The organism is Micromonospora arborensis, from assembly GCF_003205615.1.
GTDB lineage: Bacteria > Actinomycetota > Actinomycetes > Mycobacteriales > Micromonosporaceae > Micromonospora > Micromonospora arborensis.
This window is the reverse complement of the sequence record NZ_PYBV01000015.1, coordinates 1-98,591: the sequence shown is the minus strand read 5'-3', so window position 1 is coordinate 98,591 and position 98,591 is coordinate 1. Positions and strand designations below refer to the sequence as shown.

Sequence of the window (98,591 nt, the reverse complement as noted above, 5' to 3'; positions counted from 1 at the left end):
GAGTCATATTCATACCTCTGAGGCATATCGCTCAACAGCACATCGGCATGGCGGGCCAGCCGCAGCGGAGGGCTGGCCTCCACCGCGACACGGCTCAGGCCGGCGTGCCGGTGACGGTCAGGTTCCGTACCCGGCCGACGTTGTCGAACGAGCCGAAGCCCACCCGCCCCGAGCCGAACGTGGTGTCCTTCGCGGTCAACAGCGGGTCCTTGTGTCCGTCGACGTAGACCGCGATCTCACCGGTCGCCGGCAGGTGCACCACCCGGACGTCGTGCCACCGGGCATCGGTGATGGCCGGGTTGGCGCCGCGGGACCGGCCGTTCCACTGGTGGTCGATCCGCTCCCGGTCGGCGTTGTCGACCTTGAAGATGCCGTTGTGCGGATAGATCGTGTTGTCGGTGGAGAGGTGGGCGTAGTAGAACTCGGTGTCCGAACGCCAGCCGAACACGATGATCACATCACGGTTGGTGACCTCTACCGGGGTGTCGAGGCGTACCTGAGCGTCGACCTGCACCGACGACCACGTCGGGCCGGCGGTCAGTGTGGCGTACTCGAAGGGCCGGCGCGGGCCCGGCCGGCTCTCCCCGGCCTCGGCGAGGATGACCTGGTCGCGGGTGAACTGCCACTTGGCCGGCGTCACCGGCGTCCAGTTGGCGGCCCCGGCGGTACGGCGCAGGGTCGTGTGCCCGACATCGCCGCTGGCGAACTCCCTGGTCCCGGTCACCTTCCAGATCTTCCCATTGGCCTTCGCGACTAGATAGAGCTCACCGGCGGCGTCCGTGCCGAAGCGCAGATCCACCCGGTTGGGGTCGCCCGGCGCACCGGGCCCGGAGAGGTCCCGCATCCGGACCGGGCCGCCCGCCGCGTCGAAGAGCGCGAGCTGGTGGATCGGGGCCAGGCCACGGCCGCGGCGCATCTCGTTCGCCTCGGTGTAGAGCACCCGGCCGTCGACCAGGTCACCGAAGACGTACTTGCCGCGCAGCGCGGGCAGCGCCCGCCCCCGGTAGACGAACCCGCCGGCCACCGCGACACCGACGTCGTCGGTGCAGTTCCAGCCCGCGGCCGGGTCATGGTCGTACGCGGCGACCGGGTACGTGTAGCCGTACCGGTCGTCGTCGGCGGGCAGCGGGAACAACCGGTCGCACGGGTTCGTGGCCGCCCTGTCGAAGACGAAGGATCCCTCGCGCTCGCTCCAGCCGAAGTTGTCGCCGGCGCGGACCTCGTAGATCGCCTCGACGGCGTGCTCACCGATGTGCCCCAGGTACATCCGGCCGGTCGCCCGGTCCCAGCTGAACCGGTGCGGGTCCCGGAAGCCCACGGCGTAGATCTCGCCGAGCGCGCCGGTCTGGCCGACGAACGGGTTGCGGGGTGGGATGCCGTACCGCCCGTTGGCCGAGTTGGTACCCCGGGGGTCGATCCGCAGCAGTTTGCCGTGCGGCAGGCCCAGATTCTGCGGGTCGGTGTTGCGGGCGCCCTGACCGCCGTCGCCGACCGCGAGGTACAGCAGGCCGTAGTCGGCGTCGTGGCGCTTGGCCGTCGGGTTGAAGTTGATCTCCTGGATGCCGTGCACCTGACCGCCGAAGCCGATGCGCAGCACCTCGCGGCGGGTACCGGCGAACGTGGCGGCGGCCGGGTCGGTCGCCGTCCACTCGGTGATGACACCGTGGTAGATCGCGTTCGGCTGGGTGTGGTCCGGCGGCGTGCTCGTCGCCGCCGAGGCCAGCTCGGTGTGGATGGTGTAGAACCGGCCGTTGGCACCGAACTCCGGGTGGAAGGCGACATACCCGAAGCCCTGGCCGAGACCACGACCGGAGAAGAACCGCGGCGCGAACGTCGCCGCCACGTCGAGGTAGACGTGCGGTACGCCGTCCTCGACCAGGTAGAGGTTGCCGTTCAGGTCGGGCACCGCGCGTCGGCCGGAGCCGTCGGGCAACTCCATGATGGTGTTGATCCGCGCGGTACGCATGAGCCGCGGGTCGGTCGGGGCCGGGGTGGGTCGTGACTGCGGGAGACTGGTGTACTCGCTGAGCACCAGCCCGAGCCGGGACTGGATCGGCATCTCGGGGATCGGGTCGTAGACCGCGTCGGCGGCCCGGGCGGGGCTGGCGACCAGGGTGGACAGGACCAGCGCGAGGGCGGCGAGGCCGGCGGTCAGCGCGGATCGGCGGACTCCGCCGGCGCGGCGGTGGAGGATGAGCACGCGTGTCTCCTTCTCGGTGGGACGGTGCCGAGGGTGGTCAGCGGGCCAGGTGGCGGTACTGCCTCCGGACGTCGTGCGCGGAGACCACACTGTCGAGGAACATCAGGCCGTCCATGCGGCAGTCACACGGGTTGCGCTCCAGCGTGTCCTGGGGAAAGCTTCCACCGATCTTGATGCCCCGAGGGTCGGAGGCCGTGGTCACGTGCGGGCCGGGCCCGGACACCAGCCACGGGTCGTCGGTGCGGGTGTAGAAGCCGTCCACCGGTTCGCCGTCACGGTAGAGGGCGAGTGCCCCGGTGCCGAAGTCGAAGGTGGCGGCGAGATGCACCCACTCCCCCACCGGCAGCAACTCCCGCCAGTCCTGGTTCGCGGCGAAGGTCTGGGAGTTGCCGCCGTCGAGGCGTCGGCCGAGCGCGACGAGACGCAACTCCCCGTCGACGTCGATCAGCTCCAGCAGGGCGCGGACGCCGTGGCCGTCGGAGTCGCCGGTCAGCACTCCGGCCAGCCCGATCGCGTTGTACCGGTCGTCCGGGTCGGAGGTGGTGGAGTTGGGCAGCGGGCTGTCCATGTTCAGCTTGAACCAGCCCATCACGGTGGTGCCACCGGTGGCACTGAAGGCGCGCAGCGTCCGCACACCGCTGGCCGACCAGGTGCCGGCCTTCCAGTCGTCGTTGCCGGCCACCGCCGGGTCGACCTGCCGCGTCCGCACCGCGTTGCGGCTGCCCCGGTACGCGTGGTCCGGCACCCGCATCGCGGCCCCGCCGTTGGACATGGGCGTTCACCTCACTTCACGGCAGGCCGGTGCCGGTCACGTAAGCGCTTACGTAAGCGCTTACGTACCCTAGGCTTCGATGAACGCCACTGGCAATAGATCGGGTGGCGTAGATGTCTTTGGGGGTTGCGGATGCCCAGGGCCAACCAGCGGCCGCGCCTCGTGGACGTGGCCGAACATGCCGCCGTCTCGCTGGCGACCGCATCCCGGGCCCTCGCCGGCCGCGAGGGGGTCAGCGCCGAGGTGGCCGACCGGATCCGGCAGATCGCGCACGAGCTGGGATACGTCGCCAACCCGTACGCCCGCACCCTGGCCAGCGGGGCCAGCTCCACCGTGGGCCTGATCGTCCACCAGGTCGACGACCCGTACTTCTCCGAGATCGCCGCCGGAGTCATCCAGCTCGCCGCCGAACAGGGGCTGCTGGTGCAGATCTGCCAGTCCGGACGCGACCCCGACTACGAGTTGCAACAGCTGCGCCACCTGATCGCCCAGCGGGTCGGCATCGTACTGATCAGCGGCTCCGGCTACGACGACCCACGGGTGGAGGCTGCGGCCCGCGCCGAACTGGCCGCGTTCCAGGACCACGGCGGACGCGCCGCGGCCATCGGACGGCACGCGCTCGGCATCGACGCCGTCCTGCCGGACAACGAGGCCGGCGGTGTCGCACTCGCCCAGCACCTGATGGACCTCGGTCACCGGCGGATCGCGGTCGCCGCGGGCAGCGCCGGTCTCACCACCGTCGCCGATCGGCTGGCCGGTGTGTCGTCGGCCCTGCGGCAACGGGGTCGGTCCCCCGCCGACCTCGTCGTCGTGCACAGCGACTTCACGCGCGGCGGCGGGCGTGCGGCCACCGAGCAGATCCTCAACGAGCATCCGGACACGACAGCGATCATCGCGCTCAACGACGCGATGGCCATGGGTGTGCTGTCGACGCTGCGGTCCCGCGGTGTGCCGGTGCCCGCGCGGATGTCCGTCGTCGGCTTCGACGACGTCTCCGTGGCGGCCGACCTCGCGCCCAGCCTCACCACCATCCGCCTGCCGATGACCGAGATGGGCCGCACGGCGCTCACCCTCGCGCTCAAACCACGCGCGACACGCCCCCGCCGCCGACCCACGGGGCACCTGCTGGTCGTCCGCGACTCGACCGGGCCCGCACCGAAGACCTGACCACCTCGGCCGCCTCACACCGCCAGGGCCGCGCGGACCTCCCGTTCCGCCGTGACGCCCCCGTCGCCGTGCGAGGTGACCCGGCCGGATTCCAGTACGTGATAGCGGTCCGCCACCCGCAGCGCGAAACCGAGGTGCTGCTCGACGAGGAGCACGCTGAACCCGGACTGTCGGGTCAGCTCGATGATCCGCTCCTGGATCTCCGCGACCACCGACGGTTGGATGCCCTCGGTCGGTTCGTCGAGCATCAGCAGCCGCGGCCGGGTGATCAGCGCCCGGGCGATGGCCAGTTGCTGGCGCTGACCGCCGGAGAGCAACCCGGCCCGGCGCCGCAGCAGCGGGCGCAGTGCCGGAAAGAGATCCAGCACCTCCGCGGTGGCCACCGCACCGTCGCGCCGGCCGTCGGCGACCAGCCGCAGATTCTCCGCCGCGGTCAGGTGCGGGAAGCACTGCTGGCCCTGCGGGACGTACGCCATCCCCCGCGCCACCCGATCGTGCGGCCCGAGGCGGGTGACGTCCTCGCCGTCCAGCTCGACGATGCCGGCGCTCGGGCGCAGCAGGCCGGCCGCGACCCGCAGCAGGGTGCTCTTGCCGGCGCCGTTGTGCCCGAGTACCGCGGCCACCCCGTCGGGCGGGACGTCGAGGTCGACACCGTGCAGCACCCGACTACGCCCGTACCCGGCGTGCACCCCGCGCAGCGTCAGCATCATGCCTCCCGACCGGTGGGGGCCGACCCGGCGTCGACCGGGTGGCCAAGGTAGACCTCCTGCACGCGCGGGTCGGCCTGGACCTGCGCCACCGTGCCCTCGCTGAGCACCCGACCGGCGTGCAGCACGGTCACGCTGCGCGCGAATCGGCGCAGGAAGTCCATGTCGTGCTCGATCACCACGACCGTGCGGTCCTGGCTCACCGTCTCCAGCAGGGCGCCGGTGGCGTCGCGTTCCTCGTGACTCATCCCGGCGACCGGTTCGTCGAGCAGCAGCAGGCGGGCGTCCTGCACCAACAGCATGCCGATCTCCAGCCACTGCTTCTGGCCGTGCGCGAGCGTCCCGGCGGGGTGCCCGGCCCGCTCGGCCAGCCCGATGGTCTCCAGCGCGGCGGCCACCTCGTCGGGAACCTCCCGTCGACGGCGGGCCAGAGTCGCCAGGCTGCGCCGAGCACCCGCCGCGATGTCGAGGTTCTGCAGCACGGACAGTTCTTCGAACACCGCCGAGGTCTGGAAGGTCCGCCCGATACCCAGCCGGCTGATCCGGTGCACCGGCCGGCCGAGCAACTCGTGGTCACCGAACCGGACCGAACCGGTGGCCCGGACCAGCCCGGTGATCGCGTCGACCAGGGTGGTCTTGCCGGCACCGTTCGGCCCGATCAGGAACCGGATGTCGCCTGCGGGCACCTCCAACGAGACGCCGTCGACCGCCGTGAAACCGTCGAAGCTGACCCGCACGTCGCGGACGGACAGACCGTCCAGCCGGTCTCCGCTCATGCTGCCGGCACCTCCGTCCGCTCGACACGCCGTCGACCCAGTGGCAACCACCCACGCCGGCGCGACTCCGCGTCGCCGGCACGGCGGCGCGCCAGCGCCCACAGCGACGCCAGGCCGCCGGGGAGGAACGCCACCACCACCACGAAGAGCAGACCCTGCAGGTACGTCCAGGTGCCGGGGAAACGCTCCGACAGAGTGGTACGCGCCCAGGCCACCGCCACCGCGCCGAGCACCGGACCGAGCAGGGTCGCCCGTCCACCCACCGCGACCCCGATGACGAACTCGATCGACGGGACGATGCCGATCAGCGCGGGCGAGATGATGCCCACCGCGGGCACGAACAGCGCCCCGGCCAGGCCGGCCATCCCGGCGGCGACGACGTACGCGACGAGCTTGACCGACGCCGGGTCGTAGCCGAGGAAGCGGACCCGCTCCTCACCGTCGCGGACCGCCACCAGCAGCTCGCCGTAGCGGCTGTGGATGAGTTGGCGGGTCAGCGCGAGCAACGCCAGCAGCGTCCCGGCGATGATGAAGTAGACCATTCGCTGGTTGACCGGGTCGTCCAGGTCGTAGCCGAAGAAACCCTTGATGTCGGTGAGCCCGTTGGTGCCGCCCGTCGTGCCCTGCTGCCCGATCAGCAGGATCACCATCGCGGCGGCGAGCGCCTGACTGAGGATGGCGAAGTACGCGCCTCGGACCCGGCGGCGGAAGACCAGCGAGCCGAGCCCGAAGGCGACAACCATCGGCAGCAGCACCGTCGCGGGCAGCGCGAACCACGGACTGGCGAACGGTCTCCACCACAGGGGCAGTTCGTCGAGCTGCCCGTACAGCAGCATGAAGTCGGGCATCCCACCCGGGCCCGCGTCGGCGAGCTTGAGGTGCATGGCCATCGCGTAGCCGCCGAGGCCGAAGAAGACGCCCTGGCCGAGGGTGAGCATCCCGCCCCGACCCCAGGCGATCCCGATGCCGACCGCGACCATGGCGACGCAGAGGTACTTGGCGAGCAGCGACAGCCGGAAGTCCGACAACACCAGGGGCGCCACGGCGAACAGCAGCGCCGCGCCGAACGCGAAGCCGGCCGCCGTGCGCAGCCGGAAACGACCACCGGGCCGGGCCGGGGGTACGACGCCGGTGGGCGCCGGATCATCGGCGATGCTGGGGGGCGCGGGGGTGACGGCGGTCATGCGAGGCTCCTGGTCCGCAGGGTGAACAGGCCCTGTGGCCGCCACTGGAGGAACGCGACGATCGCCACGAACACGATCACCTTGGCGACGCTGAGGGTGGTCAGGTACTCCCCGGTGGCCTGCAGCACACCGAGGGCGAAGGCGACGATGACGCTGCCCTTGAGCTGGCCGATCCCACCGACCACGACGACCAGGAAGGCATCGATGATCAGGTTGGTGCCCATGGTCGGGCCGATCGGACCGAGCAGGGTGAGCGCCACCCCGGCGAGCCCGGCCAGGCCGGAACCGAGGAAGAAGGTCGTCCGGTCGACCCGGGCGGTGGGGACGCCGGACACCGCGGCGAGGTCGCGGTTCTGCACCACGGCCCGGATGCGACGCCCGAGTGGGGTGAGCCGCAGCGCCAGGGTGAGCGCGGCGACAGCGGCCAGCGCCAGGGCCAGGATGAACAGCCGGTTGTTCGCGATGGTCAGCCCGCCGGGCAACGCCACGTTACCGGTCAGCAGTTCGGGGGCACGGGTCTGCACGTTCGGGCTGCCGAAGACGTCGCGGGCCAGTTGCTGCAGCATCAGCGACACTCCCCAGGTGACCAGCAGGGTGTCCAGCGGCCGGGCGTAGAGCCGGCGGATGAGCAGGATTTCCAGCAGGACGCCCATCGTGCCGGCGACCACGAACGCCACCGGCAACGCGACCACCAGCGACCAGCCGGCCCCGGTGATGCTCTGCTGCAGGACATAGGTGGTGTACGCGCCGGCCATGATGAACTCACCGTGCGCCATGTTGATCACGTTCATCTGGCCGAAGGTCAGCGCGAGGCCGAGAGCGATGAGCAGCAGCACCGCGCCGATGCTGATGCCGGTGAAGAGTTGACCGAAGAGGACTGTCACGGTGGGTACTCCGTACTGCTGGTCGGGTGGCCCGGGCGGACCGCGCGGCAACGCGCCCCGCCCGGGCCGGCGTCGTCAGCTCAGGCCACTCGCCCAGGGGTAGGTCTTGAGGTACGGGTCCGGCGAGACCGGCTTGCCGGAGTTCCACACCTCGGTGATCAGGCCGTCCGCGCCGACCTTGCCGATCCGGGCGGTCTTGGCGATGTGCTGCGTCGTACCGTCGACGGTGACCGTGCCCTCGGGGGCGTCGAACGTGATCCCACCCGAGGCGGAACGGACCTTCTCCACGTCGAACGCGCCGGCCTTCTCGACCATCGCCTTCCACAGGTGCACCGCGACGTACGCGGCCTCCATCGGGTCACTTGTCGGCTTGTCCGCGCCGTACTTCGCCTTGTACGCGGCCACGAACTTCGAGTTCGCCGCCCCGGGGGTGGTCTGGTAGTAGTTCCAGGCGGTCAGCTGACCCTCCAGGTACTGGGTGCCGATGCCCTTCACCTCCTCCTCGGCGATCGACACCGACACCACCGGCATCGCGGTCGCGGTCAGGCCAGCCGACTTGTATTCTTTGAAGAAGGCCACATTGCTGTCACCGTTGAGGGTGTTGAACACGGCGTCGGCGCCCGACGATTTGACCTTGTTGACGATGGTGCCGAACTCGGTGGATCCGAGCGGCGCGTAATCCTCGCCGAGCACCGTCATCCCGTTCGCGGCGGCGTACGCCTTGATGATTTTGTTCGCGGTGCGGGGAAAGACGTAGTCGCTGCCGACCAGATAGACCGACTTCGCACCCTGTGCCTTGAGGTAGTCGAGCCCGGGAACGATCTGCTGGTTGGTCGTCGCACCGGTGTAGAAGATGTAGGGCGATTGTTCCAGCCCTTCGTACTGCACCGGGTAGAACAGCAACGCCTTGTTCTTCTCGAACACCGGCTTGACCGCCTTGCGACTGGCGGACGTCCAGCAGCCGAAGACGGCGGCGACCCGGTCCTCGGAGATGAGCTTCTCCGCCTTCTCGGCGAAGGTGGGCCAGTCCGAGGCGCCGTCCTCACCGATCGGCTGGATCTTCTTGCCGAGGACTCCGCCGGCCGCGTTGATCTCGTCGACGGCGAGCATGATGGAGTCGCGGACGGTGACCTCGCTGATCGCCATGGTCCCGGAGAGCGAGTTGAGCAGGCCCACCTTGACGGTGTCGCCGGTGACGTCGGCCGTGACGCCGGTCGCGCTCGGATCGTCGGTGGTCTTGCTGCCGCACGCGGTCATCGCGGCCGCGGCGACCAGGGTCATGGCACCCGTCAGGATGCGGCGGCCCCGGAATAGTGACATCAAGTCTCCCCTGCGGTGCACGTCGAGTGGCGATTGGACGGAGGGTGCGGTCCGGTGGAGCTGACGTGGGCGACGCCGAGGTCGGCGGGTGGACGCCGCCTGCGGGCACCGGTTCGAATATGGGCAGGCAAAGCGTCGACCGGCATCATTGCGCGGGTGTTTCCCAGTCCTTAATTGACTGTTTCCGCGCTGCTGGTGAGACGTCAACGAAAATCGGCCGGCACCCGTTGAGGAACGGTGCCGGCCGCGCGGAGAGACTCGATAAAAATGTCACCACAATGGTCGGCGGGCGATTCCGCCGACGGTGGGCGCACAATGGGGACGGGTGACCTCAGAGGCCAGATCCTTCACACAGGAAGCATCTTAGGGTCGGATCGGGTGGAGCTGTCAAGGGTCTGGTCGGCCGCTGGGACGGCTGTCGGCACCCGAGTCAGAGTTGAGCGAGCACGGTGAAGTCGAGCCCATCGGCCTCGGCCAGGTAGATGCGCTGTCGCACGTGCCGCCCGCGCAGCCGCAGCCGCCCGCGCGGCCCGTGGTACGCCACGGAGTCGGCGGCCGTCTCGATGGCCCGCACGTCGAGGGTGCGGGCCTGACCGATCAGCGCGGCCAGCAGCATCACACCCTCGTAGCAGGACTCCCCCAGGCTGCCCAGCGGTGGTGCCTCGACCCCGAAACGACTGGCGAACTCGCCGTGGAAGTCGAGGTTCTCCTGTGTCACCAGCCCGGCGAAGAAGCCCGCGGTGCTGTACAGCCGTCGCGTCGCGCCGGCACCGCTGGCCAGCAACATGTTCTCGTCCATCAGCGTGCTCAGCCGAAGACAGCGCTGGTCCAGGCCGGTTCGGGCGAACGCTCGGTTGAACCGCACCGCGTCCGCACCGACCAGCAGCATCAACACCGCGTCCGCGTCGCTGTGCTCGATGCGACGCAACACCTCGCCGAAGTCGTGCGCGTCCAACGGCAGGAAATGCTGACCCACCACCTGCCCGCCGCCGCGCAGCGCGTACCGCTGGGCCGCTCCCGCCGTTCGCCGCGGCCACACGTAGTCGTTACCGACCACGAACCACCGACGCACCCCCTGCTCGCGGGCGAGCAGCCGCATCGCCGGCCACAGTTGGGCATCCGGCGTCTCGCTGGTCAGGAAGACCCCTTCGGTACGCTCACCACCCTCGTACAGCGCGGTGTAGACGTACGGAACCCGGTGCGCGACCCGAGGTGCCAGCGCCTGGCGCACCGAGGAGATGTGCCACCCCGTCACCCCCTGCACCGCCCCCACCGAGACCAGCGCCTCGACCTCGGCGGCCACCTCGGCCGGCGGTGCTCCGCCGTCGACCGGCACCAGCCGCACCTCTCGACCCAGCACGCCGCCGCACCGGTTGATCTCCTCGACTGCGAGTTGCGCGCACAGCTCGCAGGTGGGGCCGAACATGCCGGCCGGCCCGCGCATCGGGTAGACCAACGCGATGCTGACCACGGCACGGTCGACGGTCAGCCACGGCGGTGCCGGCGCGGACATGTGCACATGATTGCCCGGCCCAGGACGGAAGGCCAGAGCTCACCACGGACCGGGACGACTCGCTACCATGACAGGGCCACCGGCCCAGGGGGTTTCATGTCAGACGTGCCCGGGGCGCCAGCCGACCTGCTGCGCTCGCTCACCCGCGCCGAACGGCTGCTCTCCCGCCGGCTGGGCGCCGTCCTGGCCGGCGACGCGCTGACCATCGAGGCGTGGCGGGTGCTCTGCCTGCTCGCCGACGGCCAGGGGCACCCGATGAGCGAGGTGTCCGCCGAGGCCTCACTGCCTCCGGGCACCCTCACCAAGTTGGTCGACCAGTTGGTCGACCGCAACCTCGTCTTCCGTCGAATCGACCCGATGGACCGTCGGCGGATCCGCGCCTATCTCACCGCCCGGGGTCGGCGCGAGCACGCCCGCCTCGACGAGCGGGTCCGAGCCAGCCTGGCAGAGCTGGGCATTTCGCCGACCGTCGAGCTGGACGTGCCGTCGGCCGCCAGTTTGGTCAGCGCGCTCGACGACCTGATCGACCGCCTCGACCCGGCCCGCCGTGCGACCCCCTCATCCCATCTCGCCGCCGCGACCCTGCCGACGCCAGCGCAGTCGCCAACCCGCGCCTACTGACCCGCACGCACTGACCCCGCGCTCGCTGACCCCGCGCTCGCTGAGCCCCACTCGCCGACCCCGCCCCAGCAGCCGAGGGGTGCGCTGGTGGCCGGGGGCGCGTCGGCGGACCGGCTTCTGGATGAGTTGTCACAGCAGGCCGGCCTGACCGGCAGGTCACCTGAGAGCGATATACCTGTGAGTCATATTCATGCCTCAGAGGTATATCGCTATCAAGCAGCACCGCCGTCGTGGGGCGATCGTGCCGGGCGCCTAGAACAGGCGATCGACCAGTCTCGGCGCATGGGACCAGCAACACCAGGAACAGTGCGCGCATGCGACCAACACACCGCGCGGCCTGCCAACGACCGCGCAGCCAGCCCGCAGCACGCAGCCAGCCACGACCGCACCGCCCGCCACGACCGCGTAGCCAGCCCAGACCGCGTCGGCGGCCGGCGCGGTAACTCCTAGCCCGTGAGATGGGCACGCAGGGTGTGTGCGTCCGGGGCGGTGGCGGTCCACAGTGTCGCCGGGCCTCCGGCCAGCGGCAGTCGGGCGGCGGTCACGTCGGACCGGACGTACGCCGGTTCGGCCGGCCGCGACGGGTCCACCACCAGCAGCGAGCCGGTGGCCGGTGCGCCATCGAGCACGGCCGGCCCCGCCCAGCCGGGTGCCTGCGGTCCCACGGCCAGGGACTGCCGCAGCAACGGCCGGCCCGCGTAGTCGACCTGGGTGTGCACGACCGCGCCGCCGGGTGCCTCGCCGTACCGGCCGCAGATCAGCTCGTCGCGCCAACGGAGGCTGGCCCCGGCGGCCAGGCCGATCCGGGATTCGGCCAGGTGCGCGCAGCCGGCCGCCGCGACCAGTTGTTCGGGTAGCCAGTGCAGCGTGGCACCGGCCTGGACCTCCGCCCGTACCGCCATCCGGGACACGGCACCGGGCCGGCCCGGTAGGGCGATCGACGCGGCGACGGTGTGCACCCGGACCGCCGCGTCCGGCCCCACCTCGATCTCCAGCCGCAGATCGTCGCCGGCGATCGGGCCGGCCGCCCCGCCGACGAGGTGCACCGTGGCCACACCGTCGTCGGTCGGGGTCTGCCGCAGCAGTAGCGGCGTTTCGCTGTGCAGCTCGACCAGGACCGTGCCGCCCCGGCCGTCGGCCCGGGCAACCAGCCGGGCGAGCGCTCGCATCAGGCCGGACCGACCGGTACGGCGACCGGATGCAGGGTGGCGTGGTGAGCCAACTCGTGCCGGATCCAGTCGGCGACCCGGCCCGCCATGGGGTCACCCACGATGGACAGGAAGAGGGTCGGCAGGTCGCCGCGCCGGGCCCGCGCGTCACGCTCCATCACGGCGAGGTCAGCGCCCACCAGCGGTGCCAGGTCGGTCTTGTTGATCACGAGGAGGTCGGCGGCGGTGACCCCGGGCCCGCCCTTGCGGGGCACCTTGTCCCCTCCCGCCACGTCGACCACGAAGATCTGCCGGTCGACCAGACCTCGGCTGAACGTCGCGGTCAGGTTGTCCCCGCCGCTCTCCACCAGCACCAGGTCCAACGGGCCGACCGTCTCGGCCAACTCGTCCACGGCATCCAGGTTGGCGCCGATGTCGTCGCGGATCGCGGTGTGCGGGCAACAACCGGTCTCCACCGCGCGGATCCGGGCCGGGTCCAGCACTCCGGCCCGCCGGAGAAAGTCGGCGTCCTCGGTCGTGTAGATGTCGTTGGTCACCACGCCGAGCCGTAGCTCGTCGGCGAAGGCACGGCAGAGCGCGGCCACCAGGGCCGTCTTGCCGGACCCGACCGGGCCGCCGATGCCGACCCGCAGTGCACGACCCGCACGCGCCAGCGGAGGGTGTGGGTCCACCCCTGGTTCGGGGTGGGTGTGGGGAACGGTCTCGTCGTGCGGTGGGGCGGCCGCCAGCGACGGGATCGGCTCGACAGTGGGCACCGCGTTCGGCACAGCAGTGTCAGGACGCAAAGAGACGCACCTCCCAGGTGGCATGGATTTCGGCATGGATGTCGGCGAGCGGAGCGGCCGCGGCGGGTAGCCGCTCCGGTGGATCGTCGGCTGCCTGCGCCGCGTCGGCCGCCGTGCCGTCGCAGGCCTCGGCGAGACCGACCAGCAAGGCCTGGACCTGGTACGGGTCGAGACCGAGCAGGCGCACGCCGGCGCTGGCCGCCCCGGTCACCGTCCCGTACGCGGCGACCGTGGCGGTCTCGACACGGGACAACCCCGCTGCGGCACAGAGCTGCCCGAGCACCAGCGGTTGGTGCACGCCGTCGGACGTCGCGGGCAGGTCGCCGAACGGCGCATCCGGCCAGATGGCCCGGCCGGCGCGCAGCAGCGCACGACCCTGTCGGCGGGAGATCGTCCGCAACGTCGGCGACGCGGTACGTGCGTCCAGCTCCACGTCGAGCTGGGCCAACGTGCACGACCGCACGGCGGACCGGGCCAGCATGCCCGTCCGTGCGGTCGACCCGACGGCGTCGGCGGATTCTGCTGCGTCGACAGCTCCGTCGACCGCGACCCGGTGTGCGGCTGCCGCGAACGCCGCACCGACGAGACCGGCGGTGGCCAGGCGTCCGGCCAGGAACGCCTCCAACGAGACCAGGTCGGTGACCCGGCCCGCCGCGACGGCCGCCTCCAGACCGCCGGAGTGCGCGTGCGCCCCGGCCGGGAAGCGTCCGTCTGCCAGCAGCAACAGCAGGCTCGGCGTCGCCATCAGAACAGGAAGTAGCGCTGGGCCATCGGCAGGCGGGTCACCGGGTCCGGCTCCACCACCACACCGTCGATCCGTACGGTGAAGGTGTCCGGGTCCACCTCGATTCGCGGCATCGCGTTGTTCTCCGGCAGGTCGGCCTTACCCCGTGACCGCACGTCGTTGACCGGCACCACCCGGCGTCGCACGTCCAGGCGGAGCCCTGCCTCCAGGGCCGCCGGCGCCACGAAGGCCAGGCTGGTCGCGGCCGCCGCAGTGCCGTACGCGCCGAACATCGGCCGGGGCAGCACCGGTTGCGGTGTCGGGATCGAGGCGTTGGCGTCACCCATCTGGGCGTACGCGATCATGCCGCCCTTGAGCACCAGGTGCGGCCGTACGCCGAAGAACGCCGGGTCCCAGAGCACCAGGTCGGCGAGCTTGCCCGGCTCGACCGAGCCGACCTCGTGCTCCAACCCGTTGGCCATGGCCGCACAGATGGTGTATTTGGCCACGTACCGTCGGGCCCGGTGATTGTCGGCGGCGCCGTCACCCGGCAGTGCGCCGACCCGGTCCTTCATGACGTGCGCGCTCTGCCAGGTTCGCATGATCACCTCGCCGACACGGCCCATCGCCTGCGCGTCGGAGCCGATGATGGAGATCGCCCCGAGGTCGTGCAGCAGGTCCTCGGCGGCCATCGTGGATGGTCGGATCCGGCTCTCGGCGAAGGCCAGATCCTCCGGCACGGACGGGTTGAGGTGATGGCAGACCATCAACATGTCCAGATGCTCGGCGAGGGTGTTGGCGGTGTACGGCCGGGTCGGGTTGGTCGACGACGGCAGCACGTTCGGTTCACTGGCCACCGTGATGATGTCCGGTGCGTGCCCGCCACCGGCTCCCTCGGTGTGGTACGAGTGGATGGCCCGCCCGCCGATCGCCCGCAGGGTGTCGGCCACGAAGCCGGCCTCGTTGAGCGTGTCGGTGTGGATCGACACCTGGACGCCGGACGCGTCCGCCACCCGCAGGCAGGCGTCTATCGCCGCAGGTGTGGTGCCCCAGTCCTCGTGCAGCTTGAACCCGCCCGCGCCGGCCCGCAACTGCTCCCAGAGCGCCTCGCTGGAGACGGTGTTGCCCTTGCCGAGCAGCAGCACGTTGACTGGCAGAGTGTCCAGGGCCTCGTGCATCCGGGCCAGGTGCCAGGCGTTCGGGGTGACCGTGGTCGCCCGGGTCCCCTCGGCCGGCCCGGTGCCGCCTCCGACCATCGTGGTGATGCCACTGGCCAGCGCCTCGGTGACGATCTGCGGGCAGATGAAGTGCACGTGGGTGTCGACCGCGCCGGCGGTGAGGATCCGCCCGTTGCCGGCGATCACCTCGGTCGACGGGCCGATGACCAGGTCCGGATGGACGCCGGGCATGGTGTCCGGGTTGCCGGCCCGACCCAGGGCCGCGATCCGCCCGTCGCGCAGCCCCACGTCGGCCTTGACCACTCCCCAGTGGTCGAGCACCACCGCGCCGGTGATGACGGTGTCCAGCGCACCCTCGGCCCGGGTGACACGGGACTGCCCCATCGACTCGCGGATCACCTTCCCGCCGCCGAAGACGGCCTCGTCGCCGCCCACGCAGTGGTCGGTCTCCACCTCGATCAGCAGGTTGGTGTCGGCGAGCCGGATCCGGTCACCGGTCGTCGGCCCGTACAGGTCGATGTAGCGGTCCCGCCGCACGGCGGTCACCGCGGCGACCCGTCGGCAATCGCCGCGTGCGGCGGCGGGTCCAACGGTCCCGCGCACTCTCCGCGCAGGCCCGGCACGATCCGTGCCCCGCCGAGCGGTACGAGGTCGACGCTGCGGTTGATACCCGGCTCGAACCGGACCGAGGTGCCTGCCGGAACGGCGAGCCGCTGCCCCCAGGCCGCGCCCCGGTCGAAGGACAGCGCCGGGTTGGCTTCGGCGAAGTGGTAGTGCGAGCCGACCTGCACCGGGCGATCGGCGGTGTTGACCACAAGCAGGGTGGTCACCGGGCGGCCCACGTTGATCTGCACCGGGTCGGCCGCCGGCAGGATCTCCCCGGGGATCACGGGATCGGGTGGTGCACCGTCACCAGCTTGGTGCCGTCCGGGAACGTTGCCTCCACCTGCACCTCCCTCAGCAGCTCGGGGATACCGTCCTGGACGTCGTCACGGCCGAGCACCGTTCGACCGGCGGACATCAGGTCGACCACCGACCGGCCGTCGCGGGCCCCTTCGAGGAGGAACGCGGTGAGCACCGCCACGGCTTCGGGGTAGTTGAGGCGCAGGCCGCGTTCGCGGCGGGCGCGGGCGACATCGGCCGCGACGTGGATGAGCAGGCGGTCCTGCTCGTGCGGGCTGAGGAACACGGGGCTCTCCCGGTGGGGTCGGCGTGCCCGGCTCGCCGTCGGCTCCGCACGGAGCCGCGCCGGGCATCAGCGCCCGGGGACGAGCTGGGAGTCACACGACCGCCGGGTCACCGCCGACGGGTCGACCCGGGACTCCACCATCCCGGCCCGCACGACGGGCAACCGGCGGTGTCGGGTCGGATGCGGACCGCACCGCCCACCGCTGAGCAGACCGTAGAGGATCGCCACCGGCCGAGGCAACAGTCCACCGTGTGTCCTGACCCCCGACGGCGTGCGAGGCGGTGGGAGCATGATCTGGGCGGGCTTTCCGTCGTCCCCGGTCGGGCCTCGGCGCGATCGGGCACCGGCAACCGGGGAGGCACCCGATGCAGGAGTCAGCGCCTGCGGCGAACGGCGACGGCGAGCGGCGGCTGCGGACGCTCACCGTGGTCGGGGTGGCCGCCAACGTCCTCGGTGTGGTCACGACGGTGGAGGGCGTGCTGCGCCGGGACGTACTGCTGATCGTCCTCGCCCTCACCGCCGTGCTGCTGCTCGGCGGGTTCTGGTTCTGGTACCAGCGAACCAGGCTGGCGGTCGCCCTGCTCGCACTCGGCTGTGTGCTGCTCGGCGGTGTTGTGGCGACACAGGTCGGCCGCCAGTCGTCGCCGCCACCCGTCGCCGGTGGCACCACGACGCCGACACCGTCGACAGTGGGCGGAGCCTCGCCGCCGAGCACCGCCGCAACCCCGACCGTGGGGTCCTCTCCGACGCCAGCCACTCCGACCGCCCCCGGTACGGCAGTGGTCGACCCGGACGCGCCGCGCGTCCTCGTGGACGGCAACGTGGTGCTGCCCCGCGGCGCGGCGGTCGACGTCGACCGGCCGGATCAGCAGGTTGTCGCGAAGCACACCGACGGGGCCACCGACGGGCTCGACCTGTACCACGACTGGGGGCAGGTGCGGTCGGACAACATCCAGGTGGCCAACCCGCCGAACGTGTACCAGTACTCCGGCGGCAACCCCGGTCGGGCGTACCCGGTCTGCGCCGTCGACGGCTCCGGGTCGGCACGGGCGTCGTTCACGCCGGGGGCGGACTTCTGCTTCCGTACCTCGGAGGGGCGCGTCGGGTTCGCAACCATCACCCGGACCCGCGACGACCAGGCATTCGTCGTCTATGTCGTGGTCTGGGACGCCACCGGCCTCTGAGGTGGGTGGTCGGCGGGATTCCGGTGCTGGTCGGGATGGCAGCCCGCAGCACGGTGGTGAGCCTCGCGGCGCGGCGGGTCGGCCGGTCAGCGGGCCACGACGGGCTGCGGCGCTGGCCCCCGGGTGAAGGGGATGTCGACGTGGTCGGCGGTCCCCGGCTGGCCGTCGGGGTGCTGCCAGAGCCCGCGGTCGCGCAGGATCGGCAGTACGCCCTCACCGAACCAGTACGCCTCCTCCAGGTGCGGATAGCCGGAGAGGATGAACTCGTCGATGCCGAGTGCGTGGTATTCGGCGATCCGGTCGGCGACCTCGGTGTGGCTGCCCACCAGTGCGGTGCCGGCCCCACCGCGGACCAGCCCGACCCCCGCCCACAGGTTGGGTGCGACCTCCAGGCCGTCGCGGGAGCCGCCGTGCAGGTCGAGCATCCGGCGCTGCCCCTCGGACTCGCTGCGGCGCAGCCCCTCCTGCACCGACCGGATGTCGGCCTCTGAGACACCGTCGAGCAGGCGTTGGGCCTGCGTCCAGGCCTGCTCGGCGGTGTCCCGGACGATGACGTGCAGCCGAATGCCGAAGCGCAGTTCGCGCCCGACGTCGGCGGCCAGCGCCCGGACCCGCTCCAGTTTGGCGGCGACCAGGGCCGGTGGCTCGCCCCAGGTGAGGTAGACGTCGCTGTGCCGCGCTGCCACCGGCAGGGCGGCCGCGGAGGAGCCACCGAAGTAGACCGGCGGGACCGGGTCGGGCAGGCGGTGCAGCCGTGCCTGCTCGACGTGCACGTGCGCGCCGGCGTGGTCGACCGTCTCGCCGCGCCACAGCGCGCGCACGACGTGCAGGAACTCGTCACACCGGGCGTACCGGGCGTCCTTGTCCAGGAAGTCGCCGTAGGCCCGCTGCTCCGTCGACTCGCCGCCGGTGACCACGTTGAGCAGCAGCCGGCCCCGGGACAGCCGCTGGAAGGTCGAGGCCATCTGGGCGGCGAGCGTGGGGGTGAGCAGCCCGGGTCGGAAGGCGACCAGGAACTTGAGCCGCTCGGTCACCTCGGTGAGCATCGCGGTGCTGAGCCAGGCGTCCTCGCACCAGGCGCCGGTCGGGGTGAGGGCGCCGACGAAGCCGAGTTGCTCGGCTGTGCGGGCGATCTGCCCCAGGTAGGCCACGCTGGCCGGGCGGGCGCCTCCGGCGGCACCGGTCGGTACGCCGTGTCCGCCGCCGACGATGTCCCGGCTGTCGCCGTTGGTGGGCAGGAACCAGTGGAAGGTGAGGGTCATCTCGGCTCTTTCCGTGTGGGCACGGCGGGTATGGGTCCGGCGGCGCACGCGGCGAGCGGGCACCTCCTGAGGGGTGGGACGATCCCACCGACAGCCTACCCATAAAACCTACCGGGTTAGTAGGCTACCGCCCACGGCGCCGACAGCCGTCGATGCGCCCCAACCCACATGCCCGACCCGAGGAGCCGCCATGCCCACGCCGTCGACGAGCCGCCCCCCGCATCGCCGCCTCCTGACGGCCGCGCTCACCACCGTGGCGCTGCTCGCCACGGTGGCGGTGAGCGCGTGCGGCGGGCCCGCCGATGCGGGCGGCAGCAAGGGCAAACTCCGCGTCGGCTACCAGCGCTTCGGCGGGCTGAGCCTGGTCAAGGCGCGCGGCGCCGCACCGGATGTGCAGTGGTCACTGTTCGAGAGTGGCCCGGCGCTCACCGAGGCGCTCAAGGCAGGGTCCATCGACATCGGACAGGTCGGCGAGGCGCCACCCGTCTTCGCCGCGGCCGGGAAGATTCCGTTCTCCATCATCGGCACCTCGGCGCCGATCCCGCAGGGTGAGGCCGTGCTGGTCAAGGCAGACCGTGGCTACCGCACCTTCGCCGACCTGAAGGGCAGGACGATCGCCCTGAACAAGGGCTCCAACGTGCACTGGCTGCTGGTCCGGCTGCTGGAGGCGAACAACATGACTCTGAAGGACATCCAGGTCAAGTACCTCAAGCCCGCCGAGGGGCGGCCCGCGTTCGACGGCGGCCAGATCGACGCCTGGGTGATCTGGGACCCGTACTTCGCCCTGGCCGAGCAACCGGGTGTCCAGGTGCTCGCCGACGCGACCGGCCTGGCCAGCAACCGCGAGTACGTCCTGGCCGCACCCCAGGCGGTCGACAAGCGGTCCGACGAGATCCGGGCGTTCCTCCAGCGCTACCGCGAGGTGACCGACTGGGGCATCACCCACCCGGAGGAGCGGGCCAGCACCCTCGCGCCGGAGCTGAAGATCCCGCAGGACGTCACCAGCCGCGCCCTGGCCCGCAGCGCCAAGCCCCTCGCCCCGGTCAGCCCGGCCATCGGCGACGAACTTCAGGCGATCACCGACAGCTTCATCGCCTTGGAGCTCATCCCGGGACCGGTCGACCTTCGAGCGCGGGTCGACGACCGGTTCAGCGCGGTGTTCCAGTGAGTCGTACGACGCTCGTCGAGGCGCCCGACGAGGTCACGGCGGCGGCGCCGGTCGTACCCCGCCGTCAGCGGCCGGCCCGGCGCTGGCGGCGGGTGGTGAGCCCGGTGGTGCTGGTCCTGGGCTGGGAGTTGGCCGCACGGACCGGGCTGCTGGCAGCGGAGAAACTGCCCGCGCCCAGCGACGTCCTGGTCACCGGTTGGCGGTTGAGCCGGGACGGAACGCTCGGCATCCACCTGCTGGACTCCCTGACCCGGGCTGGGGCGGGCCTGCTGATCGGCGGTCTCCTGGCCCTGGCCCTGGGCACCGTGGCCGGGCTGTTGCGGCTCGGCGACGACCTGGTCGACCCCCCGGTGCAGATGGCCCGGATGCTGCCGCACCTGGGCCTCGTCCCGTTGCTGATCATCTGGGTCGGCATCGGTGAATCGCTCAAGATCAGCCTGGTCGCCCTGGGCGCGTTCTTCCCGATCTACTTCAACACCTACGCCGGCATCCGGGACATCGACGAACGGCTGGTGGAGGCGGCCCGCACCTGCGGCCTGGGGCAGGCCGCCCGACTGCGGCACGTGGTGCTGCCCGGGGCGCTGCCGTCGCTCTTCCTCGGCCTACGGCTGGCGATCGGCGCGGCCTGGCTCAGCCTGGTCGTCGGCGAGCAGGTCAACGCCCAGACCGGGATCGGCTTTCTGATGATGGAGGCGCGGGAGTTCAGCCAGACCGACGTGGTGGTGCTCGGCCTGCTCGTCTACGCGCTGCTGGGGCTGATATCCGACCTTGCGTTGCGCATCCTGGAGAGGAGGATGTTGACATGGCGTCGCGGACTGCGGGCCACCTGAGCGGCGCGACGCCGGTGTTGACCGCCCACGCGGTGCACCGGGCGTTCGGGCCGACGGTCGTGCTGGCCGGGGTCGACCTGACCATCGCACGGGGCGAGGTGGTGGCCCTGCTCGGTGGCAGCGGCTCCGGCAAGAGCACGCTCCTGCGGATTCTCGCTGGACTGGACGGCGAGGCCAGCGGCGAGATCGTCGTGCACGGCACCGCCGCCGTGGTCTTCCAGGAGCACCGGTTGCTGCCGTGGAAGCGGGTGGCGCCCAACGTCGGCCTCGGGCTGTCCGGGGCGGACACCGACGGGCGGATCCAGCGCGCACTGGCCGAGGTCGGGCTCGCCGATCGGCACCGCGCCTGGCCGGCGGAGCTGTCCGGCGGGCAGGCGCAACGGGTGGCCGTCGCGCGAGCCCTGGTCCGCGAACCGGACCTGCTGCTGCTCGACGAGCCGTTTGGCGCCCTGGACGCGCTGACCCGACTGCGGATGCAGGTCCTGCTGCGCCGGTTACGCGCCGAGCACGGCTTCGCCGCCCTGCTGGTCACCCACGACGTGGAGGAGGCGCTCCTGCTCGCCGACCGGATTTTGCTCCTCGACGAGGGCCGCATCGCCGCGGACCTGCCCGTCGACCTCGCCCCCACCCGTACGCCGGACGATCCGGCATTCGGCGCGCTGCGCCGCCACCTGCTCGACCGACTCGGAGTTCCCACCACCTGACGAGCGGAGCTGTGATGACCCGCTGGACCCCCGATCCCACCTTCTACCCCTCGCCCCGCGAGGCGGCGACCGCGCCGGCGGAGAAGCTCGCCTACGTGGCCGCCTTCGACCGTACGGCCAGCCGCCCGGATGCCATCGTGGTGCTGGACACCGACCCCGACTCCCCCGACTACGGCCGGGTCGTCGGCTGGACCGACCTGCCGCACCTCGGTGACGAGCTGCATCACTTCGGTTGGAACGCGTGCAGCAGCGCGCTCTGCCCGACCGCGCCGCACCCACACGTCGAACGGCGCTATCTGATCGTGCCCGGTCTGCGGTCGTCGCGGATCCACGTCGTCGACACCCAACCCGACCCCCGCCAGCCGCAGGTCGTCAAGGTGATCGGGCCGGAGGAACTGGCGGAACGGGCCGGGTACTCCCGCCCGCACACCGTGCACTGTGGTCCGGACGGCATCTACCTCTCCGCCCTCGGAGGCGCGGACGGCGCCGAGGGGCCGGGAGGCATCGCCATCCTCGACCACACCACGTTCGAGGTGCGCGGGGCGTGGGAGGCCGACCGGGGCCCGCAGTTCCTGGCGTACGACGTGTGGTGGCACCTCACCCAGGACGTGCTGGTCACCAGCGAGTGGGGCACCCCGTCGATGATCGAGGACGGCATCATCGGCGAGTTGCTGCTGGGCCGCCGCTACGGCCACGCCATCCACTTCTGGGACCTCGCGAAGCGTCGACACGTGCAACGGGTCGACCTGGGCGACGCGTACCAGATGCCGCTGGAGTTACGCCCGGCGCACGATCCGACGAAGTCGTACGGGTTCGTGGGGGTGGTGATCAGCGTCGAGGACCTGTCCGCCTCGATCTGGCTGTGGCACCGTGACGGCGATGCCTGGGCGGTCACGAAGGTGATCGACATCCCGGCCGAGCCGGCGGACCCGGCGAACCTGCCCGATCTGCTCAAGCCGTTCGGAGCGGTGCCGCCGCTGGTGACCGACATCGACCTGTCGGTCGACGACCGCTTCCTCTACGTCTCCTGCTGGGGCACCGGAGAGCTGCGCCAGTACGACGTCAGCGACCCGATGCGCCCCGTGCAGACGGGCTCGGTGCACCTTGGCGGGATCGTCCGCCGTACGGCGCATCCGGCTGCCCCCGACGAGGCGTTGGCCGGCGGTCCGCAGATGGTGGAGGTCAGCCGCGACGGAAAACGGGTCTACGTCAGCAACTCCCTCTACGGCGCGTGGGACGACCAGTTCTACCCCGACGGGGTGGGTGCCTGGCTGGCCAAGCTCGACGTCGACGTCGACGCCGGAGGGCTCACCCCCGACGAGAGGTTCTTCCCCCACGGGGACGAGTTCCGCGGCCTGCGGGTGCACCAGACCCGGTTGCAGGGCGGGGACGCGTCCTCCGACTCGTACTGCTTTCCGTGACCGTCACCACCTGGGCGACGCTCGCGGCGCTCGGCGCGTTCCACGGCCTGAACCCGGCGATGGGCTGGTTGTTCGCGGTGGCCCGGGGCCTGCAGGAACGCAGCCGGGCGGTCCTGCTGCGGTCGCTGCTGCCGATCGCGGCGGGACATCTCGCCTCGGTGGGGATCGTCGCCGCGCTGGTGACCGCGACCCGGTCGGTGACGGCGAGCACCACCCTGGCGGTGGTCGGCGGGGTGCTGCTGGTCGCCTTCGGGCTGTGGCGGCTGCTCTCCCAGCGGCACTTCCGCTGGGCGGGGATGCGGTTGTCCGCGGCGCAACTCGCGGGCTGGTCGTTCCTCATGTCGTCGGCGCACGGCGCGGGGCTGATGCTGCTGCCGGTGCTGGTCACGGAGCCGGTGCCCGGAGGCCACCCCGGGCACCTGAGCGCCGCCCCGGTCGGCGCGCTGGCCGGGCTCGCCGCGGCGGGGGTGCACACCGTGGCCATGCTCGGCACGGCCCTGGTCATCGCGATGCTGGTCTACCAGGTGCTCGGGGTCGGGGTGCTGCGTCGGGCCTGGTTCAACGTGGACCGCCTGTGGGCTGGCGTGCTGGTCACCGCCGGGCTGGTGACGCTGATCCGGGCCTGACCCCCGAGCGACGCCCATAGTGGAGGGACGCTTTCTGTGATCTCATGTCGCGATGAACACTCCGACTCCCCTGATGCGTCTGGTGGCCGGTGTATGGGGGTTCAAGACCCTCGCGGTCGGCGTCGAGCTCGGCCTGTTCACCCGGTTGGCCGGTGGGCGGACGATGACCGTCGACCAGGCCGCCGCCGAGTTCGGGCTGCCCGACCGGCCCGCTGACCTGCTGCTGGCGGCCAGTGCCTCGCTCGGCCTGTTGGAGAAGGCCGGCGACGGGTACTGCAACTCCGAGTTGGCCGAGCAGTTCCTGGTCGAGGGTCGCCCGTACTACTTCGGGGCCCAGGTGCGCTACTCGGACCAGCGCACCTACCTGCCCTGGCACCGCATCGGCGAGGCTCTGCGCACGGATCGGCCGTTGACCTGGGACCCGGAATCCCAGCAGTCGATGTTCGACACCTCCGACCCGGAGATGCTGGCCCAGTTCTGGGATGCCATGTTCTCCACGTCCAGCTTCACCGCCACCGCGCTGGCCGACGCGTACGACTTCTCCGGGCACAACCGTCTGCTCGACGTGGGCGGCGGTGCCGGGGCGTTCCCGATCGAGTTCTGCCGACGCCTGCCTGAGCTGCGGGCGACCGTCCTGGACCTGCCGCACGTCTGCGTACGGGCGCGGGAGCGGATCGCGGAGGCGGGCCTGACCGGGCGGATCGACACGTTCGCCGGGGACTTCCTCGCCGACCCGGCGCTGCCCGGCGGGCACGACGTCATCCTGCTCAGCATGATCCTGCACGACTGGGACGAGCCGACGAACCGGGCGCTGCTGGCCCGGTGCCACGCGGCGCTGCCGCCGGGCGGGACGATCGTCGTCTGTGAACTGCTGCTGAACGACGAGCGCACCGGGCCGCCCGAGGCGGCGCTGATGGGCATGAACATGCTGGTCGAGACCGAGGGCGGCCGAAACTACTCGGGCGCCGAATATGCCGCCTGGCTGACCGATGCCGGCTTCGTCGACGTGCGTACGGTGCCGTTCGACGCTCCCGGGGCCAACGGCGCGGTGGTGGCCCGGCGGCCCTGACGACCGACGACACCCGGCCCCGGGAGGGGCCGGGTGTCGCAGCGTCCTCGCGGCGCTGGTGTCCGAACGGCTACCGGTACGGGTCAGGCGCGAGCCTTGGCCGGCTGCTTCATGAAGTCCATGATCGCCTTGTTGATCTCGTCGGCGTGTGTCCACGGAATGCCGTGCGGCGCGCCCTTGAGCGTGATGAGCTGGCCGGTCGGCATCATCGGGCCGAGCCGCTGACCGGTAACCGGATAGGGCAGCACCCGGTCCTGGTCACCCTGCACGATCAACACCGGAATATCGATCTTCTTCAGGTCGGGCCGGAAGTCCTCCTGCCAGGAGTCCACGCTGTCGTGGGTGCCCTTGGCGGAGGCCATCGCACCGATCTGCCAGTGCGCCCGGTACGCCTCCTCGCTGACCCGCTTGCCCATGTTCTGATCCGGGTTGAAGAACGCGTCGCAGAACGACGTCAGGTAGGCGAACCGATCCTTGATGATGGCGTCCTGGAAACCCTTGAAGAGGCTTCGCTCGACGCCCTCCGGATTGTCCTTGGCCTTGGCCAGCATCGGTTGCAGCGGGCTGAGCAGCACGGCCCGGCTCACCCGCTGGGAGCCGTAGTTGCCCAGGTAACGGATCACCTCGCCGGTGCCCATCGAGTGCCCCACCAGGGTCACGTCGCTCAGGTTCAGCTCGGTCATCAGGACGTCCAGGTCCGCGGCGAACGTGTTGTAGTCGTACCCGAACGTCGGTTGGGCCGAGTTGCCGTAACCGCGCCGATCGTAGGTGATCGTCCGGTATCCGGCGTTGAGCAGCGCGGTGGTCTCCTTCTCCCAGGTCGCGCCGTTGAACGGGAACCCGTGGATCAGCACCACCGGCTTACCGGAACCGTGATCCTCGTAGTACAGGTCGATGGGCGCGGAGTTTTCCGTTCCCACGGTGATGAAAGGCATGTTTGTCTCCTGCTCCGGTTTCGGGCTGTCGGACGTCTGCGCTTTCCCGCCGGATCGGCGGATATGCGGGCGGCCGAACAGGCCCCAGGCGGGCCGGGATCGGGTGCATGTCCACGGACATGGATTTCGGGCAGCGTGTGGTGACTCACAGCGGAACCGCCACCGACGGAGTTGTGGCTTGGCTCATAGTCGACCGCATCTCGCTACCCGAAAGTAGCGGCATATATTTCCGCTGCCGCCGCTCAGCCGGGCACCCGCGCCGCGGTGCTGGGCGTCGGTGAACTCCAGATTAATTCATTCGAACCCGCATGGGCAGGAACATCATCTTGAGCACCTTTCCGTCGCTTCTTCTCGTGCACGGCGCCTGGCACGGGCCCTGGGTCTGGCAGTCGCTCGTCGAGCGGTTCCCGGATATCGACATCCACACCGTTGCGCTACCCAGCGTCGGCAACGACCCCACTGCCCTCGGGGACCTCTACGACGACGCGGCCGTGGTCAAGGCCGCCGTCGCCGCCATCGACGGCCCGGTCGTGGTCGTCGCCCACTCCTACGGTGGTGCCCCGGTCACGGAGGCGCTCGCTGCCGCGGACAACGTACGCCGAATTGTTTATCTCGCTGCTTTCCAGCCGGACGTCGGCGATTCGCTCTTCTCCACCGCCGGTGGCGTTGCTCCGCCGTGGTGGGAGGTGCACGAGCAGTCGGACCTGAAGGGCAAGGGTCACATCGTGCCCGCGCAGCCCCGCGAGGTCTTCTACGGTGACGTCGAGCCGGAAATCGCGGAACAGGCCATTGCACAACTCGGACTCCAGTCCTGGGCCTCGACGCAGCAGCCGCTGACCGAGGCGGCGTGGCGCACCATTCCCAGCACCTACATCATTTGTGAGGCCGACAACGCTCTTCCGCCCTTCGCGCAGGAGCTCATGTCCAAGCGGGCCGAGCGAGTGTTGCGGATGAACTCCTCGCACTCGCCGTTCCTTTCTCAGCCCGCCGAGCTGGCCGCGCTGATCCGGGCGGAACTCTCCGCCTGACACACACGGCGCGGGTTGGGCGCTGCCACGGGCAGCGCCCAACCCCGCTCCGCACCACCACCCGGCCTCTGCGGTGCCGCACAGCCGATCAGCGGGTGAGGCCGACCACCGTCGCCAGTCGCGCCACCCCGGCCGGTGCCGGGTGACCACGGGCGACCTCGGCGATCACGGTACGCGCCAACGGGCGGCACCGAACCTCAGCCGGCGCGACGTGGTCCGCGTCGACGAGGGCGCGTGCGGCGCCGCGCAGGTCACCCACCTGGAGGTACGCCTGTGCGACGTCCAGCAGGTACGCGCCCCGGTACTCGGTCGGCAACCGCCGCCACCCCTCCCGCCGCACAGTCATCGAGTGCCTCTGAAACGCCTCGATGGCGTCACCCCGCGAGGCCGCCACCAACACCCGCGCCAGCTCGACAACGACCGGCCCGAAGCTGGTGCGGTGCTGATCGTCGTACCCCCTGATCTGCCCGGCAATCCCTGCCGCCCGGTCGGTCAGCTCGTCGGCGCGGCGGCGCTCGCCGCAGCCCGCAGCAGCGAGAGCGGCCTGCACCAACAACGTCCCACCCACCGCCCACTCCGGGCGACCGCCCCGCCCCCGAAGATCGCCCCGCCCTCGGTGATCGCCCAGCCCCCGGTGATCGCCCAGCCCCCGGTGATCGCCCCGCCCTCGGTGATCGCCCTGCCCCCGGTGATCGCCCTGCCCCCGGTGATCAAGAGGTTTGGGGGAAGTTTGATCTCCAAAAGTCCCGCAAACCTCTTGATCACCGTTGTGGGATGAGGGTGGAAGGACGCGGTTGGCTGCGGGGAGCAGAGCGGCCAGGGCCAGGTGGCCTCGGTCTTGCGCGCGGAGCACTTGGCCTATCGAGATGGCTGCCGTCGCCGCCAGGACCGGGTTGGCGCCCGCTGCGGCCATCGCGCGGTCGGCCGCCAGCCAGCCGAGGTCGGCCTCGCCCAGCTTGACCAGCAGCGACGAGGCGATCCGGTACGCCTGCACCAGCAACTCCGGTGACCGCGCGGCCTGGGCGGTGGCGAGCAGACCCGGCAGCAGCCGCACCAACTGCCCGTAGTGCGCGTGCTGGTAGGTCAACCAGGCGTACCCGACCTGCCTTCGCACTTCCTCCGCTGGTTGGGGCGGGGCTTGCGGGACGTCGTAGCGGGCGAGCGCGGCGCGGATGTCGTCCACCCCGTCCGGCGGGCCGGCCGGGGTTGGCCGCTGCTGGCCGAGGAGCACCTCCGGGTCGACCCGCAGGACGTGAGCCAGCTCCTGGATCACCGAGTACCGGTCCAGAGCGCGCACGCCCCGCTCCACCTTGTCCACCCAACTCTTCGACCTGCACAGCCGGTCCGCGAGCATCTGCTGCGTCATCGACCGCCGCACCCGCCAACGGGCCACCCGCCGGCCGATGGGCAGGTCATCGCTGGTCACGCCGCCACCGCCGGTCCGGGACCGCGCGGGTCGTGTCCTCCACGGGTACGCGGTCCGCCTCGGCCTGGGCGAGGAGGCGCTGTTTGGCAGCCTCCCGCTCGGCCGCCTCAGTCTGCTCGGCTCTGCTCGTCGGCTCGTCGCCTTGCATGCCCACCTCCGTCAGCCGGTGCCGACGCTCGGACTCGCCGAACCTCGGCTGGGCCTCTCGCGTCCTGTCTGGACGAGCTGTCCTGTGAAACCAGGCTCCGCCGACCGGTAATGACAACTTCACCGCGAGTCACGGACGACTGGGGACATCCTTGTTAGGTTGAGTCGTCCCCACGCCGTCCCCCAGCCCAGTGCGCAGGAGATGCGATGCCGAACCACCGCCTTCGCGACGGCATGCTCAAGAACGGTCTGACGGCGTCGGCGCTGGCCGAAAAGCTCGGTGTTGACCCGAAGACCGTCGAGCGGTGGGTGACACAGACCCGCAACCCGTACCCGCGGCACCGCCACACCATCGCCGAGCTGCTGAACGAGAGTGAGTCGTACCTCTGGCCGGACGCACTTCCGACGCAACGAGCCGTGCAGATCAGCCAATCGGAACTCGTCCACATCTACCCGCGCCGCGGAGCCGTCCCCACCGACCTCTGGCAGCGGCTCCTGGAGCAGGCCACCCGACAGGTCGGCGTCCTGGTCTACGGAGGACTGTTCCTGCCCGAGTTCAACCACCGCTGGATCGCAACGCTTCGCGAGAAGGCGTTGGCCGGGGCGCAGGTGGAGTTGCTATTCGGCGACCCGGAGGGCGAGCACATCACCGAGCGTGGAGACGCCGAGGGCATCGGCCCAGCGATGTCCAACAAGATCCTCAACGCGCTCGCGTTCTACAAAGACCTACGGGACCTGGACAACGTCGGGATCTACTACCACGACACGATCCTCTACAACTCCATCTACCGCTTCGACGACGAGATGCTGGTCAACACCCACCTCTACGGCACGCCGGCTGCGTATGCGCCGGTGCTGCACCTGCGGCGCCTCGGTGGCGGGGACCTGTTCGACAGCTACGTCGCCAGCTTCAACCGGGTCCTCGGGAAGAAGCGAGCCGTCTGGCCTGAGCATTGAGCCGCTGGCAGTGAGAGGGAGGCCATGGCCCGGATCGAGCACTTCAACAACCCGAACGCCCCGAAGCCGAACAGCATCGTCGTAGCCGTGACCGTCTTCGTTCAGGACGAGCAGGGGCGGGTGCTGCTCATCCAACGCACCGACAACGGCCTGTGGGCACTGCCCGGCGGCGCCCAGGACTTCGGCGAGTACATCGCCGAGACGGCCGTGCGGGAGACACGGGAGGAGGCCGGCGTCGAGATTGAGGTGACCGGCGTAGTGGGCATCTACACCAACCCGAAGCACGTCGTGGAGTACAGCGACGGTGAGGTGCGACAACAATTCTCGATCTGCTTTCGCGGTCGCTATGTGAGTGGGGAGCCCGCGATAAGCGACGAGTCGTCTGCGGTGCGGTGGGTCGCACACGATGAACTTGGCGAATTACTCATCCATCCGTCGATGCGACTCCGAATTGACACTGGCCTTGAGCAACGGAGTGAGCCTTACATCGGGTAGGTGGCCATCCGAGCCTGCGTCCGACTCACGGCCTCTAGTAACGCCGGCTCGGCTCCGCGCCAGAACCGCGTGACAATACTGTCCGGGCCGTACCGTTCGCGGATCTCGGCAAGCCTTTCTCCCACCGCGAGGTCTTGGCCGTCCGGTCCCGTCGTCATGTCTGCGTACCAAAGAGCGTCGGACGTCGGCGACTCTTCTTGAAAGAACTCCGAGCGTAGGATTTGTCCCAGGCCCCGCTCGTCTGCCTCGTACGAAGCGCAGGAGTGATGGGCGACCAGGCTTGCAAGCCGCAGATCGGCGGCACCATGGCGCAGTAGCCAACGAGCACCGTCGAGCGAGTGAAAGCCGGTCGCGACGATGTCAGGCGCATAACCCACGTCGTGCAACCAGGCAGCAGCGACAAGCGTATCCGCATCTTGACCAACCAACGGGCTGAGCCGCTGAGCCTTCGCAGCAACCGACCGGACATGCCGCCAACGCCGAGGTAACGCAGGTCCGAGGTGTTGTTCAGCCAGCCTAGCCGCCCGCTCGACGGTTCCTACCATGTCGAGAGCGTAGGGCTCGCGAAACTCCGGCGCCAGGTCGATCCTCTCTTCCAAGACGGACAGTCGATACCTAGAGTAGTTGGATCGACAGTTTACGTAGCGGCGGAGGTGACGCGTGGCGCAAGGTGGTCGCTCAGATCAGGCACGCCAGCTGGCGGCGGAACGGCGAGAGGCTGACCGACTGGCACGGGAAGTTGCGCGTCAGGGCAGAGAGCAGCAGAAGGCACGACAGGCGGAGAATGCCACGAAACAGCAGCGTTTGGCCGCGACGAGAACCGAAGCTGTGGCCGAGGAAATTGGACTACTTGAGAAAATACTCGTCAATGCTTTAAATCACCCAACGTTGTCTTTTTCCGGACTGAAGGTGAAGTTTGAACCGCCGACCTTTCAGCCGGGAACGCTGGCGACCCCTCTCGCTGAACCGATATGGCAGCAGTACGCCCCTGTGGAACCCCGAGGTATTGGACGATGGTTCGGTGGTATGAGCCAGTACCATCGGGCCCTTGCCCAAGCGCGACGCTCATTTGAAGCTGCAACCGCGGACTTCCAGCGCGCTGAGGGCGAACGTTTGCGTAAGCTAGCAGCGGCCCAAGATGAACACCATCGAAAGGCAGAGGAGGCGCACGCCGGTGCAGAGCTCTATAACAACAACCTGGAGGCACGCCGACAAGGATTCGCGCTCGGAGAAGCCGAAGCTGTCGAGTGGTTTGTAGATAAGGTACTCAGAGCTTCCATGTATCCAAAAAGCTTTCCACGTAAATGGCAGGTCGCCTACCGGCCCGAAAACCGAGACGTGGTCGTTGAATTCGAGTTGCCGGCGCAGCAAGTGGTGCCGAACGTCCGAGAGTACCGTTACGTAAAGAGCCGCAATTCTGTGGATCCTGTTCCTAGGCCGGCAGCAGAGGTCAAGCAGCGGTACGCGCGCCTCATCGCGTCTATGGCGCTCAGGACGCTACACGAAATCTTCCGCAGCACACCGTCCGAAGTGGTCGAGGCTGTTGTCTTTAACGGTCGCGTCAGCACTACAGACAGGGCCACCGGCAAGAGAGCTCACCCACACCTCATCAGCGTCGAGGCTGAGCGATCCGCATTTGCCGATATAAACCTAGCCGAAGTAGATCCTGCTGCGTGCCTCAAATACCTCAACGCGCTGGTATCGCCGAACCCGTTTGACCTGGAAGCGGTCGAACCGTTTATTACCTTTGATCTCAAGAGATTTAGATTTGTCGAAGCTGCTGACGAACTAGCGGGCCTCGATTCTCGGCGGAATTTGTTGAAACTTTCGCCAACCGAGTTCGAGCATTTAGTCAAGGACCTTTTCGCGGCGATGGGCGCAGAGGCTTGGCGGACAGTGCCGTCAAAAGACGGGGGCGTCGACGCTGTTGCAACAAGCAAGAATCTGTTCTTTGGCGGGGTTTGCCTAATACAGGCCAAGAGGTGGACCAAGCTTGTTGGGCTTGACGCTGTGCACGCGCTCACGGGCGTGATGACTGACCACAACGCCACCACCGGTGTACTCGTAACTACGTCATGGTTTAGCCGGACCAGCGAACAGTTCGCGCAGCGGAACCGAATCACCCTGATCAACGGTGCTGAGTTGAAACATCTAATCAAGCAGCACTTGGGATTCGATGTAATCCCGGGCACACGTCCGCCGACCAGGATCCGTGCATCCGACAACCACCAGACTGGCCGACCCGGGCCAGCCGGGTAGATAAGCGTTGGCGCAATTGGCAGGCCGCTCGCGCCGCCAACCAGGGGCCGACCAGAGGTCGCCGCACGGGAACTCATCCGCCAAGAGCGCAAGCGCGAGCGGCACCCAGCGGCTCTAGCCCCCGTCGACGCGACACGATGGAAGCCCCGGCTGCCGTGATTCGGTGGCGGTTCCGGGGGTTCTTTGAGGCCGACACACATGAGTTTATCCGGGCCCACCGAGGGTTATAAGGCGGCACAACGGGAACCATTCGTTGCTGAGCGCATCATAATGCTTCGGATGCCTAAGTGGCGCGCGTACCGGCCAAGGCGTCGAGCTGCAAGGTCAGACTGAGTTCACCGAATAATCCGACGAGCACGTTTAGACCGGCAGATGGATCGTAACTCTTCCACATGCGGATAACTGAGTCGGCGATTTCACCTACGGTTCTAACCGTCAAAGCGCATATGATTTGGATGTCGTCGGACCTTGCTCCAGAGTGCATGATGCCGTCGCGGCCAATTGCGAGTAGGCCGCCGAGCGAGTCTGCGTGAACACTGTGGTTAGCACCGGCTAGGAATTGACCGTGCCCCTTAAGATCGGCGATCTTTTCGAGGTGCCAGAATTGCGGCTTTTCGACGCCCAGCTTTCGCTTCGTGACCTCAGTAGCCCATCCGTAGGTATTTGAGTAGTTGGGACCGTATCGGCTGACCAAATCTGCAGCCAACTTTTCGACCTTAGGTCGAATATTCATCCACTCACTATCATCGGGAAAATACTCACGAGGCTTCTTTGCGACTAGGACCCAGCGATGGTTGATATATCTCGCCGCCGTCCCGCGCGGCCCCTTCCTCAAAACCGCTGCCACCACGTCTAGCTCGTAAAGGGTCCGCCACCGTGCGTACGCACCACCAGGGAATCCAGCCCGCAGCATCGCGCAAATTTCATGACCAACTCCGACTGATCTCGTAAGTAGAACTGACGCTGCGTATTGCACCGGGCGAGGGGGGCGCTTCGAATATTGCAACCGTCCTGTAGTTAGAAGTCGAGTCGCTGCGTAAGTGATTGCGAGAATCGAATCTAGAGCCCTGAAGGCAAGAAAGAACCTCTCGCCAAGATTCCTTTCTAGCCCTGCTCGACTTTCCCACGTGCGGTCCGCAAGGGCTAGCAGGTCATCTTCGAACTCCGCGACGGAATCCTCTATCTGCCGGAAGAAGTCGTCGCCACCGTCCGATACCGCTAGGTCATGCTCGGTAGATTGAGTCAGGTCGAGTAGCGCTTGAACATACCCGTCGTAGGGATCAGCGGCCATGCACTGATAATGCACTAGATTGCTCGATCGAGCCTCCCCAATTCGGTGTCCACGTCGGACTCGGGGCCGAGCCCTGCCAGACCGGCCAGCCCTCGTTCCCTGTGGTCCAGGCGTGGGCAAGCTGCCGCTCGGGGACCGCCACAGCAGCAGCAAGTACGAGAACCCGAACACACCGAGAGGGGCCGCGATGAACGCGGTCGGGCCACCGACCACTCCCGCGCACCAGATACAACCTGTTGCCGACCTCTTGGCGTCACGGGTTCGTCGGCTCGAATCCGCCGACTCAACTCACTGGCCAGGGACCGCTCGGGATTCTCCGACCGACGACCACCTCCGGGGCGACGTACGTCGACGTCAGAGGGTTCATCCTGGCCGAAGGTTCAGTTCTGGCCTAGAGGGCGTGCTGCCATCCGGAAGAGCGGCCGCCGGTCGGCGTCCGGCGGCCGCCCCACGCCCGGTCAGCTGGCGTAGACCTCCAGCGTCGACAGTTGACCGGCCGGCCAGCCCGTGTTGCCGGTGACGGTGACCCGTACGTAACGGGTCTGGGCGGCGGTGAAGGTCAGCGTCACCTGGTTGCCGGTGGCCGGGTTGAAGGTGCGCCCCGCCGAGGCGACCAGCGTGCCGAAGCTGCCCCCGTCGGCGCTGCCCTGCACGGCCAGGGTCTGCGTCCGGCTGCCCCACGCCGACGACGGCGGCAGCTTCAGCACCACCCGCCCCACCGTGCGCGACGAACCCAGATCGACCTGCACCCACTGCGGGAATGCGCTGTTCGCGCTCTCCCAGTAGCTGTTCGGATCACCGTCGACCACGTTGCCCGACCCGTAGCTCTGGACGTGGCTGCTCTCGCTGGTGGGTCGACCCCGAGCGAGGTCCGCGTTGGCTGCGGCGTCCGTGGTGACCGTGACCGCAGAGGACGCGCCGGAGGTGTTGCCTGCGGCGTCCCGCGCAGTGACCGTGAAGCTGTACGCGGTGGACGGGTTGAGCCCACTCACCGTCGCCGTGGTGCCGGTGACGGTGGCGACCACCGCGCCGCCCTGGCGTACCTGGTAACCGGTCACCCCGACGCTGTCGGTGGACGCCGTCCAGGCCAGCGACACACTGGTCGCCGTCTTGCCGGTCACGGTGAGGCCGCTCGGCGTGGTGGGCGCGGTGGTGTCCACTGTGTCGCTGCCGGCGTACACCTCGACCTGGGCGAGTTGCGCGGCCGGCCAGCCGGTGTTGGCGCCGATGCTGAGACGGACGTAGCGGGTCGTGGTGGTCGGCAGCGTGCGGGTGACGGTGTTGCCGGTGGCCGGGTCGAAGGCGAACGCGGAGGCCCCGGCGATGGTGGCGAAGGAGCCACCGCCGACGCTGCCCTGCACGGTGATGGTCTGGGTACGCGCGCCCCACCCGGCGGGCAGCCGCAGCACGAGCTTGTTGACCTGGTGGCTGGCACCGAGGTCGACCTGCCACCACTGCGGGAACGCGCCGTTGGCGCTCTCCCAGTAGCTGCCCGCGTCGGAGTCCACCGCGTTCGACGCCGGGAACCCGCCACCCTGGCTGCTCGCCGACGTGGTGCGGCCGGCGGCCAGGTTTCCACCGGTCGGGGGCGGGGTGCCGACCATCGGTGGGGTGGGGCGCACCGGGGTGAGCGCGAGTTGCCCCTTGAGCATCCGGCCGCCGTCGCCGGTGATCCGCAGGTAGTAGTCGGAGGAGCAGGCCACGCCGTCCTCGTCCAGCGCCCGGATGTTCGCGCCGGCCGGGGTGGTGGCCTGCGTCTCGGACGTCTTGGCGATCTGGTTGCCCTCGTTGTACTCGTCGAACATGGACACGTAGAGGCCCTGGGAACCGAGCCGGACCATGTTGTAGATGTGCCGCCAGTAGAAGTCGCCGTGCTTGCGGTGGCCACCGGCGAGGTCACCGGGCATCACACAGGGCAGGTAGTCGATGCCGCGCGCCGCGCAGTCGGCCATGTCGCCGACGTTGACGTTGTTGTAGTACGAGTCGAGCTCCTCCACGGTCCTGGCCCGGTAGACCATCCACGGCGAGATCGCGTTGAAGGCGTGGTAGACGTCGAGGAAGCCGGGGCGGGAGTCCTCGATGCCCTGCCGCCACCAGGTGGGCACTCCACCGATGACGTAGCAGCCCTGCGCCTTGAACCAGTTGATGACCTCCAGGCACGGGCCTGGGGTGAAGGGCCTGCTGGGTTCGCTGAAGCCGAAGCCCCAGATGCAGACGACCGGCTTGCCGTTCTGGCGGGCGTACGCGCTGGACGCGACGTGTGCCGACATCTTCGTCGTCCAGTCGGTCTTGATGTCGGCCTGGAAGGTCAACCAGTCGGTGACGTCGTACATGATGTAGAACTTGCGGCCGTAGCGTTCGGCGGCGGAGCGGACCTTCTGGGTCATCGCGTCGCGGGTCGGCCCCTCGTCGCCCATCGGGTTGAACCGTTGCAGCGCTGCGGTGTCGCAGCCGTACTCCTGCATCCACCGGAAGTGGGTGTCCACCGTCTGCTGGTCGTAGGAGGAGAAGAGGGTGGCCGGCGAGCCGTTGCCGAGATTGGGGTACGCGGTGGGATAGCTGCGCGTGTACTCCCGCATGTCCGGCCAGGACACGATCGTGGTGTTGGCGGGCGACGGGGGCTGGAACCGGTCCCGGCTCCAGTGCCACCAACCGCCGATGGGTGCGGAGTCGCCGGGGGCACTGAACCAGCCCTGGTAGCCGACCGTCACCTTGCCGACCACGTCCCCGGGAGGACTGGCGGCCTGCGCCGGGCTGGCGAGCAGTTCGGTGGTGGAGGCGGCGGCGAGGGCGGAGGACGCCAGCACCGACGTGACGAACCTGCGGCGGGAGACCGCCATGACGACCACTCCTTCGGGACGGAAGGCATTGGCGGCCATCGTGGCAGCAATGATTGCCGTCCCGCAAGAGTTAGACTTATCGATGAAATTATTCGTCAATGGCCCGGAAGATTCGCCACGCGGCCCTGAACTCACCGCGGCGAGGCCGGAGCGAGCCTGCTTGGGCCTGATCGCCAAATGCTAGGCGTCGCGGCGCAGCGTGAACCAGAAGGTCGGCACCGAGTTGGTGCCCGGTGTGACGTCGATTAGCTCCCAGCCGCGGAACCTGTCGCGGAGCTCGTCGGCGGTGACGCCCGCCGCCCACGACGTGATCTCGGTGGTCGGATTGCCGAGCGGCTCGGGGCCGTATCCGAACATCAGCAGCCGTGCTCCGGGAGCGGCGCGGTGGGTGAGCCCGGCGGCGTAGGCGTCGCGGCGGTGTAGCGGGACGCCGCAGTAGCAGCTCAGGTCGAAGAACAGGTCGAAGGGGCCCGGGACGTCCAGTTCGTCGAGGCGGGTGGCGTCTCCGTGCAGCCCCCGTACCGCCACTCCGGCTGCCGCAGCCTTCTCCCTGGCCTGGTCGGCGGCGCGGTCGATCAGGTCGACGGCCGCCACCTCCCAGCCGTGGCGTGCGAGGTAGGTGGCGTTGGTCCCCGTGCCGCAGCCGAGTTCGAGGGCACGGCCGGGCGGCAGCGCGCCGTGCCCCTCCACCAGGTCGACCAGCTCGGGCGGTGTCACGCCGGTGTCCCACGGTGGCTTGCCGGTGCGGTAGTAGGCCTCCAGTGCGCGGTGGACGACCTCCTCCTCCGGGTCTCGCTGCGTCGTCGCCTGGTCCGGCTGGTCCATCATGTCCTCCAAGAATCTAGAGTTGAACTCTAGTGACATGCTCTAAAGATAGACTCGCAATATGGACAAGGTCAAGCGGCCGGACAAGCGAGCGGAGCGCTCACGCCGTACCCGAGAAAAGGTGATCGCGGCGGCTCGCGAGCTGTTCGTCGCGCAGGGTTACGGGGCGACGAGCCTGCAGGAGGTCGCGGACCGGGCGGGCGTGGCCGTCCAGACGGTCTACTTCGTCTTCCGCAACAAGCGCACGCTGTTCAAGGACGTCGTCGACACGTCCATCGCCGGGGACACCGAGCCGGTCGCCACCATGGATCGTGAGTGGTTTCGCGCCGCGTGTGCCGAGCCCACCGCAGCCGGGCAGTTGCGCGCGCACGTCCACGGCACCCGCGAGATCCTGGGCCGGGTCGCCCCGATCATGCCGCTGATCGCGGCTGCCGCAGCCACCGACCCTGAGATCGCCGCACAGTGGCCGGACGGCCCCGACCCGCGTTACACCGTGCAGTACGCAGCGGCCGAAGCCTTGGCCGGCAAGCCCGACACCCGTCCCGGCCTCTCCATCGAGATGGCGGCGGACCTGCTGTTCGGCCTGCTCAGCCCGCAGCTCTACCTGATCTTCGTCCGCGACCGCGACTGGTCACCGGACACGTGGGAAGAGTGGGCCCGCACCACCTTGACCTCCCAACTCTGCGCCGACCCCGGCTAATCCTCCAGCAGCCGACCGCTGTCGCTGAAGCTGTAGGTGGTGTCAGTAAGGGACAAAGCCTCGCCCCAGCGGCCGAACCCACCGTCGGCGACTTCGAGATAGATCCGCTTGAGGAGTGGCGGCATCGGATGCCCCACTGCGGGTCTCAAGCTCGGCCACGGCCTCGGGCGGCGCAGGTGTCGGCAGCTCGCCAGCCGCATCCTGCTCTCGGATCCTGTGGATGATCTCGTCGTCGGTCAAGCCGGCATTCGTAGCAGCTGCCACCGACATCAACCACACCGCCCCCGGGACAACGAGGGCCTCGGTCAGGTACGGGGAGACCCGGGCGCGGGCGCCGCCCAGGGACCCGCGCTGGGAAGTCCGGCGAGTGACCAACTCGCAGCCGGCCTCTCGTTCCGCACCATCAGGACCGAATTCATGGCGCGCCGTGTCCGACCGCCGCTGGTGGGCTGCCGGCAGGGCTTGACGGCCCCGGCGAGCCGCTGACCGTCCGTCACGGTCACCGGCTCGCCCGGCCGGGTCAGGGGTTGTAGTAGCCGGTCACGTAGGTGCGGTCGAAGCGACCGGCCTCCAGGTCCGCGCGCTGGATGATCCACTGCATTTGCGTGCCTTCCCGGTCTGCGACATCCGCGTCCCAGTAGGCCAGCGCAACCCAGTCCTCGGGGTCGCCCGACACCGGCTCACCGCCGCCCCACCGCCCTTGCTCGGCCTGCTGCACAGCGCAGCTCACGATCTGCTCCAGCGGGGGTTCCTCGTACGCGTAGCCGCCGAGCTGCAGATGCCGGTTCCGGTTCCTGCCCGCGACGTCCCACCAGACAGCGAAGAGCCCGTCATAGTGCGGGAAACCGTCAGGTGCCTGGTGCGGCAGGTCCGGTTCGGCCGTGACTCTCAACTCGCCCTGCGGGAAGTTGTCGAAGTTCTCCCGGAACTCGTCGACGGAGTTATCCCCGTAGGCCGTCCAGGTATATCTGTCGCGCTCTGTCACCGGGGTGCCAGCCGGGACATAGACGGCATGGCCGCGGTTGTCGCCGTCCCACAGCTCCCAGATCTCGGCGAAGAGCAGCAGGCGTCCGTCCGGCGGCAGAGGAAGGTCCGTCGAGCCCTTCGGCAACGCGGCGAAGTCGATGTACCCGACGTACGGGTGCCTCGGGTCCGGGACGTCGGCGGGCAGCAGCAGCGGCCCACCGAACCTCCCCGCGACCGGCCCCTCTCCGTCCAACCTGAGGATCGCGCAAGGCCGGGCGTGGCCGATCCACCGGTCCACCTCCTCCGCCGGTATCGGGTCCACACGGTCGAGCACACTGCCCACCTCAACGGCCCTCGTACGAAAGGGAATCAACGCTTCACGAAGCTCATCCGTCACACCGGCAAAGGTAGTTGCCGCCACTGACAACTTGCCCGGGCTGCCCGAGACAGCTCATAGCGGTGGCATCCCTGATCATCGTGGAGTTGTGTGCACTGACGATGAGACGGGGGCGGCTGGTCACGGCATAGATCCCGTCCGCTGGCGGGAGGCGTTCGAGGTGGCCATGGGCCGGATCGTGGGCCGGGGAGACCAGCCCGTTGACGGTTTCGATCAGGCAAGCCGGTCCACGACGTACGCGGTCGCCTCGGCAAGGAGGGCCTGGTCATAGTCGGCTTCTCGAGCCGCTCTGCTCGACATCATTGAGATGACAAGGGGCGCGGACCCCGGGGGCCAAACGATAGCGATGTCGTTGATCGTGCCGTAATCACCGGTACCGGTCTTGTCGGCCACGGTCCAGCCCGTCGGCAGCCCAGCGCGGATGCGGCGGGCGCCGGTGGTGTTGCGTATGAGTAAGTCCTTGAGGAACTCGCGCTTGTCGGCCGGCAACGCGTCGCCCAGCACGATCTTCTGGTAGTCGGTGCCGATGGCCCTGGGTGTGGTGGTGTCCCGCGGATCGCCAGGAATAGCGCTGACGATCTCCGGCTCGATCCGGTCCATCTGGGTGACCGAGTCGCCGAGGCTCCGCAGGTAGGCCGTTAGCGCTGCCGGCCCGCCAAGGTCGCGAAGTAGGAGGTTGCCCGCGGTTCCATCGCTGTACCGTACGGCGGCGTCGGCCAACTGCCGAATGGTCATTCCGGTCGCTACGTGCTGCCCCGTGATGACGGCGCTCTTCATGAGGTCCGCACGGGAGTACCGGACGACTGTCTCCAGATGCGGCATCGAGTGGTTGTGGAGGATGGCAGCAGCGGCGAGGCCCTTGAACGTCGAGCAGAACGCGAACCGCTCGTCCGCACGGTGCGCGATGGTGGCGCCCGTACCGGTGGCGAGGGCGTACACACCCAGGCGCGCGTCGAACCGACGCTCCAGCTCAACCAGGCGGCTGTGCTGCTCTTCTGCCGACGGACTAGGGGAAACAGGCGGCGAGGACGCAGCCGGCGAGGACGCGCCAGGTTCCCTGGCTTTCCCGCAGGCGGCCAACGGCAGTAGAGCCGCCATGCTCAGGAGGGAACGGCGACCGACCCTTGATGGCTCAGTTGCCCAACGGGTGACAGGGGCGCCCGCGGTCGGGGGCAGAGACGTCGGCCGCGGCGATGAAGGCTGATCGTGGCTGGTCATACGGGGGATACGCCTGATCATCCAGCCCCGGTTGCGCGCCGAATCCAGACGTTAGTCACGCCACACTTAGCTGGAAGGCTCTGGATGGCCGACCTCAACTGCCCAGGTTGTGGCGACAACCGGACGAGAGGTAGAAGGCTCCTCTAGCTAGGGGGTCAGGAAGTCCTCGATCATCGGGGCCAACCAGTCCGCCCGCTGCGGGATCGAGGTGTGCGTCGTGCCGGGCAGGATGGCCAGCCGACAGGCGGGCAGACCGGTCAGGTCGCCGGGCACCGCACCGCCGAGCAGCCGGAACATCCGCACCGCGTGTTCGGGCTGGACGATGTCCGAGTCGGCCAGCACGATCATGGTGGGTGCGGCCAGCGCGCGGATCTGCTCGGGCGTCCACTGCGGCAGGCTCGCGTCCAGCACCTTCATCTTGGTGACCAGGTTGGCCCAACCCGCCGGGTCCGGCGCGGTTCGCAGGTACTCCTCGTGGAACTCCGACCCGTGCAGGTGCTCGGGTTGCAGGTCCTGGATCCCGTCCAGGAGCCCGGGGTGCAGGCCGTCGTCGTCGAAGCTCACCGAGGCGAGCACCAGCCGCCCGACCCGGTCGGGGTGATCGGTGCCGAGGCGCAACGCGACCGCCGCGCCCATGCTCCAACCGAACACGTCCGCCCGCTCGACGCCCAACCGGTCGAGCAACTCCACCACGTCGGTGGCGAAATGCTCCACGGTCAGCGGACGATCGACGTCGGGGGTGCGGCCGTGGGCCTGCAGCTCGACGGCGATCACCCTGCGGGTCTTCGCCAGCATCGGCAGGATCGTGCCAAACGAGGTGCCGATGCCGGAGAGCGCGCCGTGGACCAGCACCAGCGGGCGGCCCGTGTCGTTGCCGTGGTCTTCGTGATAGATGTCCATGCCCACACGGTGCACCGACGCGCTTACGGTCGACTTCAGGTGGCCTTACCGGCGCTAAGATGTCGGCCGTGCAGTTCGGGGTGCTCGGGCCGCTCGCCGTGAGCACGGATGCCGGCGAGCCAGTGGTGGTGCCCGGCACGAAGGTACGGGCGCTCCTCGCCGACCTGCTGGCCAACCGCAACCAGGTGATCTCGGCCGACCGGCTCATCGACGACCTGTGGGGAACCGACTCCCCCGCCAATCCCCTGGGTGCCCTACAGGTGCGGGTGTCCCAGCTCCGCAAGGCGCTCAACGACGCCGAGCCGGGTGCCCGCGAGCTGATCGAGTCCCGGCCGCCCGGCTACCTGCTGCGGGCCGCCTCGGTCGACGCCGACCGGTTCGCCGAGCTGGCCCGCAGCAGCGACGTCGACCGGCTGACCGAGGCGCTCGGATTGTGGCGCGGTGAGGCGTACGCCGACGTGGCCGACGCCGAGTTCGCCCGAGCGGAGGCGGCCCGCCTCGCCGAACAGCGCCTCGCCGTGCACGAACGGCTGGCCGAGGCCCGGCTGGCTCGGGGCGAGCACGACCTGGTCGCCGCCGACCTCGTCGAGTTGGTCGCCCGGCACCCGCTGCGCGAAGGCCTGCGGGCGGTGCAGCTCCGCGCGTTGTACGCGGCCGGCCGCCAGACCGAGGCGTTGGACAGCTACGCCGAACTGCGCGACCGGCTCGCCGAGGAGCTGGGCCTCGACCCCGGCCCGGAGCTGGTCGCCCTGCACCGCCGGATCCTCGAACAGGACGCCGGGCTGAGCGCTCCGCCGAAGGCCGCGATCATCCGCAACAGCCTGCCGGCCCAACTCGACGAGTTGGTCGGGAGAGCCGAGGCGCTGGCCGAGCTACGGACGCTGCTGCCTCGGCAGCGGCTGGTCACGCTTGTCGGGCCGGGTGGTGTGGGCAAGACCCGACTGGCCACCGAGGCGGCCCGGACACAGTCCTTCCCGGACGGCGTCCAGTTGGTGGAGCTGGCACCACTGCCGGCCGGCGACCCGCGCGTCGCCGAACAGGTGCTCGGCGCTCTGGGCACCCACGAGACCGCCGGCACGAGCATGTCCGCCGGTGACCGGGTGGTTTCCGCCCTGCGGCACCGACAACTGCTGCTCGTGCTCGACAACTGCGAACACGTGGTCGAGCCGGTCGCCGAACTGGTCACCCGGCTGCTGCGGGACGTGCCCGGGTTGACCGTGCTGGCCACCAGCAGGGAGCCGCTCGGGTTGACCGGCGAACTGCTCTGGGACGTACCCCCGCTGCCCGTGCCGGGCGACAGTGACCTGGACACGGTGCGGCGCTCGGCGGCGGCCCGGTTGTTCGCCGCCCGCGCGGCCGCGCAGCAGCGCGGGTTCCGCCTCGACGAGCAGACCGCGCCCGCGGTGGCCCAGCTCTGCCGCCGCCTCGACGGCCTGCCGCTGGCGCTGGAGTTGGCCGCGACCCGGGTCCGCGCACTGGGTCTGCGGGGGGTGGTGGACCGGCTCGACGACCGGTTCCGGCTGCTCACCTCCGCGCAGCGGGACGTGCCGACCCGGCAGCGGACGCTGACCGCGGTGATCAGCTGGAGCTGGGACCTCCTGGACGAGACCGACCGGGCCGTGCTGGCCCGACTGGCGGTGTTCCCCGACGGCTGCACCCCGGAGGCCGCCGAACACGTCTGCCGGACCGATCTGGACACCCTCGCCCGGCTGGTGGACCGGTCCCTGGTGGTGCTCGACGACTCCGGCACCGACCCGCGCTACCGGCTGCTCGAATCGGTGGCCGCGTTCGGCCTGGACCGCCTGACCGACGCCGACGAGGTACGCGCGCGGCACGCCGCCTACTACACCGAGCTGGCCGAACGCGCCGATCCCGAGCTGCGCGGCGCTGAGCAGCGGCGGTGGCTGGCGCTGCTGGACGCCGAGACGGCGAACCTGCGGTCGGCACTGGTCAACGGTGGCGGGCTGCGGTTGGCCGTCGCGCTGAGCTGGTACTGGTTTCTGCGCGGCCGGCTCACCGAGGCGCGGCAAGCCCTGGCCGTGCCCGGTGACCCGGAACAGGAGACCCGTGCGGCCCCCTGGCGGGTCGGCTTCGCCCTGTCGCTGGGCGAGGCGATCGCACCGGACGACGTACGCGCCGCGGTGGCGGTCGACCCGGACGGCCACGCCGCCTGGTTCGCGGCCAACGCGGTGATCGAGCACGGCGACCTGGCCCTGGCGTCGGAACTGCTGCCCACCGCCGTGGTCGACCCGTGGACCGAGGCGGCGGTGCTCACCTCCCGGGCGCACCTCGCGCACGCCAACGGTGACCAGGCCACCCTGGAACGCACCGCGACCCGCAGCGCCGCGCTCTTCGCCGATCTCGGCGACCGGTGGGGTCGACTCCGGGCGACCGAGTGGGTGGGTGGGCTCGCCGACATGCGCGGCGAGCACGAGCGGGCCGTCGCGCTGCACCGGGAGGGGCTGCGCTGGGCCGAGGAGTTGGCGCTGTGGCCGCAGGTCTGCGCGGAGCTGTCCTGGCTGGCCTGGCTCGCCGTGCAGACCCGCGACTACGCCCAGGGTCGGGAGTTGGCCGAACGCGCGTACGACCTGGCGGTGGAGCAGGGCTCGCCCGGTGCGCTGATCTTCGCGGAGATGAGCCTCGGGTTGGCCGCCCGCCGCGACGGCAAGCTCGACCTGGCCGTCACCCACCTCACCCACCTCGCCGACCTCGGCCGCGGCGAGAGCCAACCCGCGCTCTACCTGCCGATGATCCTGGTGGAGCTGGGCTACGCGGTCGAGCAGGGCGGCGACCCGGACGCGGCGCTGGCCCTGCACGTCGAGGCGTTCGAGGCCGCCGAGGCGATGGCGACGATGCGCGACGCGGTCGGCCCGCTGGAGGGAATGGCGGCGGCGGTGCGCTCCCCCGAGGTCGCCGCCCGACTGCTGGGCGCCGCGGCCGCCGCCCGGCTCGCCACGCAGTCCCCGGCCGCGCCGGCCGAACGCGACGACACCGACCGGACGACCGCACGACTGCGGGCCGAACTCGGGCCGGAGCGGTTCGACGCGTTGCTCGCCGAGGGCGCGAAGCTGAGCCCAGGCGAGGCCCGGGCTCAGCTCTGAGCTCTGGTCAGGCCGTCGTCTTCGGCGCGTACGAGGCGACGATCACGCCGCTCTTGTGCACCCGGGTGTCGACCAGGTCGAACGAGGCCTTGAAATCGGTAAGCGCCGCCGTCAGGTTGCCACCGCCCTCCAGCACCGGGTGGATCCAGAACCGGACCTCGTCCACCAGACCCGCCTTGATCAGTTGGGCGGTGACCGAGCCGAAGCCGTACTGGATGATGTTCTTGCCCTCCTGGGCCTTGAGCGCGGTGACCGCCTCGACCAGGTCGCCCTGGAGCACCTCGGTGTTCTTCCAGGTGGGGTCGGTGAGGGTGGTCGAGGCGACGTACTTCTTGACGTTGTTGAAGAACGCGGCGCCCGTGGTCGGGTCGTTCTCGTCCATGTTCGGCCAGGCGGCGGAGAAGCCGTCGTAGGTGGCCCGACCCATCAGCATCGCGTCGGCCTCGGTGGTCAGCGCCCCGGCGAGGCTGGCGGCCTCCTCGTCGAAGTACGGCATGGTCCACATCGGGTTCTCGATGACGCCGTCGAGGGTGAGGTAGGTCGAGTTGATGAGCTTGCGCATCGGAATCTCCTGGGTGTCGGTCGTGTTCTCCGGTGACACCCAGAACTCTGCCGGGACCCGCTTACGATTCGCTTCAGACGCCCTTACCCGCGCCGTCACCCGCGTCCGGATCGGTCAGCGGGATCGGTAGCGCCTGCGTGGCCACCGTGCCGCCGCCGGTCGAGTGCGCCGGCGCGGGACGGTCCCCGGTGCGGCTGTGCAGCCGTCCGCGCCCCGCGGGCCCGGCACGCCGGGTCACCTCGACGGTCACCATCCGCACCGGCGGTGGCGGCGCGGTGAAACGCCCCACGCCCCACCGCACCCAGATCGGGACCCGGCCGGCGTCCGCCTCCGCGCGTAACTTCTGCACCGTACGGGCCCGGTCGGTGTGGTCGACCTCCACGACGACCGGCGGGCCGTCCGGGCGGGCACACGCCACATCAAGGACCGAGTGCCGCTGCTCCAGCGGCGGTGGCAACGGCAGCACGCTGGGCGCACGCCGGTAGACCCGCCAACCCTGGCCCTCGGCCCACCGCACCACCGCGTCGATCACCCGCGCGGTGACCTCGTCGGTGTCCAGGTCGACGAACGTCAGATCGGCCAACCAGCGGCCCAGGTCCGCGGCCAACCGCTCGCCCTGCGCCGTGAGCTCCACCGGCGGAGGATATCGCCTCAGCCGACGGTGGTCACGGTCGCGGCGAGGTGCCGGGTCAGCCAGCCGGTGGTGGCCGTACGCGCCGCCTCCTGGTTGGCACGCGCCAGGAAGTCGTGCCCCTCGCCAGCGAGCACCAGGTGCCGGTGCGGCACGTCCCGAGCCGCCAACGCCTGCGCGACCTGCGTCGACTCGCCAGCCGGCACGTTTGTGTCGTTGGCGCCGTGGATCAGCAGCACCGGCACGTCCAGCCGGTCGATGTGGGTCAGCGGCGAGAGGTCACGCAGCAACTCCGCATCCCGCTCCGGATCGCCGTACTTGCTGACGGCGGCGGCGGCGATCCACGGCTCGGTGCCGGCGAAGAAGGTCCGAAAGTCGGAGATGCCGCACTCGGCGACCCCGGCGGCGAACAGCCCGGGGAAGTTCACCAGCACCGCCAAAACCAGGTAACCACCGTAGGAACGGCCCAGACAGCCGAGTTGGCCGGGCCGGGCGACGCCACTGTCGACGAGGAAGTCGGCGCAGGCAGCCACGTCGGCGATCGCACCGTAGCGGCCGGCCAGGTTGTCGGCGGCGACGAAGGAGCGGCCGAACCCGGATGATCCCCGGACATTGGGCGCGAAGACCGCGACGCCCTGCGCCACGAGGGCCTGGAACAGCGGGTTGTAGGCAGGACGTTCCTGCGCCTCCGGGCCACCGTGCAGACTGATCGCGGTCGGCCAGGGGCCCGGGCCGGACGGGCGGTAGAGCCAACCGGAGAGTGGCAGACCGTCGCGGGCGCGCAGGTCGACCAGTTGCGGCGCGACACCGCTGTCGCCCGTACGCGTGCCCGGCCGCAGCGGGCGCAGCGTCCCGGTCGGCGGATCGACCAGCCAGACCTCCCGGGGCTGCACCGGCCCCTGCGCGGTCAGGCAGAGCAGGTCACCGCCGGCGGCGAAGACCGCGTCGTCGAGCACCTCCCCGGGAGCGCCGACGGCCCGCTGCACGCCGTCGGCGAGGTCGAGCAGGCTCAGCTCGCTTCGCCCGCCGTAGGTGTTCCACAGCAGGGCGGCCCGGTGCCCGTCCGCGCTCGGCGTCACGTGCTCCAACTCGGCGTCGGGTCGCCAGGCGAGCCGGGTCGGCGGCTGCTCCGGTCGGCTCAGGTCGACCCGCACCAGCGCGGCGAGTTCCGAGAACGCGTCGGTGCGCGCCAGCACGCTCGTACCGTCCGGGCCGAACCAGCCCTGGTCGGTGCTGCCCCGGCCGGTGTCCGGGAGCAAGCGCCGACGGGCGCCGGTCGCCACGTCGAGCAGCTCCAGCCAGCGGGCGTTACGCGGGCCGCGGCGCAGCAGCGCGGCGCTGGCGTCCGGGGTCACGTCCAGGAGCGTGAGCAGGTCGCCCTCGGTGAGCACCCGCCGGTGCCCGGTGCCCGCGTCGATCAGGACGGCCCGACCCAGCTCGTCGGTTTCGGTGACCGCCAGGACCGCGCCGCCGCGCAGCCAGCCGGCCAACGCGGCGCTGCGCCGGCCGAACCCGGCGACCTGGCGGCGGCCCGAACCGTCCGGGCGCAGCACCCACAGCTCGGTGCGGGGCGCTCCACCGGGGGCGATGACGCACGCCAGCCACCGCCCGTCCGGGGACCAGCTCAGCGCGAGCACCGGCTCGTCGCCGGTGGGCAGCACGACGGCCTCGGCGGCGTCGACGTCGCGGACCCAGACGCCCGGGGTGCCGGCCCGGTCGGAGAGGAACGCCACCCGGCGGCCGTCCGGGGACGGCGCGGGCGCGAAGTCCTCGCCGGCCGGGAGCAACGACGGCGGCGCCGGGCGGTGTCCCGCGGGTCGGGCCCGCCGGATGCTACGCGGCGCCTCGGTCCGTACGCTCATCTAAACCCCGATCCGCTGCAACCAGAGCTCCAGCAGCCCGAGCTGCCAGAGCGCGTTGGAGCCCAGCGTGGTCCGCCGGGCGTTCGGCGCGTCCAGCAACTCCTCCAGGTAGTCCTTGCGGAACAGGCCCCGCTCGCGCGCCGGCTGGGCGGTCAGCGCGTCCCGGACGTCGTCGAGCAGCGGGCCGGAGAGGTGCCGGATGGCGGGCACCGGGAAGTAGCCCTTCGGCCGGTCGATCACCTCGTCCGGGACGATGCCCCGGCTCGCCGCCTTCAGCACGCCCTTGCCGCCCTGGGCCAGCTTCAACGCGGGTGGGCACGCCGCGGCCAGCTCGACCACCTCGTGGTCCAGGAACGGCACACGGGCCTCCAGCCCCCAGGCCATCGTCATGTTGTCGACCCGCTTGACCGGGTCGTCGACCAGCATCACCAGGCTGTCCTGGCGCAGCGCCGCGTCCAGCGCGGTGTCCGCGCCGGGCTCGCCGAAGTGGGCCGTCACGAATTCCAGGCTGGCATCGTGGTCGAGCATCCACTCGGGCGCCAGGTGACCGCCGAGCGCGTCGTGACGACGGTCGAAGAACACCCGGGCGTACGCCTCGACGGCGTCCGCCCGGGCCACGTTGGCCATCGGTGGGTACCAGTCGTAGCCGGCGAGGATCTCGTCGGCGCCCTGCCCGGACTGCACCACCGTGATCCGCTTCGAGACCTCCTCGGAGAGCAGGTGGAACGCGACGCAGTCGTGACTGACCATCGGCTCGCTCATCGCCGCGATGGCGTCGTGCACGGCCGGGACGAACCGACTCGCGCCGATGCGGATCTGCTGATGGTCGGTGTCGAAGTGGCGTGCCACCAGGTCGGAGTAGTGGAACTCGTCGCCGCTCTCCCCCGCCGCCGCCTCGAAACCGATGCTGAAGGTGGCCAGCCCGGTCTGGCCCTGCTCGGCCAGGAGGGCGACGATCAGGCTGGAGTCGAGACCGCCGGAGAGCAGCACCCCGACCGGCACGTCGGCGACCATTCGTCGGCGTACGGCGGTGCGCAACGCCGCCATGATCCGTTCCTGCCACTCGTCGGCGGACATCGGAGCGGCGGCGGCCCGGTTGAACTCCGGCCGCCAGTAGAGCGTGTCGGTGCTCCGGCCGTCCGCGGTGATCACCCGCACGGTGGCCGGTGGGAGCTTGCGGACCCCGGCGAGGATCGTGCGCGGCGGGGGCACCACCGAGTGGAAGCTCATGTAGTGGTGCAGCGCCACCGGGTCGAGGTCGGTGTCGACGTCGCCGGCGGCGAGCAACGCCGGCAGCGTGGAGGCGAAGCGGACCCGACCCGGCCCCTGCGCCAGGTAGAGCGGCTTGATGCCGAGTCGGTCGCGGGCCAGGACCAGGGTGTGCGTGGCCAGCTCGACCAGGGCGAACGCGAACATCCCGTAGAACCGTTCGACGCAGGCTGTCCCCCACCGGTGGTACGCCTTGAGGATCACCTCGGTGTCGGAGGTCGACCGGAAGGAGTAGCCGGCGGCGATCAGCTCGTCGCGCAGCTCCCGGTAGTTGTAGATGCAGCCGTTGAAGACCATGGCCAGGCCCAGCTCGGGGTCGACCATCGGCTGGGCGCCGGCGTCGGAGAGGTCGATGATGCGCAAACGGCGGTGCACCAGGGCCACCGGCCCCTGCTGCCACCGGCCCTCGCCGTCCGGGCCTCGGGAGGCCAGGACGGGCAGCATCCGCTCGACGGCGGCCAGGTCCGATGGCCCCCCGTCGAGGCGGAACTCACCTCCGATACCACACATGGCACCCAACTCCCATCGGCTCGGGACTGCTCGGGCCGCTGACCGGTCCAGGCTTGGCGGACCGCGTTGCGCCCCGATGACATGTAGGTCAAGCGTGGGTTACACCGGATTCTGCTCGGTTCCACCGAGCAGCCAGGTGTCCTTCGACCCACCGCCTCGCGAAGAGTTGACGATCATGCTGCCGGCCGGTGCCACCCGGGTCAGTGCGACCGGCGCGACCTCGGCCTTCTCGCCCAGGAACACGAAGGCCCGCAGGTCGACGTGGCGGGGAGCGAGAGCCGTACCGTCGAAGACCGGGTGGGTGGTGAGTGAGATCATTTCCTGCGCGATCCACCGGTGCGGGGCGGCGAGGATCTGCTCCCGGACGGCGTCCAACTCCTCCGCCTCGGCCCGAGGGCCGATCACCACCCGGTCGCCGCCGTACCCGTCGACCGGCTTGAGCACCAACTCGTCGAGCCGACCCAGCACCTCGACCCGCTGCTCGGGCAGCCCGCACAGGTACGTCGGCACGTCCCCCAGCAGCGGCTTCTCGCCCAGGTAGTACTCGATCAGCCGGGGCACGTACGCGTACAGCGCCTTGTCGTCGCCGACGCCGTTGCCCAGCGCGTTGGCCAGCGTGAGCCGCCCGGCGTGCACCGCGGCGAGCAGCGGCCAACCGAGCGGCACCCCGTCGGCACCCGGTGCGTGCAGCAACGCCTCCTCGTCCATCCGCAGGTAGATCACGTCGACCTGGCTGCGGCGGCCCTCCCGGACCAACCTGACGCGGCCGTCCTCCACCAGCAGGTCGCTGGTCTCGGTGAGCGGCACGCCCATCTCGTCGGCGAGCAGACGGTGCTCGAACCAGGCGGGGTCGCCCGAGCCGCCGCTGAGCACGACCACAGCGGGATCGTCGGCCGCGGCAGGCGCGGCGGCGACCAACGCCCGGTACAGCATCGCCGGCGTCTCGTCGGCGGGCAGCAGATCTGCGGGCACCGGCAGCTCCGGCAGCACCGCCCGGGTCAGGCGGCGGTTCTGCACCGCGTAGCCGATCCCGGAGGGCACCCGCAGGTTGTCCTCCAACACGTACCAGCCACCGTGCGGGTCCCGGACGAGGTCGGTCCCGGACACCTGGGCGCGGGTGCCGCGCCGGCCCATCAGCGCCCCGGTCGGGCGCAGCCCGGGTGAGGACTCCACCACCCACGCCGGCACCACGCCGTCGGCCACCACGGCCCGGTCGCCGTAGACGTCGCGCAGGAACGCGTCGAGGGCGCGGGCGCGTTGCACCAGGCCGGCGCGCAGGGTCCGCCAGTCGGCGGCGGGCACCACGCGGGGCACCAGGTCGACCGGGAAGAGACGGGTGCTCGCCTCGCCGGCCACGCTGAACGTCACACCCCGCGCACGCTGCTCCTCGTCCCGGTCGTGCTCGCGTTGACGCAGGGCACCGGCACCGAGTTGGCGCAGGGCGGCCAGCATGGGGCCGTACGCCGGCTCCGGCCCGGTCGGTCCGAAGACCTCGTCGCCGGCGTCGGCGTACGTGGGCAGCGCCGGCGGCACGGGTACGCCGGGCAGCGGCTCGCGGACCCGACCCCGGGTCTCGTCGAGCAGCAGGTCGACCACGTCGGCCAACCGGCCGCGACGCTCGTACGCCCGCCGCTGCCGCGCCGCGGAGCTGCCCCGCTCCAACGCGTACCGGGTCAGCTCACGGATCTGCTCCCAGTCGCCGGTCGCCTCCAGCTGCGGGCGCAGGTCGGTCACCAGGCGGCGGACCGCCTCGGCGGCCTGCACCGGTCGAGCCGACCGAGGCAGGTCGAGCAGGTCCCCCTCCAGCCCCGAGCGGGCTGCCCGCCACACGGCGGCGCGCAGCACCGGTGGGCGTACCGCCGTGCGCTCCACCCCCAGGCGCAACGCGGCGACCTCCCGCCGGACCAGCGCCCGGAACAGGCCGGTGAGCAGGACGATGGTCTCCACGTCGGCGTTGGCGTCGGTGATCCGTAGCTCCACAGTGGGCACGTGGGCCGACGGTCGCACATCGAAGTAGATCATGGCAGGGTCGGTGATCGTGCCGGAGGAGATCAGCTCGGCGACCAACGCCTCATGGTCCGCCGCGCTGGTCACCTCACCCGGGTCACCGGCGGTGGGCCAGCGCTGCCAGACCAGCGACCGGACGCTGGCGTAGCCGCTGTCCTGGCCCATCCAGTACGGCGAGCTGGTCGAGAGGGCGAGCAGCACCGGCAGCCACGGCTGGACCCGGCGGGTGACCGCCACCGCCAGATCCCGGTCGGACACCCCGACGTGCACCTGCGCGCCGCAGATCAACTGCTCCCGCGCGAGCATCTGATACTCGTCGAGCATCCGCCGGTAGCGGGAGGTGGGGGTGACGCTCGGGTCTCCGTCGGCGCGCAGCGGCACCGTACCGGCCGCCACGACGCCCAGCCCGGCCCGGTCGGCGACCTGGACGGCCAGCTGGCGCAGCCGGGACAGCTCGGCGCGGATCTCGTCCAGGGTCCGGCAGACCGCGGTGTTGGTCTCCACCACGCTGCGGTGCAGCTCGGCGGTGAACGAGTCGGCCGGCAGCCGGTCGAGCAGTTCACCGGCCCGGGGCACCAGCTCCCGGGTGTGCAGGTCGACGACGTGGAACTCCTCCTCCACCCCGATCGTGGCCAGATCCGCCGGGTCGCCGTCGTTGCGGGACACGACCGGATCGGTACGCGGTATCGGCAGTGTCCGGCCGTTGCCGGACCGGCCAATCGGCCCGTCGAACGTCGGCGCGTTCGTGGTGTTGTCGGCCATGGTCACCCCGGTTCGAGATATCGGTGGTCTTGGCTGTCCGACGAGCGTTCCCAGCGTTGGTGCCGGCCGTGTTTCCGATGAGTTAAGGTGGCGCGCTGTTCTGCGCCGGGGGTCGGATCCGGTCGAGAGCGATATACCGCAGAGGCATAGATATGACTCACAGGTATATCGCTCCGACGGGTGCGCCAGAGCCGCCGCGTCACCTCGCCGGGCCGCGACAACCGCACATGGCGGACCGACCGGGGCCGGCCCGGACGGGCCGACCCCCGGGACGGGTCAGGCCGCCGGACGTACCCGGTAGGCCAGGTGGGTGACGCCGGTGCCCTCGACGACGTTGATCGGCCCTTCCAGTTGCAGCGGCGCGATCTTCAGGTCCGCGAAGAGCGGGATGCCGGCGCCGAGCACAACGGGGACGAGGTCGACGTGCACCTCGTCGAGCAGGCCGGCCTCGACGACCTGGGCCGCGATGGTGCCACCGTTGACACCGACCTCCTTGTCACCGGCGAGCGCCTTCGCACGGTCGATGGCGCTCTCGATGCCGTCGGTGACGAAGACGAAGGAGTCACTCTCCGGCTCCCAGCCCTCCGGCACGCTGTGCGTGACGACGACGACGGGCAGGTCCATCGGATGCCGACCGCCCCACCCGCTGGTCATGTCGAAGAGCCGGCGGCCGACGACCAGCGCACCGGTCCGCTCGTTGAGATCGCGCAGATGCCGGGCGCTCGCGGCGGACGTCCGAAACGTCATGTCGGGATTGGCGGTCGGCGTTTCGACGTCACCGTTGTTGTACCACCGGAAGAGGTGTTCGAAGCCACCGTGGGACGCGTCCGCGATGTAGCCGTCCAACGACATCGTCGCCCCGGTCGTCACCTTCGTCATCGATCTGCTCCTTGGTTCGCCCGCTGGTGGGGCCGGGTGTGCCCGGCCCTCACTCCATGGTCGAAGCCGGTGGCGCCGCCCTCGACACGTCCGCCGATCTTTTTTGACGGCGCCGGTCAGCGCAGGGCGGACCCGCCTCACCCAGCCGAAGTTCTGAGGGGCCGGCGTAGACAACATCAACCCTGGTGGTACCCGACCCGACCCGCCGCACCAAACGCCCGCGGTGGTCGTAGCGTGGGCACATGCGAACCACCACGCTGGGCAGCGCAGGCCCCGAGGTCGGCGTTGTCGGCCTCGGCTGCATGGGCATGAGCCACGGATACGACATCACCGGCCCGCGCGACGACGACACGTCGATCTCCGTCATCCGACAGGCACTGGACCTGGGTGCCACCCTGATCGACACGTCGGACGTGTATGGGCCGTACACCAACGAGGAACTGGTCGGGCGGGCACTGGCCGACGGCCACCGGGAGCGGGCCGTTCTGGCGACGAAGGCCGGTCTGGTGGCCACCTCCCCCACCGGTGGGCCCGGCAACTCACCGAAGATCGGCAACAACGGCCGGCCGGAGCACATCCGCGCGGCGATCGACGACAGCCTGCGCCGGCTCGGCACCGACCACGTCGACCTCTACCAACTGCACCGCGTCGACCCGGAGGTGCCCATCGAGGAGTCCTGGGGTGCGATGGCGGAGGTGGTGACCGCGGGCAAGGCGCGGCAGATCGGCCTGTCCGAGGTGACGGTGGCCCAGATCCAGCGGGCCCAGGCGGTGCACCCGGTGGCGTCGGTGCAGTCCGAGTTGTCGCTGTGGACCCGCGACCCGCTGGCCGAGGTGCTGCCGTACTGCCTCCAGCAGGGCATCGCCTTCCTGCCGTTCTCCCCGCTCGGTCGCGGTTTCCTCGCCGGCCGGTTCACCTCGTTCGACGATCTGCCCGCCGACGACTTCCGCCGTGGCCTGCCGCGTTTCCAGCAGGACGCGTTGCGCGCCAACCTCGCCATCGTCGCCCGGGTCCGGGAGATCGCCGACCGGGCTGGCGTCAGCCCCGCGCAGGTCGCGCTCGCGTGGGTGGTCGCCCAGGGTGACCAGGTCATTCCAATCCCCGGCACCAAGACCCCGAAGTACCTGGTGGACAACTGCGCCGCCGGCGACGTGCGGCTCAGCGCCGAGGACCTGGCCGACCTCGACGCGCTGCCCGCGCCCGAGGGCGGCCGTTACTGACGCGGCACCGACCGGGAACGGTCACCAGGCCGTTCCCGGCCGGTCGGGCCGACGCACCGGGCGGGCATGCCGGTCGCGGGCGACCGCCGGCGCATGTCCTCAGGTCGCCCACGCTACGACCGACGCCACTTTCCGCCAGCCGTCGTCGGTGCCGGCGATCACCGTGGTGCTGGCCCGGACGGGCGGCACATTCACCCGTCGTAGGCTGGTGCGGGCGGCACCACCGAGCAAAACGCCCCAAAAGGTACAGGTAGACCGCCCGGGACGATAGGGAGGACGCACACGTGACGCAGAGTGACGCGGAGCTGGTCGTGCTCGCACAGGCGGGAGACGCCGCCGCGCTCGGTGCGTTGCTGGCCCGTCACGAGGCCGCGATGCGAGCCGTCGCGCTGAGCGTCCTCGGTTACGGACCCGACGCCGAGGATGCGGTGCAGGACGCGATGGTGGTGGCGTTACGCCGCATCCGCGAGGTCCGCGACCCGGCCGCCGTCGGCCCGTGGTTGCGGGCCATCGTCCGCAACAACAGTCGGATGACGTTACGCGGGCCCCGAGCCGTGCCGGTCGCCGAGCCGGAGTGGTTCGCTGGCCCCGCCGACACGCCAACCCCCGAGGAGGCACTGGACCAGGGCGCGATGCGCGACTGGGTGTGGCACGCGATCGGGCAACTCTCCGAAACCGACCGGCTGGTCACCCTGCTGCGGCACTTCAGCGACGCGTCCTCGTACGAGCAGATCGCGGCCGTTTGCGGCGTGCCGGTCGGTACCGTCCGCAGCCGCCTCAGCCACGCCCGCCGTGCGCTCACCGACGGCCTGCGGGCGGCGGCGAGCGCGGCGCACACCGACATCACCGCGACGAACGACTCACGCTGGCGTGAGGGGCGCGACATGATCTCCACGGCGATGAACGGCGACTTCGACCGGGTGGTCGGCGAGAGCTGGTGGCCGGACGCCGAGATGGTCGTGCCGGGCGGCCTGCGCGGCGGCCGTGATCTGGCTGTCAATGGCATGAACTTCGACCTGACGGTCGGGGTACGCCAGCGGCTGCGCAACGTCGTGGCCAGCGGCGACGTGCTGATCTGGGAAACCGACCTGATCAGCCCACCCGACGACCCGGAGCACTGCCCACCAGGGGCGCTGTGGTTGCAGGTGCTGCGCGAGGGCCGGGTGCGCCAACTCACCCTCTTCCACCCCGTCGCGGCGCGGGCGATCCGCCTGCCATCCCTGGTCTGAGAAAAACTTTTCGGAACGAGCGAACTTTCTCCCCGACCCACGCATCTGGTTCGCGTCATGCACCAGTCGCCGTGTCGGCACACGCCCCGCGGGTCTCGGATCGGGAGATAGTTCATGGGTTCCACCAGCCACGACGTCAGCGCCCTCGCACCGGGCGCCCACTCGTTCCTCGTCGACGGCGTTCGGCAGGTCTACCACGTCGCCGGCAGCGGTCCGGTGTGCGTGGCGCACTCCGGCGGCCCTGGCATCGAGTGGGCGTACCTGCGGACGCCCAGCCTGGAAGAGCACTTCACGATGGTGTACGTCGAGCCGGTCGGTACGGGCGCCTCGGGGCAGCTCGACAACCCCGGCGACTACCGTCTCGACACGTATGTCCGGTTCCTCGACGCCGTCGTCCAGCACCTCGACGCACCCCGGGTGTACCTGCTCGGGCACTCGCACGGCGGTTTCGTCATCCAGAGTTACGCCCTCGCCCACCCGGACCGGGTCGCCGGACTCGCCCTGTACGACACCTCGCCCGTCACCGGCGGCGAGTTCTGGGCCGAGGCGATGGCCGCGCTCACCGCGTACCCGCAGCGGCACCCGGACCGGCCGGAGGCGGCGGCGGTCCCGGCTGCCTTCGGGCAGATCGGTGCTGCCACCGACGACGAGTCGTTGGCTGTCGCCCTGCGCGCCGCGCTTCCGGTCTACTTCGCGGACTTCTGGGGCCGGCAGGACGAATTCGCACCGTTCCAGGCCGCTGTCCGGATCTCGTTGACGCCGGCGAGCGCCCAGGACCCGACGCCCTTCGACGTGCGGGAGAACCTGGCTGAGATCACCGTGCCGGCCGTGGTGATCGTCGGGGCGTACGACTTCATCTGCCCCCCGCACCGCGCCGAGGAACTGCACGCGGGCCTCAAGGACTCGCGGCTGGTGCTGCTGGAGAACAGCGGGCACTTCGGGCACATCGAGCAGCCGGCGGAGTTCACCCAGGCCGTGGTGGAGCTGCTGCGGCGCTGACACCTCGCCCGGCACCGTGGCCCGAGGTCCGTTCGTCACAGCGGGCAGGCCTCGGGATGCGGCAGCGTTGGACAGCCATAGGGTTGATCCATTGCCGCACTGTGACGAAGAGGAGACCGCCGTGAGCCAGACCGAACGGATGGATTCCGTCGACGAGTGGAACGTGGCCGAGGATGACGGAGTCCTGGACGCGTCCGACACGCTGGACGACGACCGGGTCGGTGACCCACTCGACACCGGCATCATCGCCGAGGACCACTGGACAGCGGCGAACCGGTTCGGCACCACGCCGGCCGAGGAACGGGCGGGCGAGTCCTTGGAGCAGCACCTCGCCCAGGAGGTGCCCGACGTCGACCCGTACGCCGAGGGTGGCGACGACGAGGACGAACTGACCCGCCGGGGGTACGAGGCCGAGGCACGCGCGGGCCGTCTCGTCGCCTACGACGAGGGCGTTCGTGAGGATGACGAGGCCGAGTCGGTGGCGTGGGACGCCGGGATCGACGCGGGTGCCGCCAGCGCGGAGGAGGCGGCGGTTCACGTGGTCGAAGACCCGGACGGCTCCGGCGACGGCCCGTTGCGCTGACGCCGTACCCGCCGCGCTCGGCACCTCGCGGGGTGCCGAGCGCGGCGGGATCGGTCAGTGGATGACGACGGGCGTCTTGACCTGCTCGCCCTGCACGTCGTCGAGCTGCGCCGGCTGACGTCGGCGCGGCAGCAGGGCCGCCGGGACGAGCGTGAGCACGACCAGCGCGAACGCGACCCAGAACGTGGTGGCGAACGACTTCGCGGCGAAGTCGAGCCCGCGTTCGATGAGCGACGGGTCCACCGGCATTTGCTGGAGCAACTCCGGCCGTTGCTGGGAGGCGATCGCCAACCCGGCCTCGGTGATCGGCTTGCCGCTCTCGTCCACCAGGCCGGGGATCGGCCGGGAACCGTTCAGCTCGTTGGTGAGGATCACCGACATGACGGCGGCACCGACCGAGCCGCCGATCTGCTGAAGGATGTTGACAAGCGTCGAGCCGCGCGCCACGTCGTTGGCCGACAACGTCCGCAGCGCCGACGTCATGATCGGCATCATCGTGCCGCCCATGCCCAGGCCCATCACGAACAGCGAGCCCTCGATCAGCAGGTACGAGGTCTGCGGGTCGACCTGGGTGAAGCTGAAGAACCCGACGACGATGAGCGCCAGCGCGAACGGGACGGTCCGCCCGATCGGCACCCGGTCGGCCAGAACGCCGGCGATCGGCATGGTGAGCAACGCGCCGATGCCCTGCGGGGCCATCAGCAGACCGGCGGTCAGCGTCGTCTCGCCACGCACCTGCAGGAAGTAGCTCGGGAACAGCAGGCCGGCGCCCATGAACGCGATGATGAACACGAACAGCGTCACCGACGCGATGGTCAGGCTGCGGTTGCGGAACAGCCGCAGGTCGAGCAGCGGGTGCCGGGGCTTGAACGAGTAGAGCACGAACGCCACGACCAGCGCGCCGCCGACCAGCATCGGAGCCCACACCTTGGTCGCGGCGAAGGTGCCCGCCTCCGGCAGCGACGACACGCCGTAGAGGAAGAGGGCCAGGCCCGGCGAGAGCATCAGCATGCCGACGAAGTCGAACGACTCGGACGGCTCGGGGGCGTCCTTCGGCAGCGCCATCTGTGCGTAGATCAGGGCGACGACGCCGATCGGCAGGTTGATCAGGAAGATCCAGTGCCAGCTCGCGGTGTCGATCAACCAGCCGCCGAGGATCGGGCCGCCGATCGGCCCGAGCAGCATCGGGATGCCGAGGACGGCCATCAGCCGACCGATCCGGTGCGGGCCGGCCGCGCGGGTCATGATGGTCATGCCCAGCGGCATGAGCATGCCGCCGCCGAGGCCCTGTAGGACGCGGTAGCCGATCAGCTCGCCGATCGTGTCGGCCGTGGCGCAGAGCCCCGACCCGATCGTGAACAGGGCCAGCGCCACCATGTAGAGCCGTTTGGTGCCGAACCGGTCCGCCGCCCACCCGCTCAGCGGGATCACGGTGGCGAGCGCGAGGGTGTAGGCGGTCATCGTCCACGCGACACGGGCGTAGGACGCGTCGAACTCACTCTGGAATTTGGGCAGCGCCACGCTGACCACCGTCACGTCGAGGATCGACATGATCGCACCAAGGACGACGACACCCGCCACCTTGAGCACCGCGGCGTCGAGCTTGTCCGATGTCGCGACGGATTGCTGTGTCACAAACTCTCCTGAAGTCGATTGATCCGGCCGAGGGTGGGCGGTGGCGGCAATGCCGCGCCTACCGGGCGCGGGCACGACGTGCCGAGGCAACGACGCGCGGAGGCAGACTAACTGCCAGTTGTGACGTTCTGCCGCCGGTTTTCGTGACCACTCGGCCACGTATCCGAACGGCCGTCCTATTGCACCCGGTCGTCGGGGTGGCGATCAGCCAGCAGCGCAGTTATAGACGGATCGCGGTCCGGATCAGCCCGGCGAGGGCCAGGGATCGGCTGTGCGGCGGCCACGCGATCACCGTCGTGACGGTTGGCGCGTCCACCACCGGCACAGCGGCGAGATCGCGGCGCAGGTCGGCCCGGCACGACTCGGGCAGGACCGCCGACGCCCGGCCGAGCGCGATCAGCTGGTACAGCTGCGCGTTGTCCCGTATCTGCGGTCCGGGTCCATCCGGGTACGTGCCGTCCGGGCCGGGGCGGCGCGGCGGCGGCAGGCCGGGCAGCGCGGCGACGTCGGCCATCCGCACCTGGGCCTGGGCGGTGAGGGGGTGCCCGGCCGGCAGGACCACCACCTGCCCCTCCGTGCGCAACTCCTCGCTGTCCAGTCCGACCGTCGAATCGAACGGCCGGTGCAGCAGCGCCACGTCCGCCCGCCCGTCGCGCAACAGTCGCTCCTGCTCGCCGACCCCGCACAGCAGCACGTCGACGGGGACCGCGCCGGGCTCGGAGGCGTACGCGTCAAGCAGCTTCGACAGCAACTCGCCGGACGCTCCAGCCTTCGTGACGAGGACCAGGCCGGGTTGGCCCGCCCCGGCGAGGGCGGCGCGGCGGGTACGACGTTCGGCGGCCTCGACCGCGTCGAGGGCCGCCCGACCCTCGACCAGGAGCACCGAGCCGGCCTCGGTCAATGCGACGGCGCGGCTGGTGCGTTCGAGCAGCGCCACCCCGAGCCGCCGTTCCAACTGCGCGATCGCCCGCGACAGCGGCGGCTGCGCGATCCCGAGCCGCTGCGCCGCGCGCCCGAAGTGCAACTCCTCGGCGACGGCCACGAAGTACCGCAGCTCACGCGTCTCCATGCCCCAACGGTACCGGCGGCACGACCCGCCCCGCCCCGGTGCACACCTGCGGCGGGGCCTCGATGGATACCCGCAAGGTATCGGTGCCCACCCAGACGGTGTTGGCGGCCCGCTGCGGCGCGGACAGGATCGGATGCATGAGCCAAACGACAATCGCGCTGGTCACCGGCGCGAACAAGGGAATCGGGTACGAGATCGCGGCCGGCCTGGGCGCCCTCGGATGGAGCGTCGGGGTCGGTGCGCGGGACGACGCGCGCCGGGAAGCCGCGGTGGAGAAGTTGCGCGCGGCCGGCGTCGACGCGTTCGGTGTGCCGCTGGACGTGACCGACGACACGAGCGTGACCGCCGCCGTCCGGCTGGTCGAGGAGCGTGCCGGCGGTCTCGACGTGCTCGTCAACAACGCCGCCGTGACCGGCGGTATGCCGCAGGAGCCGACCACGGTCGACCTCGCGGCCGTACGGACGGCGGTGGAGACCAACGTGATCGGCGTCATCCGCGTCACCAACGCCATGCTGCCCCTGCTGCGCCGCTCGGCGTCACCGCGGATCGTCAACATGTCCAGCGGTGTCGGCTCCCTCACCCGGCAGACCGCCTCCACCGACGAGCGCACGACGGGCCCGCTGTCCGTCGCGTACGCGCCATCGAAGACGTTCCTCAACGCCGTCACCATCCAGTACGCCAAGGAGCTGCGCGACACGAACATCCTGATCAACGCCGCCTGCCCCGGCTTCGTCGCGACCGACCTCAACGGCTTCCGCGGCGTCCGTACCCCACAACAGGGCGCGGCGATCGCGGTCCGACTCGCGACCCTGCCCAACGACGGGCCCACCGGCGGGTTCTTCGAGGACGCCGGTGTGGTGCCCTGGTGATCAACGGGCCGCGCCGATCTTGCAGTTTCGGTTGTCAAAATGGGTGAGATGCCCGTTGTGTCGGGACAGAAAGCGCAAGATCGCGGAGCAGGGACAGTCCGGCCTGCTGCTCTCCGTCAGCGGCGGCCAGCTCGTCTGACCCCGGCGCTGGGCGCGCCGAGGTAGCGGGCCGGGCTGACGCCCAGGTGCCGCCGGAAGTGGCGGGTGAGGTGCGCTTGGTCGAAGAAGCCGGCCGAGGCGGCGGCCTCGGCCGGCCGTTGCCCGGCGAGGAGCAGGCGACGCGCCAGCTCGACCCGGCGACCGGTCAGGTACGAGTGTGGTGGCAGCCCGTGCACGTGGGTGAAGGTGCGGACCAGGTGGGTCGGGTGGGCGTGCAGCAGCTCGGCGGCCTCGCCCAGCGTGACGCCCTCGACGGTCCGGGCGTCCAGCAGCTCACGCAGGCGAACCGCGAGGCCGTTCGCGGGGGGTTGAACGCTGGCCGAGGCGCGTTGGCGGAGCCGTTGGCGCAACCGGTCCAGGATGAGCGCGAGCCGACTGTCGGCCTCGAACTCGTCCCCGGGTGCGGCGAGCGCCCGGTGCAGGTGGTCGATCCGGTCGCGCAGGTGCGGGTCGGCCAGGCCCGGCTCGTCGACGGCTCGGCCGACCAGTTCGGCACCGAGCGCCGAGGTGTCGAGGTACAGGACGCGCTTGCGGAAACCGTTCGAGGTGGCGGAGCGACCGTCGTGCGGCACGTACGGCGGCAGCAGGGTGACCGACGTGCGCAACGCGCCGTGCCGGTGTCGATTGAGGTCGAAGCGGACCGCGCCGTCATCGACGATCAACAGCGTCCACACGTCGTGGACGTGCCGCGGGTAGGCGTGATCCACGAAATGGGCGTGGAAGACCTCGGCGACCCCGGCTACCGCGGGTCGCCACGCGCTGACGTGCGAGCCCGTCGGGCGGGTGGTCACGCTAAGAACGTACAAGACCGGTCGACGTCCGGGCGGGCACGCTCGACGCCATGACCGAACCCATCCGATTTTCCACCAAGATTGCCGTGCTGCTCCGCGACGACCTGGCGGGCTGGCAGCGGCTGAACGTCACAGCCTTCCTGGTCAGCGGCATCGCCAACGCCGTACCGGAGCTGCTCGGCGAGGAGTACCGCGACGCGGACGGCACCCGGTATCTGCCGATGTTCGGCCAGCCGGTGCTGGTCTTCGCCGGCGATCGGGCGGCGCTGGTCGGCGCACACTCGCGCGCACTCGCCCGCGGGTTGCGTCTGTCGATCTTCACGTCCGAGCTGTTCGCCACCGGCAACGACCGGGACAACCGCGCCGCCGTGCAGGCGGTCGGCCGAGACAAGCTCGACCTGGTCGGATTGGCGCTGCACGCCCCGCGCAACGTCGTGGACAAGGTCGTCAAGGGCACGACCATGCACCCGTGACCGCACCCGACCCGGCGAAGACATTGATATCGATGCGCGTGACTGTAATGATTAACACACTTTACAGTTGGCTTCGCCGCTCGGAAGGACCCCGACATGGCGCGACGATTGGCCGGGCCCGCGCCCCGCCGCCCCCGCATCCGCCTGACCGCCGCGCTCGCGGTGGCCGTGCTCGCCGTACCGACAAGCCTGCTGGTGGGGGCCTCGCCCGCCACGGCGGCCGCGACGGGCGCCATCACGGGGTACGGCGGCAAGTGTGTCGACGTGGCCGCCGCGAACCCGGCCAACGGCACCCAGGTCCAGCTCTACACCTGCAACGGCTCCGCCGCGCAACAGTGGACGGTGGCCGACGACGGCACGATCAGGTCGCTCGGCAAGTGCCTCGACATCGCCGCCGCCAGCACCGCCAACGGCGCCCGCGTGCAGATCTACGACTGCAACGGCACCGGTGCGCAGCAGTGGTCGCCCAGCGCCGGGCAACTTGTCAACCCGACCTCCGGCAGGTGCCTCGACGCGACCGGCCCCAGCTCCGCCGACGGCACCCCGCTGCAGATCTGGAGCTGCACCGGCACCGCCAACCAGACCTGGACGTTGCCCACCGGCGGTGGCACGACGCCACCTCCGTCGGGCGGCTTCACCCACCCGGGTGTGCTGGTCAGCCGGGGTCAGCTCGACTTCGTCCGCGGCCGGGTGCAGGCCGGCGCGCAGCCGTGGGCGTCGGCCTACAACCAGATGATGAGTAGCCGGTACGCCTCCCTGTCGCGCACCCCAGCGCCCCGCGCGGTCGTCGAGTGCGGGTCCTACTCCAACCCCAACAACGGCTGCACGGACGAGCGGGAGGACGCGATCGCCGCGTACACCGACGCGCTCGTCTGGTACCTCACCGGCGACTCCCGGTACGCGCAGAAGTCGATCCAGATCATGGACGCGTGGTCGGCCACGATCACCGCGCACACCGGCAGCAACGCACCCCTGCAGACCGGGTGGGCCGCCTCGGTCTGGCCCCGGGCCGCCGAGATCATCAAGTACACGTACACCAGCTGGCCCAACGCCAACCGCTTCGCGACCATGCTGCGCAACGTCTACCTGCCGGTGGTGCGCAACGGCTCGAACAGCAACGGCAACTGGGAGCTGACCATGATGGAGGCGGCCGTCGGCATCGCCGTCTTCCTGGAGGACCGGACCGCGTACGACGCGGCGGTCACCCGCTTCCTCAACCGGACCCGCGCCTTCGTCTACCTGCCCAGCGACGGCGCACTGCCCTACACGGTGCCCGGCAGCGGTCTCGACACCAGCTCGGAGATCATCGGCTACTGGCAGGGCCAGTCCACCTTCGTCGCCGGCCTCGCGCAGGAGACCTGCCGCGACTTCGTCCACACCGGGTACGGGATCTCCGCCATCTCACACGTCGCGGAGACGTCCCGCATCCAGGGGCGGGACCTGTACCCCCAGGTCGGTGAGCGGCTGCGGCAGGCGCTCGGCTTCCACTCGCGCTACCAGCTCGGCGAAGCGCCGCCCTCCTGGCTCTGCGGCGGCAGCCTCACGCGTGGTCTGGGCCCGATCACCGAGGTCGGCTTCAACGCGATGAGCACCCGGCTGGGCAACGTCATGACCAACACGCAGACCCTCACGCTGCAGCAGCGTCCCGCCGGCAGCAACAACCTCTTCGTCGCCTGGGAGACGCTGACCCACGCCAACAACCCGAACTGACCACGCCGTCGCGGGTCGGCGCCGAGACGCCGGCGCCGACCCGCGATCCAACCCGATGATGCCGACCCGCGATCCAGCGGGATGATGCTCAGCCGTCGGCCCCCAGGGCCACCACCGGGCTGACCCGCGACGCCCGCCGCGCCGGCAGCACCCCGGCCAGCGCGGTCAGCACGACCAGCGTCACGAAGAGCCCGAGCAGCGGCAGCACCGGCACGGTCAGCGGTGCGTTGATCCCGAGGGTCTGCACCGCCAACCAGGCGTACGGGATGCCGAGCAGCAGACCGACGGTCGCTCCGATCACCCCGTAGAGGCCGGACTCGACGGTCAACATGGTGCGCAGGCCGGTCCGGGACAGGCCGATCGCCCGGAGCAACCCGGACTCGCGTACCCGCTCCACCACTGAGAGCGCGGTCGTGGAGCCCACGCCGACGACCGCGATCAGCACGGTCAGGCTGACCAGACCGACCGCGATCCAGACCAGGCTGGCCACCAAGGTGTCGTTGCGGTCGCGCTCGTCGGCGAGCACCACGAGGCCCACCCCGGCGCTGCCCCCGATCGCCTGCCGCAGCGCCCGCACACCGGCGGTGCGACCGTCCTCGCCGGAGCCGGCCGCGTCGGCCAGCAGACCGTTGTACGCGGCCGGCACCCCGAGTCGGTCCAGGTCGGTCGGATCGGTGAGGATACCCGCGTGCAGCGGGCCCGAGTCGGGCAGGACCGCGGCCACGCGGATGTCGGCGGTCTTCCCCTTCAGAGCAAGGGTGGCGGTGTCGCCGGCGCGTAGCCCGGCGCTCCGGGCGACCCAACTGCCGATCACGATGCGGCCCGGGCCACGGTCGGCCAGGGTGCCCTCGGCCACGTCCAGGTCCTTCGTGGTCGGCATCGCCGCCAGATCCAGGTCGGTTGTCGAATACCCCGACTCGGCGTCGCCGAGCCGGTCGGTGCCGCGCCGCAGCGTGACGTCGCCGACCCGCCGGTACGGCACCACCCGGGCCAGCGCCCCACGTGCCTCCTCGGCCTGGGTCACGACAGCCGCCGGCAGTGGCTCGCCGTTGGTGCTGACCTCGAAGTCCGTCGGTGCGGAGAGCGCCAGCTCGCGACCGGTGAGGACCTGCAGCGATGCTCCCCCGATGACCACCCCGGCGATCAGGGTCACGCCGAGCGCGACCACGACGGAGACCGCGGCCGCTCGGCGCGGCGCCCCACCGATGCCGCCGACCGACATCCGTCCGAGCGGTCCGAGCTGACGCAGCGGCCAACCCACCACGGCCAGCACCGGCCGCACCAGCAACGGCCCGAGCGCGACCAGCGCGAAGAACGCCAGCGCACCGGACGCGACCAGCAGGAACAGTGGCTTCGTCGGGTCGTAGGACTCCTGCTCCGGTGTCGGCAACCAGTGCCACGTCCCGACGGCGCCCAGCACCGCGCCCACCGCCAGCAGCAGCCCGAACACGAGGCGCGGCCCGCCGATGCCGCGCCGCCCGGAGGTGGTGCTCGCCGTCCGCAGTGCCTCCAGCGGGGAGACCCGGGCCGCCGAGAGCGCCGGCGCCAGCACGGCCAGCACGGTGAGCACGACGGCTCCGATCACCACCGCGACCGCCGCCGCGAGTGGCAGACCTGGCGGCGAGACGTCCATGCCGGACGCGCGCAGGATCGCCGGCAGGGCGTACCCGAGGGCGAGGGCGCTGGCGACCCCGACGACACCGGCGACCAGGCCGGTCAGGGCCCCCTCGGCGGTCAACGCCCCCACCAGGGTTCCGCGACTCGCGCCGACCGCCCGCAGCAACGCGAGCTGCCGCATCCGCTGGGCGAAGACGATGCGGAAGGTCGAGGTGACCACCAGCGCCGCCGCGGCGACCGCGATGGCGACGAAGATGCCGACCAGGACGAAGAGCCTCGCGACCTGCTCGGCCGCCGCGTTGGCCTCGGCGTCGCGTACCTCGGCGCCGGAACGGATCGGCAGCCCGGCCGTGACCGCGGCGGTCACCCGCTGGTGGACGGTTTCCGCCGACTCGCCCGGGGCCACCCGCAGATCGATGCGCTCCACGGCGGTCAGGTGCGCCCAGGCGATCACGAGACTGTCCGGGGCGTACGCGTCGTAGCCGGCGTCGGTGTCCGGTTCGACCACACCGGTCACGGTGAGCGGGGCGGGCGTGGTCAGCTCGCCGCCCGTGCCGGTGGTCGTGGTGCCGACCGAGAGCCCGAGCCGCTCGACGGTACGCGGGGTGATCGCGATCTCGCCGGGCTTGTCCGGGTAGCTGCCCTCGATCACCCGGACCGTCGCCAGCGGGCCGACACCCGGATCGGCCTGCAGGTTGAGATACCCCTCGCCGATGGACATCCCGACCGTCACCCGGCCCAACGCCTCGACCACACCGGGCACGGCGCGGACGTGCCGCAGGTCCGTCACGGTGGGTGGTGGCAGGTCGGGGTCGCCGACCACCAGGTCGGTGGCGGCCGGGGTGCCGCTCAGGTTGTCCCGCACGGTCCGCTCGGTGATCTGCTGCACCAGCACGGTGCCGAAGACGACGAACGACGCGACCAGGATCGCCAGGCCGGTCAGGATCAGCCGGCCGGGCCGTCGGGCCGCGGCGCTGGTCTGGGTACGCAGCACGGTCGCCCTCATGCGCGGGCCGCCAGATCACGCAGCGCGTCGGTGACCGACCCCTGGTCCGGCTTGTCGATCTCGCCGGCCACCCGTCCGTCGGCGAGCAGCACCACCCGGTCGGCGTACGCGGCGGCGATCGGGTCGTGGGTGACCATGACGACGGTCTGGCCGAGGTCGCGTACCGAGTCGCGCAGGATGGTGAGCACCTCCGCGCCGGAGCGGGAGTCGAGATTGCCGGTCGGCTCGTCGGCGAAGACCACCTCCGGTCGCGCCACCAGTGCTCGGGCCAGCGCGACCCGCTGCTGTTGGCCGCCGGACAGCTCGCTGGGCCGGTGGCCGAGGCGGTCACCGAGGCCGAGCACCCGCACCAGGTGCTCAAGGAGCTGCCGATCCGGCTGCCGGCCGGCGAGATCCAGCGGCAGGGTGATGTTCTGCGCGGCGGTGAGCTGCGGCAGCAGGTTGAAGGACTGGAAGACGAACCCGATCCGCTCCCGGCGTACCCGGGTCAACGTCCGGTCCGACTGGCCCGTCAGCTCGGTCCCGCCGAGCAGGACGCGGCCGGAGGTGGCCGTGTCGAGGCCGGCGAGGCAGTGCATCAGGGTCGACTTGCCGGACCCGGACGAACCCATGATCGCGGTGAACTCGGCCCGGCCGAAGCCGACCGAGACCCCGTCCAGGGCACGGACCGCGGTCTCGCCGCTGCCGTACACCTTCACCAGGTCGACCGCGGCGACCGCGGCGTGGCTGGTCTCCGGCGGGGCGTGGGTTGTCATTGTTCCTCCAGTGGCTGCGATGTGACCCGGGAAGCGTCGCCGTCACCGGGGGTTGCGCGCATCGGCCCGGGGCCGGGTATCGCCGGCGCGGGGTCTACCTTTTGGCCGACCTGCCCGCGCCGGGTCGCTGGCTACGCTGGGTCATCATGAGCACGCTGGATCTTCGCCGTTGGTGGGTACGTCTGGCCCAGGCCGCCGGGCTGCTGGCCATTGGCCTGCTCGCTCTGTTCGACCTGCGGTTCACCACGTCCGGGAGCATGGGCGCGGCCGATCTCCTGCTCCTGCTGGTGCGGATGGGGCTGGCGGTGGCGACGGTGCCGCTCTGGCTGCCGGTGCACCGGCTGGGTTCCCGCCTGCTGCCGGTGGCCGCGCTGGCGCTCGCCGCCGCCTCGCTGGCCCTCACCGCGGCGGGCGTGTTCATCGCCAATGGCAGCAACCTGTTCGGCGGCAGTTGGGGGCTCGCCGAGACGGCCGGCCTGCTGGGGGTGGTCTTCGTGGTCACCCGGTGGGGCGCGGCCCGGCTCGCCCCGTGGGCGGCGCTGGCCGCCGGGCTCGCCGTCAGCGCACTCCCGCTGCGTGCCGGCACCGACAGCGTGCTGGTGATCTTCGGGCTGATCCAGGCGCTCGCGGCGGCCGGCACCGCCGGGGTGGGCCTCTACCTGCGGATCATCGCCGCCGGTCGGGAGCGGGCGATCGCGCTGGTCCGGGCCGAGCAGCGGGCCGAGTTCGCCCGCGACCTGCACGACTTCATCGCCCACCACGTCACCGGGATCGTGGTGCAGGCGCAGGGCGCCCGGTTCGTCGCCGAGCAGGACCCGCGGCGGGTGATCGTCGCCCTGGAGCAGATCGAGCGGGCCGGCGCCGAGACGATGGCCTCGATGCGGCGGATGGTCGGGATCCTGCGCAACCCGAACACCCCACCGGACGCGCCGCTGGCCCCACTGGCCGGCCTGACCGAGTTGGAGCCGCTGTTGACCGGGTTCAACGGCACGGCGAGCGCACCGGCACGACTGCACATCGACGGCGACCTGGACGGAGTGCCGGTGGAGGTCTCGACCTCGGCGTACCGGGTGGTGATGGAAGGGCTGACCAACGCCCGCCAGCACGCGCCGGGCGCCCGGTCCGTGGACGTGGCCGTGCGACGTACCCCGGACTGGTTGCTGGTCCGGGTGTCCGACGACGGCGCGGCCGGGCGCACCGCGCCGGCCCGGGGGCACGGCTTCGGCCTGATCGGCCTCACCGAGCGGGTACGCGCCCTCGGTGGCACGATCACCGCCGGGCCCGGCATCGCCGGCGGCTGGGTGCTCGATGCGGCGTTCCCGCTGCGTACGGCGGTGGGCCGATGATCCGGGTGTTGATCGCCGACGACCAGGCGATGGTCCGGACCGGCTTCGGCATGATCATTGGCGCCCAGTCGGACATGGAGGTTGTCGGCGAGGCCGCCGACGGCGTGGTCGCCGTAGAGCTGGCCCGGCGACTACGCCCGGACGTGGTGCTGCTGGACATCCGGATGCCTCGCCTCGACGGCCTCGAAGCGCTGCGGCTGCTCGCCGGGCCGGGCGTCGCCGACCCGATCCGGGTGGTCGTGGTGACGACCTTCGACCTTGACGAGTACGTGCACACGGCGCTCGCCAACGGCGCCTGCGGCTTCCTGCTCAAGGACTCCGGCCCAGCCCTGCTGGTGGAGGCGGTCCGCGCGGCCGTGTCCGGTGACGCGCTGATCAGCCCTTCCATCACGGTACGGCTGTTGGAGCACCTCAGCTCCCCCGCCCCGGCGCGCGGCGACACCGGGCTGTCACCACGGGAACTCGACGTCGTGAAGCTCGTCGCCCGGGGCCTGACCAACGCCGAGATCGCCGCCCAGCTCTTCATCGCCGTGGGCACCGTCAAGACTCACCTGGCGAGCGTGCAGATGAAGCTAAAGGCCCGCAACCGGGTCGAGATCGCCGCGTGGGCCTGGGAACGGCGCCTCGTCGGCTGACGGGACATCGACCTGGCCGCACCTGCATTAGCATCAATGACAGTCTATGGCTGGTCCGCTGCGGTGATTTCGGAAACGAGGGATTCATCGTGCGTCATCCGTTCCGAGGAACCTGGTCCAGGGCCGCCGCGCTGGTCGCGTGCACACTGACGGCAACTCTGGTCGCCGCCGGCGCGACCCCGGCCCAGGCTGCCGCCGCCGAAGACACCGAACGCCCCACCGCCCCCGGCCCGATCACGGTCGTCGCCATCGGCACCACCTGGGTCGAGCTGACCTGGGCGGCCTCGACCGACAACGTTGGGGTGGTCCGCTACCCGGTCGGCGCGCAATTCGAGGATTTCGGCGCCCAGTATTCAACCGACACCACCAGCATCCGGATCACCGACCTGCGGCCCTCGCGCACGTACACCTTCTCGGTGTGGGCGCTGGACGCGGCCGGCAACAGTTCACTGCCGAACCCGACCCTGCGGCTGACCATGCCACCGGGGGACGACCAACCGCCGAGCGCGCCGGGTCAACCGGTGGCGTACGACGTCGCCGCCACGGTGGTCTGGCTGCGGTGGGCGCACTCGGTGGAGAACGTCGCGCTCGACCGGTACGAGGTGTTCCGGGTCGACGCCGGCGGCACTCTCACCCGGGTCCGTGAGGTGTCCCAGTACCCGCCCGTAAACAGTGCCCAGATCAGCGGGTTGGCGCCGAACACCACGTACACCTTCGTGGTGCGGGCCCGCGACGAGGTCGGACATCTGTCCCCGCTGTCGGCACCGGTCACGGTGACCACCCTGCCGCCGCCGCCGAGTTGCGCGGTCCGGTCCGTCGTGCGGCAGTGGGCGGACGGCTTCGTGGCACACCTCGTCGTCCGGAACACCGGCACCACGACTGTCGACGGGTGGACGATGACCTGGCGGTTCTGGGCCAGCCAGCAGGTCCACGGCATCTGGGGCGCGAAGGTCGTCGACCGTCCCAACAACGGCTACCTGCGGGTGGGCAACACCGGTCGCAACGCGGTGATCCCGCCGGGCGGCACCGTGTCGCTGGGGCTCGTCGCCTCCGGCACGCAACTGCCGGAGGAGATCACGCTGAACGGCGGCCTCTGCACGGTGGCAGACGAATAACGCTCGACTCCGGGGTCTGGCGCCAGCCACGACATCTTGCGACGCTAACGGTCGTGTATGACTACGACCTGTTGGTGCTGGGCTCCGGGCCCAGCGGTCAGAAGGCCGCGATAGCCGCCGCCAAACTCGGCAAACGAGTCGGCATCGTGGACCGCCGCGACATGATCGGTGGGGTGTGCATCAACACCGGCACCGTCCCCTCCAAGACGCTGCGTGAGGCCGTGATCTACCTGACCGGGCTCAGCCAGCGGGACCTCTACGGCAGCAGCTACCGGGTCAAGGAGGAGATCACGGTCAGCGACCTGGCGGCCCGGACCCAACACGTGATCACCCGGCAGACCGACGTCATCCGCAATCAACTGGCCCGCAACCGGGTCGAGGTGATCACCGGCACCGGTCGCTTCGCGGACGCGCACTCGGTCTGGGTCGACAGCGGCTCGGGTCGCGAGTCGAAGGTGACCTTCGACAAGATAATCATCGCCGCGGGCACTCGTCCGGCCCGCCCGGACAGCGTCGACTTCGACGACCGGACGATCGTGGACTCCGACGGCGTCATCAACCTGCAGGCCGTCCCCCGCAGCATGGTCGTGGTCGGCGCCGGTGTGATCGGCATGGAGTACGCGTCGATGTTCGCGGCGCTCGGCACCAAGGTGACCGTGGTGGAGCGCCGCGACCGGATGCTCGAGTTCTGCGACGACGAGGTCATCGAGTCGCTCAAATACCACCTGCGCGACCTGTCCGTGGCGTTCCGCTTCGGCGAGGAGGTCGCCGCCGTGGAGAAGCACCAGACGGCCGCGCTGTGCATCCTCAAGAGCGGCAAGAAGATCGTGGCGGACACCGTGATGTACTCGGCCGGCCGGCAGGGCCAGACCGACGACCTGGCGCTGGAGGCCGCCGGATTGGAGGCGGACCGACGCGGGCGGATCAAGGTGGACGCCAACTACCGCACGACGGTGGACAACATCTACGCGGTCGGTGACGTGATCGGCTTCCCCGCGCTCGCGTCCACCTCGATGGAGCAGGGCCGACTTGCCGCGCAGCATGCCTGCGGCGAACCGATCCGGGAGATGCACGGCCTGCAACCCATCGGCATCTACACGATCCCGGAGATCAGCTTCGTCGGGCAGACCGAGGCGCAGCTCACCGACAACTCGACACCGTTCGAGGTCGGCATCGCGCGTTACCGGGAGCTGGCCCGGGGCCAGATCGTCGGTGACTCGTACGGCATGCTGAAGTTGCTCGTCTCCCCCGAGGACGGCCGACTGCTCGGGGTGCACGTGTTCGGCACCGCCGCCACCGAGATCGTCCACATCGGGCAGGCGGTGATCGGCTGCGGCGGCACGATCGACTACCTGGTCGACGCGGTGTTCAACTACCCGACGCTGGCCGAGGCGTACAAGGTGGCCGCCCTGGACGCGTCCAACAAGATCCGCAACATCACCCGCATCGACGGCTGATCCTTACGTGGTGGTTCCCGCCTTCCTCAGCGCTGCGCCAGGTGCGCTGTGCCGGGTCGGCCGCCAGCCTGAACGAATCAATCCCGGTTTCGGATGGCCTACTGGCCGCCTCGCCGTGAGGCACGACCAATCCTCCCCGGCGCCTGTAGAGCTGCCCCATAGATGGGGCGGCACGCGCTCCACGATCCGCCCGGGCAAGGCCCGACCGGCGTCCGGGGGGCAGGGGCCGCGAAGGCGGCCGAGGCAGCACGTTCCGGCCTTGGCGAACCGCGGCCTGACGCGCGCTGCATCCACGTCGCCGACACCTCCCACTCCGAGTCGGCACCGGCGTCGGCCGACAGCGGTCTGGGTCGGCGCCGGCTGTCGACGCCCGGCACACCGTGGACGAAGGCGAGACCAAGGACGGTGCCGGGGACGGACGCTCGCTGCCCCAAATCTGGGGCAGCTCTACAGGTGCCAACCAACAGTCGCTCCCCCAACCGCGCAGCCCTCTGCGGGCCTCATCAGCCCTGTACCGACCCTTGTCCGCCCCCATCAGCTCGGACCGGCCGCCGTCGCGGATGGAGAGGCGGGGTTGTGGGGGCCGGGGGCCGGTGCGGCGGGCGGGGGCCCTCCGCACCGGCCGATGACGCGTCTAGCCTGCCGCGCAGGTTGGGCTGAGGCTGCCGGCGGTGCCGTTGGCCTGGAAGCCGAACTCGGTGGACTGCCCGGCGCCGACCTGGCCGTTGTAGGCCACGTTCGTCCAGTTCGTCGTGCCGGTGTTACCACTGCGGTTGGCGCTCCAGGCGTTGGTGACCGTCGCGCCTGACGGCAACCCGATCGTCACCGTCCAGCCGTTGAGCGCCGACGAGCCGGCCGTGACCCGTACGTTCGCCACGAAGCCGCCCGTCCACTGGTTCACCGTCACCGTCGCGGTGCAGCCACCCTGCCCAGGAGGCGTGGTCGTGGGCGGAGCCGTCGTGGGGGGAGCCGTGGTCGGCGGAGCAGTGGTGGGCGGAGCAGTGGTGGGCGGAACCGTGGTCGGCGGAGCCGTCGTCGGTGGGGTGGTGCCGTTGTTCAGCGCGGCGAGGACGGCGTCGTACGCCGGCTTCTTTGAGCCGTTGCTGTTGAACAGCAACGGGGTCTGCGACGCCCGCCACGAGTCACTGTCGCGGATACCCCACACCGTGATCCCGTTGCAGCGGGCCACCGCCAGACAGTCCTCCACCACACTGCGGTACGTGGTCGCCGACGCGCCCTGGATGTCCAACTCGGTGATCTGCACATCCACACCGAGCGCAGCGAAACTCGACAACGTGGTGCGGTAGTTGCTCACGTACGGCGAGTCGTTGTTGAAGTGCGACTGGAAGCCCACACAATCGATCGGCACGCCACGGGACTTGAAGTCGCGGACCATGTTGTACACGGCCTGCGTCTTCGCGTGCGTCCAGTTGTCCGTGTTGTAGTCGTTGTAGCAGAGCTTCGCGTTCGGATCCGCCGCATCCGCGGCCCGGAACGCCGCCTCGATCCAGTCGTTACCCGTCCGCTGCAGATTTGAGTCACGCCGAGCACCAGAACTACCATCGGCGAACGCCTCGTTCACCACATCCCACGCGACCACCTGACCCCGGAAATGCGTGGCCACCTGCGTCACATGGTTGAGCATTGCCTGCCGCAGGGCGGTGCCACTCATGTTCTGCATCCAGCCCGGCTGCTGCGAATGCCAGGCCAGGGTATGACCCCGCACGCTCATCCCACGGCTGCGCGCATGGTTGACGATCTGGTCCGCCGCCCCGTAGCTGAACTGATTCTGCTGCGGCTCGGTGGCGTCGATCTTCATTTCGTTCTCGGCCGTCACCATGTTGAACTCACGGTTCAGGATCGTGGTGTACGCACTGTCGGAGAGCTTGAACCCGGCCACCGCTGTACCGAAGTACCGACCCTTCTCGGCGGCGGACGCGCCGAGTGTCGTGCCGGCGGAGGCGGGTGCCGTCGCGAACAGCGCCATGCCGGCGGCGAGGGCACCCGCGCCGGCCAGCGCGAGCGCGGCTCTCGATGCCGCCTTCCACTTCGTTCTTCTCATCGTGCGACTCCTTCTGTGGTGGTGGATGGGAATGGGGCTCAGGCCACCGAGCAGGCGGCACCGTTCAGGGCGAACGACGAGGGTTTGCCGGTGCCACCGTCATGGGTGGCCTGGAAGCCGATGTCGACCGACGTGTTCGGGGCGATGGTGGCGTTGTAGGAGACGTTGCGGGCGGTCACCGCGCCGCTCGCCGGGGCGTACTGGGCGTTCCAGCCGTTGGTGATGCGCTGCCCGCTGGGCAGCGTGAATGTCAGCGCCCACCCGTTCACGGCGGCGGTACCGGTGTTGGTGATGGTCACGCTCGCGGTGAGCCCGTTGCTCCAGGCGTTGACCGTGTAGCCGACCCGGCAGGCGCCCGCGCTGGGCGGCGGCGTCGTCGGAGGTGGCGTGGTCGGGGGCGGCGTCGTCGGGGGTGGCGTGGTCGGGGGCGGCGTCGTCGGCGGTGGGGTCGTCGGCGGTGGCGTGCTGCCGTCCAACCCGAAGAAGCGGATGACCTGCGCGGCGTCGACCGGCAGGTTGTGCGTGACACCCTGCATGCTGATCGCCTCGACCGGAGCCATCGGGCCGCTGCTGCCGTAGCGGGTGCGGGTGTAGCCGGACTGCGGGGAGTCGGTGTACGTCGGGGTCTGGCTCAACCCGTGCACGTTGGTCCACTGCTTGACCTGCTCGCCGAAGTTCGGGTAGCGCAGGGTCTCGTCGTTGGTGCCGTGCCAGATCTGCATCCGTGGTCGCTGGCCGCTGTAACCGGGGTACGCCCCGCGGACCAGATCCCCCCACTGCTGCGGAGTCTTGATGAGCTGCCCGTTCGCGCACTCGCTGTTCCACTCGGAGCTGCCCCCGGTGGCGAAGCAGCCGAACGGCACACCGGCGAAGGACGCGCCTGCCGCGAACACGTCCGGGTAGTCACCCAGCATGACGTTCGTCATCATCGCCCCGGACGAGGTGCCGGTGGCGAAGATCCGCGCCGGGTCGGCGCTGTAGCGCTGCCGCACGTACTCGACCATCGACATGAGCCCGACCGGGTCGCTGCCCCCGCCACGACGTAACGCCTGCGGCGAGTACACATCCCAGCACTTGCTACTGCGAGTCGCCGACGGGTAGATCACGATGAACCCGTACCGGTCGGCGAGGGATGCGTACTGCGTGCCCGAGTGGAACGCCGGGCCCGTTCCGGTGCAGTAGTGCAGGGCGAGCAGGATCGCCGGTCGGGTCGCCACCCGGTCCGGGACGTAGAGGTGCATCTGCAGGTTGGTGGGATTGGTGCCGAAGTTTGTCACCTGCGTGAGCGTCGCCGCCGACGCCGACGTGGGGAACGTCAACGCGGCGGCGGCCAGCGTCACGGCCGCCAGAACGACGCCAAGCGTTCTTGTCTTCAGTGTCATCGTCGCGATCCCTTGCGAAAAAGGCGCGTGGAAGGGGACTTAAGTCGAGGAGTGCCCTTCGCCCGACCTTGACCGCGGCTCGCGTGACCATGTCAGCTTCAATCGAGCACACTCGATTGTCAAGAGTTCCGGAAACCTTTCGCTGCCACGGATCCGGCGGTCACCTGCACACCTAGGGGCATCGACGGGCGTGGGCAGCGCCGGTGGGTCCCGAGCAATTATCGAAATGTTCCCGGAACCTGCCGGGCTTCCCGGAGACAGCCGAGGAGGCTCGGCCGGATGGCCGAGCCTCCCCGTCGTGGCCGATCAGTAGATGACGCGTCCGCGCTCGTCGGGCACCCCGGACTTGCGGAAGAAGTACGTGTTGACCTGGTCGCGCCACTCGGTGGCGGACCGCATCTGCTCGTCGAGACGTTCGGCCACCCGCTCGTACACGGCCGGGTCGATCATCCCGTTCAGGGTCTGCCAGCGCCGTCGCATCACCGCCACCTCCTCGACACCGGCGAAGTGGGTGTCGTAGATGTGCTGGATGACGGTCGACCCGCTGTGCAGGACGTGCTGGTACGGGACGTGGTGGAAGAAGAGCAGCAACTCGTCGGGGCAGCTGTCGGGCGACTCGTACACCTGGGCCCAGTACGGCGGATACTGGGCGGCGAAGCCGGTGCCCGACGCGCGGCTGCGGTCCACGCCCACACCGTCCCGGTCGGCGAAGTGGTAGGTGCCCCACCGCGTGTACTCGTACCCGTCGATGCCGGGGCCGTAGTGGTCACCGGGATGAACCATGAAGCCGACGCCCAACGGGGCGGTGTACCGCTCGTAGGTGCGCCACGAGTCGTCCATGATCTCGTGCAGCGTCCGCCCCACCAGCTCCGGGTCCGCGGTCGCCGACGGCGGGAAGGTCAGCGAGATCCATTCGTCGAGAATCGCCGACGGGTCCAGCCGAGGGTCCCAGGCGAGCCGGCCGAACGTGTACAGGTTGGCCTGCGCCAACGGGTGCCCGGTCCAGAAGAGGTCGGCACCGGTGTTGGCGACGGCGACAAGACCGCCACCCGCTTCCGCCTCCCCCGTGGCCACATCGGCGATCGTCCGTCCACCCGGACCCCAGGGTTCGAAGCGCAGCAGCTCACTCCACCACGGGCCGAGGTGGCAGACGTGCCGCTGCTGACCCGTGTACTCCTGGGTGACCTGCAGCTCCACCGCCAGCCGGGTCGCCGGCATGGCGGCGAGCACCGGGGAGACCGGCTCACGCGTCTGGAAGTCCACCGGACCGAACTTCACCTGCACGATCACGTTGGTGCGGAACCGCCCGTCCAACGGGACGAAGTGGTCGTACGCGGCGCGCGCCCGGTCGGTGGACCGGTCCCGCCAGTCCTGGTGGTGGTTGTAGACGAACGCCCGCCAATGCACCACTCCCCCGTGCGGGGCGAGGGCCTCGGCCAGCACGTTCGCCCCGTCGGCGTGGTCACGCCCATAGGTGAACGGGCCGGGTTGCCCCTCCGAGTCGGCCTTCACCACGTAGCCGCCGAAGTCCGGGATGCGCTCGTACACGTTGCGGGTGGCCGCGGCCCACCACGCCCGCACCGCCTCGTCCATCGGGTCGGCGGTCGACAGACCACCGAGGACCACCGGCGCGGCGAAGGTGATCGACAGGTGCACCCGGATGCCGTACGGGCGCAGCACGTCCGCGATCTCGGCGACGTCGCCGAGCCGGTCGGTGAGCAGCAGCGCCTCCGTCCGGGCCACGTTGACGTTGTTCACCGAGATCGCGTTGACGCCGCTCGCGGCCAGCAGTCGCCCGTACTCCCGGATCCGGGCCAGGTCTCCGCGCGGTCGGCCCCGGTGCCAGAAGATCGAGCCGCCCGCGTACCCCCGTTCCACCTGGCCCATCACCGGGTGCACGGCCACGTTGTCCCAGTGGTTCAGCATCCGCCGGCGCAGCGCCGGCCGGTGCCGCTCCGGGGGACGGGCCGGGTCGTAGGCCGCCGCACAGAGCCGAACCACGTGGAACAGCCCGTACAGCAGACCGGCGGGCGCGTCGGCCACCACCGCGGTCACCTCGCCGGCCCGCGCCAGCACGAACCCCTCGTCGCCGAGCGTCCCGCCGTCGCCGAACTCGGCAAGCGCCGCCTCCCCCGCAGCGCGCGCCGCCTCCACCGCCGGGTTGGGCAGCTCACCGGCACCACGCAGGGCGAGCACCAGGTCGACGTCGACGTCCCAGGAGGGGGAATGCCACACCCGCCCGCCGTAGCGCGCGCAGGCACGCGACACCTCGTCGAGGACGGTGTCGACGAGCAGCCCATGGCCGTGCACGAGGACGCGTCGGGCGCCGAGCGCCCGGAACGCCTCCGGGGGCAGCCAGGCGGCGTGTACGCGCGGCTCGTCGGTGCCCTCCGGCTCTTCGACGAACACCAACTGTTCCAGGTCCGCAGACCCTTCGGCGTTCACGCGTCGTCCCGCAGCACGACGACGCCGTACGCCGGCAGCCGCAGGGAAGCGCCGGACACCGTCTGGCCGCCGGTGCCGATCCCACGTCCCTCGGCGCCGGCACGCTCGACGATCCGGTCCAGCAACGAGAAGTCGTACACGTCCTCGGGCCACTGTTCCGGGTTGTCGTCGCCCCTGAAGGGCACCTTGGCGGTGACGGGCAGGCTCATGGGGTGAACTCCTTCCGGATCAGGTGGATCATCGGGTCACCGATACGCAGGAACGCCAGGACCGCGACCGAAGCGAGCAGCGCCAGCACCGCCTCGGAGAAGACCGCGGCGATACCGGCCGCCGCGGCCAGCAGCAGGGCGTTGCCGACGGTGACACCGGGGGTACGCACGAGGAAGTGCGTGGCGAGCCGGAGCACGTCCCGGGTGCGGAAGTCGAACAGCGAGGTGATCACCAGGGCGTTGGCCGCGCAGAGCGTCACCCCCGCGCCGAGCAGGACCAGCGGTACCGTCCACCAACCCGGGAGGCCGACCGCACCCAGGTAGGCGAGGTTCACGGCGAGCACGGTCAGCCACAGCAGCGTCGGCACCCAGACGCGCAGCACGCCGGACAGGTTGGCCCGGTACCCGCGCCAGAACGTGGCGGCGGGCCGCAGGTCGGTCAGGTCGGGACGCTGGTGGCGCAGGGCGTACAGGGCGGCCGACAGCGCGGGGCCGACCGGCACCAGGAAGAGCGCCACCAACGGCAGATTGCTGGGGTCGCGGCGCAGCAGCAGCAACGGGAGCAGGCCGGGCAGGGTGGTGAGCAGGAGCAGCAACTCGACCACGAGCAGGATGTAGACGCGGGAGGTGACCCGCGACAGTGGCCCGTCGCCGAACTGTCGCCAGGCCTGGGCGCTGCCGCTCATTGAAACTCCCTCCGGGCGGTGCCAGCCGGAAGATCCGGTCGGGCCGCGGTGGCCGCCCGACCGGACGTTCCGCTGATCAGCCGTTGTTCTTCTGGAACCGCTCGTACGCCTTGTTGACCAGGTCGATGTACTGCTCGGAGTTCTTGGCCTTCAGCTCGGCCACGTAGGCGTCCCACTCGCTGAGGGGCCGTTGGCCGAGGGCGAACTTGAGCGTGTTCTGGGTGACGAAGTCCTTCAGCGGGGTCTCCCAGAGCGACACCTGCTCGCGTTCCTCATCGGTGAAGGGGCGCGGCGGTGGGACCTCCCTCGGCTTGCGGGCGTCCATCACCTTCTGGAACTCCAACTCCTCCGGGGAGAAGAAGCCACGGACCAGGTCGGGCGTGCCGCCGTAGGCGAAGACGCCGTTGTAGAAGCCGAAGTCCTTCTGCAGGTGCTTGGTGCCCTTCGGGTTGAGCCCGAGGACGTCGACCTCGGCGGTGACCGAGCGCTTGCCGGAGGCGTCCTTGGTGAAGGTGGTGCCCTCGACGCCCCAGCGAGCGAACTCCATGCCGGCGTCGGAATACCACAGCCAGTCGATGAACTGCATCATGGCCACGAAGTTCTTGCTCTCCCGGGCCTTCGAGGAGATCATGATGCCGTTCTCGAGCCGGGGGAAGGGATTGACCTCACCGGCCGGGCCGATCGGCAGCGGGATCTTGGCCATCTTCGCGTTCGGCAGGGTCTTGGCCAGGTCGGGCCGGTGGTTGTTGACAAGCGTCTGCGCGTTGCCGGTGACCACGAAGGACTTGCCGTTGGCAAGCTTCTGGCGTGCCTGGTCGTCGGTCTGGGTGAAGCTCTCCGGGTCGAGCAGGCCCTCGGCGACGAGCTTGTGCAGGTACGTGACCATCTGCTTGTACTGCTCGGACGAGCCGGTGTAGGTGAACTTCTTCGCCGTCGGGTCCCAGGTTGCGTGCTGGAAGTCCCAGCCCGCGTAGGTGCCGTGGGCCGAGCCGAGGAGGTTCAGCAGGGCGCCGATCGGGTTGGGCTTGCTGAACAGGTCGGAGTACGGGTAGACGTTCGGGTACTTCGCCTTCATCGCCTTGAGCACCGTGTACAGGTCGTCCCAGGTCTTCGGGACGGGGAGGTTGAGCTCCTGCATGATGTCGGTGCGTACCAGCACCGTGTAGTCCTGGGTGGGCTTTTCGTGGACGCCGGGCAGCAGGTAGAACTTACCGTCGGCCTGCCGCAGGTTGTCGATTTCCGGCTTGAGGTTCCACTTGGTGATCTTGTCCTTGAGGTTGGGCATCAGATCCAGGTAGTCGCTCACCGGGAGGATCGCCCCGGAGGACACGAACGCGTCCTCCTGCGGGTGGTACGTCTTCGGAATGATCAGCGGGGCGTCCCCGGCGCCGATCAGCAGGCTGCGCTTCTGCTCGTAGTCGCTCAGCGGAACGGCGACTGGTTCGATCTTGACGTTGGTCCGCTTGGTCAGCTCCGACCAGAACAGCCAGTCTTCCTTGAGCGGGTAGAACGTGTGGTTGTTGTAGAGGGTGGAGAAGGAGAGCGCCTCGGTGGCCTTGAACTGGTCGCCGACGCCGTAGGTCTCCATCGCGCCGACCCGGTTCTCGGAGAGGTCCTTCGACTCGGCGGGGTCCTCGGAGCAGGCGGTGGTGAGGGTGAGCGCGAGCAGACCCGCGGTGGCTATGGCCACGCGGCGCCACGGCTTGTGGAGCATGGCTCGTCCTTTCGGTGGTGGGGCGCGGAGGTGGATCGTTGCGGTGCCTGGCGTCATCCCTTGACGGCGCCGAGCAGCACGCCGGAGACGAAGTACCGCTGGACGAAGGGGTAGACCGCCAGGATCGGCAGGGTGGTGAGCACGATCGTCACGGCCTGGAGGGTGGCTGCGGCCTGGACCTTGTCGGCGTTGGCGGCCGTCGACTCGGGGCTGGTGGCGCCCGCGATGAGGTTGCGCAGGTACACGGTGACCGGCAGTAGATCCTGCTGGTCCAGGTAGAGGAACGCGGTGAACCACGAGTTCCAGAAGGAGACCGCGTAGAAGAGCACCATCGTCGCGATGATCGCCTTCGACAGCGGCAGCACGATCCGCAGCAGGATGCCGTACGTGTTCAGCCCGTCGACCGCCGCCGCCTCCTCCAGCTCGGTCGGCAGGCTCTCGAAGAACGCCTTCATGACCAGCAGGTTGAACACACTGATCGCGTTGGGGATCACCACGGCCCAGATGGTGTTCTTCATCCCCAGGCTGGTGACCAGCACGTAGTTGGGGATCAGACCACCGGAGAAGAACATGGTGAACAGCGCGACGCCGACGAGGAAACTCCGCCCCTTGAGCTGCGGCTTCGACAGCACGTAGGCGTAACACGTGGTCAGCACGATGGAGATGAGCGTGGCGACCACCGTGTACACCACTGTGTTGCGGTAGTTCGTCCAGAACAGCGCGTCCGACATCAACAGCTTGTACGCGGTCAGGTCGAACCCGCGCGGGACGATGCTCACCTTCCCGGCGATGATGTACGCCTCTTCGCTGAGCGAGCGGGCCACGATGTTGAGGAACGGGAACAGCGTCACGACCACGACGCCGATCAGGACGACCGTGTTGACCACCCGGAAGATCCGGTAACCGCGACTGTCCACCGGCCCACGCGTCTTCGGGGCTTCGCTCTTCGTACCGAGGATCACCACAGGCTCGTCCCCACCGTGCGCCGGGAGATGAGGTTCGCCGTCAGGACCAGGACCAACCCGATCACCGCCTCGAAGAGACCGATGGCGGCGGCGTAGCTGAAGTTGCTGGACTGGAAGCCCATCCGGAACAGGTAGGTGGAGATCACGTCCGCGGTCGGGTACGTCAGCGGGTTGTAGAGCAGCAGGATCTTCTCGAACCCGACCGCCATGAAGCTGCCGATGTTGAGGATCAGCAGCGTCATCATCGTCGGCCGGATACCGGGCAACGTCACGTGCCAGGTCTGCCGTAACCGGCCGGCGCCGTCGATCCGGGCCGCCTCGTACAGGTCCTGGTCGATCGTGGTGAGGGCGGCGAGGTAGAGGATCGTGCCCCAGCCGACGGTCTGCCAGACCTCGGACGAGACGTAGATGGTGCGGAACCAACCCGGTTGTTGCAGGAACGCCACCGGGTCGCCGCCGAACATCCGGACGAGCTGGTTGGCGGCGCCCTCGATCGAGGTCAGCTGCATGACCATCGCCGCCACGATCACGATCGACAGGAAGTGCGGCAGGTAGGACACGGACTGCACGAACCGCTTGAACCGCTTGGCACGCACCTCGTTGAGCAGCAGCGCCAGCACGATCGGCAACGGGAAGCAGAACAGCAGGGTCAGCGTCCCGAGCACCAGTGTGTTGGTGAAGACCTCCCAGAACGTCGGGTCGGTGAAGAACATCCGGAAGTAGCGCAGGCCGACCCAGTACTCACCGAAGATGTTGCCGCCCGGCTTGAACCGGCGGAACGCGATGACGTTGCCGACCATCGGCAGGTACCGGAAGATCAGGAAGAACAGCAGCGGCAGGATGGCGAGCGAGTAGAGCTGCCAGTCCCGGCGTAACGCCTGCCGCCAGCTTCGGCGCCGTCGCGGCGACCGCCCGGCGGGACCGGATGCCTTCGACGGTGAACGGGGTGGCGCCGGCGGCGGTGGCCGTAACGTCGATGTCATCCTCGGCCTCCTAGGCGGAATGCGGGACGGCCACGAGGGGCTCGACCCGCACCGACGTGAGCAGTTCCCGCTGGTGGCCGACCTGGCGCTCGACGCCCGTCAGTCGCAGCGGCAGGGTCGCCACCGTCTCGCCGCTGGACCGGCCGAACCGCAGCTCGACCGCGCCGGGCTCGACGACCCGCCGGCCGGTCAGGCCGCTGAACGACGTCAGGTCGGCCGGCACGCCGAACGTCACGTGCGCCGCCTCGCCGGATTCCAGCGGCAGTCGGGCGTAGCCGACCAGCCGGACCACCGGGCGGGTGGTCTGCGCGACCGGGTCGTGCAGGTAGAGCTGCACCACCTCGGCGCCGGCCCGGTCACCGGTGTTGGCGACGGTGATCCGCACCCGCACCACGCCGTCGACCGGCCAGGCGGCCGGGTCATCCGGCGACTCGTTCGCCGGCTCGACGACGGTGGCGTCGGACCACTCGAAGGTGGTGTAGCTCAGGCCGTGGCCGAACGGGTACGCCGGGGTGGGATCGATCGAGGACACCTTGTTGCGGTGGCCGAGTGGCGGCGACAGGTAGGTGCTCGGCATTCCGCCGGCGTCGCGGGGAACGCTCACCGGCAGGCGGCCGGACGGGTTCACCGTGCCGGTGAGCACCTCGGCGAGCGCCTGCCCGCCGAGTTGGCCGAGGAAGAACGCCTGCACCACGGCTGCCGCGGCGTCGAACTCCGGACCGAGCGCGTAGGGGCGACCGGCCATCAGCACCACGACGACCGGGGTACCGGTGGCGAGGACGGCTCGGACGAGCTCGGCCTGCACGCCAGGCAACCGCAGGTCGGCGGCGTCGCAGCCCTCGCCGGAGGTGCCCCGGCCGAACATTCCCGCCCGATCGCCGACGGCGAGCACGCACACGTCGGCGGCGGCGGCCGCGGCGACCGCGGCCGGGATGCCGGAGGTGTGGTCGCCGGTGATGGCGCAGCCCGGCTCGTGGCTGAGCAACGGGACGCGTCGGGCCAGCTCGTCGCGCAGCGAGGGGATGTCCAGGCCGAGCCCGAACTCACTGTGGTGCACGCCCACGTGGTTGGGGAAGGAGTAACAGCCGAGCATGGCCATCGGGTCGTCGGCGGCCGGGCCGACCAGGGCGACCCGACCGCCGGTGGGCAGCGGGAGGACGCCGTTGTTGTGCAGCAGGACGACGGACTCCCGGGCCAGGCGTACGGCCACGTCCTGGCTGATCTCGTCGTCGAGTCGCAGGGAAGCGGCGTCGTCGGGCAACTCCTGCCAGCCGTCGTCGAGCAGACCGAGCTCGATCTTCTGGATCAGCACCCGCCGCAGCGCCCGGTCGATCAGCGCCTCGTCGACGTCACCGCCGCGTACCGCCTCGACCAGCGGGGTGCCGAAGGTGTCCACGGTGGGCAGTTCGACGTCGATTCCGGCACGCAGGGCGAGCCGGGCGGCGTCGGCGGAGCGTTCGGCCACACCGTGCAGGGTCTGCAGGAAACGGAGGGAGAAGTAGTCGGAGACCACCGTGCCGGTGAAGCCCCAATCGTCGCGCAGCAGACCGGTCAGCAACTCCTCGTCGGCGGCGGCGGGCAGGCCGTCGATCTCGGCGTAGGAGTTCATCACCGAGCGGGCGCCGCCGAGCCGAAGGGCCATCTCGAACGGCGGCAGGATCACGTCGGCCAGTTCCCGACGACCCATCGGCACCGGGGCGTGGTTGCGCCCGCCCCGGGAGGCGGAGTAGCCGGCGAAGTGTTTGAGGGTGGCCACGACGCCGGCACCCTCCAGACCCCGCACGTACGCGGCACCGGTGGTCCCCACCAGGTAGGGGTCCTCGCCGATCGTCTCCTCGGTGCGACCCCAGCGGTAGTCGCGGGTGACGTCGAGGACCGGTGCGAGCCCCTGGTGTACGCCCGCGGCGCGCATCGAGCGCCCGATCCGGTCGGCCATCGCCTCGACCAGTTCCGGGTCGAAGGAAGCGCCCCAGCTGAGTGGGGTCGGGTAGACGGTGGCCCGCCAGGCCGCGAACCCGGTGAGGCACTCCTCGTGCACCTGGGCCGGAATCCCGAACCGGCTGTTGGCGACGATCTGTGCCTGGGAGGCGGCGAGCGACCGGGCGCCGACCACCGGGTCGACCGGCGCGGTGCCGAACGGGCGGGTGAGCTGGCCCAAGCCGTACCGGATGACGCTGCTCCAATCGAGCGGCTCGCTCATCATGTCGGACTGGTGGGGGGCGACGCCCTCGCCGGACGCCTCGGCACCGACCCAGACTCCGACGAGTTGGGCGACCTTCTCCTCCAGCGACAGCAAGGGCAGGAGCGCCTCGGCTCGGGCGGTCGGCGACAACTGCGGATCGCGCCACGGGGCGGCGTCGCCATCCACAGGTGACTGACTTCTCATGCCAAGACCCCTTAGCTCCGCCCACATCCCCGTGCCTCGCGGAAGCAGTTCCGTGGCGGACGTTTCCACGATCCGAAACTTTCCGGAAGCCTGCGTAACCTTTTCGGCAACCTAAGTGGCGCATCGATGTGTGTCAAGGGTTCGATCTCTACCTCCGGTGGTCGCTGTCTGCACACGGTGACGTCGACATCGGCGCTCGGTTGCGCGAGCGCCGGAAATCGACCGGCGAACGGGGCAGAGTGACCGCCGGACCGGCTGGCGGGAACCGCCAATCGTGTTAGGGTCTGCCGAAACTTTCGGATGTTGTATGAGGCTGCGATGACAGAGCACCGCCCGCTCGGCCCACCCGCCTCCACCACGATCGCGACCATCGCCAACGACGTCGGCGTCTCGGTCGCGACGGTGTCCAAGGTCCTCAACGGACGTGGTGATGTCGCCCCCGGCACCCGAGCACGCGTGGAGGCGAGCCTCGACCGCCACCGGTACCAGCGTCGCACCCGCCGATCCTCGACCGGCGGAGGTCGGATCGATCTCGTGTTCCACGAGTTCGACACCGGCTGGGCGATGGAGATCTTGCGCGGTGTCGAGGCGGTGACCACCGCGGCCGGCGTCGGGTTGTCGGTCGCTCAACTCGACGGCGCGCACCGGCCGCCGGCACGATGGCTGGACGCGGTACTCGCCGATCGCCCGCTGGGCGTGGTGTTCGTCCTCTCCCATCTGGCCGAGGCCCAACAACAGCACCTGCGGCGCCAGGGCATACCGTTCGTCGTCGTCGACACCGACAGCGCGACCTCGGCCTCCGTGCCCACCGTCGGCTCCAACAACTGGAACGGCGGCCTGCTCGCCGCCCGGCACCTCCTGGAGCTGGGGCACCGGCGGATCGCCATCATCTCCGGGCCACCCGACATGCTCTGCAGCCGCGCCCGGGCGGCTGGCTTCCAGTCGGCCCACGACGAAGCCGGGATCACCGTCGACCGCGAGCTGATCCGCTACGGCAGCTTTTCCGCAGGTGCCGGGCACGCCCACGGGCTGGAACTGCTCCGGCGACCATCCCGACCCACGGCGATCTTCGCCGGCTCCGACATCCAGGCCATGGGGGTGCTCCGGGCCGCTCGCCAGTGCGGCCTCCGTGTGCCCGAGGACCTTTCGGTGATCGGGTACGACAACCTGCCGGTATCCGCGTGGACCGACCCGGCCCTCACCACCATCAACCAGCCGTTGCGCGACATGGCTGGCATCGCCACCCAGATGCTGCTCGACCTGACCAGGGGCAACGAGCCAGCGACCAGCCGGATCGACCTGGTGACCGAGTTGGTCGTCCGGGAGAGCACCGCACCCCCCGCCCAGCCGCACTGACCCTGCGAGGACCTGTGCCGAACTCCCCCTTCTCCCTCGATGCTCTGGAGCAATACTCGCCGACCATCGACGAGCCGGACGACTTCGACCAGTTCTGGCGCGACACCCTCGCCGAGGCGGTCGCCCGGCCGGTGCTCGTCGACGTCCGGCCAGAGCCCACCGACCTGCGACTGCTCGACTCCTGGGACGTCACCTTCGCGGGCTTCGGCGGTGACCCCGTGCGGGCCTGGTACACCCGCCCGGCTGGTGTTGCGGAGCCCCTGCCCACCGTGGTCGAGTACCCCGGCTACGGCCGTGGTCGCGGCCTGCCACACGAGCGGCTGACCTGGCCGGTGGCCGGGTACGCCCACCTGCTCATGGACAACCGGGGCCAGGCGGGGCAGTACGGCGCGGGCGACACCGCCGACCCGCACGGCGCACCCGGTGGGCCCTCGCCGGTCACCTGGGGGATCCTCGACCCGCGGGACTACCACTACCGCCGCCTGATCACCGACGCGGTCCGGGCGGTCGAGGCCGTCCGCGCCCTACCGGGAGTCGACGGTGACCGGGTCACCCTGGTCGGCAACAGCCAGGGCGGCGGCATCGCCCTGGCGGTGGCCGGTCTCGTCGACGACCTCAGCGCGGTGCTCACCACCGCCCCGTTCCTCTGCGACATGCGCCGGGCGGTCCAGGTCAGCGATCCCGCGCCGTACGGCGAGATCGCCCGCTACCTGGCCGTGCACCGGGACGCCGAGGACGCGGTGTGGCGCACCCTGTCCTACGTCGACGGGGTGAGCTTCGCTCGTCGCGCGACGGCGCCGGCCCATTTCGGGATCGGGCTGCGCGACACCGTCTGTCCGCCGCGAACCGGCTTCGCCGCCTACAACCAGTACGGCGCGGCGGCCCGGCTACCGGTCCCGCCGGCGCGCGAGATGCACGTCTACCCGTTCAATGGTCACGAGGGCGGCGAGGCCGTGCACGTCCGGCGTCAGTTGCGCTGGCTCGACTCGGTGCTCCACCCGGCGCACGCATCCACGAACTGACACCGCCGCACCACCCCGAGCCATAGTCGATCACCGATCTATTGCTCGTGTTAGCGATAACACGCTATGGTGCGTCAGCGGAGTGCCGGGCACACTCCCGCACCGCGAATCGGTACGACCACCAGTGAAGACGTCCGGGTTCTTGGTCGTTCCGCAGCCCCACTCCCCGCGTACCACGTGCTGGCGGCATCCGGCTCCTCGGTGGCCGCTGTTGTCGCGCACCCACCACCGGAGGAAGTCCCATGAGCAGTGCAACGCTCGGCCATCCCGTTCCTCCCCCACCCACCGCCACCGCAGCGCCGCCGAAGCCCCGGCGGGCTCGCCTGTGGTGGGCCGCCCTGGCGGCCGTCGCCGCCGTGGCCGCCGCCGTACCGATCGCGACCACTCCCGCGAGCGCGGAATCCAACGGCGGCGTACGCGTGATGCCCCTCGGCGACTCGATCACCGACGGGTTCAACGTCCCGGGCGGTTACCGGATCGAGCTCTGGCAGCGGTTCACCAGCGGCGGTTACCGGATCGACTTCGTCGGCTCCCAGTTCAACGGCCCATCCAGCCTTGGCGACCACGATCACCAAGGCCATTCCGGGTGGACGATCGCCCAGATCGACGCCAATGTCGTCAACTGGTTGCGGGCCACGAATCCCCGGACGGTGCTGCTGCACATCGGCACCAACGACATGTACGGCGACACGTCCGGCGCCCCGGCCCGGCTCGCCACCCTGGTCGACCGGATCACCAACACCGCACCGAACGCGGACGTGTTCGTCGCGACGATCATCCCGAAGTCGGGTGCGGACAACCAGGTCCGGGGCTACAACGCCGCGATCCCCGGAATCGTGCAGAGCCGGGCCGCCGCCGGTAAGCGCGTCCACCTGGTCGACATGTACCGCGCTCTGACGCTCAGCGACCTGGCCGACGGGGTGCATCCCAACGCCACGGGCTACCGCAAGATGGCCGTGGCCTGGTACGACGCTCTCCGGTTGGTGCCCGGCAGCATCGGCGGCGACACACCTCCGACCACGGCTCCACCCACCACCGCGCCGCCGACCACCGCGCCACCCACCACTCCCCCGCCGTCCGGCGGGTGCCGCGTCGCGTACACGGTCAACGCCTGGGGCAACGGTCTCACCGCATCCGTTTCGGTGACCAACACGGGCAGCACGCCGGTCAACGGTTGGGCGCTGGGATTCACGCTGCCCAGCGGGCAGACCATCACCAGCGGCTGGAATGCCAGCTACTCCCCGTCGAGCGGGGCGGTGACCGCTCGCAACGTCTCCTACAACTCGACGATCGCGGCGAACACCTCGGTCGACATCGGCTTCCAGGCGACCCACACCGGCAATGCCGGCCGGCCGTCCGCGTTCACCCTCAACGGCACCGCCTGCGCGGTCGCCTGACGTTTCAGTCGCGGTGCCGGGCAGCACGGGCCCGGCACCGCACCCCTTGGACCACCCTCGGAGGCCGGCAGCAATCAGCGCTGCCTGACGGAAATGTCCTTGGTGAGGCGGGTGGTTCCGTCCGGGCGGTCGAGTGAATCCGACTGGTATCCCTCACTGCGGTAAAGGTCGATGTTGCGCAAGCTCTTCGCGCCGGTGGACAGCAGAACACGACGGCAATCAGGTCCCGCGCTGGTTTCGGCGGTGCGTAGCAGCCAACGACCGAGCCCATGCCCCCGCAGGTCGGGCACGACGGCGAGCCGACCGATGTGCCAGTCGGTGCCGTCGCGACGCGCCCGCACCATGCCCAGCAGTCGGCCGTCCAACCAGATGCCCGTGACGTGCCAGGCCTCCAGCCAGTCGCGCACCTCCTCCAGCGACTCATGCAGGGCCGGTATGGCCAGGGTGTCGTTGACGACGGCCTCGTCCACCCAGCAGCACCGCTGCAGCACCGTGACCTCGGCCGCGTCGTCGGGGGTCAGTCGCCGCACGTACGACCCGGGCAACGGTCCAGACAGCGCCCCGACTCGGCCGCGTTCGCGCAGTGGCCGCAGAGCGTGGGCAACCCGGACCACCTCATCGAGCAACCCGAGACCCGTCGCGTCACGGGTCGCGTCGGGACGCAGTTGTCCACTCTCCACCGCCTCGCCGATGCGAATCGCGACCGTGGCGCCCACCGGGACCAGGCGGAGGGTCGTCACCACCTGCTTGGCATGCTGAACCGACCGGGTGCCCGCCGACGTGTTGCCGTAGCTGACGAAGCCGATCGGCTTCCATGCCCACTCGCGGCTGAGGTAGTCCAGCGCGTTCTTCAGCGTCGCCGGCATCCCGTAGTTGTATTCCGGCGTGACCACGATGAAGCCATCAGCCGCGTCGACGATCGCGCTCCACCGACGTGTGTGTTCCTGCTGGTAAACGCCCGACGACGGATGCTCCTCCTCGTCGAGGAACGGCAGGTTCAGCTCGCCGAGGGCCACCGGCACGAGCTCGACGCCGAGCGCCGCAGCACGAGAGGCGACCGTTTCGGTCAGCCACTGGGCCACCACCGGGCCGAGGGCGCCTGGGCGGGTGCTGCACGTCAGGACGAGGACACGCGTAGGTTTCGTTGACATGGAAACGAGCATAGGTGGTAGCTTGTTTACATGTCAACTACACCGCCGGTCGGGGCCGTACCCTGGTTGAACCCTGATGAGGAACGCGCCTGGCGGGCGTTCCTGCGCGTCGTGGTCGCGGTCCAGACCGGCACGGCGCGCGACCTGGCCGCGGTCGGGCTCTCCGAACCCGACTACGAGGTGCTGAGCACCCTGTCGGAGCGGACCGGCCACACCAGCAGCCTGGGCGAACAGGCCGACAAGATGGGCTGGTCACGCAGCCGGCTGTCCCGGCACGCCACCCGGATGGAGTCCCGCGGTCTGCTGCGGCGCACACCCGACCCAGCCGACGGCAGAGGTTGCTTCCTCGTGCTCACCGAGCAAGGCCTGGAGGCACTCGAGGACGCGGCACCGGCCCACGTTCAGTCGGTACGACGCCACCTCATCGACCGGCTCGCCCCGGACGACCTCGCCGCCATCGAGCAGATCGCCCGCAGGCTGGAGGAACCCCAGGTCGGCGACGATCGACCAACCACCTGAGTCAGGCTGGGGTGAGGAGGCAGAACTCGTTGCCTTCCGGGTCGGCAAGGACCTTCCAATGGACAGCGCTTTCGCCGAGGTCGACGGCGGTGGCGCCGAGCGCCAGCAGTCTGGCCGCCTCGGCCTCCAGGTCGTCACCCGGGTACGGGCGGACGTCGAGATGGACACGATTCCACCCGACCTTCACATCGGGTGTGCGGACGAACTCCAGGTATGGGCCGACGCCCTTGGCCGAGCGCAGTACCGCCTTGTGGTCGGTCACCTCGTGCAGCGTCCAGTCCATGGCGTTGCTCCAGAAGCGGGCCATGGCTCGCGGATCCGCGCAGTCGACCACGACCGCGGCGATCGGTCCGGTGTCCCGGTAGAGCGGTCGGGGGTCCAGCACACAGAACTCGTTGCCCTCCGGGTCGGCCATGACCGTCCATGGGACGTCGCCCTGGCCCACGTCGGCGGTTGTCGCGCCGAGATCCTTCAGACGCGTGACCATCGCCGCCTGCTGGGCCGCCGAGGAGGTGGCGAGGTCGACGTGCACGCGGTTCTTGACCGTCTTGGGTTCCGGCGAGGCGATGAGGTCGACGCAGACGGCGACGGGGTCGGGGTAGACGAAGCCCTCGGGTTCGAGGTTGGTCACGCCGGGCCCTTCGCTGGAGAGCCCCCAGCCGAGGACCTCCGCCCAGAAACCGCCAAGCGCGGAGTCGTCCCGAGCCTTCATGTTGATCTGCACAAGCCGCGTCGCCACGGCGACAATGCTAGCGGCAGCCGGGCGCCTGAAGATCAGCCGTTCTGGTCTCTCGACAGTGCCGGATGTCGACCGGTACGGCACGCCCGTCATGAGCGGACGCTGTTCACCACCGGACGAGTTCGGCAAGTGCGGCGCTGGTCGCTTCGTCGGCCGGGAGGAATGCTTCCAGGCGCAGCTCGGCGATGGTGACGTCGGTGGCGGTGCCGAAGTGGGTGAGTGTGGTGATGAGCCGCAGTTCCCGGTTGTCCGGGCCACCCGTGCGCAGGTGCAACGGCACCGCGAACCCGAGGTGGTGTGGCGAGAGCTGCCGTGGCCGCGCGGGTGCCAGGTCGACGAGTTCCGCGACGAGGCGCTGGAGCCGGTCGCTCGGGTGGCGGACGCTTTCGGCCTGGACACTGCCGATGATGTGCCAGGCCCACTCGTCGAGGTTGACGATGCGGGGTGCGAGACCGCGCGGGTGCAGCAGGACCCGGGGGACGCTCACCGGTGGGGTGAGCAGGTGTGGGTCCACTCCGCGGGTGATCATGTCGAAGCCGGCGTTGGCGGAGACGAGGTCGCCGTGCCGGTCGACGATCACGGCCGGGTACGGCAGGTGGCCGTGCAGGACGCGTTCGAGGGCGGTTCGGATCGGTGCCAGTTGAGGGTCGTCCAGCTCGCGCTGCGGGTACACGGGGGCGAATCCGGCGGCGAGGAGCAGTTCGTTGCGTTCGCGAATCGGCACCTCCAGCGATTCGGCCAGCCGTATGATCATCGCCCGGCCCGGGGTTGAGCGTCCGCTCTCGATGAAGCTGACGTGCCGTTGCGTGGTGCCGGCCCGCACCGCCAGTTCGAGTTGGCTGACGCGTCGTCGGGTGCGCCACGTACGTAACGCGCCCGCGAGGCCGCCAGCTGCGGATTCGGTGATCATTCTTCCTGTGTACCGGGTGCCGCGCCGGTTGGCGATTCCCTCCGGGGAATTGTCGCGGCGCGGCCGACGCAGAACAGTCGTGGTCGCAACGATCATCACGACCGAAGGATCACGATGGCTGACATCGACGTGGAGAACCCCACCGACCTACCCCCGTCCGTGCGGAGCTACCACGTCAACAGCGGCGACGGCATCGACGGCCTGACGTTGCGTACCCACGAACCACGCACACCAGGTGTCGGCGAGGTCGCAGTCGCGGTCCGCGCCGCCTCGCTCAGCTTCCGCGATCTGCTGGTGCTGCGCGGGCAGTACGTGCTGCCCGTCAAACCGGACGTCATCCCCGTCTCCGACGGTGCCGGGCAGGTCGTCGCCGTGGGGCCAGGTGTCCAGCGGGTACGACCGGGCGATCGGGTCACCGCCACGCTGTTCCCGCATTGGCAGGATGGCCCCCTGACGCCGTCATGCCTGCCACAACTGGGAGGCTCCCTCGACGGCATGCTCACCGAACTCGCCGTCCTCCCGGAGCAAGCCCTCGTTCCGGTCCCCGAACACCTCTCCTACGCCGAAGCCGCGACGCTGCCGTGTGCCGCCGTCACCGCGTGGAACGCGCTGACCGGGGACGGTCCTGGGATCCAGCCGGGGCACACGGTGCTCACCACCGGCTCGGGCGGCGTATCCCTGTTCGTCGTACAACTGGCCAAGCTGCTCGGCGCGAGGGTGATCGCCACGACGGGCCAGGCGGAAAAGGAGCAGCGCCTTCGTGACCTCGGCGCGGACGAGGTCGTCAACTATCGGGCCGTTCCCGACTGGCACACCGCGGTCCGCGACAGCACCGGCGGGCGCGGGGTCGATCGGGTCGTCGACACCGCCGGAACACTGGAGCAGTCGCTGAGGTCGCTCGCCATCAACGGGCACGTCGCGTTCGTCGGGTCTCTCTCCGGTGACTGGCCACCACTCGACCCTCGCCTGCTGTTCGGCGTCGCCGCGACGGTCCGGGCGTTGGCGGTCGGAAGTCACGCCCAGTTCACCAAGCTGAACGAGATCATCACCGCGCACCAGCTTCGCCCCGTCACCGACCGAGTGTTCCCGTTCGAGGAGGCCGGCGCGGCGTTCCGGCACTACGAGTCGGCCAGCCCGTTCGGAAAGGTCATCGTCCAAATCCCATAACCGGGCGGTACGGCGACGGGACCGGAACCAATCCAGTTACCCGCAGGCAGGAGGGGGCGGCAACGGATCCCGTCGCCGCGCCTCAAGGCGTCAACGACCTTCAGCTCCGTAGAGCCGGCTGACCGTCTCGGCTACGCAGACCGGCTTGCCGCCGCTGTCGCTCTCCACGGTGACCGTCGCGACCAACTGCACACCGCCGATCACCGGGGACACTTCGGCGATGGTGGCGGTGGCCCGTACGGCGGCACCGACCCGCACCGGGGCGGGAAAGCGGACCCGGTTCAGCCCGTAGTTGACCCCCATCGCCACCCCCTCGACCCGGTAGAGCTCGCGGGCCAGCGCCGGCAGCAGCGACAGCGTCAGGTACCCGTGGGCGATCGTCGCGCCGAACGGGCCCGCCGCGGCCCGGACCGGGTCGAGATGAATCCACTGGTGGTCGTCGGTGGCGTCGGCGAAGAGGTCGACACGGCTCTGCTCGATACGTTGCCACGGACCGGGCCCGAGGTGTTCGCCGACCGCGGCTGACAGTTCCTCGAACGAGCTGAAGACTCTCATGCCAGGTCTCCTTGGAGCTAGAAGGCGTTGACGCCGGTGAGCGCGCGTCCGATGAGGAGTTGCTGGATCTGGCTGGTGCCCTCGTAGAGGGTGGCGACCCGGGCGTCCCGCAGGTACTTGCCGACCGGGTATTCGTCGACGTAGCCGTACCCACCGAAGACCTGGACCGCGTTGTTGGCCGCGCGGACGGCGGCCTCGCTGGCGAAGAGCTTGGCCATCGACGCCTCGGTCGCGAACGGCTGGTCGCGGTCGATCAGGTCGGCCACCTGCCAGACCAGCAGCCGGGCGGCGGCGGTGTCCACCGCGATGGCGGCGAGTAGTTGTTGGACGAGCTGGTGGCCGGCGATCGGCTTGCCGAACTGGGTTCGCTGCCCGGCGTAGCCGACGGCGGCGTCGAGGCAGCCCTGGGCGATGCCGACACAGCCGGCGGCCACCGACATCCGGCCCTTGGCGAGGGTCGCCAGGGCCAGCCGGAACCCGCTGCCCTCGGCGCCGAGGCGGGCGGTGTCGGGGACGCGTACCTCGTCGAAGCGCAGCTCGCCGGTTGCCTGGCCGCGCAGGCCCAGCTTGCCGTGGATCTCCCGTCGGGCCAGGCCGGGGCTGTCGGTGGGCACCAGGAACGCGGTGATGCCCCGGTGCCCGGGGCCGCCGGTGCGGGCGAAGACCAGTGCGACGTCGGCGGTCGTGCCGTTGGTGATGAACGTCTTCGTGCCGGTGAGCAGCCAGTCGGCGCCGTCGCGGACCGCGCGGGTCCGCAGCGCGGCCGCGTCGGAGCCGCTGTCCGGCTCGGTCAGCGCGAAACAGCCGAGTGCGGTGCCGGCGCAGAGTCGGGGCAGCCACTCGGTCCGCTGTGCCGCCGTCCCGTGCGCGGCGATCGACTTCGCGACCAGGCCGAGGGAGACCGAGACGATGCCGCGCACCGCGGAGTCGCCCCGGCCGAGCTCTTCCAGGACCAGGCAGTACGCGAGGTGGTCGCCGCCGGAGCCGCCGTCGGCCTCGGCGATGGTCAGCCCCAGGAAGCCCAGGTCGCCGAGCATGGCGACGATGGCCGGGTCGACCGACTCGCGCCGGTCCCAGGCGGCGGCGTGCGGCACCAGCTCGCGGTCGGCGAACTCCGCGGCCAACTGACGGACAGCGGCCTGCTCGGCGGAGAGGGTCAGCTCCATGGCCATTAAACTAGCGGTGATAGTTTAAGCCGTCCAGAGCGGACGGTGCCCGGCTCCACCGTCACCGGTCGGAGGTCAGGCCGACGTGCCGCTCGGTGGCGAACGCGCGGGCCAGCTCGGTGCGCGAACGGATGCCAAGTCGGTGGAACACGTTGCGCAGGTGGTGGTCGACCGTACGGGTGGACAGGAACATCCGGGCGGCGATCTCCCGGTTGGTGGCGCCCTCCGCGACCAGCTCGGCGATCCGCAGTTGCTGGCCGGTCAACAGTCGTGCCGCCGGCAGGTCCGGCGGACCGACCGACTCCCCGGCCGCCCGCAACTCCGTGGTGGCCTGCTCAGCCCAGCACGCCACCCCGAGCAGGCTGAACATCTCGCGGGCCTGGTGCAGGTGCGTACGCGCGTCGCGAGGGCGTCGGCTGCGCCGCAGTTCCTGACCGAAGAGCAGCTCGGTGCGGGCCCGCTCGAACGTGCCGGCCTCCGTCGGGTGCAGCCGCAACGCCGTCTGGAAATCCCGTTCCGCCTCGGCGCCGCCCCGCGGTGCGAGCAGCGCGTGACACCGGGCGGACAGGGCCCGGCGCAACGGGCTCGCGGTGCTGCTGGCCCAGCGGTCGAAGACGGCGAGCGCCGCCGTTGCCGCCGGTCGGTGCGCCAGGTGCGCCGCCGCCTCCACCAGATAAGGAGTTGCCATCACCTGCACGAGGACCTGACCTCGACCGGTGCCGAGCCGGGCCAGCGACGCCAACCGGTCCGCGGCCTCGGCGTGCCGGCCGTCGATGAGGTCGAGCACCGCCAGGGCCCACCCGGCGAGGGCGTGCGGACGGCTGCCCGGCGTTGGCGACTCACCGATCTCGCGGAGGTGCCGCAGACTGGTGTCGCGGTCGGCCCGGATCGCGGCGAGCACGGCGAGCATGCCCAGATGGACGCTGGCGCAGTTGATCTGACCCGAGGCGCGGGCGACCCGGAGCCCGTCGCGGGAGGTTTCCGCCGCCGCCTCGTGCCGGCCCAGCCAGTACTCGGCGACCGCCCGCAACTCCAGTGCCCGCGACAGCACGGACAACTCGCCCCGCTCCCGGGCCAACCCGACAGCGCGCTCGGCGAGCCGGTGCGCCGCGCCGTCCACCGCAACCACCAGGCCGGCCGCCGCCGCGCAATTGAGCGCGGTGGGGGTCAGCGCCGACCCGGTCAACCGGCCGCCCAGCACGACGGCGCGACGCAGCGCGGGGCCGGCTCGCTCATGGTCACCCCGCAGGGTCGCCGCCACCCCGGCGACCAGACAACCCATCAGCTCCATCACCGGTGGGTCGGTCGGTCGCCGCAACGCCAGCGCCCGACGGCCGACCTCGGCGTACCGGTACTGGTCACCGGCGAAGCAGATCGCCTCGCCGGCCCGCACCAGCCCGGACAACGCCAGTGCGCGGTCGGTGCCGGCCACCGCGGTAGCGGCGGTCAGCAACGTGACCGACGCTCCGGACGCGCGACCGCACCGCAACTCCAACTCACCGCGCAGCAGATCGGCGCGGCCCCGGACGGCCGGGTCCCTGGAGACCACGCGGAGGCGATCGAGCAGCAGTCGGGCCACGTCGGGTTGGCCCCCGGCCCAGGCGTAACGAGCGGCGGTCAGCAGGCGGGCGGCCGTCTGGGTGGGATGGCCGCTGAGTTCCGCGGCCCACCGCAGCGCCGCCGAGGCGGTGGCCCAGTCGCCGACTCCACCGGCCGCCGCTTCTTCCAGCTCGGTGGCGAGGGCCGGATCGGCACCCGCCGTCGCGGCGGCGAGGTGCATGGCCCGGCGCAACCGGTGCCCGTCCGCGACCAGCACCCCGGCGAGAAGTCGGTGTGCCGCGCGGCGCTCGGCGAGTGGCGCGCTGGCCGCGATCATCGTGCGGACCAGCGGCTGGGGGAAGGTGACGCCCCACGGTTCGACGCGGACCAGGCCGGCGACCTCCGCCGGAGCGAGCGCCTCGGCCTCGGTGCCGGCCGCCCCCGCGGCACGGATCAGGGTGCCCGGCGCACCGGCCTCGTCGAGTGCGGCGAGCAGCAGCACCCGCCGGGTGTCCGGGGGCAACCGGTCCAGACGGGCCCGGTACGCGCGGCCCAGAGCACCGTCCGCCGGCGGTGCCGTGGGCAGCGCCTCCTCCCCGCGCCACTGGGCCGGGCTGAGCACCTCGGCAAGGTCCACCAGGGCCTGCGGGTTGCCGCCACCGGTCACGGCCAGCGCGGTCAGGACCGACGCGGCGGGCCGCTCGGGCAGCCGGTCGATGAGGACGGCGACGCTGTCCCGCGCGTTCAGTGGCCGGAGTCGGTGCGCCGGTATCCCGTCGACCGTGACGGCGACGTCCGCGGTGAGCAGGACTGCGACCGGTAGGTGCCGCAGTCGGCGGGCCACGAAGGCCAGCACCTGCGCGGTCTGCGGGTCACCCCGGTCGACGTCGTCCATGGTGGCGAGCAGCGGACGGTCCCGGGCGGCGGCGGCGAGCAGCCCGAGCACCGCCATGGACAACGTCAGTTGACGATCGGCCGGGCAGCTCTCCCCGGCCAGCGCGCGGCGCAGCAGCCGGTGCTGCTCGTCCGGCAGGGCGGCGGCACGGTGGAGCACCGGGTCGAGCAGGCGTTGCAGGCCGGCGTACGGCAGCGCGGACTCCTCGGCCAGTCCGGCCGCCGCGAGCACCGTGCAGTCCTCGGCGTACCGGTGGGCGTGGCCGACCAGCGCCGTCCGGCCAGAGCCCGGCTCACCGTGCAGCAGCAGGGCCCCACCGCCACCGGTCACGCCGTCGAGCAGACTCCGGACAGCCTGCCACTCGTCGTCCCGACCACGCAGTACGGTTAGTTGCACTCTCGATGCAGTAACCATGCCAGTCAGTGTCACTCATGGGAAACCGAATGGAAAGAGGAGTTCCTCTGCCACGCGACAGCAGCGGCAGGCGCACGGGGTCGAAGCCGGTAGGGCCGGTCGGCAGGGCCGGTCGGTAGGGTCACCGCCATGACCGAGGTCGACGAGCAGATCACCGCCAAGCCTCCCCTCGCGGCCGAAGAGGCCGCCACCCTTCTGGGCTTCCTCGAGCGGCAGCGCGCGACGTTGGCGTGGAAATGCGGGGAACTGGACGCGGAGGGCCTACGGGCACAGCTCGCCCCATCGTCGATGACCTTGGGCGGGCTACTCAAGCACATGGCCCACGTCGAGGACGACATCTTTGCCTCCTGGCTGCTGGGGCGCGAGGCGGGCCCACCGTGGAACGTGGTCGACTGGGACGCCGACCCCGACTGGGACTGGCGTTCGGCCGCCGATGAGTCGCCCGAGCAGTTGGTGGCCCTTTGGCGATCTGCCGTGCTCAGATCACGGTCGGTCGTTGCAGAAGCGCTGGTCGACGGCGGCCTGGAGCAGGTGGGAAAGTTCACCAACTCCCGGGGCGAGTCACCGAGCCTGCGATACATCCTGCTCACACTCATCGAGGAGTACGCGCGACACGTTGGCCACGCCGACCTCATCCGGGAGTCGGTGGACGGACTGACCGGGGAGAGCCCGCCCGACTGAGTCCGGCGTCAGTCGGCTGCGACCTCGGCCAGCAGGGCGCCCACCGTGCGGGTCATCACCGCACGGGCCTGGTCCACGCCGAGCCCGAGGCCGTACCGCAGCATCGACCAGGCCGGCCACATGCTCGCGGCGACGAGGGCGTTGAGCAGTTGCTCCCGCCCCTGGCCGGCTTCGGTCAGCTCGACGGCGAAGAGCTCCTCGACCTCGTCGCGCACCCGGTCGATGTGCTTGAGGCGGTTGCGGTGCAGTTGGTCGGAGACCGGCTCCCGCATCTGGGCGGCCCGCGCCGACGGGGTGATGAGCTGGAGCAGTCGGGCCCGTTGCCGGCAGTACGCGTCGACCCGCTTGGCCAGCGGCAGCCCCGGTGAGATCGGGCGGTAGGCGGCGTCCTGCTGGCGGAGCACCTCCGCGCCGCTCGCCTCGAAGAGCGTCTCCATGTCCTTGAAGTTGGTCCAGAGCGTCCGCAGCGAGATGCCGGCCCGTTCGGCGATGCGTTCCCCGGTCGGGCGGAGGTCGCCTTCGGAGATGAGTGCGAGATGCGCCTCGACGATGGCCGCGCGGGTGCGCTCGGCCCTGGCGGTGCGCCCATCGACCCGGCCCACGACCTCGACCCCGTCCATCCGCCCCCGCCCCTTCACCCCCATGGCGTCCCCCGACGCCCCGTCGATTCTAGACGGGCGGTGATCAGCGGCCCCGGCCCGACCGCTGGCGTCGTCATCCGGCCCGGCCGGACAGCGAGACGCCCCCGTCGCAGACGATCGTCTGCCCGGTGATCCAGGCGGCGTCGTCGGAGGCCAGGAAGGCGACCGCGCCCGCCACGTCCGGCGGCAGACCGAGGCGAGCGGTCAGGCCGACCCGGGCGCCTTCGGCGACGAGGCGCTCGGCGATGGCCAGGCCGATGCCTCGACTGGCGCCGGTGACGACGGCGACACGATCATCGAGCCAACCCATATATGCATTCACAGTGCAAATAGTAGAAGGGCTGATCGGTGTCGGTCAACGCCCCGAAGACACCGCCGCAGGACAACGACCAGCCGGGCGTGGTCCCGCGTAACCACGCCCGGCGGGAGCGCTAGCTCCAGGGTCGCGCCGATCTTGCAGCTTCGGTTGTCGACATGGGTGGAATGCCCCTTCTGCCGAGACAGCAAGTGCAAGACGCT

At 70.4% G+C, this 98,591-nt stretch carries 87 protein-coding genes; 32 read left to right on the top strand and 55 right to left on the bottom strand.

The annotated features are described in order from the left end of the window. Window positions 1–94: 94 nt before the first annotated feature. Together C7C45_RS13140 and C7C45_RS13135 are read right to left on the bottom strand one after the other, a co-directional pair. Window positions 95–2,200 carry a PQQ-dependent sugar dehydrogenase gene (locus C7C45_RS13140; protein ID WP_110563928.1) on the bottom strand — a complete coding sequence of 702 codons (2,106 nt, stop codon included), beginning with the start codon at window positions 2,198–2,200 and terminating at the stop codon, window positions 95–97. A 37-nt stretch (window positions 2,201–2,237) separates the two neighbouring features. Next, complete coding sequence (locus C7C45_RS13135) at window positions 2,238–2,972, bottom strand: LamG domain-containing protein (protein ID WP_244200361.1); 735 nt, start codon at window positions 2,970–2,972, stop codon at window positions 2,238–2,240. A gap of 132 nt (window positions 2,973–3,104) precedes the next feature. Here C7C45_RS13135 and C7C45_RS13130 point away from each other — a divergent pair, with 132 nt between their 5' ends. Continuing rightward, on the top strand, window positions 3,105–4,139 hold the full coding sequence (locus C7C45_RS13130; RefSeq protein WP_110563927.1) for a LacI family DNA-binding transcriptional regulator: 1,035 nt from the start codon (window positions 3,105–3,107) through the stop codon (window positions 4,137–4,139). Window positions 4,140–4,153: 14 nt separating this feature from the next. Here the strand turns inward: C7C45_RS13130 and urtE are convergent, their stop codons facing one another. The 6 genes from urtE to C7C45_RS13100 all read right to left on the bottom strand — a co-directional run bounded on the left by urtE (window position 4,154) and on the right by C7C45_RS13100 (window position 10,523). Further along, window positions 4,154–4,846 carry an urea ABC transporter ATP-binding subunit UrtE gene (gene urtE, locus C7C45_RS13125; protein WP_110563926.1) on the bottom strand — a complete coding sequence of 231 codons (693 nt, stop codon included), beginning with the start codon at window positions 4,844–4,846 and terminating at the stop codon, window positions 4,154–4,156. After that, window positions 4,846–5,622 carry an urea ABC transporter ATP-binding protein UrtD gene (gene urtD, locus C7C45_RS13120; RefSeq protein WP_110563925.1) on the bottom strand — a complete coding sequence of 259 codons (777 nt, stop codon included), beginning with the start codon at window positions 5,620–5,622 and terminating at the stop codon, window positions 4,846–4,848. The genes urtE and urtD overlap by 1 nt, the downstream gene beginning before the upstream one ends. Beyond that, on the bottom strand, window positions 5,619–6,806 hold the full coding sequence (urtC, locus tag C7C45_RS13115) for an urea ABC transporter permease subunit UrtC (RefSeq protein ID WP_110563924.1): 1,188 nt from the start codon (window positions 6,804–6,806) through the stop codon (window positions 5,619–5,621). Before urtC ends, urtD begins: the two co-directional genes overlap by 4 nt. Beyond that, complete coding sequence (gene urtB, locus C7C45_RS13110) at window positions 6,803–7,690, bottom strand: urea ABC transporter permease subunit UrtB (RefSeq protein ID WP_110563923.1); 888 nt, start codon at window positions 7,688–7,690, stop codon at window positions 6,803–6,805. The genes urtC and urtB overlap by 4 nt, the downstream gene beginning before the upstream one ends. 75 nt (window positions 7,691–7,765) lie before the next feature. Beyond that, window positions 7,766–9,010: an urea ABC transporter substrate-binding protein gene (urtA, locus tag C7C45_RS13105; RefSeq protein ID WP_110563922.1), complete on the bottom strand. Its 1,245-nt coding sequence runs from the start codon at window positions 9,008–9,010 to the stop codon at window positions 7,766–7,768. 430 nt (window positions 9,011–9,440) lie between these two features. After that, window positions 9,441–10,523, bottom strand: coding sequence for a substrate-binding domain-containing protein (locus C7C45_RS13100; protein ID WP_110563921.1), 1,083 nt, complete (start codon window positions 10,521–10,523; stop codon window positions 9,441–9,443). Between the two features lie 96 nt (window positions 10,524–10,619). Here C7C45_RS13100 and C7C45_RS13095 point away from each other — a divergent pair, with 96 nt between their 5' ends. Continuing rightward, complete coding sequence (locus C7C45_RS13095) at window positions 10,620–11,144, top strand: MarR family winged helix-turn-helix transcriptional regulator (protein ID WP_110563920.1); 525 nt, start codon at window positions 10,620–10,622, stop codon at window positions 11,142–11,144. Window positions 11,145–11,590: 446 nt separating this feature from the next. Here the strand turns inward: C7C45_RS13095 and C7C45_RS13090 are convergent, their stop codons facing one another. The 7 genes from C7C45_RS13090 to C7C45_RS34050 form a co-directional block, all read right to left on the bottom strand. After that, a complete protein-coding gene (locus C7C45_RS13090) occupies window positions 11,591–12,313 on the bottom strand; it encodes an urease accessory protein UreD (protein ID WP_110563919.1) in 723 nt (240 codons plus the stop codon). Continuing rightward, window positions 12,313–13,098, bottom strand: a complete 786-nt coding sequence (ureG, locus tag C7C45_RS13085; protein WP_244200360.1) for an urease accessory protein UreG — start codon at window positions 13,096–13,098, stop codon at window positions 12,313–12,315. The genes C7C45_RS13090 and ureG overlap by 1 nt, the downstream gene beginning before the upstream one ends. After that, complete coding sequence (locus C7C45_RS13080; RefSeq protein WP_110563918.1) at window positions 13,088–13,843, bottom strand: urease accessory protein UreF; 756 nt, start codon at window positions 13,841–13,843, stop codon at window positions 13,088–13,090. Before C7C45_RS13080 ends, ureG begins: the two co-directional genes overlap by 11 nt. Then, window positions 13,843–15,546: an urease subunit alpha gene (locus C7C45_RS13075; RefSeq protein ID WP_110563917.1), complete on the bottom strand. Its 1,704-nt coding sequence runs from the start codon at window positions 15,544–15,546 to the stop codon at window positions 13,843–13,845. The genes C7C45_RS13080 and C7C45_RS13075 overlap by 1 nt, the downstream gene beginning before the upstream one ends. Continuing rightward, window positions 15,543–15,890 (bottom strand): urease subunit beta, encoded by a 348-nt coding sequence (locus C7C45_RS13070; protein ID WP_110563916.1) that lies wholly within the window; start codon window positions 15,888–15,890, stop codon window positions 15,543–15,545. The genes C7C45_RS13075 and C7C45_RS13070 overlap by 4 nt, the downstream gene beginning before the upstream one ends. Further along, window positions 15,887–16,189 carry an urease subunit gamma gene (locus C7C45_RS13065; protein ID WP_110563915.1) on the bottom strand — a complete coding sequence of 101 codons (303 nt, stop codon included), beginning with the start codon at window positions 16,187–16,189 and terminating at the stop codon, window positions 15,887–15,889. The genes C7C45_RS13070 and C7C45_RS13065 overlap by 4 nt, the downstream gene beginning before the upstream one ends. 66 nt (window positions 16,190–16,255) lie before the next feature. Further along, window positions 16,256–16,417 (bottom strand): hypothetical protein, encoded by a 162-nt coding sequence (locus tag C7C45_RS34050; RefSeq protein ID WP_167454713.1) that lies wholly within the window; start codon window positions 16,415–16,417, stop codon window positions 16,256–16,258. Between the two features lie 137 nt (window positions 16,418–16,554). Between C7C45_RS34050 and C7C45_RS13060 the strand changes: the two genes are divergently transcribed. After that, a complete protein-coding gene (locus tag C7C45_RS13060) occupies window positions 16,555–17,373 on the top strand; it encodes a hypothetical protein (RefSeq protein ID WP_110563914.1) in 819 nt (272 codons plus the stop codon). Window positions 17,374–17,459: 86 nt separating this feature from the next. Here C7C45_RS13060 and C7C45_RS13055 read toward each other — a convergent pair whose 3' ends face one another. Then, window positions 17,460–18,635: an LLM class flavin-dependent oxidoreductase gene (locus tag C7C45_RS13055; RefSeq protein ID WP_110563913.1), complete on the bottom strand. Its 1,176-nt coding sequence runs from the start codon at window positions 18,633–18,635 to the stop codon at window positions 17,460–17,462. Window positions 18,636–18,825: 190 nt separating this feature from the next. On the opposite strand from C7C45_RS13055, the gene C7C45_RS13050 reads away from it, so the two are divergent. Genes C7C45_RS13050 through C7C45_RS13025 form a run of 6 tightly spaced genes read left to right on the top strand, consistent with a single transcriptional unit; the run spans window position 18,826 to window position 24,453 of the window. Continuing rightward, window positions 18,826–19,803: an aliphatic sulfonate ABC transporter substrate-binding protein gene (locus tag C7C45_RS13050; RefSeq protein ID WP_110563912.1), complete on the top strand. Its 978-nt coding sequence runs from the start codon at window positions 18,826–18,828 to the stop codon at window positions 19,801–19,803. After that, complete coding sequence (locus C7C45_RS13045; protein ID WP_110563911.1) at window positions 19,800–20,633, top strand: ABC transporter permease subunit; 834 nt, start codon at window positions 19,800–19,802, stop codon at window positions 20,631–20,633. The genes C7C45_RS13050 and C7C45_RS13045 overlap by 4 nt, the downstream gene beginning before the upstream one ends. Then, window positions 20,606–21,337, top strand: a complete 732-nt coding sequence (locus C7C45_RS13040) for an ABC transporter ATP-binding protein (protein WP_110563910.1) — start codon at window positions 20,606–20,608, stop codon at window positions 21,335–21,337. Before C7C45_RS13045 ends, C7C45_RS13040 begins: the two co-directional genes overlap by 28 nt. Window positions 21,338–21,351: 14 nt before the next feature. Next, window positions 21,352–22,758, top strand: a complete 1,407-nt coding sequence (locus tag C7C45_RS13035) for a selenium-binding family protein (protein WP_110563909.1) — start codon at window positions 21,352–21,354, stop codon at window positions 22,756–22,758. Beyond that, window positions 22,755–23,384, top strand: a complete 630-nt coding sequence (locus C7C45_RS13030; protein ID WP_110563908.1) for a hypothetical protein — start codon at window positions 22,755–22,757, stop codon at window positions 23,382–23,384. Before C7C45_RS13035 ends, C7C45_RS13030 begins: the two co-directional genes overlap by 4 nt. 52 nt (window positions 23,385–23,436) lie before the next feature. Then, window positions 23,437–24,453: a methyltransferase gene (locus tag C7C45_RS13025; protein ID WP_110563907.1), complete on the top strand. Its 1,017-nt coding sequence runs from the start codon at window positions 23,437–23,439 to the stop codon at window positions 24,451–24,453. 83 nt (window positions 24,454–24,536) lie between these two features. Here C7C45_RS13025 and C7C45_RS13020 read toward each other — a convergent pair whose 3' ends face one another. Next, window positions 24,537–25,388: an alpha/beta fold hydrolase gene (locus tag C7C45_RS13020; protein ID WP_110563906.1), complete on the bottom strand. Its 852-nt coding sequence runs from the start codon at window positions 25,386–25,388 to the stop codon at window positions 24,537–24,539. Between the two features lie 326 nt (window positions 25,389–25,714). On the opposite strand from C7C45_RS13020, the gene C7C45_RS13015 reads away from it, so the two are divergent. Further along, window positions 25,715–26,416, top strand: coding sequence for an alpha/beta hydrolase (locus C7C45_RS13015; protein ID WP_208641158.1), 702 nt, complete (start codon window positions 25,715–25,717; stop codon window positions 26,414–26,416). 88 nt (window positions 26,417–26,504) lie between these two features. Here the strand turns inward: C7C45_RS13015 and C7C45_RS13010 are convergent, their stop codons facing one another. Together C7C45_RS13010 and C7C45_RS34045 are read right to left on the bottom strand one after the other, a co-directional pair. After that, entirely contained in the window at window positions 26,505–27,842 is a 1,338-nt protein-coding gene (locus C7C45_RS13010; RefSeq protein ID WP_110563904.1) for a helix-turn-helix domain-containing protein, read from the bottom strand. Then, a complete protein-coding gene (locus C7C45_RS34045; protein ID WP_167454712.1) occupies window positions 27,829–27,990 on the bottom strand; it encodes a hypothetical protein in 162 nt (53 codons plus the stop codon). The genes C7C45_RS13010 and C7C45_RS34045 overlap by 14 nt, the downstream gene beginning before the upstream one ends. Window positions 27,991–28,196: 206 nt before the next feature. On the opposite strand from C7C45_RS34045, the gene C7C45_RS13005 reads away from it, so the two are divergent. Continuing rightward, complete coding sequence (locus C7C45_RS13005; protein ID WP_110563903.1) at window positions 28,197–28,946, top strand: helix-turn-helix domain-containing protein; 750 nt, start codon at window positions 28,197–28,199, stop codon at window positions 28,944–28,946. A 24-nt stretch (window positions 28,947–28,970) separates the two neighbouring features. Next, window positions 28,971–29,441, top strand: a complete 471-nt coding sequence (locus C7C45_RS13000) for an NUDIX domain-containing protein (protein WP_110563902.1) — start codon at window positions 28,971–28,973, stop codon at window positions 29,439–29,441. On the opposite strand, the gene C7C45_RS12995 is transcribed toward C7C45_RS13000, so the two are convergent. Continuing rightward, window positions 29,429–29,986, bottom strand: a complete 558-nt coding sequence (locus C7C45_RS12995; protein ID WP_110563938.1) for an HD domain-containing protein — start codon at window positions 29,984–29,986, stop codon at window positions 29,429–29,431. The genes C7C45_RS13000 and C7C45_RS12995 overlap by 13 nt on opposite strands. 115 nt (window positions 29,987–30,101) lie before the next feature. On the opposite strand from C7C45_RS12995, the gene C7C45_RS34440 reads away from it, so the two are divergent. Further along, window positions 30,102–31,700 carry a restriction endonuclease gene (locus C7C45_RS34440; protein ID WP_208641157.1) on the top strand — a complete coding sequence of 533 codons (1,599 nt, stop codon included), beginning with the start codon at window positions 30,102–30,104 and terminating at the stop codon, window positions 31,698–31,700. 283 nt (window positions 31,701–31,983) lie between these two features. Here C7C45_RS34440 and C7C45_RS35520 read toward each other — a convergent pair whose 3' ends face one another. The 3 genes from C7C45_RS35520 to C7C45_RS12975 all read right to left on the bottom strand — a co-directional run bounded on the left by C7C45_RS35520 (window position 31,984) and on the right by C7C45_RS12975 (window position 36,659). Beyond that, window positions 31,984–32,991, bottom strand: a complete 1,008-nt coding sequence (locus C7C45_RS35520) for a DUF5677 domain-containing protein (protein ID WP_280101374.1) — start codon at window positions 32,989–32,991, stop codon at window positions 31,984–31,986. A gap of 458 nt (window positions 32,992–33,449) precedes the next feature. Continuing rightward, window positions 33,450–35,831, bottom strand: a complete 2,382-nt coding sequence (locus C7C45_RS12980; RefSeq protein ID WP_110563936.1) for a galactose-binding domain-containing protein — start codon at window positions 35,829–35,831, stop codon at window positions 33,450–33,452. Between the two features lie 180 nt (window positions 35,832–36,011). Next, on the bottom strand, window positions 36,012–36,659 hold the full coding sequence (locus C7C45_RS12975) for a class I SAM-dependent methyltransferase (RefSeq protein ID WP_110563900.1): 648 nt from the start codon (window positions 36,657–36,659) through the stop codon (window positions 36,012–36,014). A gap of 58 nt (window positions 36,660–36,717) precedes the next feature. Between C7C45_RS12975 and C7C45_RS12970 the strand changes: the two genes are divergently transcribed. Beyond that, entirely contained in the window at window positions 36,718–37,356 is a 639-nt protein-coding gene (locus tag C7C45_RS12970) for a TetR/AcrR family transcriptional regulator (RefSeq protein ID WP_110563899.1), read from the top strand. Here the strand turns inward: C7C45_RS12970 and C7C45_RS35515 are convergent. The 4 genes from C7C45_RS35515 to C7C45_RS12955 all read right to left on the bottom strand — a co-directional run bounded on the left by C7C45_RS35515 (window position 37,353) and on the right by C7C45_RS12955 (window position 40,837). Further along, window positions 37,353–37,481: a hypothetical protein gene (locus C7C45_RS35515; RefSeq protein ID WP_280101373.1), complete on the bottom strand. Its 129-nt coding sequence runs from the start codon at window positions 37,479–37,481 to the stop codon at window positions 37,353–37,355. The two genes, C7C45_RS12970 and C7C45_RS35515, sit on opposite strands and share 4 nt — an antisense overlap. Window positions 37,482–37,876: 395 nt before the next feature. After that, a complete protein-coding gene (locus tag C7C45_RS12965) occupies window positions 37,877–38,656 on the bottom strand; it encodes a YwqG family protein (protein ID WP_208641156.1) in 780 nt (259 codons plus the stop codon). A gap of 276 nt (window positions 38,657–38,932) precedes the next feature. Next, entirely contained in the window at window positions 38,933–39,817 is an 885-nt protein-coding gene (gene bla, locus C7C45_RS12960; RefSeq protein ID WP_208641155.1) for a class A beta-lactamase, read from the bottom strand. Between the two features lie 267 nt (window positions 39,818–40,084). Continuing rightward, on the bottom strand, window positions 40,085–40,837 hold the full coding sequence (locus tag C7C45_RS12955; protein WP_110563896.1) for an alpha/beta fold hydrolase: 753 nt from the start codon (window positions 40,835–40,837) through the stop codon (window positions 40,085–40,087). A 68-nt stretch (window positions 40,838–40,905) separates the two neighbouring features. Between C7C45_RS12955 and C7C45_RS12950 the strand changes: the two genes are divergently transcribed. Then, window positions 40,906–43,938, top strand: coding sequence for an AfsR/SARP family transcriptional regulator (locus C7C45_RS12950; protein ID WP_110563935.1), 3,033 nt, complete (start codon window positions 40,906–40,908; stop codon window positions 43,936–43,938). A gap of 7 nt (window positions 43,939–43,945) precedes the next feature. Here C7C45_RS12950 and C7C45_RS12945 read toward each other — a convergent pair whose 3' ends face one another. The 6 genes from C7C45_RS12945 to C7C45_RS12920 form a co-directional block, all read right to left on the bottom strand. Then, a complete protein-coding gene (locus C7C45_RS12945; protein WP_110563934.1) occupies window positions 43,946–44,500 on the bottom strand; it encodes a dihydrofolate reductase family protein in 555 nt (184 codons plus the stop codon). Between the two features lie 73 nt (window positions 44,501–44,573). Then, window positions 44,574–45,134: a hypothetical protein gene (locus C7C45_RS12940; RefSeq protein ID WP_244200358.1), complete on the bottom strand. Its 561-nt coding sequence runs from the start codon at window positions 45,132–45,134 to the stop codon at window positions 44,574–44,576. A 17-nt stretch (window positions 45,135–45,151) separates the two neighbouring features. After that, a complete protein-coding gene (locus C7C45_RS12935; protein ID WP_110563895.1) occupies window positions 45,152–46,993 on the bottom strand; it encodes a S9 family peptidase in 1,842 nt (613 codons plus the stop codon). After that, entirely contained in the window at window positions 46,994–48,772 is a 1,779-nt protein-coding gene (locus tag C7C45_RS12930; RefSeq protein WP_110563894.1) for an N-acetylglutaminylglutamine amidotransferase, read from the bottom strand. A gap of 99 nt (window positions 48,773–48,871) precedes the next feature. Then, window positions 48,872–51,541 (bottom strand): carboxylate--amine ligase/circularly permuted type 2 ATP-grasp protein, encoded by a 2,670-nt coding sequence (locus C7C45_RS12925; RefSeq protein ID WP_208641154.1) that lies wholly within the window; start codon window positions 51,539–51,541, stop codon window positions 48,872–48,874. A gap of 276 nt (window positions 51,542–51,817) precedes the next feature. Then, window positions 51,818–52,420 (bottom strand): dihydrofolate reductase family protein, encoded by a 603-nt coding sequence (locus C7C45_RS12920; RefSeq protein WP_110563893.1) that lies wholly within the window; start codon window positions 52,418–52,420, stop codon window positions 51,818–51,820. 242 nt (window positions 52,421–52,662) lie between these two features. Here C7C45_RS12920 and C7C45_RS12915 point away from each other — a divergent pair, with 242 nt between their 5' ends. From C7C45_RS12915 to C7C45_RS12900, 4 genes are all read left to right on the top strand, one after another. Then, the gene (locus C7C45_RS12915; protein ID WP_110563892.1) at window positions 52,663–53,640 is read left to right on the top strand and encodes an aldo/keto reductase; all 978 of its coding nucleotides are present in this window, start codon (window positions 52,663–52,665) and stop codon (window positions 53,638–53,640) included. A gap of 284 nt (window positions 53,641–53,924) precedes the next feature. Beyond that, window positions 53,925–54,869, top strand: a complete 945-nt coding sequence (locus C7C45_RS12910; protein WP_110563891.1) for an RNA polymerase sigma factor — start codon at window positions 53,925–53,927, stop codon at window positions 54,867–54,869. A 114-nt stretch (window positions 54,870–54,983) separates the two neighbouring features. Further along, window positions 54,984–55,868, top strand: a complete 885-nt coding sequence (locus C7C45_RS12905; RefSeq protein ID WP_110563890.1) for an alpha/beta fold hydrolase — start codon at window positions 54,984–54,986, stop codon at window positions 55,866–55,868. Window positions 55,869–55,989: 121 nt separating this feature from the next. Then, a complete protein-coding gene (locus tag C7C45_RS12900; protein WP_110563889.1) occupies window positions 55,990–56,451 on the top strand; it encodes a DUF5709 domain-containing protein in 462 nt (153 codons plus the stop codon). A gap of 54 nt (window positions 56,452–56,505) precedes the next feature. Here C7C45_RS12900 and C7C45_RS12895 read toward each other — a convergent pair whose 3' ends face one another. After that, window positions 56,506–58,086, bottom strand: a complete 1,581-nt coding sequence (locus C7C45_RS12895; RefSeq protein ID WP_110563888.1) for a DHA2 family efflux MFS transporter permease subunit — start codon at window positions 58,084–58,086, stop codon at window positions 56,506–56,508. A gap of 220 nt (window positions 58,087–58,306) precedes the next feature. After that, window positions 58,307–59,155: a LysR family transcriptional regulator gene (locus C7C45_RS12890; RefSeq protein WP_110563887.1), complete on the bottom strand. Its 849-nt coding sequence runs from the start codon at window positions 59,153–59,155 to the stop codon at window positions 58,307–58,309. A gap of 137 nt (window positions 59,156–59,292) precedes the next feature. Between C7C45_RS12890 and C7C45_RS12885 the strand changes: the two genes are divergently transcribed. Beyond that, window positions 59,293–60,024 (top strand): SDR family oxidoreductase, encoded by a 732-nt coding sequence (locus C7C45_RS12885; RefSeq protein WP_110563886.1) that lies wholly within the window; start codon window positions 59,293–59,295, stop codon window positions 60,022–60,024. 116 nt (window positions 60,025–60,140) lie between these two features. Here C7C45_RS12885 and C7C45_RS12880 read toward each other — a convergent pair whose 3' ends face one another. Beyond that, entirely contained in the window at window positions 60,141–60,974 is an 834-nt protein-coding gene (locus C7C45_RS12880; RefSeq protein WP_208641153.1) for an AraC family transcriptional regulator, read from the bottom strand. A 50-nt stretch (window positions 60,975–61,024) separates the two neighbouring features. On the opposite strand from C7C45_RS12880, the gene C7C45_RS12875 reads away from it, so the two are divergent. Next, the gene (locus tag C7C45_RS12875) at window positions 61,025–61,447 is read left to right on the top strand and encodes a DUF2000 domain-containing protein (protein ID WP_110563884.1); all 423 of its coding nucleotides are present in this window, start codon (window positions 61,025–61,027) and stop codon (window positions 61,445–61,447) included. A gap of 96 nt (window positions 61,448–61,543) precedes the next feature. Then, window positions 61,544–63,157, top strand: a complete 1,614-nt coding sequence (locus C7C45_RS12870; protein WP_110563883.1) for a ricin-type beta-trefoil lectin domain protein — start codon at window positions 61,544–61,546, stop codon at window positions 63,155–63,157. An 88-nt stretch (window positions 63,158–63,245) separates the two neighbouring features. On the opposite strand, the gene C7C45_RS12865 is transcribed toward C7C45_RS12870, so the two are convergent. Together C7C45_RS12865 and C7C45_RS12860 are read right to left on the bottom strand one after the other, a co-directional pair. Continuing rightward, window positions 63,246–65,780 (bottom strand): ABC transporter permease, encoded by a 2,535-nt coding sequence (locus C7C45_RS12865; protein ID WP_110563882.1) that lies wholly within the window; start codon window positions 65,778–65,780, stop codon window positions 63,246–63,248. Further along, on the bottom strand, window positions 65,777–66,535 hold the full coding sequence (locus C7C45_RS12860; protein WP_110563881.1) for an ABC transporter ATP-binding protein: 759 nt from the start codon (window positions 66,533–66,535) through the stop codon (window positions 65,777–65,779). Before C7C45_RS12860 ends, C7C45_RS12865 begins: the two co-directional genes overlap by 4 nt. A gap of 146 nt (window positions 66,536–66,681) precedes the next feature. On the opposite strand from C7C45_RS12860, the gene C7C45_RS12855 reads away from it, so the two are divergent. The 4 genes from C7C45_RS12855 (at window position 66,682) to sthA (ending at window position 71,088) form a co-directional block, all read left to right on the top strand. Next, entirely contained in the window at window positions 66,682–67,881 is a 1,200-nt protein-coding gene (locus C7C45_RS12855; protein WP_110563932.1) for a sensor histidine kinase, read from the top strand. Next, window positions 67,878–68,516 carry a response regulator gene (locus C7C45_RS12850; RefSeq protein ID WP_110563880.1) on the top strand — a complete coding sequence of 213 codons (639 nt, stop codon included), beginning with the start codon at window positions 67,878–67,880 and terminating at the stop codon, window positions 68,514–68,516. The genes C7C45_RS12855 and C7C45_RS12850 overlap by 4 nt, the downstream gene beginning before the upstream one ends. 89 nt (window positions 68,517–68,605) lie before the next feature. Then, window positions 68,606–69,631 (top strand): fibronectin type III domain-containing protein, encoded by a 1,026-nt coding sequence (locus tag C7C45_RS12845; protein WP_167454711.1) that lies wholly within the window; start codon window positions 68,606–68,608, stop codon window positions 69,629–69,631. 53 nt (window positions 69,632–69,684) lie between these two features. Beyond that, window positions 69,685–71,088, top strand: coding sequence for a Si-specific NAD(P)(+) transhydrogenase (sthA, locus tag C7C45_RS12840; RefSeq protein ID WP_110563878.1), 1,404 nt, complete (start codon window positions 69,685–69,687; stop codon window positions 71,086–71,088). Between the two features lie 634 nt (window positions 71,089–71,722). Here the strand turns inward: sthA and C7C45_RS12835 are convergent. From C7C45_RS12835 to C7C45_RS12795, 9 genes are all read right to left on the bottom strand, one after another. After that, a complete protein-coding gene (locus C7C45_RS12835; protein WP_110563877.1) occupies window positions 71,723–73,150 on the bottom strand; it encodes a glycoside hydrolase family 10 protein in 1,428 nt (475 codons plus the stop codon). Window positions 73,151–73,188: 38 nt separating this feature from the next. Then, the gene (locus C7C45_RS12830) at window positions 73,189–74,532 is read right to left on the bottom strand and encodes an extracellular catalytic domain type 1 short-chain-length polyhydroxyalkanoate depolymerase (protein ID WP_110563876.1); all 1,344 of its coding nucleotides are present in this window, start codon (window positions 74,530–74,532) and stop codon (window positions 73,189–73,191) included. Window positions 74,533–74,838: 306 nt separating this feature from the next. Beyond that, complete coding sequence (locus C7C45_RS12825) at window positions 74,839–76,977, bottom strand: alpha-glucuronidase (RefSeq protein ID WP_208641152.1); 2,139 nt, start codon at window positions 76,975–76,977, stop codon at window positions 74,839–74,841. Beyond that, complete coding sequence (locus C7C45_RS12820) at window positions 76,974–77,186, bottom strand: hypothetical protein (protein ID WP_110563875.1); 213 nt, start codon at window positions 77,184–77,186, stop codon at window positions 76,974–76,976. Before C7C45_RS12820 ends, C7C45_RS12825 begins: the two co-directional genes overlap by 4 nt. Next, window positions 77,183–77,872, bottom strand: coding sequence for a DUF624 domain-containing protein (locus C7C45_RS12815; RefSeq protein ID WP_110563874.1), 690 nt, complete (start codon window positions 77,870–77,872; stop codon window positions 77,183–77,185). The genes C7C45_RS12820 and C7C45_RS12815 overlap by 4 nt, the downstream gene beginning before the upstream one ends. A 76-nt stretch (window positions 77,873–77,948) precedes the next feature. Next, entirely contained in the window at window positions 77,949–79,586 is a 1,638-nt protein-coding gene (locus tag C7C45_RS12810) for an ABC transporter substrate-binding protein (protein ID WP_110563873.1), read from the bottom strand. 53 nt (window positions 79,587–79,639) lie between these two features. Then, window positions 79,640–80,548, bottom strand: coding sequence for a carbohydrate ABC transporter permease (locus tag C7C45_RS12805; protein WP_244200357.1), 909 nt, complete (start codon window positions 80,546–80,548; stop codon window positions 79,640–79,642). Further along, the gene (locus C7C45_RS12800; RefSeq protein ID WP_110563872.1) at window positions 80,545–81,534 is read right to left on the bottom strand and encodes an ABC transporter permease; all 990 of its coding nucleotides are present in this window, start codon (window positions 81,532–81,534) and stop codon (window positions 80,545–80,547) included. Before C7C45_RS12800 ends, C7C45_RS12805 begins: the two co-directional genes overlap by 4 nt. A 10-nt stretch (window positions 81,535–81,544) precedes the next feature. After that, a complete protein-coding gene (locus tag C7C45_RS12795) occupies window positions 81,545–83,920 on the bottom strand; it encodes a beta-xylosidase/alpha-l-arabinosidase (RefSeq protein ID WP_110563871.1) in 2,376 nt (791 codons plus the stop codon). A 318-nt stretch (window positions 83,921–84,238) separates the two neighbouring features. Between C7C45_RS12795 and C7C45_RS12790 the strand changes: the two genes are divergently transcribed. From C7C45_RS12790 to C7C45_RS12780, 3 genes are all read left to right on the top strand, one after another. After that, a complete protein-coding gene (locus tag C7C45_RS12790; RefSeq protein ID WP_110563870.1) occupies window positions 84,239–85,276 on the top strand; it encodes a LacI family DNA-binding transcriptional regulator in 1,038 nt (345 codons plus the stop codon). 14 nt (window positions 85,277–85,290) lie between these two features. Continuing rightward, window positions 85,291–86,298, top strand: a complete 1,008-nt coding sequence (locus C7C45_RS12785) for an acetylxylan esterase (RefSeq protein WP_110563869.1) — start codon at window positions 85,291–85,293, stop codon at window positions 86,296–86,298. A 242-nt stretch (window positions 86,299–86,540) separates the two neighbouring features. Then, the gene (locus C7C45_RS12780) at window positions 86,541–87,695 is read left to right on the top strand and encodes a cellulose binding domain-containing protein (protein ID WP_244200356.1); all 1,155 of its coding nucleotides are present in this window, start codon (window positions 86,541–86,543) and stop codon (window positions 87,693–87,695) included. Between the two features lie 74 nt (window positions 87,696–87,769). Here C7C45_RS12780 and C7C45_RS12775 read toward each other — a convergent pair whose 3' ends face one another. Further along, on the bottom strand, window positions 87,770–88,846 hold the full coding sequence (locus C7C45_RS12775; protein ID WP_110563867.1) for a bifunctional NAD(P)H-dependent oxidoreductase/GNAT family N-acetyltransferase: 1,077 nt from the start codon (window positions 88,844–88,846) through the stop codon (window positions 87,770–87,772). 30 nt (window positions 88,847–88,876) lie between these two features. Here C7C45_RS12775 and C7C45_RS12770 point away from each other — a divergent pair, with 30 nt between their 5' ends. Further along, window positions 88,877–89,365, top strand: coding sequence for a MarR family winged helix-turn-helix transcriptional regulator (locus C7C45_RS12770; protein ID WP_110563866.1), 489 nt, complete (start codon window positions 88,877–88,879; stop codon window positions 89,363–89,365). A 1-nt stretch (window position 89,366) separates the two neighbouring features. Here the strand turns inward: C7C45_RS12770 and C7C45_RS12765 are convergent, their stop codons facing one another. Both C7C45_RS12765 and C7C45_RS12760 read right to left on the bottom strand, forming a co-directional pair. Continuing rightward, window positions 89,367–90,104 carry a VOC family protein gene (locus C7C45_RS12765; RefSeq protein WP_110563865.1) on the bottom strand — a complete coding sequence of 246 codons (738 nt, stop codon included), beginning with the start codon at window positions 90,102–90,104 and terminating at the stop codon, window positions 89,367–89,369. 106 nt (window positions 90,105–90,210) lie between these two features. Then, window positions 90,211–91,014, bottom strand: a complete 804-nt coding sequence (locus C7C45_RS12760; protein ID WP_110563864.1) for a helix-turn-helix domain-containing protein — start codon at window positions 91,012–91,014, stop codon at window positions 90,211–90,213. 114 nt (window positions 91,015–91,128) lie between these two features. On the opposite strand from C7C45_RS12760, the gene C7C45_RS12755 reads away from it, so the two are divergent. Further along, on the top strand, window positions 91,129–92,181 hold the full coding sequence (locus C7C45_RS12755) for a zinc-dependent alcohol dehydrogenase family protein (RefSeq protein WP_110563863.1): 1,053 nt from the start codon (window positions 91,129–91,131) through the stop codon (window positions 92,179–92,181). A gap of 90 nt (window positions 92,182–92,271) precedes the next feature. Here C7C45_RS12755 and C7C45_RS12750 read toward each other — a convergent pair whose 3' ends face one another. The 3 genes from C7C45_RS12750 to C7C45_RS12740 form a co-directional block, all read right to left on the bottom strand. Next, entirely contained in the window at window positions 92,272–92,736 is a 465-nt protein-coding gene (locus tag C7C45_RS12750; RefSeq protein ID WP_110563862.1) for a MaoC family dehydratase, read from the bottom strand. A gap of 17 nt (window positions 92,737–92,753) precedes the next feature. Beyond that, window positions 92,754–93,902: an acyl-CoA dehydrogenase family protein gene (locus tag C7C45_RS12745; RefSeq protein WP_110563861.1), complete on the bottom strand. Its 1,149-nt coding sequence runs from the start codon at window positions 93,900–93,902 to the stop codon at window positions 92,754–92,756. 61 nt (window positions 93,903–93,963) lie between these two features. After that, the gene (locus tag C7C45_RS12740; protein WP_110563860.1) at window positions 93,964–96,750 is read right to left on the bottom strand and encodes an AAA family ATPase; all 2,787 of its coding nucleotides are present in this window, start codon (window positions 96,748–96,750) and stop codon (window positions 93,964–93,966) included. A 129-nt stretch (window positions 96,751–96,879) separates the two neighbouring features. On the opposite strand from C7C45_RS12740, the gene C7C45_RS12735 reads away from it, so the two are divergent. Next, window positions 96,880–97,431, top strand: coding sequence for a DinB family protein (locus C7C45_RS12735; protein WP_110563859.1), 552 nt, complete (start codon window positions 96,880–96,882; stop codon window positions 97,429–97,431). An 8-nt stretch (window positions 97,432–97,439) separates the two neighbouring features. On the opposite strand, the gene C7C45_RS12730 is transcribed toward C7C45_RS12735, so the two are convergent. Both C7C45_RS12730 and C7C45_RS35690 read right to left on the bottom strand, forming a co-directional pair. Next, window positions 97,440–98,051 (bottom strand): TetR/AcrR family transcriptional regulator, encoded by a 612-nt coding sequence (locus tag C7C45_RS12730; RefSeq protein WP_110563929.1) that lies wholly within the window; start codon window positions 98,049–98,051, stop codon window positions 97,440–97,442. 94 nt (window positions 98,052–98,145) lie between these two features. Beyond that, window positions 98,146–98,394: an SDR family oxidoreductase gene (locus C7C45_RS35690; RefSeq protein WP_425271135.1), complete on the bottom strand. Its 249-nt coding sequence runs from the start codon at window positions 98,392–98,394 to the stop codon at window positions 98,146–98,148. Window positions 98,395–98,591 lie beyond the last annotated feature (197 nt).

What these genes read in the sequence shown, in the direction of transcription:
- C7C45_RS13090 (WP_110563919.1), bottom strand. Translation starts at nt 12,313, where the DNA reads ATGCGAGCGCTCGCCCGGCTGGTTGCCCGGGCCGACGGCCGGGGCGGC.
- C7C45_RS13040 (WP_110563910.1), top strand. Translation starts at nt 20,606, where the DNA reads ATGGCGTCGCGGACTGCGGGCCACCTGAGCGGCGCGACGCCGGTGTTG.
- C7C45_RS12885 (WP_110563886.1), top strand. Translation starts at nt 59,293, where the DNA reads ATGAGCCAAACGACAATCGCGCTGGTCACCGGCGCGAACAAGGGAATC.
- C7C45_RS13025 (WP_110563907.1), top strand. Translation starts at nt 23,437, where the DNA reads ATGAACACTCCGACTCCCCTGATGCGTCTGGTGGCCGGTGTATGGGGG.
- C7C45_RS12930 (WP_110563894.1), bottom strand. Translation starts at nt 48,772, where the DNA reads ATGTGTGGTATCGGAGGTGAGTTCCGCCTCGACGGGGGGCCATCGGAC.
- C7C45_RS12945 (WP_110563934.1), bottom strand. Translation starts at nt 44,500, where the DNA reads ATGCGCAAGCTCATCAACTCGACCTACCTCACCCTCGACGGCGTCATC.
- C7C45_RS13100 (WP_110563921.1), bottom strand. Translation starts at nt 10,523, where the DNA reads ATGTCCGCGCCGGCACCGCCGTGGCTGACCGTCGACCGTGCCGTGGTC.
- C7C45_RS12980 (WP_110563936.1), bottom strand. Translation starts at nt 35,831, where the DNA reads ATGGCGGTCTCCCGCCGCAGGTTCGTCACGTCGGTGCTGGCGTCCTCC.
- urtD (WP_110563925.1), bottom strand. Translation starts at nt 5,622, where the DNA reads ATGAGCGGAGACCGGCTGGACGGTCTGTCCGTCCGCGACGTGCGGGTC.
- bla (WP_208641155.1), bottom strand. Translation starts at nt 39,817, where the DNA reads ATGGCGGCTCTACTGCCGTTGGCCGCCTGCGGGAAAGCCAGGGAACCT.
- C7C45_RS12890 (WP_110563887.1), bottom strand. Translation starts at nt 59,155, where the DNA reads ATGGAGACGCGTGAGCTGCGGTACTTCGTGGCCGTCGCCGAGGAGTTG.
- C7C45_RS12750 (WP_110563862.1), bottom strand. Translation starts at nt 92,736, where the DNA reads ATGAGAGTCTTCAGCTCGTTCGAGGAACTGTCAGCCGCGGTCGGCGAA.
- C7C45_RS12795 (WP_110563871.1), bottom strand. Translation starts at nt 83,920, where the DNA reads ATGAGAAGTCAGTCACCTGTGGATGGCGACGCCGCCCCGTGGCGCGAT.
- C7C45_RS12970 (WP_110563899.1), top strand. Translation starts at nt 36,718, where the DNA reads ATGGACAAGGTCAAGCGGCCGGACAAGCGAGCGGAGCGCTCACGCCGT.
- C7C45_RS35515 (WP_280101373.1), bottom strand. Translation starts at nt 37,481, where the DNA reads ATGCCGCCACTCCTCAAGCGGATCTATCTCGAAGTCGCCGACGGTGGG.
- C7C45_RS12995 (WP_110563938.1), bottom strand. Translation starts at nt 29,986, where the DNA reads ATGGTAGGAACCGTCGAGCGGGCGGCTAGGCTGGCTGAACAACACCTC.
- C7C45_RS13080 (WP_110563918.1), bottom strand. Translation starts at nt 13,843, where the DNA reads ATGGCGACGCCGAGCCTGCTGTTGCTGCTGGCAGACGGACGCTTCCCG.
- C7C45_RS12865 (WP_110563882.1), bottom strand. Translation starts at nt 65,780, where the DNA reads ATGAGGGCGACCGTGCTGCGTACCCAGACCAGCGCCGCGGCCCGACGG.
- C7C45_RS13095 (WP_110563920.1), top strand. Translation starts at nt 10,620, where the DNA reads ATGTCAGACGTGCCCGGGGCGCCAGCCGACCTGCTGCGCTCGCTCACC.
- C7C45_RS12835 (WP_110563877.1), bottom strand. Translation starts at nt 73,150, where the DNA reads ATGAGAAGAACGAAGTGGAAGGCGGCATCGAGAGCCGCGCTCGCGCTG.
- C7C45_RS12800 (WP_110563872.1), bottom strand. Translation starts at nt 81,534, where the DNA reads ATGACATCGACGTTACGGCCACCGCCGCCGGCGCCACCCCGTTCACCG.
- C7C45_RS13055 (WP_110563913.1), bottom strand. Translation starts at nt 18,635, where the DNA reads ATGACCCTCACCTTCCACTGGTTCCTGCCCACCAACGGCGACAGCCGG.
- C7C45_RS12730 (WP_110563929.1), bottom strand. Translation starts at nt 98,051, where the DNA reads ATGGACGGGGTCGAGGTCGTGGGCCGGGTCGATGGGCGCACCGCCAGG.
- C7C45_RS12875 (WP_110563884.1), top strand. Translation starts at nt 61,025, where the DNA reads ATGACCGAACCCATCCGATTTTCCACCAAGATTGCCGTGCTGCTCCGC.
- C7C45_RS12855 (WP_110563932.1), top strand. Translation starts at nt 66,682, where the DNA reads ATGAGCACGCTGGATCTTCGCCGTTGGTGGGTACGTCTGGCCCAGGCC.
- C7C45_RS12850 (WP_110563880.1), top strand. Translation starts at nt 67,878, where the DNA reads ATGATCCGGGTGTTGATCGCCGACGACCAGGCGATGGTCCGGACCGGC.
- C7C45_RS12905 (WP_110563890.1), top strand. Translation starts at nt 54,984, where the DNA reads ATGGGTTCCACCAGCCACGACGTCAGCGCCCTCGCACCGGGCGCCCAC.
- C7C45_RS12755 (WP_110563863.1), top strand. Translation starts at nt 91,129, where the DNA reads ATGGCTGACATCGACGTGGAGAACCCCACCGACCTACCCCCGTCCGTG.
- C7C45_RS12745 (WP_110563861.1), bottom strand. Translation starts at nt 93,902, where the DNA reads ATGGAGCTGACCCTCTCCGCCGAGCAGGCCGCTGTCCGTCAGTTGGCC.
- C7C45_RS34045 (WP_167454712.1), bottom strand. Translation starts at nt 27,990, where the DNA reads ATGCAAGGCGACGAGCCGACGAGCAGAGCCGAGCAGACTGAGGCGGCC.
- C7C45_RS12870 (WP_110563883.1), top strand. Translation starts at nt 61,544, where the DNA reads ATGGCGCGACGATTGGCCGGGCCCGCGCCCCGCCGCCCCCGCATCCGC.
- C7C45_RS35520 (WP_280101374.1), bottom strand. Translation starts at nt 32,991, where the DNA reads ATGGCCGCTGATCCCTACGACGGGTATGTTCAAGCGCTACTCGACCTG.
- C7C45_RS13135 (WP_244200361.1), bottom strand. Translation starts at nt 2,972, where the DNA reads ATGTCCAACGGCGGGGCCGCGATGCGGGTGCCGGACCACGCGTACCGG.
- C7C45_RS13130 (WP_110563927.1), top strand. Translation starts at nt 3,105, where the DNA reads ATGCCCAGGGCCAACCAGCGGCCGCGCCTCGTGGACGTGGCCGAACAT.
- C7C45_RS12770 (WP_110563866.1), top strand. Translation starts at nt 88,877, where the DNA reads ATGTCAACTACACCGCCGGTCGGGGCCGTACCCTGGTTGAACCCTGAT.
- C7C45_RS12815 (WP_110563874.1), bottom strand. Translation starts at nt 77,872, where the DNA reads ATGAGCGGCAGCGCCCAGGCCTGGCGACAGTTCGGCGACGGGCCACTG.
- urtC (WP_110563924.1), bottom strand. Translation starts at nt 6,806, where the DNA reads ATGACCGCCGTCACCCCCGCGCCCCCCAGCATCGCCGATGATCCGGCG.
- C7C45_RS13020 (WP_110563906.1), bottom strand. Translation starts at nt 25,388, where the DNA reads ATGCCTTTCATCACCGTGGGAACGGAAAACTCCGCGCCCATCGACCTG.
- C7C45_RS12775 (WP_110563867.1), bottom strand. Translation starts at nt 88,846, where the DNA reads ATGTCAACGAAACCTACGCGTGTCCTCGTCCTGACGTGCAGCACCCGC.
- C7C45_RS12735 (WP_110563859.1), top strand. Translation starts at nt 96,880, where the DNA reads ATGACCGAGGTCGACGAGCAGATCACCGCCAAGCCTCCCCTCGCGGCC.
- C7C45_RS12740 (WP_110563860.1), bottom strand. Translation starts at nt 96,750, where the DNA reads ATGGTTACTGCATCGAGAGTGCAACTAACCGTACTGCGTGGTCGGGAC.
- C7C45_RS13000 (WP_110563902.1), top strand. Translation starts at nt 28,971, where the DNA reads ATGGCCCGGATCGAGCACTTCAACAACCCGAACGCCCCGAAGCCGAAC.
- C7C45_RS12925 (WP_208641154.1), bottom strand. Translation starts at nt 51,541, where the DNA reads ATGGCCGACAACACCACGAACGCGCCGACGTTCGACGGGCCGATTGGC.
- C7C45_RS12915 (WP_110563892.1), top strand. Translation starts at nt 52,663, where the DNA reads ATGCGAACCACCACGCTGGGCAGCGCAGGCCCCGAGGTCGGCGTTGTC.
- C7C45_RS12860 (WP_110563881.1), bottom strand. Translation starts at nt 66,535, where the DNA reads ATGACAACCCACGCCCCGCCGGAGACCAGCCACGCCGCGGTCGCCGCG.
- urtE (WP_110563926.1), bottom strand. Translation starts at nt 4,846, where the DNA reads ATGCTGACGCTGCGCGGGGTGCACGCCGGGTACGGGCGTAGTCGGGTG.
- C7C45_RS12760 (WP_110563864.1), bottom strand. Translation starts at nt 91,014, where the DNA reads ATGATCACCGAATCCGCAGCTGGCGGCCTCGCGGGCGCGTTACGTACG.
- C7C45_RS12780 (WP_244200356.1), top strand. Translation starts at nt 86,541, where the DNA reads ATGAGCAGTGCAACGCTCGGCCATCCCGTTCCTCCCCCACCCACCGCC.
- urtA (WP_110563922.1), bottom strand. Translation starts at nt 9,010, where the DNA reads ATGTCACTATTCCGGGGCCGCCGCATCCTGACGGGTGCCATGACCCTG.
- C7C45_RS12810 (WP_110563873.1), bottom strand. Translation starts at nt 79,586, where the DNA reads ATGCTCCACAAGCCGTGGCGCCGCGTGGCCATAGCCACCGCGGGTCTG.
- C7C45_RS13050 (WP_110563912.1), top strand. Translation starts at nt 18,826, where the DNA reads ATGCCCACGCCGTCGACGAGCCGCCCCCCGCATCGCCGCCTCCTGACG.
- C7C45_RS12935 (WP_110563895.1), bottom strand. Translation starts at nt 46,993, where the DNA reads ATGAGCGTACGGACCGAGGCGCCGCGTAGCATCCGGCGGGCCCGACCC.
- C7C45_RS13005 (WP_110563903.1), top strand. Translation starts at nt 28,197, where the DNA reads ATGCCGAACCACCGCCTTCGCGACGGCATGCTCAAGAACGGTCTGACG.
- C7C45_RS12820 (WP_110563875.1), bottom strand. Translation starts at nt 77,186, where the DNA reads ATGAGCCTGCCCGTCACCGCCAAGGTGCCCTTCAGGGGCGACGACAAC.
- C7C45_RS12975 (WP_110563900.1), bottom strand. Translation starts at nt 36,659, where the DNA reads ATGATGGACCAGCCGGACCAGGCGACGACGCAGCGAGACCCGGAGGAG.
- C7C45_RS12920 (WP_110563893.1), bottom strand. Translation starts at nt 52,420, where the DNA reads ATGACGAAGGTGACGACCGGGGCGACGATGTCGTTGGACGGCTACATC.
- C7C45_RS13035 (WP_110563909.1), top strand. Translation starts at nt 21,352, where the DNA reads ATGACCCGCTGGACCCCCGATCCCACCTTCTACCCCTCGCCCCGCGAG.
- C7C45_RS12790 (WP_110563870.1), top strand. Translation starts at nt 84,239, where the DNA reads ATGACAGAGCACCGCCCGCTCGGCCCACCCGCCTCCACCACGATCGCG.
- C7C45_RS12955 (WP_110563896.1), bottom strand. Translation starts at nt 40,837, where the DNA reads ATGGACATCTATCACGAAGACCACGGCAACGACACGGGCCGCCCGCTG.
- C7C45_RS12830 (WP_110563876.1), bottom strand. Translation starts at nt 74,532, where the DNA reads ATGACACTGAAGACAAGAACGCTTGGCGTCGTTCTGGCGGCCGTGACG.
- C7C45_RS13060 (WP_110563914.1), top strand. Translation starts at nt 16,555, where the DNA reads ATGCAGGAGTCAGCGCCTGCGGCGAACGGCGACGGCGAGCGGCGGCTG.